Source organism: Enterococcus raffinosus, from assembly GCF_001886185.1.
Lineage (GTDB): Bacteria > Bacillota > Bacilli > Lactobacillales > Enterococcaceae > Enterococcus_A > Enterococcus_A raffinosus.
Genome location: NZ_JXLA01000017.1, coordinates 1 through 91770, shown reverse-complemented (window position 1 = coordinate 91770; position 91770 = coordinate 1). Strand labels below are relative to the sequence as shown.

Sequence of the window (91770 nt, the reverse complement as noted above, 5' to 3'; positions counted from 1 at the left end):
GAAAGTTTCTTCAAAATATATATTACGAGGAAGGTGTAAAAATGGGAAATACGTATGTCCTGATTGACGAACAGAATTGGAAGCGAGCCATGCATTGCAAGGTATTTAGAGATTGTGTTGAGCCGGCCTTTTGTGTCTCTTTTGAATTAGATATTACGAATTTTTTGCAGAAAATTCGTGAGAAACACTACTCTTTTACGTTTGCGATGATATACAGTGTGACGGTTTGCGCCAATCAAATCGAAGAGTTCCGTTATCATTTTTTAGACGGGAAGGTTGTCCTCTATGATCAGATCGATACGGCTTTTGCCTATCTTGATAAAGAAACAGAGCTGTTCAAGGTGGTAAATGTTCCGATGGAAGAGACACTGGAGAAGTATCTGGTTTCCGCGGCGAAAAAAGCGGAGGAGCAGGAGGAATATTTCACAGGACCTTTAGGAACCGATGTCTTTCAATTTTCACCGCTACCGTGGGTATCCTTTACCCATATTTCCCACACCAATGCTGGGAAAAAGGACAATGCCACACCATTGATTGATTGGGGAAAATATTTTCAGCGAGAGGGTCGAATCCTATTGCCTTTTTCAGTACAGGCGCACCATTCCTTTGTTGATGGGCTACACATTGGCAAGCTGGCGAATACTTTGCAAGCATATTTAGACGCTTTTTAATATAATGAATGAGAAAGAAAGGCGAATAAGCAGTGAGGGATAAAAAATGATCACGAACATTGAAGAATTGTATACAGCGTTTAGTCGGGTCATGTCGCATAAACGCTGGTGGGATACGGATGATAAATGGGAGATTCTGTTAGGGGCGGTACTCGTCCAAAATACGAATTGGCGCAATGTGGATTATGCGTTGGATAATCTGAAAAAGGAGACACGATTTTCACCGGCAAGCATTTTGGCTTTGGAAAAGGAACAGCTGCAGGAGCTGATCCGGCCAAGTGGTTTTTACAAAGGAAAATCGAATACGATCATGGCCTTGCTAACGTGGTTAAAACATTATCAATTCGACCTGCAAAAAGCAGCTACTAAAGATTTTTCGTCGCTACGGAAGGAGCTGCTGGCGATTAAAGGGATCGGTGAAGAGACCGCGGATGCACTGTTGGTCTATGTCTTTGACCAATCAACCTTTATTGCAGACAAATACGCGCAGCGGATGTTTGAAAAATTTGGCTTTGTATCTGCTGGCTATAAACAGCTAAAGGAAAAAATTATCTGGCCTGAGACGATGGACACTGTCAAAGCGCAAAATCTTCACGGCTGGATCATTGAGTACGGTCAAGTTTACTTGAAAAATGACGAGGTTTGGCAAAGTGGCCCTTTGAAGGATTTTAAGCTCGAATTAAGGGAATTGGACATTTAGCGATAAAAAGTGTCTGCTCTTTCCCTTTAAGGTATTTCGTGATATAACATTTCAGTATTCTGTCGTAAAAACAGAAGAGACATCATAAGGAGCGATCGCATGGTCACATTGAAATCGAGTAGAGAAATTGAACAAATGAAAGAATCTGGCGCTATCTTAGCGGGTATCCATAAGCAATTACGAGAGATTATCGTTCCTGGAATCACAACGAAGGAAATCAATCAGTTTGTCCAAGAAAGAGTCGAAGCCGCAGGTGCCACCGCAGCTCAAATTGGCTTTGAAGGCTATGAATTTGCGACTTGTACGAGTGTGAATGACGAGATTTGTCATGGATTTCCTTCGAATTATCGATTGAAATCCGGGGATGTCTTGAAGGTTGATTTTTGTGTTGATTATCACGGTGCGATTTCTGACAGTTGTTGGACGTATGCAGTCGGCGAGATCACACCAGAGCATCAAGCGTTGATGGATGTGACCAAGGAAGCCTTAAGACTTGGGATTGAACAAGCGCAGGTGGGAAATCGTGTGGGTGATATTGGTCATGCTATTCAAACCTATGCAGAAGGAAAAGGCTATGGTGTGGTACAGGACTTTTTAGCACACGGCATTGGCCCGACGATCCATGAAGAACCCTTTTTTCCACACTTCGGAACAGCTGGGAAAGGTCCACGCTTAAAAGAAGGTATGACGATCACGATTGAACCAATGATCACAACAGGGACATGGGAAGCAGGCATTGACGGCAATGGTTGGACGGCTCGAACGTTAGACGGCAGCTACTGTGCGCAATATGAGCATTCCATAGCAATTACTAAAGAAGGACCAGTCATTATGACGGAACAAGACGCATAAGATCGAATAAACAGGAAACCAAACAACGCTTTGGTTTCCTGTTATTTTTATATATTCAATTGCTTTCAAAAAAATTAAAAAAATGAGTATTATGGTTTGATTAAAAGGTTTGTTTTTCGGATAAGATAAATTATTTCCTTTACCCTATTTACAAAATTGTTATTTTAGTTATATCATATTGAAAAGAAAGTATGTTAAATGGAGGGGTAAACATAGAGGCAGTGAAATTAGGGCAGCGACAAATATTTCTAATGAAGAAGGAGAACTTAACCAAAAGAGTTCAGCTTTTTTATGCTAAGAATAAAAATATGGAACATTTCATTCAGTACATGGTCGCTATTCTCGTACGGGATTCTCTTAGCAAGGGGACCTTTACTGAGCCGTTAAAAAATCTGATTCGTGAAGTGTATCTGACATTGGAGCCCAATGACACCATGCGCCAGTATAGCCCTTTTTTCAAAGCCTTCTTTAACGGAAGCGAATGGAAGCAGCTGATTAAAAAGCTATTCAAAAATGAATCCGCTTATTTTGCCTATACGGAAGAGGCTCGTTTATATAGCAGCTATTTAGAAGAGTCGGGGACACTTAATAATCGCAGAGAGGGCTTGATTTATCACGTAGAAACGATCTTTGAAGACGCTGAAGGGAAAAAGCATAAGCTAACGATTCCGGATACGGATCCCACCAAAGATGAAGCGTTGACTGCAAACATTCTACGAACATTGTCCACTTTGACAGTTTTTGAAACTGGCGGTGTCCGAAAATTTGTTGAATTCATCAGCTACAAAACGCCAGGCATGACCATTGCTACAGCCTTCAATAGCCGAAAAGCAGAGAAAGCTGCTCAAGCTGCAAAAGAGGAGAAAGATGAGGCTGGACTGTTTCAAAAAGAACAAAACAAGACAGTACAGATAAGAAAGCTGTTCAAAAAGCAGCGGACAGAAACGCAAAAATTCCGTCATTAATAAACGACTATAAAACGAATAAGGCTGCGAAGATGGAACCCTCAGTAAAAGAAAGTTCTGATAAAAATGATACCGCTACCACTACAAGTGAGAAGAGCGCGCTTTCGTCTAATACGGATCAAGCAGCTGAAGAAACATCAAGGGAAAAGTCAAACAAACCAGATTTGTCATCGCCGACATCAGATAATGCTCCCAATCTCTTTGGCAAAGTACGATCACAAATAAAAAAGGGACGAGAAGACCGACGGCTGAAAAGAGAGATCGATAAACTGATGGGGAATAAGAAGAAAAAGAAAAAGCGGAAATAGTGACTGAGCGAATAGAGTTGATTTGATATTTAGGAAAGGGCTTCGTACCTTCAGCAGCGTCTTTCTACGCCTCATTTTTAGACAAATCGTCAAAATAGTCTAATTTTTCGAAGGGGCGAGTGCGTCTTGTTTTCAATAAATTTTTCCTGCTGGTATGCTGAAACTAGATTATCAGAGGAGGGAACATCATGAGATACACGAATGGAAATTATGAAGCTTTTGCTAGACCGAGAAAACCAGCAGGTGTTGACGAGAAGAGTGCATATATCGTTGGAGCCGGATTGGCTGGCTTAGCGGCGGCTGTTTTTCTGATCAGAGATGGCCAAATGAAAGGGGAGCGAATCCACATTTTTGAAGAGCTTTCCTTATCCGGCGGGTCGTTAGATGGAAAATTTATTCCCCATGACGGCTTTGTGACACGTGGTGGTCGCGAAATGGAGAATCATTTCGAATGTTTATGGGATCTTTTTCGCTCAGTGCCATCGCTGGAAGTAGAAGACGCTTCTGTTTTAGATGAATTTTATTGGTTGGATCATGATGATCCTAACTCATCCAATTGTCGCATCATCCATAATCGCGGTGAACGTGCGGAAGACGACGGCGACTTTACCTTGTCGAAGAAAGCGCAAAAAGAACTGGTCGATCTATTTATGACGTCAGAAGATCAATTGATTGGTAAGAAAATCGAAGATGTCTTTGGTGATGAATTCTTTGCGTCGAACTTTTGGTTGTATTGGTGTTCAATGTTTGCCTTTGAAAAATGGCATTCTGCAATCGAGATGCGCCGCTATGTGATGCGTTTTATCCATCATATCAAAGGGTTGCCAGATTTTACCGCCTTGAAATTCACTCGGTACAATCAATATGATTCTTTAGTCAAACCGCTATTGTCCTTTTTGAATGATCATGGGGTCGATTTCCAATATGAAACGAAGATCACGAACATTCAAGTTGATGCGACTCCTGACAAAAAAGTAGCGAAGAAGATTCAGTTAACCCGTGCAGGCAAAGCAGAAGAAATCGACTTAACTGAAAAGGATCTCGTTTTTGTGACAAACGGTTCGATCACAGAAAGCTCCACAGAAGGTGATCATCATACGCCGGCGCCAATTACTCACGAATTAGGCGGCAGCTGGAATTTGTGGAAGAATTTAGCGAAACAGTCTGATGAGTTTGGGCATCCAGAAGTTTTTTGTGACAATCTACCTGATGAAAGCTGGTTTGTTTCTGCAACAGTTACTTGGGAAAACTTTGATATCGAACCGTATATTTCACGATTGACGAAGCGTAAATTACGGACGGGAAGAATCGTGACTGGCGGAATCATTACGATCAAAGACTCGAATTGGTTGATGAGCTTTGCAACGCATCGTCAGCCTCATTTCAAAGAACAAAGTGACCAACAAACGGTTACTTGGGTCTATGGCTTATTGTCTAATACCCCGGGAAATTATATCAAGAAGCCGATTGAACAATGCAGCGGGCAGGAAATCGTACAAGAATTGATGTATCACTTAGGTGTACCGGAAGAAGATATCCAGAAATTCTCTGAAAAATCCTGTGTCGTAACACCGGTCTATATGCCGTTTATCACGTCTTATTTCATGCTGCGGGAACCTGGCGACCGTCCATTAGTCATTCCTAACGGGTCAGAAAATCTAGCCTTTATCGGAAACTTTGCTGAAACGGAACGGGATACGGTCTTTACTACAGAATATTCTGTTCGAACAGCAATGGAAGCTGTCTACTCCTTCTTAGATATTGAACGCGGCGTACCAGAAGTTTTCGCGTCAGCGTATGATATTCGTACACTGGCAAATTCCGTTTACTATTTGAGTGATCGGAAGAAGCTTTCCGAGATGGATCTGCCTTATGTAGAGAAAAAAGTGCTGGGTCACTTTGTTAAGAAGGTTGAACATACCTATATTGGCGATGTGTTGAAGGACAATCATTTATTATAAAAAGAAGGATCACTTTCTTTCTATAAGGTAGGGTTGTTCCCTCTGCCAAATACAATGTAAAAAATAATCACTATAATAATCTCATTCTCCTAAAGGAAGCTTCTTAGAGAATGAGATTTTTTTAATATGAAAGCCTCTTTTGTAGTATAATTTTAATCATAAAAACAAGGAGGGCAACGGATGATCAAGATAGCAATTGTTGGGTATGGAAACTTAGGGCGCGGGGTGGAGCGAGCATTAAAACAAAGCGCAGATATGGAATTAATAGGAGTTTTCTCAAGAAGAAATCCGGCAACCGTTCAAACAGATGGCGCACCTGCTTTCGCGATGGAGGAACTAATCGCGCAAAAGGGAAAGATTGATGTCTGCATTTTGTGTGGCGGTTCGGCGACTGATTTGCCGGTCCAAACACCAGAAATCACTAAAAATTTCAATACCATCGACAGCTTTGATACGCACGCGAAAATTCCTGAGCATTATGCAAATGTCGATCAGGCAGCGAAGGAAAATCAAACAGTCTCAATTATTTCGACAGGCTGGGATCCAGGGCTGTTTAGCTTGAATCGCTTATACGCGGAAAGTATTCTGCCGCAGGGAGACACGTATACTTTTTGGGGCAAGGGCGTTAGCCAAGGCCACTCAGATGCTTTACGCCGAATTGAAGGCGTCGCGGATGCGATCCAATATACGATTCCAAAAAGCGAAGTCATTGAGAAGTTAAAAGCTGGGGAAAAGCTGGAGCTGACGACACGCGATAAACATCTACGCGAATGCTTTGTCGTTCTTGAAGAAACGGCTGACGAAAAAGCGATTAAAGAAGAAATCGTGACGATGCCCAATTACTTTGATGAATATGATACGATCGTTCATTTTATTACCGCGGAGGAATTGAAACGAGACCACCATGCGATGCCTCACGGCGGAACCGTGTTGCGAACAGGAACGACTCATGAAGACACCAAACAGGTAATCGAGTACAACCTGCAGCTAGAAAGCAATCCAGAGTTCACAGCGAGTGTTTTGGTTGCCTATGCAAGAGCCTGTGCGCGATTGGCAGAGGAAAAACAATTCGGTGCTTTTACCGTATTAGATATCGCACCGAAATATTTATCCCCCGTTGATGACGCGACTTTAAGGAAAGAATTGTTGTAGACAAAAAGCGAAGGGACCTATGAAGTGTGTTCCCTAGGTTAGACCAAGTCTAGCAATTCTCTACCAAGTGACCGTTTATGGGGTATCTTACCGTAAGATAAAAGGACTATTAAAAATTTAAGTGTTTGAAAAACAGGGGCTTATCGCTTAGGATAAGCCTTTTTCTGTTCCAATCCAACCATTCGATTATTTAGCAAAAGTGTGGTAAATTTATGCCCCAAAATGATAGGAGGGGTGAAAGCCATGCAATTGACCCAAGAAGTAGTACTGCAAAAGCTTTATAATCTGATATTGAATCCGAATACGCGCGAATGGGAGCGTTACTTGCTGACAACGGCTAAAAATGGATTGGGTGAGCCTGCAAAGTTCAATGAACAATTGGCTAAACTGGAAGCGGAATTGCGGCCATTGGCGTTGCGTAATAATCTGACACCGGACGTGGCTGATTTTTATCAGGCGATTACAAAAAGGGAAGCAGGCATGGAACAGTCTGTAAAAGACCAGCATTTTATTTCAGAGCCAGCCAATCAGGAACGCGCGATTTTTGCTGGCGGCTGCTTTTGGTGTATGGTGGAGCCTTTTGAGACATGGCCGGGGATTGTCTCAGTTTTGTCTGGGTACACTGGCGGGAATGTCGATAACCCAAGCTATGATCAAGTCAGCAGCGGTGTGACCGGACATGTCGAAGCCGTGGAGATTATTTACGATAACCGGATTGTCAGCTATCAGGAGTTAATGGATCTCTATTGGCAGATCATCGATCCAACGGATGCCTTTGGACAATTTCAGGATCGCGGTGCTCAATACCGTCCGATAATTTTCACTACCAACGAAGAACAACGGAAAATTGCCGAGAATAAGAAGCAAGCAGTCATTGATTCTAATCGGTACAGTAAACCAATCGTGACAGAAATCAGATCCGCAGAAACCTTTTGGCCCGCGGAGAATTATCATCAAGAATTTTACAAGAAGCAACCGAAGCGCTATAAGGCCATTAAACGTGAACGCCAACAGTTTTTAACCTATCAACACTTAAAAGGGAAAATACGCGAAGGATGGAGTCGCAAGAAAAAGGGTTAGAGAAACTCAGTAATAATCTTTTTTTACGGTTGACATTGTTGCTAGAAGCGATTATAGTGAATACATACCAACTGAATGTATGGATAGGAGATAGAATGTATGGCTCGGAATAAATACCCAGAAGAAACAGTAAATAAGATTATAGAGGTATCTATGCAGCTGTTTTTAGAGAAAGGATATGAGCATACGTCGATTCAAGATATCGTCAATAATCTTGGCGGCTTATCAAAAGGCGCGATCTATCATCACTTCAAATCAAAGGAAGATATCTTAGATGGAGTAATGGATAAGCTGTATCAAAACAATGAGAATGAACTCGAGCATATCAAACAGCTTGAAAAAAATAAAAGTATGAACGGCTTAGAAAAGCTGCAGTCATTATTCACATCGGCTTTAGAGAATCCACGGCAGGATGATATGTTTCAAATGGCGCCAGACTTTTTGAAAAATCCTCAAATGCTGGCAATACAGCTAGAAGGTATTTTCAAAGAATCTGCTCCTCATTATGTACAGCCGATTATTGAAGAGGGGATCGCAGATGGATCGATTCAAACAGAGTATCCGAAAGAGCTAGCAGAAGTGATTCTACTATTGATAAATATTTGGTTGATTCCATTGATTCATGACGATGATCCAAGCAGTGTCGTTAATCGCTTCGCTCTATTCCAAGAAATGATGGCTAAACTGGGGATTGAGGTTTTCAACGAAGACGCAATTAAACGTTTGGAAAAATTTCGCAAATTGTACGAACAAAAAAAATAATCTCTGCCTGCAAAGGCAGTTTTATTTTAAAGTTATACATACCATCGTTCGGTATCAAATCATAGTATTCGTTTTATCAAACATGAAACGGCTAAAATAAAATCGAAAATAAGAAGGAGTGTTTAAAATGGAACAAAAAATGAGTAAAAGAAATGGGTATCGTACAACTGGTGAGGAGCAAAAGGAGAGAGGCGTAATGGAACGACTTGGCAGTGCCCTTGCAGTAATCTTTTCAGGGATCTTTATTGTACCGATCTTGACTGTATTGACAGGAGCTTTTGGAATGATCGGGATCGGATTGCCCGTGGTAGCAGTATTGAATCTGTTGGGAATTCTTCATATTCCTTTTAATGTCTTATTCATCACCTTGACGGGAATGCCGCAAGTGTTCACTGGAGTTATTGTAGGAATGATCTTCATTGCTTTATCTTTCTTATGTGGCGGCTTGTTGAAAAAATACATGGCTATTGCCAAACGAACGTTTTAATATAGGTATTAAAGTTGCTAATTTTATTCGTTTAGGATGAACACAAAAACAGAGGAGAAATTCTCTGTTTTTTTTCTTCTATGCCAAAAAACTATGATATCAAAAGGAAGTCGATATAAATTTTATTCAAATAGGAACGGTAGTTTTAAAAATTTCGCCTTAGAAAAATTCCAAAGAGTAGTTGCTATCAATCTGAACAGAATAGCTACTTCCCTTTCGTAACATGCAGAAGACAGTATTTTTATATATGAACAATGATAAAATAGCTTTAATAAGAACTAGCAAGTCTTTGAAAGGGGGATTCGATGTTTGTTCATGAATTAAAGCTATCGGAAATAGGCAACCACTTGGAGTATCCCTTCGGTGTTTTTGCTATTCAGGAGATCCTGCGCAGGGGTGGCCTGTCGTTTGAAAAACCAGTGACCTTTTTATCAGGGGATAACGGAACAGGGAAATCCACAATTTTGGAAGCGATCGCCGTTGCTTATGGGATTAATCCAGAAGGAGGCAGTCAGAATTTTAACTTTAACACGGTAGAAAGTCATTCGAATTTGCATGAATCAGTTTGTTTAATTAGAAAAGGAAAAATTCCAAAGACCAAGTTTTTCTTACGTTCCGAAACGTATTACAATGTGGCCTCGGAATTAGAGGAGCTATCAAGAGATCCGATCGAAGGAGGGTTAGCCTTTGCTTCCTATGGTGGAAAATCTTTGCATACCCGCTCTCACGGAGAAGGCTTGTTGTCCATCATAGAAAACCGTTTTGGCAAAGATGGCTTTTATCTTTTGGATGAGCCGGAAGCAGGGCTGGCGACAAGCAGACAATACACTCTATTGCAGGAAATTCATCGGTTGGTCAAGGCTGGCAGTCAATTAATTATAGCCACCCATTCGCCGATCTTATTGGGCTATCCAGAAGCGACGATCTATCAGTTTTCTGAAGCAGGTTTAGAGAGTTTGCCGCTAGAAGAAACGATTGCTTTTAAGGAAACGAAGCTCTTCTATGATGATCCCAATCGTATGCTGTATTACTTGCTAAACTAGTCAGAGGCTTTCTTTTCCCTGTTGAGCTGGTCAATGCTAGAATTATTCTTAGCAGGATTCAAGGAGATGGGAAAGTGAAGAATTTGAAAAAATATGGCTTCTATTTTTTACTAATAGGAGTGCTCAGTGATTTTTTAACTCCATATATTTTAGGATTTTTTTATCCAGAACTCGATCAGATGACGTCCGTGATGAGTTTGTTCGGTGATGTTGGAAGTCCAGTTCGTACGGCCTTTTTAGTTTGGTCAGTGGTTGCCGGGTGTTTTTATGTTCTCTCTTTACCGGCGATTTACGCAGCATTTCAGGCTATTTCTAAACCATTAGCTGGCTTAGCTGCTGCTGCGATTGGCTTCTATGGGATCGGAGATTGTATTTTTACGGGCCTATTTAGTGTAGATACCGCAGATGCCCAGTGGAACGTTTCAACTTGGGTACACAATGTCGGCTCGGGGATCGGCTATGCTGGCTTTTTACTTTTTCCGTTGATTTTGTATTTGATCTATAAAAAGAAAAAGGATCACCAAACGAGTCGCCGATACCTCTTTTTCTTTTTACTCAGTATTGCAGTAGCTGCAATTTATGGGTTGGCACGCTTGCCGCAATTGACTCCATTCACTATTTTCAAGCAATTAGGATTTTGGCAACGAGTGAGTTTTGTTTTTAATTATTTACCGATCATTTTCATGTGTTGGCACCAGATAAAAAAATAATTAAAAATATTTTTTTATCTGAAAAATAAAGTATTTATGACGAAATGATTTGTATTAGGAACTCAAGACCGATATGATAGAAGAAAGTCTTTTAATAGTTATTCTAAAGGAGAGAAAGATGAAAAAGTTGAAATTGGTTATGGTTGTTGCCTTTGCATTGGTTCTTTTTGCAGGATGTAAAAAGCAGGCACAGGATGAATTTTCTGAAGAACTAGTGAAGCAGGGGGAGATGAATGCAGGGGAATACTCTGCTGTGATTGATAAAGTATCAATAGAAACAAAGGATGCTGATGCACCGACGCGTACAATGATTGATATGGCAGCAAAAATGATTAGCGGAACAAAAATCACAGGTGATTACCAACAAGATAGTGAGAAGGAATTAGTGGCAACGACTATGTCCATTGATGGATTAGGTCAGAAGCTGCCTTTAACGCTATTTATGGATGTAAAGAAACAGTCCGTCTATATGAGTACAGATTTTATGACGGAATTAGTAGACATCGCAAAAGAGTTCAATCCAGATGTTCCATTTGACGCGAAAGACTTTGAACAGTTAAAGGGTAAATACATCTATGCGAATGAGGAAGATCTGGAAAAAAGCGGAGACAAGAAAGATACTGATTCCAAGAGTGAGGCTGTTAGTCCAACATTAGTTAGTGATTATGTAGCGACTTTAGATCCGGATTCTTTTGAGAAAGAGGGAGATACGCTGAAGCGTACCTTCACCAAAAAAGACATTCAGAACTTTATCAAGTATGCAAAAGAAAACGGAGATAAAGAGGCCAAGGAGCTTGTCAAAGAACTAGAAAAAAATATGGATGATTTAACTGAGTACAAACAAACGACAACCTTGAATACGAAAAAACATACACAAAAAACAACAATGAGTCTCACAATGAAGGACGAGGATACTACTGCTCAAATAGGCTTGACGCTAAATAATCAAGCGAAAAATTCAGATAAAAAGATCAAATTGCCTAAGAAAGCTGAAACGATCTCAATGGAAGAATTTCAGGAAATCGTTGAGACTGCGCAAGAAAATAATTCTCTGGTCTCAGAAGAAGACTTCAATGATTTGCTGGATGCGATCAGAAGTAATGGAAGCCAACTGTCTCAAGCAGAAATTGAGCAGATCAAGGAGACCTATGAACCTTATTTGACAGAAGAGCAGTACAAACAATTAGAAGAAGCTTTGGATCAGGCAAGTCAGATGGCAGCATAGCATAAAAGGATCAATCATTTTACATGATTGGTTCTTTTTTTACAGTCTGCGGCATGGTAACCTTATAGGGACGACAATCACATGAGAAAGAGAAGAGGCGGTTTTGGTCCGGCGCACTACTCATTACGCAACTGAAGTAATTTAGTGAAACGTGGAAAAGGATTCTGACATTGAATAAACTGAAAATTTTCGAAAGAAAAGACAGTTTATTTGGTGTGCAGAAATTTTCCACGTTTTTTTGGTGTCTGCTGGATTGTCGTCAGGTAGAAAGAGGAATAGAAAATGATCAATAAATTGAAACGAAATATCCCAATATTCAGTACTAGCAAGGATTCCATCTGGTTAGATGAGCACCTGGCACCGCAAATGCTGGCAGCTCATTTGGATACAGCGTCTGATGGGGCTACGAGAAGGGAAGAATATATCAACCAATCCATGTGCTGGCTGACCGAAAAATGTCCGGTGCAGGAATTTCCGAAGCTGTTGGATCTTGGCTGCGGTCCAGGAATTTATGGGGAAAGCTTTTATGAAGCAGGCTATCAGGTAAGCGGCATTGATTTTTCAGAATTGAGTATCGCCCATGCAAAGAAATCTGCGGAGGCAAAGAATTTCGCCATTAATTATCAATGCGGCGACTATCTAAAGGAAGACTTAGGACAGGATCGCTATGATCTGATCGTCTTGATTTATTGTGATCTGGGGGTGTTTTCGCCAAAAGACCGGAAGCGTGTCTTTCAAAAGGTTTATACGGCTTTGAAAAAAGGCGGACGATTTGTTTTTGATGTTTTTACGACAAGTAAGTATGAGACTTTTGAGGACAAGCATACGTGGCAGCTGGAAGAAGAGAATTTTTGGACAAGTGAGCCGTGCCTGCATTTATCTGCTCAAAAGAAGTATCCAGGGACAGCGACCTATTTAGATCAGCATTATTTGTTGTATTCGGATTCCTTCAAAGAATTTTTTATTTGGGAAACGGTCTTCACTGAAGCAGAGCTGTCAGGGGAATTGGAAACGGCTGGTTTTACCACGATGGAGGTCTATGGAGATATTCGCGGCTCACAGCCTTCCTCTGGTTCTGAAACCCTTTGTTTTGTAGTGGAAAAATAGGATTTCCACGTTGTTCCTTGCTATAATGGAGAAATAACGAAGCAAGAAGAGGTGGACGGATGAAAACAATCGGACTATTAGGCGGCATGAGCTGGGAAAGTACAGTGACCTACTATACGCGGATCAATGAATTGATGAATCAGACATTAGGCGGGCTGCATTCAGCCAAAATCAAGTTGGCAAGTGTAGACTTTGAAGAGATCGAGCAATGTCAGGTGAGAAATGAATGGGAAAAAAGCGGAGAGCTTCTTGGAAAAGAGGCGCAGCAGCTAGAGCAGGCGGGGGCTGATTTTCTATTGATTTGCACCAATACCATGCACAAAGTCGCACCACAGATCGCAGGTCATATAGCTATTCCGATTCTGCATATTGCTGATGCGACGATCGCGGAATTACAGGCCAATAGAATTAAAAAAGTCGCGCTTCTAGGGACCAAATATACGATGACACAAGAATTCTATAAGCAAAGGATCATTGATAGCGGGATCGATGTCTGGATTCCCAACGAGCAAGACATCGAGACAGTGAATCAGATTATTTTTGATGAATTGTGTCATGGTAAAATTTTAGAAGCGTCTAAAGAAAGATTCATCGCAGTCATTCAGGAGGCTATTGCCGCAGGTGTAGAGGGGGTCATTTTAGGCTGTACCGAAATTGGTCTGTTGATTCAGCAAAAAGATGTCACGATCCCTGTTTTTGATACGACGGAAATTCATTCGCAAAAGGCTGTTGAACAAGCCTTGGAAGAATAGCTGAGGCCCATGATGAAAACCATTCTTTTTGCGCCAGCAACATTCAACTTGGCAGAAACGACACGCATGATTGAGATTGCGAAGGTTTTACGCCAGGAGTACCACTGCGTTTTTTGCGGATTCTCTAAGACCTATTTAGAATTGATTAAAGAAGAGAACTTTGATGTTACGTTAATGCAGCCGACGCTGACAATTCAGCAGGAGAAGGCGATCTTACAATTTGATCAAGGAAAAAGTTTGAAAAATCCATTTACCAGCGAAATCGTTGCGGAACGAGTAGAAAACGAACTAGGGTTGTTGAAGCAGCTCGCTCCTCGTGTCATTGTGACTGGCAGTAATGTGACGATGTTCTTATCTGCACGTATCAGCAAGATTCCGTTGGTGTATGTCAAACCAATCGCGATGTCTCGCCCGCACTTTGATCATGAAAAGGAATGTATCATTCCAAGCCAACTAAATAAGGCGTATCTCCCAGCAACTGCATTGTGGCACGTCTTTCTCAAAGTGGCGAAACAGCTAACTTGGAAACCAAGAGCATTCAAAAAAGCAGCACGAAGCTACAATCTTCCGCTGCCTAAGTATACGTTGGATCTGCTGGATGGGGATTTGAACTTGATCACCACCCATCCAGCTTTTACGACAGAAGTAACGTTCCCCGATAATTACCAATCGGTGGGACCGATTTTTGCTCGATTACCCTATACGATGCCAACGGAGGTTCTTCAAGTAATAGAGCGGGCACGTGAAAGCAACCGATCAGTGGTGTATTTCGCCATGGGCAGTTCAGGCAATCAATCACTGGCTGAAAAGCTTTTAAGTTATTTCGAACAAACCGATTTTGAGGTGATCGCCCCCATTAAAAGCTATATACAGGAGCAGGCTGCGCCAAGTAATGTCCATGTATTTGACTGGCTGCCGGCGCTTGGTGTTTCTGAATTAGTTGATTTTTCAGTGATCCATGGTGGTGAAGGCACGGTCCAAACCGCTTGCTCTTCAGGCAAACCGTTTATAGGAATCGGGCTGCAATACGAACAGGAGGTCAATGTCGCTTATTGCGAAAGATTCGGCAATGCCGCAGCAGTCAGTCCAAATAACCTTTCAGCTCAAGCACTGGAGCAAGCGATTAGACACATTCGTACCCCTGAGACGCAGGCGAAAGCCCAAGAGATGAAACGATTAATGCAAGAAGTAAACGGGGCGGAGGCCGCAGCCGAAGCAATCAAGGAGCATTACCTTTAAAATAGACAAATAAAGACATCCAGCTTTCAACAAAAGCCGGATGTCTTTTTAACGAGTTCGTTTTCTCATGAAGAGCCCAGCGATCAATCCCAATGCGCCACAACCCAGAAGCGTGACGATCGTTACAAAGCTCATCTCAATAATAGAATATACATTGGTTTGGTTAGCAACCAAGTTGGTTACAACGACTGCTGGAATCGCTAATAAAGACGCAATTCCTAAGCAAGAGCCCATATTCCAATGCAACAGTTTTCGAATGCCAATGTTAATCCAGAAATATGCGATCCAAGTCAACGCGATAGGTAAGCCTATCGGCCGTAGCCAGTAAATCGGCGCATCCAAAAAATAAGTATTTACGGTTCGTTCCAGCACCATGAAATAAGGAACGACTAGCACAGTGAAGATTGAAACGGAATGAATCACCCGCGCATTCTTACTAAAAAACAAAGCATCCAATAGCATCCCCGCAAAAATCAAACTGCTCCCTACGATACGAAACCAGGTAAACTGATGATCAATCGCTAAGTTTGTAACCGCTGTTATCCCAAATACTAAAAAGAATAAAATCCAGAAAAGCTTCCTACCCCAACTTCCCTTTTTATTCGACTCTTTCATTTATTTTCCTCCTTCCTCCTGCTAAACAGAGTGAACGTTTTATGCCCTTTTCTTAAGTATAGCAGTCGAAGGATCGATTGCTATCAGACTTATGTCCTATTTTGGCTCAATCTTTTAAGTATATTGGGAAATTTAAAGAATGAAAGGAGGAGAACTTTTCGGACGAAGGAATTTATTATGAGGGAATTTCAGTTTTATCAAAATCATTGCTATTAAAGAACTTCTCAACTTAACGCTGTTTTATCCATAATACTTCTGTGGATCATTGATAAAAGAGGCAGCAAAAAAAGAGAGAAGAAGAACAAAAATTTGTCTCTCCACTCTTTATAGTTGCTTGATGTAGGTCAAAAAATGATGGTAATCGCTTTGCTGCAGAAGGGCTTGTTGAATATCCTCACGTTCCATCAATTCCAATAAAAGACTGTAGATTTCCTCTGTGTCTTCGTAATCTTCTTTGGTAATAGCAAATAGAAAGACAAACTTGACTAAATCACCGTTGCCCCAATCCACACCATTAGGAAGGATGGCTACGGATACGGCAGATTGATTTGCCAATAGCGACATAGGGTGAGGAATCGCCAACCACTCATTGATATTGGTTTGATTGATTGCTTCTCGTTTCATAATGCTGTCAAGAAAGTTTTCAGGGACAAAATCCTTTTGGAACAGTTGCAAGGTCATTCGTTCAAGCAACTGTTCTTTATTTTCCACGTCTTCATGAAGATAAAAATCCTCATGAAATAAGGAATAAATTTCGTCATTTGCTTCGGTGAAACGCGATAGGAAGTGCTCGATTTTTACAATTTCTTTGTCTAATTTTGCCATATTGATATAAACATGAGGGATACTCAATTGTTCTAACAGCACCGTTGTAATCACAAAATCAATAGTGGTGAGATCCTGCTGTTGCAGCTCTACATAAGAAAGCCGTTCAACCACTTCGATAGTTTCCTGATAGTATTTATTGATCTTCGCTTCGATGATACGACTCATGGCACGACCGGTTCCACAGACCAAGATCACGCGATATTTTCGATGATCACTGATAGAATTTCTTTCCATTGCCCCCGCGATATGCAAGGCGATGTATCCGACCTCATCTTGAGAGAAATACAATCCATGCTTTTTTCCAACTATTTCTAAATGTGTTAGACACAGATCATATGCCTGGGGAAAGGATTTTTTTATAGTCGTCAGCAATGGATTGCTGCGACGAGCGTTCATTAAGTTCATATTAATGAAGCCTTCGATATGCGAGGTCAGATCCTCAATCAATGTTTTATCTTCAATCCAGTCAAAATTTGAGGTTCGCTTAATCGCACGTAATAGTTCGTCAACGATCGATTGAGCCGTCTTGATAGAAGAGTTGTTCGTTGCTGCTGTCTCGACTAACCGTGGAGCATTTAAAGCCAAATAGTAAGTAAAATAATTTTTTTCACCATTGGTCAATTGTATATCAAATGCCTGATCGATCTCAGCTAAAAAATGCGTCAATACATTTTGAGCCTGTTGTTTTAAGATCGGCACTCGTAAAGGAAATTCACTCATTTCATGACCAGCTAGAAAGCGGCTGATTGCTAAAGCAAAATGGGAGAGAATATTCTTATGATAATAATCTGAATCGAGTAATTCCAAAGGTGCGAGATGTTTAAGCTCCAATTTTTGTAAAAGCCCTAGATCGATGTTATCAAAGAGGGACAATTCCATCTCAGTAAAGCCAACTAAATACTCCTGCAAATCTTTTTCGATTAATAGATCACTAATGGCCTGTCGTTTTGCGAACTCATTACCTAAAACTTCAAAGCCAATGTTTGGACGGTTGATGATTTTTAATTGATAAGACATTAAATGATCACGAGCTGTTTTTAGATAAGAATAAAACGTATTTTTACTAACAAATAGTTGATCCAAAAAATCATCTAACGATAAAGGGTTTTCATTCTTAAATAGAAGGAAAAGCAAGTAGGCTTGTCGTTCTTCGCTCGTTGTTAGGTGAGTAACTGAAGAAGACATGCTTTCCGACCACCATTCATCGAATTGCTCTTTAGAATGAATCGACAGCAAATACCCTTGTCCCCGAACCAAGGTAATTGAGGCTCCTACATTGCTTAATAAATCGTTTAGATTGGCAATGTCTGTCCGTATTGTCCGTTCGGAAATAGCAAAGCTATTGGCCAACTCCTTCATTGGTATTGGCGTCGTCTGTTTAGCTAATAGTTCTAATAGGTCATCTAATCGTTGATAAGCAAGCTTAGACACTTGGTTCACCTCCGGTACTTGTCCTCATCATACAATATTGAAGAAAAGAATGAAATCGTTCAGCAGTCCTGCTTTTTTCCAAAACCAATGGCAATCTATTTGGAAAACGCTTTACTAACGATTGCCAAATTAATTGGAAATTGGAAGTGTTTACACAAAAGGTTAAACCTCGTAAATTAAAGGTGTAAAGCGATACCAGTGTTGCTACTGCTTCAACAGTTTCGAAATGATAAGGGAAACGAAGATCGATTGGACTTTCCTATAAGTTTATTTCATTATGAATGAGCAAACCGTTTCTAGAAATGTGAGAAGCCGTTTTACGAATCAACATATAAAGGCAAAAAAACTATTAGAAAGGAGCTGCCGATATGAACTTTAAAGAAACAAATATCCTTTTAGATGTAACGGTTGCTTCGAAAGAGGAGCTATTTGAAGTCATTGCGAGCTATGCCTATGAATCAGGGTATGTGACAAATGTGGATGAAACGCGCAGAGCCTTCAATGAAAGGGAAGAAGAATATTCCACCGGACTGCAGGAGGGCTTTGCTATTCCTCATGCGAAAGCCGATACTGTTTTGACACCGACTGTCTTGTTCATTCGTTTAAAGCATGAGATTGAATGGGAAACCTTCGATGATTCTGCAGTAAAAAATGTTTTTGCTTTGATGGTTCCCAAAGAAGACGAAGGTACTGTTCATTTAGAAATGCTGAGTCGCTTAGCAACGGCTTTGTTAGAAGCAGAATTTATTCAACAAGTTCAACAATCAGAAGATAAAACACAATTAGTTGAATTGATAAAAAAAGAAATGATTGGAGAGAGAATCAGATGAAAATAGTAGGAATTTCCGCATGTCCAGCAGGGTTAGCGCATACGCCAATGGCGGCAAAAGCATTAGAAAAGGCTGGAGCTAAACTGGGCTATGATGTCAAAATCGAACAACAAGGATCATTAGGCCAAGTTAATGAAATAACTGCAGCAGAAGCCAAAGAAGCCGATTTTCTGCTGTTGGCAACGGATCAAAAAGTGGTTGGTTTGGAACGCTTTGAAGGAAAGCCACAGCTTCGAGTGAATATCAATACTTGTATCAAAGCACCAGAAGCTGTTTTGAAGAAGTGTATCGCTGCTGTTCAGCAAAGACAGGCAAATTAAATGAAAGAAAAGGAGCAGGAATGATGAAGAAAGTTCTAGCAGATTTAAAAGGCCACTTAATGAGTGGGATCAGTTTTGTACTGCCGTTGATTATTGGTGCCTCTCTTGTCGTCGCGATCCCGAAAATGATCGCGCTCGGTATGGGAATAACCAGTTTAGATCCCTATGCGGAAGCGGAGGGATTCAAACATGCACTTTATCTGATTGAGCAGGTCGGTTGGACCGGTATCGGCTTGATTAATACGGTACTTGCTGGATTTATTGCTTATTCAATTGGTGACAAGGCTGCTTTAGGAGCAGGGTTTATCGGTGGAGCCGTTGCTTCAAATACAAATGCCGGATTTTTGGGTGCCGTGATCGCCGGATTCTTGGCAGGGTATTTAGTGAAATGGTCGAAAGAAAAAATCAAATTGCCGGAGTCATTTTCTGGTGTTATGCCACTAGTTATTTTACCGTTAATCGCAACATTATCGGTGGCGATCGTAATGGGCGCCTTACTTTCCGAACCGTTAGCGTGGATCAATACGAGTCTTGTTGATTGGATCCGCAACATGATTGAAAATGATGTCAATAAGATTTTGCTTGCTATGATTATGGGAGCGATGATCGGCTCTGACTTAGGCGGACCAGTGAATAAAGCCGCTTGGATGGCAGGAAATGTCCTATTGGCTGAAGGAGTCTACCTACCTGCAATTATTGTGAATGTAGCAATCTGTGCGGTGCCATTTGGTTATGCATTGGCGACTGTGTTTCATAAGAAACGTTTCAACAAGGAGTTATTGGATGCTGGACGCAACAACTTTGTAATGGGCTTTATTGGAATCACAGAAGGGGCGATTCCCTTCACATTGGTAAACCCCTTAAAACTAGTCCCAATTAACATGTTGGGTGGTGCAATCGCATCAGGCCTAGGTATCGCTTTTGGAATGTACGCTAAAATGCCGCCTGTTGGAGGGATTTATGGCTTCTTCACTGTTGGGAATGGTTGGGCTTACTTACTAGGTTTATTTATCGGAGCTGCCTTTATCGGCTTTGTGGCTCCATTGTTTGTCAATTTCAACAAACAAGAAGACAAAACAGAAGAAATTGAATTGGATGACATTGATGTGAGCTTTGAGAATTAATAAGAGTGTAAAAATTAATAGGCACTGGCGATGAAAATCGTTGAGTGCCTGTTTTACTAAATGAGAGGAACGTTTGCATGAAAAAAACAGTACACGTGGTACCGCATAGTCACTGGGATCGGGAATGGTATTTTACTACTAGCCGATCGAAAATCTATTTAATGCATGATTTGAAGAAGGTCCTGGACCAGCTAGAAAAAGATAATCCATACGAGAGCTTCATTTTAGATGGGCAGGCTTCTTTGTTAGATGATTATTTGAAATGGCGTCCACAGGATCGGAAAAGGATCGAAGCGCTTGTCAAGCAAGGAAAGCTGATTATCGGTCCGTGGTATACTCAAACAGATCAGCTTGTGATTTCAGGAGAAAGTATTGTCCGAAATATGTTGTATGGGATGAAGATTTGTGAAGCATTTGGTGGTTACATGAATGTTGGCTACGTTCCTGATTCTTTTGGTCAAGCAGCTAGTATGCCTCAAATTTATCATGAATTTGGTATCAGTGATACGATGTTTTGGCGCGGAGTAAGCGATGATGAAGTGACTCATACAGAATATAAATGGCGTGGAGAGGATGGATCGGTAGTCAATGTTTATCAAATCCCTAGTGGTTATTATATTGGTGGCGCGATTCCTGAACGTGAAGCGGATTTAGCAGAATTTTTACATCAAGAACCCTTTAAGACGACTTGGGGTCGCAGTTCGACCGATCAAGTCTATTTTCCAAATGGATTTGATCAAGCACCTGTAAGAGAGAATTTGCCGAAATTGGTTGAGCAAATGAACGAATTGTATCAAGGTGAATATGAACTGCAATTTTCAACGATTGAAAACTATATCGCAGCGGTTAAAGAACGGCATCCAGAATTAGAAGAAATCGCAGGAGAATTGATTAATGGAAAACTGATGCGGATTCACAAGACGATCTTCTCCTCGCGCTCTGATTTGAAAGCGATGAACACGAAGATTCAACACTATTTGGTGAATGTAATGGAGCCTGTTCTAACGATGGCGATGCAATTGGGATTTGAGTATCCAGTTGAAACAGTCAAGGAAATCTGGAAATTAATGTTTGAAAATGCCGCACATGATTCGATTGGTTCCTGTGTTTCTGATACAACCAATGAGGATGTCTATATGCGTTACAAGCAGGCACGAGATATCTCTATGAATCTTGTAGAACTGACGTTGCGTCAAATTTCAACGGCGATCAATAATCCACAGGCGCAGGAAATTACCTTCACCCTGTTCAATACCTGCGACAAAGCACGTGATGGTGTGATCGAAGCGGAAGTTTACTTGCCGCAAAAAGATTTTGCTATTCTTGATCAAGCAGGCAATTCGTTGCCTTATACCATTTTAGAGTTGGTTGACCAAACGGAGTATGTCTTGAACCAAGGGAATGTTTTGAATACAACTAAGGAAATCTATTTACCTGAAAAAGTTTATAAAGCAAAAATCGTGATTGAAACAACAGACGTACCAAGCATGGGGTATACACAGTTAACGGTTGATCTCTCAGGAAATAGTCATGCACCACTACGAGAAAATACGAATCACACGATTGAAAATGATCATTATCAAATTACTGTGAATAAAAACGGTTCTTTAGATATTTTAGACAAAGCCAGCAATGTTTTATACAGAAATCAAGGGATAATCGAAGAGAATGGAGACGATGGCGATTCCTTCAACTACTCTCCGCCAGCGAAGGATTTTATTATCTCGTCAACAGATTTTGAACCTAAAGTCACGATTCAACAATCGGATATTTATCAGACGATCCGTTTAGAATACTTACTGAAGGTTCCGAAAGATTTAACTGAACGTGCTGAGCAGAAGGTCTCGGAAAAATTACCAATCACACTTGAGCTGTCAATGAAGAAACAATCACCATTGCTAGATTTCAAATTGACTGTAGAAAATCAAATGGTAGATAGTCATCGTGTTTGTGTCTTGTTTGATACCGGCATCGCGTCAAAATTCTCGATCGCTGATCAGCAATTTGGTACCTTGGAGCGTCCGGTCATTTTTGAAAAAGAAATGGCCTTATGGGAAGCTAACAAAGAACAATGGAATGAACAACCGATTGCTATTGAAACTTGTCAGTCCTTCGTGGGATTATTCGATGACAGTCGCGGCGTTGCTGTCATGCCAAAAGGCGTGCGGGAATATGAAATTATCGGCGAACAATTCGATACGATTCGTTTAACGATTTTCCGAACCTATGGTTTTATGGGGAAAGAAAATCTGATGTATCGTCCCGGTCGTGCTTCTGGCGAAACCGTGATCGCTACCCCCGATGCGCAACTTCATAAAACATTGAGCTTTGAATTTTCGGCTGCTTATTTTGCGGAAAGCTTTGACCAAGCAAATGTCGAGCAACTGGCAAAACAAGCCGTGACGCCGATTGAAGTCTATCAATATGCGGAGTTTTTAAATTCTCGTTTGATTTTCACTTTAGGCGATGTGGAGCAAACGCTGCCGGCAACCTTTAGTCTCTTAGAAATTGAGGGAAATTTGACTTTGAGCATCTTGAAAAAAGCTGAGAACCGTCCAGGTTATATCTTACGTCTTTATAATGGACTCTTGGAAAAAGACGGACACGCAACAATCAAATTCAATCAAACGATCAAAGTGGCTGAAAAAGTTGACTTGAAAGAAAAAACAAAGGAACCGCTGCCAATAAATAATGATACAATAGAGCTTGAAAGCATCGGGCACGCAAAATTCGTGACCTTGTATGTGGAATAAATCTAAAGGATTGTGAGTGAAGCTTAGTGGAAAAATTATTTGGCGGCATCGAAGCCGGCGGCACAAAATTTGTTTGCTCTGTAGGAAATAATGATCTGGAAATTATCGAACGTGCCAGCTACCCAACAACGACACCAGAAGAAACAATGGCGTTAGTCATCGGCTTCTTCAAAAAATATGCGGACCAGCTGATGAGTATTGGAGTCGGTTCATTCGGTCCCATTGATATTCATCGTGATTCGAAAACCTATGGCTATATTACCTCAACACCAAAATTGGCGTGGCAAAACTATAACTTTGTCGGCGCGTTGAAGAAGGAATTTGATCTGCCGATTGCTTGGACGACAGATGTGAATGCGGCTTGTTATGGCGAATACGTGAAGGGGCGCGGCGATGGCGTCAACAGTGTGGTTTATTATACGATCGGTACAGGTATTGGCGGCGGGGCGCTGCAAAAAGGCACCTTTATCGAAGGCTTCAGTCATCCCGAAATGGGGCATGTATTAGTAAGTAGAAACCCTAAAGATGACTTTGAAGGCAGCTGTCCTTTCCACGGGCATTGCCTAGAAGGTATGGCGGCAGGACCAGCGATCGAAAAACGTTTAGGCCGTAAAGGGCAAGACTTGAGTGAAGAGGATCCTTACTGGGAGATCGAAGCGGATTACATTGCCCAATGCGCCTATAACACCACCTTGATGTTTTCACCAGATGTGATCATCTTCGGTGGCGGAGTGATGCAGCAGGAGCATTTAGTCAAAAAGGTTCGCGCTCGCTTCAAAGAATTAATGAACGAATATGTAAAAACACCAGAATTAGAAGACTATATCGTGACACCAAAATTAGGCAACAACGCCGGAACGATCGGTTGTCTAGCCTTGGCACGAGAAGCAAAATTGCATTCTTAAGAAGAAAGTAAGAAAAAGCCGTCAATCTTAGTTGGCGGCTTTTTTTGGTGGAATGGACAACTTATAGCAAATGCTTCTCTCTCAACAAGTGCGTATCTTTTCTGAGTTAATCAAAAAATTGCTATAATTTAAATGAAATCAGAAAGGGGGACACGGGGTGAAGAACAATACCTTTGCAAAATTCGAACGAGCGATTAGTACGATCGTGGATATTTTATTAGCTATCTTGATTCTCGTTGTAGTAATTGTCATGGCAGAAGGGATCATCAATATTATTATGCATGTGATTCCGCTAAACAATGTGTCCGAACTAACACTTTTGATTGACGAGATCGCAACGCTCTTTATTTTACTAGAGGTTATTCTAATGCTTCTTCGCTATATCAAAGAAGGGCATCACATTCCTGTTCGTTACTTGATTCTGATCAGTATTACAGCGATTTTGCGGGAGCTATTGCTGGCACATGGAAATGGAATGAACTCATTGTTGCTATCTATCTCTATTTTGATTCTTGTCGGTGTTTTATTTATTTTAGAAAAGGTCAAGGCCTTTCATAAGGGTGAAAATAGATTAGAAAAATAAAACGGCTCTGTACCCATTAGGCACAGAACCGTTTTTTTAAGCTGTTGCAGTTTTGCGTGATTTTAAGATGTATTGAATTCCTGTATAGAAAATAATGACAATAACTAAATAGGTAACCATCGAAATGTCTAAGTTCATCAAGAATTGAGAAGCAATAATTACGCCGGGAATCCCGCCGATCGTGATCGCTAAGGCAATTTTTCTAGAGTAAGCTTTCTCACGAATGAAGTTGATACTAGCGACAGGTTGAAGTCCCGCACATGAGCACATCATGATAGGAAAAGCAGCTAAGGGTGTCATACCTAGCATGTAAACCATCGCCATACAAGGAGCGTATAGCCCGACACCGACCGTCATTAAGGCACCGAAGAAAAAGTTCCCAATAATTCCCACGATTAATTTGATGCCCGTTAATCCCATCGCAGTGTTTCCTTTACCCAATAAGGCAATGACTTCAGTTTGACGCAATAGCATTAAAATAGCAGTAATCAATAGTGCCCAGCCGATCCACTTCTGAACAGCCGTTTCTGATAGCTTAGTAACATACTTTGAGCCGAACCAAGAGCCGACAATAGCGGCTAGGATCAGTGAAACTAAGGTTAAGGAATCTACTTTTATAACTGTGACGAAAATCACAGCTTCAGTTAACACAGGAATCGCGTGTCCCACATTTAATATTCCCGGTAATTTTCGATCGTCATCATTTTGCTTTGTTACGTTCAGCATCATCGTTGTTAAGGCAAAACTACCAATTCCGATCGTATCCGCAAAATCTGCAATAAATCCAATAATCCCATTAATTAACCAATTCCCTGGTCCTAAATCCTCCCGATGCGTCACGACATCGCGTACAAGCATGATCGCTTGAAAGATCATCAAACCAATCAAAACATAAAAAATAATCTGTGCCATAAATCCTCCCGTAGGTCTTTTTCTTATAATTATAACAATAAACAAAAAAGAAAAACCATCAAAATTCGAATTTTTTGTGATTTAATGAACGATCAAGGTAAAATGATAAAACTGCCGAGTCTTATGACAAGGCGATAAGCTATTAATTGTTATGGATATTTTCCGTTGGGCACCATAAACGTATGGAATGGGTAAAATGATGGTATTCAATGAAGTGTCTAACTATTCTCATGTCTTACAGCAGTTTAAAGAAAAATCTATTTAAATTATAGAAAAATAACTTATCTAGTAAAAATCTTCGACGTTAAAATTAATCTAAAATAATTAGTTGGAGTATGATAAACTTTTAACTATGAGTTGATACGAGGAGGGAACATCATTAAGAAAACAATATTTTTATTTTCAGTGTTGCTTTTACTAACTTTACAATCTCCGGTTTTTGCTGCTGAGGATATTATGACGATAACGAAAGCAGCAGGCTATACAGAAGTTTTAGAAAAGAATAAGCCTAAAGCATCCATTGTGATTGATGGAGCAAACGGTCAGATATTGTGGGAAGAAAATGCTGAATTAGTGAGAGAACCTGCAAGTATTTCTAAGATGATGACAGTCTTTTTGGTCTTTGATGCGATAAAAGATGGAAAGCTAAGCTTGGATACTGAGATCGTAGCGACGGAAAAGGATCAGAAAATTAGTCAGTTGTATGCTATTAGCAACAACAAAATCGTGTCTGGAGTTGCCTACCCTGTAAGAGAATTATTAAAAATGGTGATTGTCCCTTCATCAAATGTGGCAACGGTGATGTTAGCCAATGCGGTCTCTGATAATGATGCCGGTCTATTTATCAATACTATGAATGAAAAAGCACAAAAAATCGGAATGAAGAATACAACTTTTTATAATTGCAGCGGCGCATCTGCCACCAGCTTTGAAGGACTTTATAAGCCAGAAGGATTTGACCCTAATGGAAGCAATACATCAACTGCCCGTGATCTAGCTACGATGGTTTTCTTTTTACTCAAGGAGCATCCCGAGGTACTAGATTTTACGAATCAAGTGGAGGTAACGGCAATGAAGGGAACCCCTTATGAGGAGACCTTTGAGACCTATAATTATTCATTGCCAGGTGCTAAATATGCATTTGAGGGAGTAGATGGCTTGAAGACAGGTTCAGGTCCTAGCAGTGCTTTTAATTACATCGCTACGGCAAAACGTGGAGATACTCGCTTGATAGAAGTCATCCTAGGGGTTGGCGACTGGTCAGATCAAGATGGGGAGTATTATCGGCACCCGTTTGGCAATGCGTTACTAAAAAAAGCCTTCGATGAGTATGAATATCGTTTGCTTCTGCCAAAGGGACAGCAAAAAATCGAAGGTAAAACCATTCAACTTGATCAGGATTTTTATGGCGTGATGAAAAAGAACGAGGAGCCGAAACTTGCGCTTCAAGACAAACAAGTAGTGTTAGCGAATAAAAAAGAGCAGTTAACAGAGAAAATGCCTAGACTATCCCTAAATTATCAAACAGTGAAAACGGATCAGGCAAAAAAAGAACAGCTGCCCTCAACAAGCAACTCGTTCACTTCTATTCAGAAAAAAAACTATCTGTTGCCAGGGATTTTTGCTGTTTTAGGTATAGTGCTGTTATTTTTCCCAACTAAAAAAAATGTATTCAGTCGTAGGAAGAGAAGCTCTAAAAAAAGAGGCCGAACGATGGTTAAAGTGGCAGGGACAGCTTGTCTTCTCGTTGCACTTCTTTTTTTTATTATGACTCTTTTATAATAAATAAGCGGATGTTTACGAAAAAATACCGCTCCCAAAAGACATTAACTTATCTTTTGGGGGCGGTTCAAATTTTTTCCTGTTCCTTTGTTCTTGATGGGTCGATCAACAGCAATCCAACGGACAGTCTAAGCGTTCAGCGATAGCTAGTCCAGAAGGGGTTTGTGCCAATCCGCCGTGACCGGTGCAACGCAATTCTGATGGAAGCATCCGACCGACTTTATTAAAGCTCTCGATTGTTTCGTCCAATGGCACAACGACATCATATCCGGCTAAGGACATATTCGCTGCACCAAGAGCATTCATTCCGCACATCATGTTTTTCCCAAGGCAAGGGACTTCCACCCGCACACCAATGGGATCACAGGTCATGCCGAATACATTTTGCAAGGCCATAGAAGCGGCATTTACTGCCTCTTCAATGGTACCGCCCATTAATTGAACCAGTGCGCCCGCTGTCATCCCTGATCCTGAGCCGCATTCTGCCTGACAGCCTGCGACTTCCGCGGCGAAAGTGGCATATTCTGCGATAAAGACACCGATCATTCCTGCCGCAAGCAACGCCCGAACCAAGTCATCGTGAGATTTTTTCTGATACTCGCTGACAGCGATCAATGTTCCCGGCAAGGCTCCACACGAACCAGCAGTAGGTGCCGCAACAAAGACATTCATTGAGCTTTTCACTTCCATCAACGCTGAAATATTTTCGATGATTTTTGCGGGCAGTGCATCGCCAATCAGCTTCTGCCGATTCGCCTGAATTTTCGGTGCCTGCGAACCTAACATCCGATCGTCATAGGAAGTACCAGCCAAGCCGACTTTGATTCCATTGATCATGATTTCAAGAATCTCCTCAGCTTTTCGGTAGACTTCTTCTTCGGAAATACTGCCCCGATGACTTTCATAGCGTAAGGCCATATCTGCTAAGTCCAGCTCGTCTTTTTTCGCCAACGCAATCATTTCTTCAGCCGTTGAAAAAAGCATCTTTGCTTCCTTTTGGGACATGATTGGCAGAACGGGATCGAAGGCAATGATTCGATTGACTGTCATTCGCTGCTTCAGCCAAGCCACTTCGTCATCAGGAAGGGCTTGCTGAGTTTTGATGTGCAGCAAGGTTTCACCAGCCTGCTCCTTGGTTTCCGCAAAACAGAATTTACTAATTTTTTTGGACAATTCGGCTTCTTCAAGTGTAAACTGGCTGCCAAAAAGTAGTGTTTCGTAGAAGCCGCCAGTCACCTCAACCGCAAAGTGATTGATCTCAGTGATTTCGATCATGCCACCGCCAACAGAAAGAGCAACAACATCCAATCTTTCATTAAGGTCTGTTTTGATCGTCATCTTATAGGTGTTCGGATGATTATTCTCGTAGGGAACAACACGAAAAAGAATTTCCATGCCGTCTTCTTTAGCAATTTCAATCGCACGTGTCAGTTGGCTATCTGTTGGGTCCATCCCCAACAGGCCGCCCACTAAGCCGATATCGGAACATTGGGTGATATAGCTTGCTGCCAGCGAACCTTCTGGATCAAAATCCGCTTGAAAATAAGTGATTTTTCCAGCGACCATTTGACGCAGCGCACGCCCAATTCTGACAGAAGCCGCCGTATGAGAACTGGAGGGCCCGATCATGACCGGTCCTAAAACATCATTAAAAATACTCGCATGTTCTTTCATTGGCGATCCCCCTTAGAAATCCGCTTCGATATAAACATCTTCGCCGGCGATTTCATCCTCGATCACATCGTTCCATTTGTCTTTTTCGATTTCTTTGAATGAGACAGATACAACGTTTGGCTCACAGCCCAATTCTTTTACGACTAAATCCTGTAACTTGTTAGCAAACTCTTGTTTTACCTCTTTTGAACGTCCAGGATACAATCTAACTGATAAATGTGGCATGATTTTTTTCCTCCTAGTCTTTTTTTATTTTAGCTGCTAGTTAATTCCATTCCGTACCAACGTTTGCTTTTAGAGCGCGTTCATAAATTTTTTGAGCAGTGACTAAATCCTGCGCGCCAATGCCTACGGTTTTAAAGACAATGATTTCTTCATCATTTTCACGCCCACCGACTGTTCCCATCAAGACTTCGCCGATATCGCCAGTAAAGTCGTCTTTAGTGATTGTTCCGTCCGCTAACGGGATCAGAATATCTCCAGCCTCAGAAAGGACGGCTTCTTCTGAATCAAAATAGATCTTGCTTGCCCGTTCTAAAATTACCGGATCCATTTCCTGCATATGGGGCTGATAAGAGCCAACGCAGCTAACTGTTGCGCCAGCTTTAACTTTGCTGCCGTCAAAAACAGGAGAGGAAGCAGGCGTCACTGTAATAATCAAATCAGCATCGCTGATGGCTTCATCAGAAGTTGCTGCTGGTAATATCTGTGTGCCGTAATCCTTCAGCTCTTCATTCATTTGTGCTGAGAACTCTTTTGTCCGCTCAGGATTCTGATCAAAAACATAGACCGTTTCTAAATTACGAGCGCAAATCATGGCTTCCAACTGAGTCGCCGCTTGTCCGCCCGTTCCGATCAATGCCCCTTTCTTCGCGTCCTTTCGACCCAAAATATCAAAGGCGACCCCAGAAGCGGCACCAGTCCGAAGTTGAGTAACAGTGACACCATCTAGTAAAGCATTCACATAGCCAGTCTTGCCATCTACTAATAGCACTTGCGCAGGGGCGGATGACAAGCCCTTATCGATATTGTCTGGGAAAATATTGATAATTTTCAGTGCCGCCGCAACCAAATCAGGTGCATAAGAAGGCATGAATAAAAACGTCCCATTCTGTTTTTCTGAAACGATCTGCGTACGCAAAGGTACATCTGTCTTACCTTCGCTGAATAATTGGAAGGCAATTTTGTCTGCTTCAATGGCGTCCTTCATGGTAAAAACTTGTTTGATATTTTCTCGAGATAAAAGTAACATAAAATCCCCCTTTAGAAATTTTCTTTCATACCTAGAAGTATAAGCGATTACATTAACGGTTTCAAAGCAATTCCAGAACTTTCTCTTTTGTTCTGACTAGAAATCTATTAAGCTGATTGATAGGAGAAAAAGAGAGGAACGCAAACATGAATGAAAAAATACTGCATTTGATGGGAACCGTGATCAAGCTTTGGGTCCAACATCCTGAAGCGGAAAGCTTGTTAGTAAATGCTGAGACTCGGCTGCGTGACTTTGAACAGCGCTTTAGCGCGAATGCAGAGGACTCTGAACTCATGAAAGTCAATCATCACGCAGGTCTTAAACCAGTCAAAGTAGATGATGAACTGTATGAATTGATCAAAATAGGAAAAGAACAAAGTTTGGTCAAAGACAGTGCACTGAATATCGCTATTGGCCCTTTGATTCAAGAGTGGCGAGTAGGCTTCAAAGATGCGAACTATCCCTCGGCGGAAAAAATTCAGGAGCTGCTTCCGTTGATTGATCCCTCTGCGATTGAATTAAATGATGTGAAACAGACCGTTTACTTGAAGCATCCAGGGATGGCGATAGACTTGGGAGCGTTAGCAAAAGGCTATTTTGCCGATAAAATCATTGCTGATTTTAAAGCCGCACAAGCAAAGGCCGGCTTCATTGATCTCGGCGGAAATGTGCTGACCTATGGTCCCGCGCCGCAACGAGAAGAAGGACGTTGGCGAATTGGGATTCAAAATCCCTTCCTGCCACGAGGAAATTATGTAGCGGTGGTCAAAGTGAAGGATGAGTCTGTCGTAACATCGGGTATATATGAACGAAAGTTTGTCTGGGAGGGGAAAACCTATCATCACATTTTTGACAGTCAAACAGGATATCCGATAGAAACGGATCTTGCCAGTTTAACGATCGTTTCAAAAAAATCCTTAGATGGTGAAATCTGGACAACGCGCTTATTTGGAAAAAAAGCATACGAAGTAATAGCGGAACTAAATAAGCTCGAAGCAATCGAGGGCATCGTCATTACCACAGATCAGCAAATGGCAATCAGTGATGGGTTAAAAGGAAGAATTGAGCTATGACAGCAAAGACACAGACAAACATTTCTGTGTCTTTTTTATTAGAGTGGAGTGTGATTTTATTCAAGTTTTTTAACGGATATAAAAGATTTTGCAACATTGCTCTTAATTGCGAATTGTTATTGAAAAAGCGTTTTCCTTTCTATATACTTTGATTGAGACAGCCCTTACATGAGGCACAGGAGGTGAAAGAAATGTCAAAACGACTATGACTATGAGGCCAAATTCAACTTAGAGTCTCTAAGCGAGTTTATTTAGCATTCTTTTCCTCAAAAAATATATGTGATTAACCACACAATTAGATACCTTCAAAATGCATACCAAAACAGTATGTTTATTTGCGTGGGAAATTTTTGGCGGATGGAAAGCAAGGACTCATGAAGCAAGTGATCCAAACAAAAATTAGAACGAAAGAAGGATTTTGAAAAATGAAAAAACGAGTAAGTGGATTATTGATCGCTTTGGCCATGGTTGCATTGGTAGTAGCAGGATGTTCAAATAACGACAAAAAGGAAGAAAAGAAAGATCGTGCGGAAGCAGACATCGAATGGCAAATGATTTCTCCTGAAGATATGAAAAAGGTACTTGAAACTGATGATTCAACCGATTATCAGATTATTGATATTCAACCAGAAGCCGACTATAAAAAAGGACACCTGCCGAACTCAATCAGTGTACGTGCGTATCCAGTAGATACGGAAGAGTTGGAAAAATTAGTCGTTGATAATGCTGATCAATTCAAAGATGGCGATAACCCGATTTATGTAGTCTGCCCTGGTGGTGGAGGCGGTGCAAAACGTACAATCTCACTATTGATCGATGAAGGAATTGATGAATCCCGTCTATTCATCGTTGAGAACGGTGCGAAGAAATGGCCGTATAAGGATGATAATAAGCTTTGGGTGACGGATTAATAATTGAAATTTTGGAACTCTCTTGATGACCGTTTTGTAGTGTGAAATTACATCGAACGTTACTGGCGGAAGAAATACTAGTCAGAATTGGCTAGATAGCGCATGGAAAAAAGTCTATCCAAATACTGGTGAAGGCGAACAACCAATTTTTGTTGTTTTAGGAATGGTTGCGCTAGCGGCTAGTGGATGGGTGTACTTCAAGAAACGATAATAAAAATTAGCCGAATCTAACAATGGATTCGGCTTTTTTAGCATTCTTTATTTTTTAAGAGTCATTGTGAAGTATTTCTCTTTCGGCTATACTCTTAATGATAACGCTTTTAATTTTTAGGAGGTGGAAGTTTTGTTTATGTATCAGCTGTGAGTTTGAGTGAACGGTGGACTTAGAGTTTCTAAGTCAATGAGTAAACAAAAAATCCCTCCTTTCTTTAGCGTGTGAGAAACATGTTTTTTTCTATGGATCGGGGGAGCATACAGAATTGTATGTTTCTTTTTTGTGCGCTCAAACACATGAATGGGGCTTTAACACAAAAAAACGATAAGGAGAATCATAATGAAAAAGGCAAAAGTAATTTTAGCTATGTTAGCAGCAATTTTTGTATTGGGTGCTTGCGGATCAAAAAAGGAAGCCGCGACGGAAAAAGAGGAGAAGAAGGATATTAAGATTGCCTGCAATCAAGTATCAGAGAATTCATTGAAAGCAGCGAAGGAATCTATGGAGGCAGAAGGTTATACACCGGAATTTGTTGTCTTTTCGAATAATATTGAGGCTTTACAAGCTGTTCAGGATGGCAATGTAGATGCATCATTCGCCCAGCATGAACCCTTTATGAAATCTTTCAATGAACAAAAAGGCGGCGAGTTAGCAATGATGACGCCTCACGTTTACTATACGGGCATTGGCTTGTACTCATCTAAATACGATAAAATCGATGAGTTGCCTGATGGGGCGCAGATCGCAATCATGAATGATGCTATGAATAGAGACAATTCTTTATTAATGATGCAAGATGCTGGTTTAATCAAATTAAGCGAAGAGAAGAAATCGGGGTATACAGCATTGGACATTGTTGATAATCCAAAAAACTTCAAGTTCGTGGAGATTGAACAGGCTCAGACGGTTCGTAGCTTAGAGGACTTAGACGCAGCGACTTGTTTCTTTACTTTCATGTTTAATTCAGGTGAAGATTATAAGGATTATCTGATCCGTGACCAACATGCGAAGGATTTTCCAATCAGCTTGATTGTAAAAGAGAAGAATAAGGATACGGATTGGGCGAAAGCAATCAATAACTCTTTCACGACAAAAGAAAGTAAAAAGGGGATTAATGATCATTTCAAGGGAGTGTTTACTTTCTATGAATAAATATCATGAACTCGACCGCCGATTAAATTATTTGTTGGAGCTGAAACGGAACGTTGTCGGGATCAGCTTTTTGCGAACAAAAGAAGCTTTCGAAGCCTATGACGCACCTGCAACAAAGAAATTGGTTCCCTATTGTCGAGCGGTTCAGCAGGCAACAGAAGGGATCAGTGTGAAACTGTCGATTGATAATTTCGGTTGTCCGGCCTCTGCAGTAGCTTTAGGATTGATTGAAAATGATGAATACAGTGCTAGTGGACGAAAGCATGCCAAGATGGGAGTCTATAAGGATATTGAGGTAAGCAAGGAAATTGCGGATGACATGGTTTATTGCAGCGAGCCTTCTTATGGAGTTGCGGTAGAGCCTATTGAGGTATGGAAAAGCGCTCCTGACGTTATTTTGGTTATTACAACACCGTTTAATGCGATGCGGATCTTGCAGGGGAATGCGTATTTTAATGGACAAGCGAAAAACATCAAGATGACCGGAATGCAGGGGATCTGTCAGGAAGGGACATCCTATCCTTACGAGACAGGTCTGATCAATCTTTCAATGATGTGCTCTGGAACGCGCTATGTCGCACGCTGGAAAGATGAAGAACTTTGTGTCGGTCTTCCTTATGAGGTGTTCGAAACGATGATCGAGGGTTTAGAGGAAACATTGAACCCCATGGAGTTATTGGAGAAAAAACGTAAAATCATCAAAAAAATCGCAGAGGATGAGGTCCCGGATTTTTACGATGTGCGAAAACGAGACAATTATTTTAGAGGCGCTTATCAAGGCGTGAAACGTTAGGTGTTGAGTAGATGGAGATAGTCATCGATCAGATAAATAAAAGGTACGGCGAGCAAACGATCTTAGAAGATATTTCATTGACGATACCGTCTGGGACTATTATGGGAATCTTAGGGATCAGCGGTGCGGGGAAATCAACCTTGCTGCGTTGTATCAACGGATTGGAGCAAAGTGAATCCGGCAGCATCAGGATTGGTACACAAGCGCTAGAGAAACTATCGGAAAAGCAATTACGTGAAATGAAGAAAAAAATCGGAATGATCTTTCAAGGAAATTCTTTAATCGAACAAAAAACGATCTATAAGAATGTTGCTTTGCCATTGGAATGCAGTGGGTACTCTAAAGAAACAATCAAAGCACGCGTGGAAGAGCTCCTGACAGAAGTGGGGATTGCTGATAAGGCGCATATGAAGCCTAGGCAATTGTCTGGTGGGCAAAAACAACGAGCAGCGATTGCTAGAGCTTTGACGATGAATCCTGAGATTCTCCTCTGTGATGAGGCGACCTCGGCGTTGGATCCCAACATTACAAATGGTATTTTGGATTTACTTTTAAAATTGAACCAAAAGATGGGGCTAACGATTGTCGTGGTAACCCATCAAATGGAAGTGGTAAAGAAGATTTGTGATCGTGTCGCCATTTTGCAAAAAGGAAAAATTGTGGAAGAAGATACTGTTCAGCAGGTTTTTCTTAATAATTCTAACGTTTTGCAAACAATCACAGGAGAGTCACCAATCAACTTTAGTGAGGGAAAAATCGGATATCGCATAGTAAAAATTGTGACAAAGTTAGAAAAGGATATTCTGGTTTTGTGGCGTCAAGCAGGGATAGAAGCACCCCATTTGTTAAAGGCAACAACAGAACAATTTAAGGAAGAGACTTTGACTACGTTATTCGTATCAGTACCAGATGCAGATAGTGAGAAGCTACTGAAACTTGCGGATCAAGATCACTTTCTTTATCAGGAGGTGAAGTTCAGTGAGTAATTCCGTGTTAATTACCCAAGTGCTGCTGCCTAATTTAGTCAGTACCTTAATTATGGTGATTGTCTCGTCGTTGATTGCGACAATCGTCGGCTTTGCCTTGGCAGTTGTTTTAGTGATCACGAATAAGAAAGGACTGTCTCCTAATTTAAAGATATATCGCTTGCTGGATTTTGTTGTGAATATCATTCGGTCCTTTCCATTTATTATTTTAATGGTTGCACTGATGCCGTTCACTCGTTCATTGGTGGGAACGACGATTGGAACATCAGCAGCAGTCGTCCCCTTAACCTTTGCGATGACGCCCTATGTCGCACGGCTGTTTGAAAATAATTTATTGGAAATCAATCCCTATACATTAGATGCGGCGAAGTCGATTGGCGCCACACACATGCAGATTATCTTCAAGGTCATGCTTGTTGAAGCTTTCCCCAGCATGATATCAAGCTTGACCCTGGCGATTATCTCGGTCTTGGGTTACACGGCAATGGCTGGAACAGTCGGTGCCGGCGGGTTAGGTGCGGTGGCCATTACCTATGGGTATCAAAACTTTGATAACACCATTATGTATAGCACGGTTGTTTTGCTGGTCATTTTTGTCCAACTTGTTCAATGGATCGGCAGTTTCTGCTATAAGAAAGCGAAAAATTGAGGTGAAGGAGGTGTGACAAAAGGGTTGTCACACCTCCTATTTCCGAATAAACGGTATCCCAAAAGCAATTTTCGGAAATTCCTTCTTATTTCTTGAAGCAATTTTCTAAAATTCGTCTGATTTCAACATTTATATCAGGTATAATGAGTGAACGATATTTTTTGAGGAGGTCGTATGGAAAAGACACATCAAGTCAAACTGAATCTGCAGTATATTAGCATGCAGGTTCCCTACTGGATGGGGTATTCAGTCCTCAGTACATTCACTTCTGTTTTTTTACTGTCCCGTGATTTTACTAATAGTCAGATTGGACTGGTCTTGTCACTAGCGAATCTATTCGCTGCGATCGTCCAACCGTTCTTGGCCTCTTTTGCTGATCGGATGATTCGGATTCGTTTATCGCAGTTGGCAGCGGGGATGGCACTAGTACTTGTACTGTTTTCCGGAATTTTGCTGGTAGTGCCGAAAATTTTTTTAATAGTAGCACTGATTTACATTTTACTGTATGCGTGTCTGGTACTGTTACAACCGCTGACGATTGCTATCGGAACTTTTTTTATTAGTCGCGGCTACAATCTTAATTTTGGTGTCGCACGGGGACTTGGATCGTTAGCGTTTGCGGCTGCATCTGCTGTGACAGGGGTCTTGATCGAACGATTTTCTTCAACAGTTATTTTGTATTTATTGATTGGCTTTTTTCTCTTTTTTGCACTGACGACTTTACTAATCGATACGCGCAGGCATGGTGGAACGTATTCGGAGTCATTGATCCCGGAGCATCATGAGGAGGATCATTTAGAAGAACCGATTGGCTTGCTGGAATTTATAAAAAAATACAAACGCTTTATCGTTCTATTGGCCGGTGTTTCGTTACTGTTTGTCTTTCATACTATTACCAACAGCTATATGTTTCAAATCTTGCATCCATTAGGTGGAACCGAAGCTAATGTTGGTTCTTCCTTATCGGTTGCGGCGCTAAGTGAGCTTCCGACAATGTTCTTCTTTTCTTGGTTGTTACGTCGGTTCAAGATTCATTCATTAATGCGCGTCGCGGCCTTCTTTTTCTCAGTCAAAGCGCTATTAATCTTATTTGCTGGCAGTATTTTTCTAATTAACGTGGCTCAGAGCCTGCAAATGGTCGGCTTTGCGATGCATACGATGGCATCGGTCTATTATACCAACCAAATTATTCCGCAAAAGGATTTGGTCAAAGGACAGACCTTGATGGCGACTGCAAATACGATGGGCGGCATTATCGGTGCGTTTGTCGGTGGTCAGATGCTCAGCTTTTTATCTGTTTCCACCATGCTTTTGATTGGAACGATGATTTCGATTGCCGGAACTTTGATTGTTTGGCTGGCGGTGGAAAAATAAATTTTAAAAAACGTCTATTTTCATTTTGAAAATAGGCGTTTTATTTCGTTTATTTTTTTAAATAGGATAGAGTAAAGTTTGTAATAATCGATAATTTCATTCGTTAGGCTGTTTGAACACGGAGCTATTCTTGAAGTCAAGCGAATGGATAGCGAACAAAAAAGTTCCTTTCTATGAACGAGGAGGTCGATTATGAAACGTTATCGCTACTATCTGATTATTTTTGTGATTGCAGGATTATTTGTGGTCCCACAACTTTGGACACACAAAATGATCTTAGGAGCAGATGCACTGTTCCATTACAATCGTTTTTATGAGACTGCGGAACAACTCAAAACGGAAAATTTCAGCTATTTTATTTCAATCTTCGGGTTTCAGCAATCTGGACGAATTGTTAATGCTGTATATGGACCATTATTTGCTTATTTCCAAGGAGGACTTGTTTTACTGGCAGGCAGCTGGTTTCGTTATCAGGTATTATCGAATTTCTTGGTATCTTTACTAGCAGGCTGCTCATTGTTTAAGCTGTTGACCTATGGAAAAATTAGAGAAAATACAGCATTGTTTTCCGCAATTATTTTTATGACAACGTATAGCATTAATTACTGGGTGCTCAATCAAGGATTCACCAGTTGGGGGACCAGTCTATTGCCGTTGTGTTTAATCCCATTAGTAGATTTAAAAAATCGTCATTTTCCTGTGGTTAAGATCGCTGTAAGTATGGCTTTAATGACCCAAATCCATATGCTGACAGCTGTAATGTTAGGATTAATCTATTTTCCATTTTTTATCTCCTATGCACGAAAACGCTGGGGAACGGCTATTATTCAATTAATGAAGGCTATGGTGCTATATGGCTGTTTGTCGATCAATGTTTGGATCAGCTTACTCTTGATTAATACTGGAGATCAATTAAAGATGCCCTTCACCAACTCGGAAATGAGTGAGAAGGCTATTGATTTAGGCGGTGCTTATTGGCTAGAGTATCCTAGAATTTTACGATTGATTTTGATTGTGGGCTTTCTTCTTTGTCTAATCTATTGGCACAGGGTATCGCGTTTTACCAAGCAGTTGTTGATTTTTAGTGGTCTCTTTTTACTGCTTTCAACAAGTTTGATTCCTTGGGACTGGCTCGTTGCGCATAATATCCCGTTTGTCTCGTTGATTCAGTTTCCATTTCGCTTTTTTGCGCCGTTCACGATCCTGTTTCTATTCTTTTTTGCTTCGCTGGTGAATGATTTGGCAGACAAGAAGTTTTTGCCGTTCCTATTGCTGGCATTTAGCGTAATTAGTATTGGACAAAATTTACAGGTCGTCACTCATGAACTTAATCAATGGGGGAAGCAATCTCTAACTAGCAAACATACTTTTGTCGCTGGTTCTGAAGAGGAAGCGAGACAAAGTTTTTACGATAAGGACATGCAAAAGGCCTTGAAGCTAGTCGAAAAATCTAGTCCCGATTATTTACCAATTTATCACGAGGATACAAAAAATAAATATGCTAGTTATGAGAAACAAATTCTAGCGAATCAAGCGAAATTTTCTAAGACAGCGGCCCATAATCAGTTAGAGATTTCTTGGGAGGCGGAGAAGGCAGGAGACGTCCAATTGCCCGTAATTCTTTATCAAAATTCAAAATTAGTTGAAGAGGGTCAAGAAATTACGCCTAGTGCACTTTCTAATATTGGCGTGCCAACGATCAAGCAAAAGGCTGGTAAAAATGTAGTCTATCTGCGTTATGATCCGCCAGAGTATGTAACGATCATACTTGCACTTTGCGGGCTCAGTTGGTTTGCGACAGCCGCCTGGTGTGGGTATCGCTTCTTCATGAAAACAGGATAACTTTGGTATTCTTATTGACAATCGGGTAAAATACAAAAAAGAACTGGCACTATTAGTTTTTCTTATAACATTTCAATTGAGTAAGGAGCAAATGATCATGACAAACTATAACAATGAAAAAGACCGTCGTTTACGCGGTTCTATGGCACCAAAAACGGAAGAGGATGTTGCGTTAGCTGGAACCAATTCTAGCGAAACAGAAGATAAGCAAGAAGCACTAGCTGGCAGTAATTCTGGCGAACCTAAAGAAATCGCCCGCTCTGGCTCTAATGCAGTAGAGGAGGAAGAACCTCATACTTCTTTAAAAGAAGAAGCAAAAAAAATCGTTAAAGAGATCGAAGAAAAATTTGATCCTAAGAAATAAGTGGTGAAAGAGTTCATTCCATGGATAAGTATTTAAAGATTTATGACCATTGGTATCCGCAAAATTACGGGTTGAGCGACTATCCCACAGAGTGTCACGTGACCTACTCAGGAGCCGAACGGAAAATATTATTTGAAAAGCTGACACCAGCGCAGCAAGCCTTAATTTATCAGCAAAGAAAATATGAGGTTCGTTCGTTGTTTTTACAAAAGCATTATTTGCAAACCTCGGATTGGGAATTTGTTGCCTTGAATATTGATGATGAATATGAACGAGGTGTTCACAGCCAGTTAAAATGTGCCTGTGGCCGCCCATTGAAATATCAATTTGTCATTGAATCAAAGAGCAAACAACAAGAGATTCGTTTGGGAATTCAGCATTTTAAGGATCACTTAGGCATTTCTCAGCAAGTAGCAGAGGAAATAAAAAAAGGCGTCGCCTATGTCGATTTAGCTTTGGATGAATTGCTTTGGCTGGTAGATCGGGAAATTACATTTCCAGAAGACCTATGGCAGCGATATGTTTTTGCTTACTATCGGAATGCCACGCTGCGTCATCCGTTATCTCTTAATCAGAAATTAGCTGAACGGGTCGTCCATTTTCGTGAAGCCCAAATGCCGTTGTTCATCGGAGATTATTTAAGTGTCGTGACAGAAATCAATCAAGTCGATCGAGAAGCCTTCGAGGGACAGCAGCAGAATTTTATCGCGGACAAAGCTATTTTTGAAGCGTATTTGGAAGATTTTCAGCAGGATATCCAAACACCGATATACCTTGAAAAAAAGTATTGGGGTAAGAAATTAACAGACTTCATTCATTTGGAGCGATATGGAACAGAGACCTATAAAGAAGCCAAAGCACGCTACTTTGATGATCTCTTGTCCTTTTTGTCGCGTTGAAAGAACCTAATAAAGCCTCACGAAAAATTCGCAGCTTTAAGCTTTTTCATCAAAAAAAATATGGAGAGGTGGAATTGATCGACTTTGTCATTGAGAAATATCAGCGGTATCAATTCACCCAGAATTTTTTCTTGGCAATCCCCAAAGTTTATCGAATAGGTATTCGAAAAGCGATTCAGCGAAAACAGAAGAGAGCATAAAACCTCAACCAAATACGGTTGAGGTTTTCACGTATTCATTCAAATGATCACATCTGCCGAATAAAAGCTATTTTTTCTTCTATAGAACCGATCTCTGATTCAATGGTGTTTAAAAAATCCATGATCTCTTTTCGTTCTTCTTCAGAGTGAATATCCCTAGAGTTAATTTTCTCAAAATTCTCCTGGATGGTTTTCAGATTGATCAGACTGCCAGTGACATGCATTTTTTTGTTGATATTTTCGATTGTGTTCAACATCCTACTCCCTTCCCATGAGCAGTTTCACCTTCTCAAAAACAGTTCCCTAATGAATACTTTTACGGCTTAATATAGGCGTAATCTTCTGACTGTAGTTCGATCAGATCCAAAACACCTGAAGGTACGACAACAACATTCTTTGGTAACTGTTCTTTTGTGATCTTGTAAGCTCTCATCGCATTATTGCAGGCATGAAAGGTTACCCCTTCTGTAGCGATGAACGATTGATTTTTAGGATCAAGGTACCCTTCAATCGCCTTTCCGTTAATTAAAACAATAATAGCTATTTTTTTAGGTTCTTTCAACAGGTTTTTAACATTATTAGCAGTTTCTGTCCATTTTTCTATTTCATCAATATGAAAAACAACGTTCATTATTACACCTTATTTCTTAATTATCATATTTATTGCTTGTTCTAATTTTTGCGCTTGTTCCTCTGGATTTTTATCAGGGTTTTCAAAGCAGTTCTTCAAATTTTCAGCGACGATCATTCCCATCACACGATCAATACTAGAGCGTACGGCACTTAATTGGGTAATGACGTCGATACATTCCTTTTTCTCCTCAATCATTTTTTGTACGCCGCGAATTTGTCCTTCCGTTCGTTTCAACCGATTAAGGATTTTTTTTTCTTCGATTTCCATCTATATGCACTTCCTTTAAGAATGATCTTACAAAGAATATACCTAGAGAGGGTATGTCTCGTCAAGTGGATAGCTTTTATCAAGAAAATGAATCAATCAAGATGATTGACAGGATTAGATTTTTTATGATAAAAATACCCTATGAGGTATTTATAAGTGATAGAAAAGGAGTGAAGAAGATGTTTAAACTATTTCAAAAGATACCAAGTATTTCAACAAATGAACTAGCAGATAAGCTTAAACAATCAATTATATTAATCGATGTTCGAACACCAGAAGAATACCGTAGAGGGCATATTGCTAAGGCGGTGAATTATCCATTAAATAAAATCGATCGATATAAAGGAAAAGAAAAAGAACTTTATGTCGTTTGTCAATCCGGAATGCGCAGCAAACAAGCGGCGAAGGTTTTGAAACAAAAAGGGTATACGGTCACAAATGTGCAGGGTGGTATGAATCGTTGGCAGGGACCGACCAGAGGAGGAAAGTAAAATGAAGATTGTTATTGTAGGCGGCGTTGCAGGCGGAATGTCAGCGGCTACGCGTTTGCGTCGGTTAATGGAAGAAGCAGAGATTGTTGTGTTAGAAAAGGGACCTTTTGTGTCATTTGCTAATTGCGGGTTGCCTTATTATGTTTCTGGAGAGATCGCGGATCGTGACGCTCTTTTGGTTCAAACACCGGAATCGTTAAAGGCGCGTTTTAATTTGGATGTTCGTCCTTTCCACGAAGTTACAGCTATTTCTCCAGAAAGAAAAACGGTGACCGTCGAAAATGATCAAGGAAGCTTTGAAGAAAGCTATGACAAATTGATTTTATCTCCTGGTGCAAAGCCATTGATTCCAGAAATGGCTGGATTGGCTGAGAGTGAGAATGTTTACAGCTTACGCAATGTACCAGATTTGGATCGAATCATGCAGGCTTTAGAAAAAGCCCCAACCAAGGCAACAGTGATCGGTGCAGGATTTATCGGACTAGAAATGGCAGAGAATTTAAAGTCACGGGGATTAGAAGTCACAGTTATTGAGAAGGCACCTCATGTTTTGCCACCGTTAGATGAAGAGATGGCCGCATATGTCAAAAATGAGTTGATGAATAAAGGGGTTCATGTCATTACTGGAGAATCTGCGCAAAGCTTCAGTGAAAAGGGACAGAAGATCCTGTTGAGCAATGGAGAAGAAGTATATTCAGATCTTACGATTCTATCAGTGGGTGTTCGACCAGAGAATACATTAGCGAAACAAGCGGGGATACAAACAGGTTTAGGCGGCGGTATCCTAGTGGATGAATCTTATCAAACTAGTCTACCAGACATTTTTGCGGTTGGCGATGCGATCGTGGTCAAACAACAAGTCAGCGGTGAAGATGCGTTGATTTCACTTGCTTCACCAGCAAATCGTCAAGGACGCCAAGTGGCTGATACTATTGCTGGTCTGCAACGAACAAATCGTGGAAGTATCGGGACTGCGATCGTCCGTGTGTTTGATCTAGCTGCCGCTGCGACAGGTCTAAGTGAACGCGCGGTGAAGCAATTAGGGTTGGATTATCAAGTGGTCCATGTTTCTGGGAAGGACCATGCAGGGTATTATCCGAATGCAAGTGATCTAGTATTGAAATTAGTGTTTGATCCGAAAACTGGAAAAATTTATGGGGCTCAAGGTGTGGGCGCCAAAGGGATAGATAAACGTATCGATATTCTGGCGACAGCTATCAAGGGCGGATTAACAATTTTTGATTTACCTGAATTAGAATTCACCTATGCACCACCTTTTGGTTCTGCAAAGGACCCCGTCAATATGTTGGGCTATGCAGCGATCAATCTCTCTGAAGGTATGAGCGACTCGATTCAATGGTATCAATTAAAGCAAGAGCAGCAAAATGGCAGTCAGTTACTGGATGTACGAAATCCTGAAGAATTAGCGAATGGTCGTTTTTCTAGCGCAATCAATATTCCTCTGAATCAATTGCGTGAAAGAATCAGCGAGCTGGATCCAGCAAAAGAATATATTGTTAGTTGCCATAGTGGTCTACGTAGCTATGTCGCTGAACGTATTCTAAAGCAAAGGGGCTTCAAAGTGAAAAATTTGGACGGCGCATTTGCTTTATATAAAACTGTGAGACCGGAGGAATTGATTTATGACTAGTTCAATTACTATGAGAGATTTTTACCAGTTAGCGAATCATAAGGAATTGGAGATCATTGATGTTCGAGAGAGTTATGAATATCAAATGGGGCATGTTCCTCATGCCAAGAATCTGCCATTGAGCAGTTTAAGCAGTAGTATGACAGAACTTGATGACAGTAAAGACTATTATTTAATTTGCCAATCCGGTGCTCGGTCTGAAAATGCTTGTGCTTTTTTGGCTGGACAAAGCTACAATGTAATCAATGTGTTAGGCGGCACCGCAGCTTGGCCAGGAGAATTAGTTAGATAACTTTCATTTGCTTTCAAATAGTAATACCGGAAACACTCCTTTAAGCATGTAAAGGCGTGTTTTTTTTGTTTTGTTTCTACTTTTTTATTTTTATATATTGACAAAATGAAAACAAATGATAATATAAAGATGTAAATAAAAATGAAAAGGAGCAAGTGGATGATTGAGTTGAAAAAATTAGCGAATATGGTGGATCACACATTGTTGAAGGCCGACGCAACCAAAGAAGGACTTGAACAGCTATGTAAGGAAGCGGATGAGTATGGCTTTAAAATGGTAGCGATTAATTCTTATCCTGTAGAGATGTGTCGAGAGTTTTTGAAAGACAGTAAGGTTCATGTAGGAGCGGCTATCGGATTTCCTTTGGGGCAGACAACAATTGAAACAAAAGTTTTTGAAGTAAAGGACGCCATTAAAAACGGTGCGGATGAAATTGATTATGTAATCAATATTGGCAAATTAAAAGAGGGGGATACGAAGTATATTCGAGAAGAAATGAAAGCAATTGTGAATGCTTCTCGTGAAGGCGGAATTATCAGTAAGGTTATTTTAGAGAATTGCTACTTAACCGATGAAGAAAAAATCGCGGTTTGTGAAATCGCCAAAGAGGTAAAACCTGATTTTGTCAAAACGTCAACAGGATTCGGTACAGGAGGAGCAACAGTAGAAGATGTTGCCTTAATGAAAAAAATCGTAGGGAATGAAGTGAAAGTAAAAGCAGCTGGCGGCATTCGTGATTTGGATACTGCTTTGAAGATGATTGAAGCAGGGGCGGAACGATTAGGAACAAGCTCAGGGATCAAAATCGTAGAAGAATATAAGAATTTAAAGGAGTAGAGAAATGACAGAAATTCGTGATGTATTGAAGCCAGCCTTTATCAATTTTGATCTAAAAACGACAGATAAGCAAGCAGCGATCAGTGAGCTTGCGAACACCTTTTTAACAAAGGGTGTTGTAACAAATGATAGCGTTTACTTAGAAGCTGTAATGAAGAGAGAAGAAGAAAGCACTACGGGGATTGGGTTTGGGGTAGCGATTCCTCATGGAAAAAGTGCGGCGGTTGCGGAACCTTCATTGGCATTTGGTCGTAGTCAAGCGGGAATTCAATACGATTCAATGGATGGTAAACCCGTTCACTTGATGTTTTTGATTGCTGTTCCAGAAACATCAAATGATGAACATTTGAGAATTCTTAGTAAGCTTTCTCGAAAGCTGATGCATGAGGATGTCCGTCAAAAACTGATGACTGTCACAGACGCTGAAGAAATCTATCAGATTTTTGAATAAGGAAAGGTGAAAAAAATGAAAATTGTGGGGATTACATCATGTTCGACTGGTATCGCACATACTTATATGGCAGCGGAAAATTTAGAAATAGCTGCTAAAAAGCGAAATATTGAAATCAAAGTAGAGACGCAAGGCTCTATTGGTGCTGAGAACGTTTTAACACCACAAGAGATAGCAGATGCCGATGCGGTTATTATTGCGGCGAGTACATCGGTGAATAAAGATCGATTCAATGGAAAACGCCTACTAGAAGTTGATGTTACTGAAGCGATTGATCATCCAGATGAGTTGTTTGACCGAGCACCGAATGCGGCTTTTTACTCGACTAACACGGAGGTTAAGTCGGAAGCAAAATCAGAAAAAAGCGGGATCTATAGTCATTTGATGACAGGTGTTTCTTATATGATTCCTTTTGTTGTGGCAGGGGGGATATGTATTGCGTTAGCCTTTGCATTCGGCGGGATTAACGCAGAAGGAGAACTTGCCTCAGCAATCAATGAACTAGGTGGGATTGCGATGGGCTTAATGTGGCCAATCTTAGGTGGCTATGTCGCCTTCTCGATCGCTGATCGTCCGGGACTTGTTCCAGGGATGGTCGCGGGAATGATCGCTTCATCAATGAATGCGGGATTCTTAGGGGCTTTGCTGGGCGGTTTCTTAGCAGGGTACACGGTTTATGGGTTGAAGAAAGTATTGAAATTGCCCCCTGCATTTTCAGGTTTATTGCCTGTTTTGATTCTTCCGGTCGTATCGGTATTGCTGGTGGGACTTGTCATGAAATTTATCGTGGGGATTCCGATTACAGCGTTAAATGAAGGAATTACCAATTGGTTGAACAGTTTGTCTGGAATGAATTCAGTGTTACTGGGACTGCTTTTAGGCGGGATGATGGCGATTGATTTGGCTGGTCCCATCGGAAAAGCGGCTTACTTTTTCGGTGTGGCGTCCTTAACAAACCTAGGTGCTGGGGAAACAAGTATGGTGATGGCGGCCGTAATGATTTCTGGGATGGTTCCCCCTTTAGCAATGGCCTTATCGTCAACAGTTTTAGGGAAAAACTTATACAGCAAAGAAGAACGAGAAGCAGGAAAATCAGCTTGGGTCTTAGGACTATCCTTCATCTCTGAAGGGGCGATTCCTTTTGCTGCGGCCGATCCGATTCGTGTGCTGGCGTCAGTAACAGTCGGTTCAGCGATTACCGGCGCCTTGTCGATGATCTTCAAGTGCGGAATCGCAGTTCCCCATGGTGGTTTCTTCGTCTTCCTGATTCCTGGAGCAGTCGAAAATGTCTTATTGTATGTTTTAGCATTAGCTATCGGAACAGCGGTTAGCGGATTTTTAGTAACAGCAGTAAAAGTATTCTCGCAAAAAAAGCAAACGGCTAAGGAGTAATGATTGGCATGTCAAAATTGGTTAACATTTGTTTGATAGGTACTGGCAGAGCAGGAATGATCCATGGAAAAAACTTCGCTCGCCGAATTGAAAATGCAAAATTGATCGCTTTGTGTGATCCTTCAAAAGAAAGCTTGGAGCTGGCTCAAAAAGAAGTAGATTGCCAATATCTTTACGAGGATTATCGGGAAGTGATGGAAACCCCAGAGATTGATGCTGTTGTGATTGTTACACCGACGGTCCACCATAAGGAGATCGCACTGGCAGCTGCTGCGGCGAAAAAGCACATTTTATGTGAGAAACCTTTAGCAATGGATGAAGCGGAATGTTTGGAAATGATCCAAGCGGCAGAGGAAAATCAAGTGAAGCTGCAGGTTGGATTTATGCGACGTTTCGATGCAAGTTTTCAGGAAGCAAAAAGAGTCGTGGATTCTGGTGCGATCGGTGAGGTTGTCTTGGTGAAATCCTTAACCCACGGACCGAGTGAACCAAAGCCTTGGATGTTCGATATCCATAAAAGCAATGGACCAATTGGCGAGGTGAACAGTCATGATTTAGATACCTTGCGCTGGTTGACTGGCAGTGAAGTGAAAAGTATTTATGCGAATGGCGGCAATTATCGTTCACCAGAGGTAAGCGATCAGTTTCCTGATTATTATGATACGGTAGCGATGAACCTGCGTTTTGAAGATGGCAAGCTGGGTCTGATTGATGGGGCACAGTATGTTCAATATGGATATGATGCGCGTACGGAGATTCTTGGGACTAAAGGAAGTATTTTGGTTGGTGATCAAGGGAAGCATAACATTGTAGTCGCGACAAGTGATCAGAAACTGACCCAACCAACAATGCACAGCTGGATGTACTTGTTTAGAGAAGCTTATGTAGCTGAAGATCAGGCCTTTATTGATTGCATTTTGAATGACACGACACCTAAGTGTACAGGTCACGATGGCTTAATGTCCGTTCGGTTGGTCAATGCCGGCTTAACTTCACTGCTGGAAAATAGAATTGTCGAGGTGGAAGGATAAATGAAAGCAATCCAATTATTAGGAAAAGAAAAGATTCAATTGAGCGAACTGGCTAAACCAGAGATAGCTGAAAAAGAAGTTCTGATAAAGGTGAGAGCAGCATCCATCTGCGGGACGGATGTTCGCATGTACAAGAATGGATATCCTACCGCAAGTGAAGAAACACCCTTAACTTTAGGTCATGAGATCTCAGGGGATATTGTTGAAGTTGGAGCTTCTGTTAATTTTTATAAAAAAGGGATGAGAGTTGCAATCGCTCCGAATATGGGCTGTGGGATATGTGATCAATGCGTCAGTGGAAATACACATTTATGTGACAGTTACGAAGCCTTCGGGATCAATTTGCCAGGAGGATTTGCTGAGTACTTAGTTATTCCTGAGAAAGCTGTACGCCAAGGCAATATCTCGTTGATACCAGACGCTTTGTCTTATGAAGAAGCGGCATTAATTGAACCTTTTAGTTGTGTATTTAATGGACAGGAGATTGCTGGAAACAAGCCTGGAGATCATGTGTTGATCATTGGGTCAGGACCAATCGGGATCATGCACGCGATGTTAGCGCGAGCTAGAGGTGCCGGAAAAGTGATGATGAATGACCTATCGGAAAGTCGGCTGGCGGATGCGAAAAAAATGATTCCCGATTTGATTCCACTGACTTCAGAGAATTTACAGGAGAAAATTTCTGCTGAAACTAATCATCAGGGCGTTGACCTCTGCATTATTGCGGCACCGGCACCACAGGCACAAGAAGCCAGCTTCAACTATATGGCAATGAATGGCCGCTGCCTATTCTTTGGCGGACTTCCTAAGGAAAAAGAAGAAGTTAAACTAAATACGAATATCCTGCATTATAAACAATTAAGAGTTTTTGGCTGTACTCGTGCAAGTTTGATGGGGTATCGAACCTCTGCTCAATTGGTTGCCAGTGGAAGAATTCCCCTGAAGGAACTGATCACAAAACGCTATTCAATCGATCAATTTGATGAAGCCTTAGACAATGCTAAAAAAGCAATTGGGTTAAAAAACGTGATTGTCTTCAAAGAATAATTTTAGTTTAATTGCTTACATTTTCAGTTTCTTTTATAATGAAACAAAACACAAAAAGGTGATTAAAAATGGATGATCAATTATACGCAGAGGAACGGAAGCAGTCCATCGTGAATCTAGTCAACGAAAAGAATCGCATGCAAGTTGCGGAGTTAGCCGATATTTTTAACGTCACAGGATCAACGATTCGAAATGACTTGCGTGAGCTTGAAAATGAGGGATTAGTGACTCGAACACACGGAGGTGTGATCAAGCGTGATTTTCAACGGAGTGTTGAAATTATTCCTAAGAGTCGTGAACTCACAAATGAAAAATATCGGATTGCTGAGCGAGCGGTCAAGTTGATTGAAGAAAATGATATTTTGGCGATTGATACAGGAACCTCTTGTAGAGCCTTTGCAGAGAAATTGATCAATAGTTCGTTAAAGCGTTTAACGATTTTGACATACGATTTGGAGATTGCCTTATTGTTAAGCGAAAAAACAAATTATCAGGTACAAGTTATTGGCGGAGCGATCCGCAATGGGTATCCATATGTTTCTGGAAGTTCTGTAGCTCTTGGTTTAGCAGGATTTTCTGTAGATAAAATTATTCTTGGAACCACTTCTTTTGATAAGAGTTATGGGTATTCGACGCCTAATTATGAAACAGCAGAAATGAAAAAAAGCCTACTAAACATTGGACGAATAAAAATCGTGTTGTGTGAGTCTAGCAAGATCAATCAGCGAAGTTTCAAACGGTTTGCCAAACCCGACGAATGTGATTATCTGATTACAGATTTTCATATTACAGGAGAGCAGCAGGCAGATATCGAAGCGTTAAAAATCAATTTATTAAGGGTATGAAAAAAAAGCCTGCCTAATTCTTTAAGGAATTGGCAGGTTTTTAACTATGCAAAAAAAGAACCGATAAAATAAAGTATTGGATAGAGTACCATGATTACAGACATGGCTTTCAAAACGATCGGAAACGTTGTTTTCTTATCCTGCAACACCCGATATTTTTTTAGGCTCTGCCAATTTTTTGGAAAAAGGAAAAGTAAAAATAGTACTGTCCAAGGCGCCAATCCCGCAATGACCAAAATAATTAACCAAATAAAGCTAAATACATAGACGCTAGACAATACTTTTACTGCTAACGGTTTGCCTAAATAATAGACCAGTGTTTTGCGATGGTTTTCAATATCCTCTTCTAAATCACAGGTATTATTGGCTAACAAATTATTGAACATCATCAATACTAAGGGCAGGCTAATCAGGAATACTTTGCCGATTATTGCCAAAGTGATTGCATGAGATTGGTATACTGCGAGATAATAGCTAATTACAGGAATAAAAAAACCGCTGGCGGTACCAGTCAAGGCTTCAGCGATGGGCAAGCTGTTTAACGGACGCCGACCATACGAATAGAATAAACCAATATAAAAACCAATTACTCCTAAAACCCCTATAACCCAATTCGTTCGCCAAACCAATAGTAATCCTAATAAAAAAGAAACCAATAGATTAAATAAATAAAAATTTCGTACAAAGCCTAGATCCAAGTGATCCCGTCCGATGATGTTGGTTTGTTGCTTATAGTTTTCATCAGAGGCATTTCGATAGTCCATATAATGGTTAAAGACGTTCACGGTAATATGAAACATCACGATAATCAAAACAAATAAAAAGAATTCGGGACTTGGCAGACTATCGAATTGATACTTGGCGATAGCATATCCTAGTAAAATAATAAATAGATTTAATGGCGCAGTGTAAATTTCGGATAATTCCCAAAATTGTTTAAAGGTAAGTTGTTTCAAAATAATTCTCCTTTTGCTGTACTTATGATGATGGTGTAAATGAACAGAGAAGCTTTTCGTTACTAGTAAGATGGCAAACATGTGACTTCCTATAACGAAGTTAAAAGACCATCATTATTAAAAGAATAGAGAAGTCCTTTTCAAAAATAGCGAGGTTTAGGAATTTTGTCCAATAGTTTGTTTAAAGAGACAGAATGGGTTTCGATGAAATCGGTTGTTTTCCTATCGAATGTTCGTGTTTAGGCTTATTTACAAATTATTGTTTACATATTATGGCGTTTATTATATGATTGACCTCGTTGTTTAAAAAAACAAGCAATTATTTCACGAACATTATTAGATTTTAGGGGGAGCATCATGAGAGGGAAAATAAGTTCCTATTTTGAACTTGAGAAATTGAATACAACAGTAAAAAGAGAGGTTTTAGCAGGGTTTACTACTTTTATTTCGATGGCCTATATTCTTTTTGTCAATCCCAGTGTGCTAGGTGCCTCTGGGATGGATGAAGGTGCAGTATTTACTGCAACTGCCTTAGCGAGTGCATTAGGGTGTATTTTGATGGGTGTACTTGCCCGTTATCCAATTGCTACGGCACCAGCACTAGGAATCAATGCTTTTTTTGCGTATTCCGTTTGTATTGGTATGGGCATTCGTTGGGAAACAGCATTGGCAGGGGTTTTTGTCGCATCGCTGATTTTTATTTTAATTACGATCTTCAAATTGCGGGAAATGATTATTGATGCTATTCCAGCAGATTTAAAGTTTGCCATTTCTGGAGGAATTGGTTTGTTCATTGCTTTTTTAGGATTGAGCGAAGGTGGTATTATCGTTGCAAACAAATCGACATTGGTTGGGTTGGGTTCAATGAGTGTGGGCACAACATGGCTAACAATCTTCGGTTTGATTGTAACAGCTATTTTAATGGTGCGACGGGCTCCTGGCGGGATTTTTATAGGAATGGTCGCAACAACTTTATTAGGATTAATTACAGGTTTGATCCAGGCACCGACTCAAATTATTTCAGCTGCCCCTAGTCTGAAGCCAACCTTTTTAGTGGCTTTGAAACACGTGAAAGATATCAATACGCTTCAGCTATGGGTCGTTGTACTCACCTTTTTATTAGTGACATTCTTTGATACAGCTGGGACACTAGTCGGCTTAGCGAATCAAGCGGGCTTTATGAAAGACAATAAAATGCCGAGGGTTGGAAAAGCTTTAGCTTCTGACTCAACAGCCATGTTAGCTGGATCATTATTAGGAACGTCGCCAGTTGGTGCCTATGTTGAATCATCTGCAGGTATCGCTGTTGGTGGCCGTTCAGGACTCACAGCTATTACGACAGGAATTTTCTTTATCTTTGGATTGTTTTTCTCACCATTATTATCGGTAGTTACATCACAGGTTACAGCACCAGCTTTGATTATTGTCGGTGTATTGATGGCACAATCGTTGCGACAAATCAAATGGGATCAGTTAGAAATCGCCATCCCTTCATTTTTGATTTTGATTGGCATGCCGTTAACCTACAGTATTTCTGATGGAATTGCACTAGGCTTCATTTTCTATCCTATCACGATGATCGCTGCTAAGCGTGGGAAGGAAGTCTCTCCAATCATGTACGGGCTTTTCTTCGTCTTTATTGGATTTATGTGGATACTAAACGTGAAATAATGGAAGTTGGAGGAACCGCTCATTTTTTGCTTGTCGAAGAATGAGCGGTTTTATTGTGTTATAAATTCATTTAATGACCATTTTTTTATTTTTAGCTTTAAATGTTGTGTTTTAAATACCGTTAATACCTCTTTTTGAATCTTGTTTTGTTTAAAACATTATTTAATTGAAGGGATCAGATGTATTTTATGCTTACTAATTTCATCACTTATGTTTTTGTTATATGAAATTAAAAATTGACCTAAAATTAACAGTATAATATAATTGAATCGTGTGATTATTTTTCTTTTATGCGACAATTAATGAAAATTCAGATTAATTTTCGAAATTTATTAATGAGTGATTCCATTATTGGTATTCGCAAGACTGGAAGGGTATTTTTAAGGAGGAAACAAACTATGCAATTATTGCTTTTAACGAAGGTTCCATTGTATGAAGAAAATTTTGAAAAACAATTGAAACAGTTAGGAAATGAGGTTTATTGTTCTGCTAATTTGATGACAAAACTAAAGAGAAATTCTTTTGATAAAAGTTTCTTCAATCAGTTTGAAGGCATTATTTTTAGTGAAACACTTTATGATGTAGAGGCATACGAAGTGATCAAGTATTTACCTCAAGAAGAGGGGATAAAACTATTTCGTCGAGCAATAAACGGGAATCATGATGAGAAAGATCCTGCACCATTTGATGCGTGGCTTCCAGTGAACTCTGATTTAGAACGATTACGTGAAAACTTGTTAATTGCAGAACTATCAAGTTTGGCCTCCAAAGATGCTGCTCATGTTCAGCAGGTGAGTGTTAAACAAAGGTTATCAGAATTGAATTTGAAGCTGAAGCAAAAAGAAATTGTTTATTACTTGATTCAATCGGGTGACCGAACAGTACCTAGGGAAGAAATAAGTCGTGAGATATGGGAAAAAGAACCAACGAAATCAGTTTTAGCAAGTCTTTCAAAGGTTGTATCAAAAGTGAATGAAAAGCTAGAAAACCGCTTTGGCGATGAAGCGATTCAGACCGTTTGGGGACAGGGCTACCGTTTAAATAAAAAGTTTTTTGAATACTTAGAGAATGACTATGTTGTCTTACAAGAAACTTCAGTGCACTAACACATGGAAAAACTGCAAATAGACAATTTGCTATGAATCATTTGATAAAGCTCAATAAGCGATTTTTGTTTCGAAACAACGAGACAAAGATCGTTTTTTTTGTCGTTTATCCAGTCGTATATCTCTCAGAATATTGAAAAGAGAAAAGTTTATATTAATGCACTGATAATTGTCAAAATAATATAATTAATCTGACAGAAATGATATATAGTGATGCTTCTATTAATGATACAGGGCTAAAATATTGTAATAAACTCTTTATTAAGTAATAAAAGAGTCAATGCTAGCAAGAAATCTACAATTTTTACTTTCAGTGAATACGATGATAAAGCGGTTTATTTGACTAAAAAATGTTGATTATAATTTTATTATATTAGAACCGTTCGCGAAGATTAGAATGACTATAAAAAGAAGGTGAATTATATTTGTGTGAAGATAAGTGATGGTTTAAAAAGCTAAATTAATAAATATTGAATATAAGTGTATAAAAAACCAATCGATACATCTTGAATAATGTCTCAAAAAATTATTTTTAAAATAATTATATTAAAATTTATTGAGTGGTTTGCGATTGTAAAAAAGTACGTTTTTACCTATTTTTTCTTCAGGAGTAGATTTAGATACTAAATATTTTTCTTGTTACAGAGGGATTATTTACAGATAATTATTATTATATAGCTATTTATGTTAAGTTCCGAATAGATTTTAGTAAACAAATTTAAAATGTGTAAACGATTAAAAATTTCGCTAAGCAAAATTCATTTTAAAAAAAAGGTTTCTCTAAAAGTTAATATGCTGTTGATTTATTATAAAAAATATTTTATAATTTTTTAAAAATAGATGTATAATAAAACATAAAAATTATTTATTTAAAATAAAAATAATTTTTATTCGATTTGAATCGGAGTAGAGAAGACAGTTTTGTTGTCTAAGCGTTTGATAGTTATTACGCTCGAGATTCTGCTTCTTTACTTAGCTTCCATAGTCATCAATCAATTCAAATAGAAAATGAATATTTTATTGATTGAAAAAAGGACAAAAAATGGAGCTGCATCTTTTTTTCTAAAGGTACCAGATTGAGAGGGAGGAGAAGAAAAAATAGTTCAAAAATCAAAGGTTAGTAAATAGAAGATAAGCTTCAAATGATTTCATTAATGAATGTTGCTTATTCGGAAGAGAGACGAAGTTTTTACATAATAAGTCAAAATTCATACATAAAGAAGAAAATTTTTTAATCTTAATCACAAAGAAGAGAGATGAGGCTAGGTTGGAAATTTTGGATGATTCTAAATTAAAAGAGAGCATTAATGGAAAAGTTTTAAGTAAAGTTCAATTGTTAGAAGATAGAAATGAAGAATTGTTGAATCAAGTGAAAAAGCTGGAGGGAATCCGGGGAGCTTTAGAAGAGAAGGTTTCGGCATATCGTTATCGCTTGAAGGAAATAACAAAACAGTTAGAGGAAACGCAATTGCCTCCAACTCAAGATGAAGTGGTCTACCATAACAAGGACAATTTAGATAGGCGTCGCTTTATTTTACGAGGAAGGCTTTTCCAAAAGGAAATGGAGAAACGTTCTAAAGGGAACAAAGGCGATCAGAATGTAAAGGAATTACAAGAAAAATACGATCGGTTGTTAGAACAATATATGTATGAACATGATAAAAGTGAAGCGTTGTTTGATTATCTATTTCAAAAAGAAGGAAATCCTGACTTAGAATTATTTACAAGAGCGGACGCTGCAGATACGTTGTTAGAGGCAACGAGATTAAGTCGCACGATTATTCAACAAGCTGAAAACCGTGTGCAATCTATTAAATCAGTAAATAGTAGCAATTGAAGAAACGTTGGTAGGAGTTAAAGGGTGCAAAAGTAGAAGTCAGTAAAGACTGGAGTGAAGTGAAATGAAAAAAGTAATCATTTTAACTAGAAATATTATCATTGAACAGGAATTTCAAAACGAGTTGCAGCGTTTGGATTATGAAGTTTTTGTCTTGAAAGAATTTTTTGATGTGAACAAGCCTAATTATTTTGAGGATATTTTGTCTCTTTTTGATATTGTCATTTTTAGTGAAACCTTGACAAATCAAGAATTTAATGAGATTTTGCCGATTGTTGTAGAAAAAGATATGCATTATTTACGAAGAACGGATGAACCAGTACCTAATATAGATGAAAATCATTGCTTATCTATTGATTGTACACTGACAGAGTTAAGAGAGTTCTTATTGTTGAGCGATAAACGTGAGGGTCAGAAGGAATCCATTTCAAAAGGTCTAGTAAGACAATCAGAAATGAAGAAACAGGATCTAGTCCTTTTCTACAGTTCGCTTAATAATATTGAAAAGAAAATTATCGGTGCATTAGCTGAAGGCAGCGGCAAGATTATTTCTAGAGACGAGTTATGTAATAAGGTTTGGAATAATGAAGTTAGCAAGTCGCGTTTGGTTCAGATGTCGACGGCGGTAGGGAATATCCGTAAGAAAATTGCCCATGCTCATATCGACAATGTTCGAATTATTACTTATTGGGGCAATGGGTACCGTCTTCATGATGTGCCAAACGGATTAATGAATGAGCATATTAAGGAATACAGTATGTAATTGTAAAAAATAGAAAAGCGCTAGAGTTCTCCTAAAGTGAGGAGAGCTCTAGCGCTTTTTTACGATAAAATTTTCTATATTTTTTTAAGTTTGTCTTATTCGAAAGAAAAAAATTAAGAAAAAAGCTCCCCCCACACTGATTATACTTCTCCTTGTAAGGAAAGAGGTGCTGGAAAATGTTTTATCCATATTCTACGTCGTTTGTTCCCTGAAGCATTATTATGCTAACGAATTTAAGAAAAGGGAAAGAAGCGTTTATATGAATCAGAAAAAATTATCTTTATTCGGCTTTTTTGCTTTAACGGCTTCAATGGTTTTGACCGTTTACGAGTATCCGACATTTGCGACTTCGAAGTTACACTTAGTGTTCTTTTTATTGTTAGGTGGAATTTTATGGTTTTTACCAGTTGCTTTATGCGCCGCCGAAATGTCTACAGTAGAGGGATGGCAAAATGGCGGGATATTTAGTTGGGTCAGTCAAACGTTAGGTGAGCGATTTGGTTTTGCGGCTATCTTCTTTCAATGGTTCCAAATTACGGTGGGATTCGTAACAATGATTTATTTCATTCTGGGTGCATTATCCTACGTGTTGAATTTTCAAGCATTGAACACTGATCCGTTAATGAAGTATATAGGATTGCTTGTCATATTCTGGGGATTAACCTTCTCGCAATTAGGCGGAACACAACGCACCGCAAAAATAGCGAAAGCAGGATTTGTGATCGGGATTCTTATCCCATCTGTGCTTTTATTTGGCCTAGCAGCAGCATACTTTATTGGTGGAAACCCCATAGAAATTGCTATTAGCAGAAAAGCGTTTATTCCAGATTTTTCACAGCTATCAACATTGGTCGTATTTGTCTCCTTTATTTTGGCTTATATGGGCGTTGAAGCATCCGCTTCACATATCAATGAATTGGAAAATCCAAGCAAAAATTATCCATTAGCAATGATTCTATTGGTGATTTTAGCGATTGCGCTAGATGCGATCGGCGGCTTTTCAGTAGCTGCTGTGATTCCCCAAAAAGAACTATCTTTAAGCGCTGGAGTGATCCAAACATTCCAATCATTGATTTTACATTTTAATAGTCATTTAGGTTGGCTGGTTAAAGTCGTTGCCTTAATGATCGCTTTTGGTGTGATGGGAGAAGTAAGCTCATGGGTAGTTGGTCCTTCTCGCGGAATGTTTGCTGCAGCTCAACGAGGATTATTGCCTAATTTTTTAAGAAAGACGAATACTCATGGCGTTCCTGTTCCATTAATTATGATCCAAGGTGTGATTGTTACTATTTGGGGCGCAGTACTGACTTTTGGCGGTGGTGGAAACAACTTATCTTTCTTAGTGGCTATTTCACTAACGGTCGTTATCTATTTAGTGGGATATCTTTTATTCTTTATCGGTTATTTCGTTTTAGTGTACAAAAAGAAAGGCTTGAAACGAACGTATAATGTTCCTGGGAAAACGATTGGGAAAACAGTCATTGCTGGAATCGGATTTTTATTATCCATTTTTGCATTGCTAATTTCTTTTGTTCCCCCTGCATCAATAGCGAAGAATGAAGATCGAACGTATCAGGTGATTTTGTTAATCAGCTTTGTAGTTACTGTGATTCTGCCATTTGTAATTTATGAACTGCATGATAAGCAAGGACATAAGAAAATAGAAGAACCGATTCATATGGAAGCAGGAGATGTGAATACGGCCGTCTATCCGGCAGCTCGTGGTGAACACCAGATTGTTCAAAAAGAAGAACATACATTAAAGCATTAGAAAACGAACTTATTGGAGGAATTGCATATGTTATACGGAAAAGAAAATCGTGACGAAGCAGAATATTTAGAACCAATCTTTGGTTCAGAAAGTGAACAAGTAGATTTACCCAAATATAAGTTAAATCAAGAATCGATTGAACCGCGTGTTGCCTATCAATTGGTTCAAGATGAGATGTTAGATGAAGGAAATGCTCGGTTGAATTTAGCTACTTTTTGTCAAACGTATATGGAACCAGAAGCAGTGAAACTCATGAGCCAAACTTTAGAAAAAAATGCGATTGATAAATCTGAATATCCTCGTACGACTGAAATCGAAAATCGTTGTGTGAATATGATCGCCGATCTTTGGCATGCTAGTGAAAACGAAAAATTTATGGGGACTTCAACAATTGGTTCTTCAGAGGCATGTATGCTGGGCGGTATGGCAATGAAATTTGCATGGCGAAAACGTGCTGAAAAATTGGGCCTCGATCTCAATGCTAAAAAACCTAATTTAGTCATTTCATCTGGTTATCAAGTATGTTGGGAAAAATTCTGTGTTTATTGGGATATTGAAATGCGTGAAGTACCTCTAGACCAAGACCATATGTCAATAAACTTAGATAAAGTCATGGATTATGTCGATGAATATACCATCGGTATTGTTGGGATTATGGGGATTACCTATACCGGCCGTTACGATGACATCAAGGATTTAAATGATCTAGTTGAGGAATACAATAAACATACGGATTACAAAGTCTATATTCATGTTGATGCTGCCTCTGGAGGTTTTTATGCACCGTTTACTGAACCAGATTTAGTCTGGGATTTCCGTTTGAAGAATGTCATCTCAATTAATTCTTCAGGTCATAAATACGGACTAGTTTATCCTGGTGTTGGTTGGGTTTTATGGCGGGATCAACACTATTTACCAAAAGAATTAATCTTTAAGGTCAGCTATTTAGGAGGCGAGTTGCCAACAATGGCGATTAACTTTTCTCATAGCGCAGCACAATTGATTGGACAATATTACAATTTTGTACGTTATGGCTTTGATGGTTATAAGGCCATTCATGAACGTACACATAAGGTAGCGTTGTATCTGGCAAATGCTATAGAAGAAACAGGCTTATTTGACATCGTCAACGATGGTTCACAATTACCGATTGTTTGTTACAAATTAAAAGAAGATAGTACTCGTGAATGGACTCTTTATGACTTAGCCGATCGCCTTTTAATGAAGGGATGGCAAGTGCCAGCCTATCCACTTCCTAAAAATTTAGATCAAGAAATTATTCAACGTTTAGTTATTCGAGCTGATTTTGGTATGAATATGGCTTGTGATTACGTGCAAGATATGCAAGAAGCCATTGAAGCGTTGGATAAAGCGCATTTGGTCTATCATGAAAAACCAGAAATTAAGACTTACGGATTTACTCATTAAAAACAGAAGCCTGGAAGGAAATGTTCCTTTCAGGCTTTTTCAATTGGTCGCACAAGTTGGTTAATCTCATAGCAAGTATTGTTGATCGTTTGCAAGGATACAGGATAGATCAATGTATTTTCGCTGCCCAGATCCGCTTGATAAAGCGCCGTATCACAAACAATGATCCTTTTTGAACAGAAAAAGACATCGTCTACAACTTCGTTTAGAGTGTTGTAAATCATATTGCTAATAGTAAAATGATCATCAAGTAAATTTTCTAGCTGCTTTCGATAATACAAAAAGTTGAAATCAGTGGGAGCTACAATGTATAGCTCAATTTTTTCATCAAAAGTATTTTTTCGTAACAGATCGAGCGTAAGAGTCATTTTCCGGATAAAATTGTCATTCCAATGAATGTTTGGTCGATAACGTGTTGACCAATCAATTAAAATAGTTTGCACGGTTTGATAAAGTTCTTTTTGTTCTACGTCTAATAAATAAATTAGATCAGGTTGAAAAAGCTGCATGTTGGCCCAAGCAGATCGAATAAAAGGTAAAAAGGCTTTTTTCAAAAGCAGTTCATTTTCGAGGGGAATATTTAAAGAGAAATGAAATTGCTGAAGCAACTCCTCTATTTCCGGATACCGTTGAATATGATTTTGATAGACGACTTCAAAATCTTTTTGTAGTAGTTCCAAGTTGTTGCAAAGATAATTTCTAGCATTGAAAAGAGAATAAATAAAAAACAACTCGTCTTCATTTACACAAATTGATGACTGTAAATTTTTTATACCTGCTTGAATCAATCCGAATAAAGGTGTTTGTCGAGCCGTTTTCTTCTCATCCTCCGAAAAAATGATAGGAAATTGTCGTGCCCTTTGACTACTTAATTGGGTGCCTAAAACAATGATTTCTCGTTCACTTTTAGGATAATCACGCGCAAAAAAATGCGATTCAACATAGTCAATCAGTTCCTCTGCTCCAGCAGCAATCATTTTGTTGAATGGAATAGCAGAGCGGTCGCCAGTGGCTCTGGAGATAGCCAGAAGTAGGTAGCGAAGATCTTTTTCAGGTACTTGAATCGCATTATTTGAATCTAAATAGCCTAATTCTTTAGCAAAAGAAAAAATATTCGTACGAATTTGATAGATCTTACTAGTAGAGAGAAATTCTTTTTCTGCGATTTCTGTCCAATGAGTATTTCCTACTAAGAAATCATTGAGTACACGCAGAAAATCTGATCGACGGTAAATTCGTTGCGATAATTCTAATAATGAAAACGCAGGATCAAAGGATACCTTACAAGAGTTCCTTGTTCGTTCGAATATAAGGATCTCCTGTTCAAAAGATTCCTTTAGTGCATCTAAATCATTATTGATTGTAATAGAACATACATCCAAACGTTCTGCCATGCTTTTTAAAAAGACTTCCTTCTTTTGATACAATTGTTGGCAAAGATAAACTTGACGAAAAATATTTTTTTCAATGTACCTTTCTAACATAAAGTACCTCCCTTTTTTGAAAAACACATACGTTTGGTATTGTATACCAATTTAATTTATTTGGATATTTCTAGTTGAAATAATTTGCTGTTTTTTTAGATATACTATCAAAATGAGCTATGATAACATCTAGCGATTATCTTATGAGTATTTTTAAATAAGAGTTAGTTATTTTCAATTGATAATTATTCTAGGCGATGAATAACTTTCAATTAGGATTTCGAGTGGCTAAAAAAAACTTTTCTCTATATAGAATAACAGCAGAAGAGCTTTTCGGTAAGATGAGAAAATTATGCCATAATAATGAGATAAATTTTATTTTCGGAAAAATTTTTCCTTTTATGAGAGTTTAGAAATGAAAAAAATTCACAAAAGGTCCTGTATCAGTCCTCTGTTTTTCAATTTCATAAATGGATAGTATTGTGGAATGGTGAGCAAAATTCACTATCAAGTAGAAACTGTCATTATCAATTATCATTTCTGTTATAGTGAAAATTGTAACAGATAGTAAATAGAGATAAGATAATTATCATTATTTTAAAAGGATTTTCGAATAAGAGAGTGTAAAAAAGCCCTTTCTTAAAACAGATTCCTTTGTTATAATCATTTTAAATTATTTTGAAACTATTTAACAAAGGAGTGCGCTTATGGAAACTACAACAATCAAAAAAACTGTTAAACAAACTGAAAATCCTTGGGAAGGTTTTAACGAAGGACGCTGGCAGCATGAGGTTAACACGTTAGACTTTATCAAACGTAATTATAAAGAGTACAAAGGTGATGACAGCTTTTTAGAAGGTGCCGCACCAAGTACTGAAAAATTATGGGAAAAATTACAGGAGCTTTTTGAAGTACAGCACAAGCAAAATGGTGTTTACGACATGGACAATAATGTTCCTGCAACGATTACTTCTCACGAACCTGGCTACTTGATTAAAGAAGAGGAAAAAATTGTTGGTTTACAGACAGATGTCCCTCTAAAACAAGCATTCATGCCTTTTGGCGGAATCAATATGGCTAATAAAGCCTTAGAATCAAATGGCTATGAGGTGGATGATGAAATGTCATTCATCTTTAACAAATGGCGTAAAACACATAACCAAGGTGTTTTTGATGCATACACAGACGAAATGCGTTTAGCGCGTAAAAATAAAATTATTACAGGTTTGCCAGATGCATATGGTCGTGGACGTATCATCGGCGACTATCGTCGTGTTGCTTTATACGGAATTGATTTCTTAATGAAAGAAAAGAAAAAAGACTGGAAAAACGTTGGTAGCAAAGTGATGACTAACGATGTCATCCAATTACGTGAAGAAGTTTCTGAACAATTCCGTGCATTAGCAGATATGAAGGAAATGGCAGCAAGCTATGGTTATGACATTTCAAAACCAGCGAGCAATGCACAAGAAGCGATCCAATGGTTATACTTTGGTTATCTTGCGGCAATCAAATCACAGAATGGTGCGGCAATGTCAATTGGACGTATTTCTGCATTCTTGGATATTTATATTCAACGCGATTTAGATCGTGGTGTAATCACTGAGTTCGAAGCACAAGAAATGATCGATCATTTGATTATGAAATTACGCATGGTAAAATTTGCTCGGACACCAGAATACAATCAATTATTCTCTGGTTATCCAATTTGGGCAACCTTATCATTAGCAGGAATGAATATGGATGGGACTTCATTAGTAACGAAAAATGATTTCCGTATCCTACACACATTAACGAATATGGGACCTTCACCAGAACCAAACTTGACAGTACTATACTCTTCTCATTTACCAGAAGGATTCCGTACCTATGCAGCAAAAGTTGCGAAGCAAAGTTCTTCTATTCAATTAGAAAATGATGACTTATTACGTCAATACTGGGGTTCAGACGATGCGGCAATTGCCTGCTGTGTGTCCGCTACTGTAATCGGTAAAGATATGCAATTCTTTGGTGCTCGTGCGAACTTGGCGAAGGCAGTCCTTTATGCAATCAATGGCGGTGTTGATGAAATGACCAAGATGCAAGTTGGTCCACGTTTCCGTCCATTAGAAGGTGATAGCATTGACTTTGATCAATTTATGGAAAGCTATAAAGACGTCTTAGATTGGTTAGCTGAATTGTATGTAAATACCTTAAATGTTATTCACTACATGCATGACAAATATGCCTATGAAGCACCACAATTAGCATTAATGGATACTGATTTGAAACGTACTTTTGCGACAGGAATCGCGGGTATTTCTCATGCGACAGATTCATTGATGGCAATCAAACACGGAAATGTAAAAGTAATTCGTGATGAAGATGGCCTAGCGATTGACTATATCCCGCAAAATGAATTTCCAACTTACGGAAATGATAATGACGAAGCAGACGAAATGGCAAACTGGATTCTTGAATATTTCATGACGCAAATCAAACGCCAACACACTTACCGTGATTCAACGCCAACATTGTCATTACTAACGATTACTTCAAATGTTGTTTACGGAAAAAATACTGGGAATACACCGGATGGCCGTCGTGCAGGTAAACCTTTAGCGCCAGGTGCTAACCCAAGCTATCAAGATGGTAAATTCTTAGGTGAGAAAAATGGCTTATTGGCTTCATTAAACTCAACGGCTAAATTGAATTACTCTTGTGCGCAAGATGGAATTTCTGATACTCAAACAATCAACCCAGGTGCTTTAGGTCGGACAGATGACGAGTCAATGCAAGTAGATAATTTACGCCAAGTATTAGATGGCTACTTTGATAAAGGAGGCTATCACTTGAATGTCAACGTCTTTGGCCGTGAGTTACTAGAAGAAATGGATAAAGATATCGACAATCCGAAATATGCAAACTTTACCATTCGTGTATCCGGATATGCTGTGAAGTTCCGTGACTTGACACCAGAACAACGTCGAGATGTTATTTCACGTACGGATCATACAAAAATGTAAAAATAATTATATTTTTAGTAAAAAAGATTTTTTAAAAGATTCTGAAGCTCATTATTGCGCTTCAGAATCTTTTTTTACCAAAAATGTTAAAAAATATTAATAATTATGATTTAAGAGTAAAAAAATGGTTATTTGATTTATAATGTGAGTAATTATTGGCATGATAAGAAGGTGATAAGGGTTGGGAGAGCATGAAAATCGAGTAGTGCTGCGTATTGTTGGTGTTGTTGCGGGGGCAATGACGGTTTTAATGCTAATTTTTGTTTATTTTGGTTCGCATTTTTATTTTGGTTCGACAGTTGCGAATGTCGCTGTTGGTGGTTTGTCAATCAATAAAGCTGAAAAAAAAATCAGACAAGAAACGAAACAGGTCGAGATTAGATTGACTGGTGAAAACCAAACAGTGAAACTTCAAATCACTTCTCCTTACAGGATTCAAAAGGAATATTTGAAAAAGAATATTCGCAAAGGAGAATTTAGTCTACCTTATAAAAAAGAAGCGAAGGAAGAGTTAATTCAAGCTGTTAACGCTGCTTCTTTTCTTGGCGGGAAGGAAGCAAAAGATGCAAAAATTATCTATAAAGATAAAAAATTTCAAATTATTCCAGAAAAAAGTGGAACAGTGGTTGATTCTGTTCGTATCCGTAAAGAGCTCTCTAAAGCATTCGATGAGGGGAATTTGCAAGCAGCGTATGATTTAGCTGATTTTTATCGTGAGCCAGAGCTCACCGCAAAAGATTTAAAACGAAAAAAAATCCCGCAAAAGTTGGAAACAGTGAAAGATCGGGGGATCATGCTAAAGCTCAATAAAAAAAAGATTCCATTAACAGAGCAAATGTTAGCAAATTCAATTGATGACCAAGGGAATTTTGATCAAGCTTTGATTACAGAATGGGTAGCGGATTTAGAACGAGAATATTCCACGATATACAAATCAGTTGATTTCACCAATATTCATGGACAACATCTACAATACAAAAATGTAGGAAATTATGGCTGGTTTATTGACATCAAAGAATCTACAAAAAAAATAACCAAAGCACTAAAGAAGTCTGATACAAAAACGATTCCACTCGTTTTAAAGGGAGATACAAAAAAACAACCGCTTCACATAACTAAAAATTACATAGAAGTTGATTTAGACAATCAAAAAATGTACTGTTTCAATAAGGGAAAGCTGGTTGTTGAAACAGACGTGATTACTGGACGATACAATAAAGGCACAGCGACTGTCCCTGGGTTTCATACCATTATGGATAAACGACGTAATGTCGATTTAAGTGGTGTTTTGACAACAGGAGATGGGACTTACAATGTGCCAGTAGATTACTGGATGCCGTTGTTAAGTTATGGACAAACGATTACTGAAATCGGCCTTCATGACACAGACCATAAATTACAATATTTTGGTCAGCCAGGTGCCTATCAGACGGACCTAGGCAGTTACGGCTGTGTAAATACACCAAAAGCCAAGGTAGCGGAAATTTATGAATATAGCTATATTGGCATGCCAGTATTCATATATGGTCATATCTATGATGATGCTCCAGGTGAATTTGATAAGCCAGTAGAATATGGAACAGAAATTTAAGTGGTTCAGCCGTTTTTAGGCTGAACCTTTTAAATTAGAAAATGATATTGTCTTTAATTAATTCAATATTTTTAATAAAAATCTTTCGATTAACCATTTTGATTGCTCCACAGCTTTTTAAGTCATGCATGATACGACTAACACTGCTGGCAGCGTTAATTCCACAGAAGTGGGCAATTTCCTCATTTGTCACGACAAAGTCAATCAAGATACCGTCGTCAAATTCGACACCAAATTTATCATACAAATCATAAATCTGTGTGCAAACAGCTCCGAATTTACCGTTCATCAGCATCTGTTGTGTTCGCTTCATTGATTTTAGCAATCGTTCTCGATAATAGTTTTTAACATAGATCTGCAAGTCAAAGTTCTGATTAATATCCTTCCAAAATTCGACACGATCGATTTGATAAAGTTCGGCCTTTTCAGATTCGACACGAATATTAAAAGGAGCATCAATAAATTGTGAGTACTCATCCTTCAACAAGGATACTACTTCGAGATCATTGATGTATTCTAGGTTAAATTCACGGCCGTCTCTGGAGATAACGCTCGTCTTGATAACGCCGCTTTTTAAAATGTATACATGATGATCTTGAATCCCTTCGTAAAGCAAGTATTTTTTATACTCTTTGGTTACGATAGGGAATTTATTTTTTTTTAAGTAGTCTGTTAAGGCTGTATTATCCAATTTTACTTTATTCCTTCCATGCTTTGCTGAAATTTTCATTGCTATTTTATCATAAGTGATCTTCTAATTTGATTAAAAGTATGTTCAAAAAAGATACTAACAAATGTTAATGAAATTTATTGCCATTAAAGTTTGAAGTCATTTTTTATTAAAAAAACTGATTTCGCTCTTTTTTTATATCCGTATAATCGATCAGGTAAGTCACACAAGCCAAATGCTCTATTGATTAGAAAATTTGGAAGCAAGATAATCTCATCTCAACATTTCACAACAAATAGGAAAAGAGGGGGAAGTCAGATGTGTTATCTAGGAGAAATTTAGTTGGCTGATATATATCTTGCAAATAGAATTTATTTTTTCTAATTTGAAAAAATAAGTTCTTTAATAAAAAAAGGAGTGATTAGGTATGAAAGAATGGACATGTGCAATGATCGAACGTTTGGAATCAGCTTACAAGGTACGGTTTGAAAAGGAAGCGGTATTGGTTTTTCTTAACGATGCGTATCAAAATGCCTTAATGTTAAGGAAAGACTACACGCAGGAAAATGATAAAGCGCTAGCAGACTTTTTGGCAGCATTTGATCGTACGCGAGATCTATTTATTAGTCAAGCTGTAGATCGTTATCCGTCTAACTACAATAAGGTTGCGGAAAAAATTTCTGATTTAAAGAAACTAAATGAGAGTATCGCATAATAATGAGAGTAGGTAATGAAAATTAAGGAAGAGGAAAAGTTATTCAATAAAGGTTTTGTCACAATAACGATTATCAATTTTGTTGTATTTTTAGTATATTATTGTTTTGTCGTAATCACGGCGAAATACGCTACACAAAGTCTAGGTGCGTCAACTGCACAGGCGGGGTTTGCTGTTGGGATTTATATTATCGGCACCTTGCTTGCCCGTTTATATATTGGTAAAAAATTGGAATTATTCGGTCGACGAGCGGTGTTGCGTTATGGCGCACTATTTTATTTAATTACAACAGCTGCTTATCTGATTAGCAGCAACATCCTAATTTTGGATGGCGTTCGTTTTTTAAATGGTTTTGGCTATGGGGCGGTTTCCACAGCGGCAAATGCGATTGTTACAGCTTATATTCCAGAGTCAAAGTATGGAGAGGGAATCAATTATTACGGATTAAGTACCAGTTTAGCTGCTGCGATCGGTCCGTTTATCGGCTTGCTTCTATTACCCTTGGTTGGGTTTAAAGCAATTATTATTCTAGCGGTTGTGTTGGCATTTATCACATCAGTCGCCTGCTTCAAATTTAAGGTCAATAACATTGTCTTAACAGAGGAGCATCGAGCTAAAATCAATACCTTTAGTCTAGAAAGTTTTATTGAGTTTAAAGTTCTGTTTATTGCAGGAATTGCTTTTCTAATTGGAATTGCCTACTCAAGTGTGTTAGGGTTTCTTTCGATTTATGCTGATCAGTTACATTTAGTGACTGCAGGAGCTTTTTTCTTTGTTGTTTATGCATTAGTTGTTACGATTACCCGGCCGATGTCAGGAAAAATTTTTGATAAACATGGTGAAAATTCTGTCATGTATCCAAGCTTTATTTGCTTAACTATCGGGTTAATTTTGTTAGCTTTTACAGAGAATGCCGTTGTATTATTGGTTGCAGGAGCTTTTGTGGGCCTTGGTTATGGAACCTTTATGGCGAATGGTCAGGCAGTGACACTCAAACTAGTTGAAACAGCTCGCATCGGCGTTGCCTTATCAACATATTTCATTGGTCTAGATTTAGGACTAGGCGTTGGCCCTTATTTGTTAGGGGCAATCAAAGGAATTTTGGGAACTTATCAACATATCTATATCTTTTGTGCGGTGATTCCAATAGTGGTTGCTATTTTGTATATGATTTTCTATCGACCAAATAAATCGATTAATTCTAACATCTAGAAGCAATTAAAAAGCATAAGCGAGGCTAACTTTTCTTAGCAACGCTTATGCTTTTCATTTAGATACTTGTTAGTTTTTGGTTTATTAGCTCTTTTAAATTAAAGTTTTCATTGATTTTCGCATAATAATCAGCCTGCTTCAGAAGCTCAATCTGATCTTCAATATTTTCTTGGATCGTAGCTTTTTCAAAAAATAATTCTTCAAGACCAGTAGTCATATTTACTTCTAATAATGTCTGTATCCCTTCATCGCAAAGAGCATTAGCTTTTTCTTGATTTCCACGTTTCGCATAGAAACAAGCAGCTTGATAATAAGATGGACCTAATTGTAGTTGAGTATTCATTTTTTCCTCCAATTGTTCAGCACGATCAAAAAAGATTTGTGCGCGCTTTTTTTCTTCATTAACTTGATAGCATGTGGCTAATCCTTTAAGTACTAAAAGCTCGTAGCGTTTTTCATCGTGTAAAAAAGTATAGGCTCGTTGAAAATAATGTACGGCTTTTCGAGTATCATGATTGCCAAATAAGTTTGCGTATGCTCGGAAATACATCAGGTGACCGACGATTCTCGCATTAACATAAGTAATTTTTTTCACATAATTATCTAACAAAAATAAAACACTAGAAAACTCTTGACGTAAATGTAAGCAGCGAACGATGTTTAACAAAGAGACTTCATTTAAAAGCGTTGATTCTGGAAAAGCCTTTTGATAAGGAATTTCCAATGTCTTGCAAAGATCCAAAACAACTTCCAATATGCCCCAGTTTTTCTCTTCAATCAGTTCCAAGTCAGCTGTTGAACAAATAGCGGTAAAGTTGTCACGAGCCAAGCTCGCATGTTCACGCATTTGCTTAATGATAAACCCGTTAACTTTCATGAATGCCCTCCTGTGAATAACACTTACATATTAATTCTAAAGCTTTTATTAGAGAATCACAATAAAAATATTCAATAATCTTCGTTTTTTTAAATTATTTTACAACAATTTGATTAGAAAATTTATTTTATCTTTGTTATATCAGTTATTTAGGCAAAAATAGAACGTTGAAATATAAATAGAGTCTTGTATTGGAAATTCTAATAATTTGAATAGAGAAGAACAAGAATGACGCGCTTGCGTTTCAAGATAAATATGATAAACTATTAAAATACTATGATACGAAAGAGTGATTATGATGAGGGAAATGAATGTTGCAATAGTTGGTGCTACTGGCGCAGTAGGAACACAAATGATCAAATTATTAGAAAATAGTTCTTTACCCCTTGGTACAATAAAGTTTTTAGCTTCAAAGCGTTCTGCTGGAAAGCAACTTTCATTTAAAGGCGAAACTCAAACTATCGAAGAATTGGTACCAGATTCATTCGAAAATATAGATCTTGCTCTATTTTCAGCTGGAGGCAGTATATCTGCAAAATTTGCACCAGAAGCGGTTAAGCGCGGGGCGGTTGTAGTAGACAACACAAGTCATTATAGAATGGATCCAGAGGTTCCCTTAGTTGTTCCAGAAGTGAATCCTTCTGCGTTGCGTGATCATAAGGGGATTATTGCCAATCCTAATTGTTCAACCATCCAAATGATGGTGGCTTTAGAGCCCATCCGCCAGGCTTATGGATTAAAACGTATCATCGTTTCAACTTATCAAGCGGTATCTGGTGCTGGAAATCAAGCAATGGAAGAATTAAAGCAGCAAACACAGGACTTCTTAGACGAGAAACCCGTCGAAGAATGGAAAGCAGACATCTTACCCTGCGGGGGGGATAAAAAGCATTATCCGCTAGCATTTAACGCACTGCCTCAGATTGATGTATTTACCGATGCCGGCTATACAAATGAAGAGTGGAAAATGATTAACGAAACAAAAAAAATTATGGAAGATGACTCGATTAAAGTATCTGCAACTTGTGTTCGTATTCCAGTTATGAGTGGACATTCTGAGTCTGTTTATATCGAAACGGAAAAAACGGCGACAGTAGCAGAAATTCAAGAGTTGATTGCTAAAGCACCTGGTGCAGTATTGGAGGATGATCCGAGTCAGCAAATTTATCCACAAGCATTAAACAGTGTGGGCAAAAAAGAAACTTTTGTGGGTCGAATTCGTAAAGATCCAGACGAGGAAAAAGGAATCCACCTTTGGGTTGTTTCAGATAACTTATTAAAGGGTGCGGCATGGAACTCCCTTCAAATTGCTGAAACAATGTATGAAATGAACCTATTCGAATAGAATCAAAGAAGTGTGAATCTTTCACGCTTCTTTTTTTCTGATGAATTGTAATATATTTTGAGAAAAAGAAATGCAAAAAATAAGTCAGATAGTGAGAGGAGTCTCTGGACGTTAAGTAAGTTTCTATTAAAGGAAGGGACGATTCATTTTCCATCAATGGTTTTTCAGAAAAAATCATGTATAATAGCTATTGAGTATAGGCACAGACCGTACTGATTACGGGGTCTGAGTAAGCTGAAACGATAGATAAATAAACTAGAGAGGTGGATTTTTTGAGTACAGTCAAAATAATTCCCTTCAGTGGAGTACGTGAAAATGGTAAAAACATGTACGCAGTTGAAGTGGATAATGATATTTTTGTCCTAGATTGTGGACTAAAATATCCAGAAAATGAGTTATTAGGAATTGATGTTGTGATTCCTGATTTTACCTATTTAATTGAAAATGCAGATCGTGTAGCGGGGGTCTTTTTGACACATGGTCACGCGGATGCCATCGGTGCGTTGCCTTATTTAGTTTCTGAAGTGGCAGTGCCTGTCTTTGGAACAGAATTAACGATTGAACTGGCAAAATTGAATGTGAGTCAAAATGAAGAGAGTAAAGGTTTTAAAGACTTTCATGTAATTGATGAACACACAGAGATTGATTTTGGTACGGCAGTTATTAGTTTCTTCCGGACGACACATACAATTCCAGATTCTGTGGGGATTAGTTTAAAAACCGATGAAGGCAATGTTGTTTATACAGGTGATTTTAAATTTGATCCTACTGCGATTCCAATGTATGCGACGAATTATCGTCGTTTGGCTGAAATTGGTTCAGAGGGTGTACTAGCATTATTAAGTTCTTCTTCAAATGCAGAAAATGCGATTCAAGTAGCTTCTGAACGCGAGATCGCCAGTGAAGTCTATGATGTGATTAATGAATGGAATGGTCGAATCATTGTGGCTTGTGTAGCCAGCAATTTACAGCGTGTTCAGCAAATCCTGAATGCGGCAGAAAAAGCCGGACGAAAAGTGGTGCTAACTGGACAAGACCTAGATCGTATCATTAAAACGGCGATGCGCTTGAAAAAGTTGGAAGTGCCTGAAGACATTCTAGTAACGATTAAGGAAATGAAAAAATATCCAGCTGAAGAATTAATTATTCTAGAAACAGGTCGTATGGGCGAACCGATTAAGTCATTACAAAAGATGGCCAATCGTTCTCATCGAAATCTGAAAATTGAAGATGGGGATTTAGTCTATATTACTACTACACCAACCATCGCGATGGAAACAACGGTTGCGAAAACTGAAGACATGATTTATCGTGCTGGCGGGATCGTAAAGAGTATTTCTGAGAATTTACGTGTTTCAGGACATGCTAATCCTCGTGACTTGCAGATGATGATGAATTTCATGTCTCCAAAATATTTTATCCCAGTACAAGGGGAATATCGTCAATTGGCGGCACATGCCAGCTTAGCCAATGAGTTAGGCATGCCATTCAAAGATATTTTTATAACTGGACGCGGAGATGTGTTGGAATATAAAAATAAACATATGAGTGCAGCCGGCAGTGTACCTGCGGACAATATCATGATCGATGGTATTGGTGTTGGCGATATCGGCAATATTGTTTTACGAGACCGCAAAGTTTTGTCGGATGATGGTATTTTTGTGGTTGTTGTAACGATTGATCGTAAGCAGAAAAAAATTGTTTCTGCTCCACAGATTACTTCTCGCGGATTTGTTTATATTAAAGCGAGTCGTGATTTGATCAAAGAGAGTGCTGATACAACGAGTGAGATCGTAGAGAAGCATTTGCATTCTGATGATTTCGAATGGAGCAAATTAAAGCAAGACATTCGTGATCAGCTAAGCCGCTATTTATTCGAGCAAACAAAACGCCGTCCTGTTATTTTGCCAGTTATTATGGAAGCAAATCAACGACGTGGACGTCGTAATAAGTAAAAAAGAAACTTCTCCTGTAGTCATTTTCTATCGGAGAAGTTTTTTTGACCTTTCTGCTCTGTTTTTTTTGAAAAAAGGAGTATCATTATAAAAGAAGTAAATGTAGAGAGGGCTGGTCATATGTTGGAAAAACCATTAAAGTGTCCAAATTGCGGCACACATTTTTTTGTTGATGAGGTACTAAATGTTCAGCAACATCCAAAAGAAGCAATGCCGGTTGAATGTCCGAATTGTCATCATGTATATGAAACAAGGATTACAAATGGATATTTCATGACCTTTGAAGATCGTGAAGACGGAAAATACGATAAAAAGACGGGAGAGTAATCTCTCGTTTTTTGTTTTGGTTTGCTTTTTTTGAGGAGTATCCTTTAGAATAGCTATGGTTCATTTTTGTAGCGAAAGGAAGTTTATGAATGAAAACGTATCAAGATGATCCTGTGGTTCAAAAGAATCGGTGGTGGATTTTAGTTTCTGTTGCGATGTTTACCTTTATGTCTACTTTAGATTCAAGTATTGTAAATATTGCATTACCCACTATTTCAAAAGACTTAGTAGTTCCTATGAATAAGGCTGAGTGGGTCGTATCAATTTATTTAATGATCGTTTGTGCATGCTTGCTGCTTTTTGGAAAAGTAGGAGATAGCTTCGGTAAGATTAAAGTGTATCGAATCGGTACGATCGTATTTACTTTAGGTTCCCTTTTGTGTGGGTTTAATCATTCGTTAACAATGCTTCTTTTTGGGCGAGTCATTCAAGGTATTGGTGCTAGTATGACAATGGCTACTAATACAGGGATTACAACAGAAGTTTTTCCGATGGAGGAACGAGGACGAGCGCTTGGGGCAATTGGTGCTTTTGTGTCCTTAGGGTCAATCGCAGGTCCTGGCATTGGCGGTTTGATTCTTGCGCATTTTTCTTGGTCATACATTTTTTGGATCAATGTGCCAGTAGGGATTTTGACAATTTTGATTGGAGAGAAATTTTTACCTAAGGATCTCACGATGTCTAAAAAGAAAATTGATTGGCTTGGTTTTGCAACCTTTGCACTCACTATTATGAGCTTTTTTGGTGCTGTTTTTATTGGGCAAGAAGTTGGTTATATTCATACGTTGCCAGTTCTTTTACTTGTTGCTGCAATCATCTTTTTCATCCTGTTTATCCAAGTAGAAAAACGCAAAGAAAATCCACTGTTGGTTTTTAGCATTCTAAAAAATAAAATGTTTACGATGAGTTTGATTACAGCTCTTTTGATTTTTTCAGCGAACTTTTTTGTCAATGTAGTCATGCCATTCTATTTACAGAATGCTAGAGGATTAACAGCCAGCTATGCTGGATTGTTGATGATGGTGTTTCCTTTTTTGATGGTCATCGGATCGCCTTTAAGCGGCTATTTGACTGATAAAATTGGTCCGCAAAAATTAGTATTGATCGGCTTGACGCTATTATCAATCACTCAGCTACTTTATGTCTTTATGAGTCAGTCGAGTCCTATTTGGTATTACGTATTAGCGACAGCCATTATGGGAATGGGAAATGCTCTATTTCAGTCGCCCAATAACACGATTGTCATGAGTAGTGTAGAAAAAGAAAATTTAGGTGTGGCCGGAAGTATGAACTCCTTTGCGCGAAATCTAGGAATGGTTATTGGGATCGCTTTATCAACGACGATTCTATATGGTGGGATGAGTACAGCCTATGGCCAACGGGTAACGACATATGTCAATGACCGCCCGGATATTTTTATCTATGGGATGAGAGTGACTTTTATAGCCTCGTTAGTAATTTGTGCTTTCGCCTTGATGATATCTCTTGTACGTTTTAGGAAAAAACCGTTAACTTAATTTATCTATTAACACAAAAGAAGTTGATTGTTACTTGAATGGTAACGGTTGACTTCTTTTTTTATAAGTACTCTGTTATACTAGTTTTGCTAAGCTGTACTAATATGATGGATAAATGCTATAACGGGAGGAAATTATGGCGACAAAACATGATTTGATTTTAGAACACATCGAAAACTTGCCCGTGGGTGAGCGTATCTCTGTTCGCAGTATTGCAAAAAATCTGCGTGTCAGTGAAGGGACTGCCTACCGTGCGATTAAGGATGCAGAAAATATTGGTTTAGTTTCAACGATTCAACGTGTAGGAACGATTAGAATTGAACGCAAATTAAAGAAAAATATTGAACGACTAACCTTCGGTGAAGTTGTTCGTATTATCGAGGGTGATGTTCTAGGCGGTTCGAATGGATTGGATAAAGACTTAAATAAATTTGTTATTGGTGCTATGACTGAAGAAGCTATGCGCCGATATATCACACCGGGATCGTTATTAATCATTGGAAACCGCGAAGGCGCACAGAAACTTGCTTTGCAAGATGGGGCAGCTGTCTTGATTACTGGTGGATTTGACACCACCCCTGAAATCGCAAGATTAGCAGATGATCTAGCGCTACCCGTTTTAAGTACAACGTATGATTCGTTTACAGTAGCAACTATGATAAATCGCGCATTGAGCGATCAATTGATTAAAAAAGATATCATGCAGGTCAGTGATATTTACATGCCTCTGGAAAAAACAGTGTATTTACAAGCTGGCGATACCATCCTAACGTATCACCGTCTGTCTGAAAAAACTGGGCATTCCCGTTTTCCTGTTGTAAATAAAAGCATGCGTGTATTGGGAGTTGTAACTGCGAAGGACGTTTTAGGGAAGGCTGAAAATCAAGTGATTGATCGTGTAATGACACGCGATCCTAATGTTGTAAAGCAAAGTATGAGTGTGGCTTCAGTAAGTCATCAGATGATTTGGGATGGACTTGAGATGATGCCTGTGGTGAAGGATGATCTTTCACTTGTAGGAATGGTTAGTCGCCAAGATGTTATGAAAGCAATGCAGCTTGTTCAACGCCAACCCCAAATGTCTAACACAATTTCCGATCAAATTGTAGGAGATATCATAACTGTTGATACAGATCGTGATGATAATTTGTTAGAAAATCCATATTTTAAATTTGAAGTTACCCCACAGATGGTTAATAGTGTTGGAACAATCTCATTTGGCGTACTAAGCGAGATTGTAGCGAATGTAGCGCAGCGGAGCATTTTAATGGATCAACGTCGGAATACACTAATTGAACAAATGAATTTACATTATTTACGTTTGATTCAATTAGAAAGTGAAATTGAGATCCATTCAAAAACATTAGAATTGGGACGTCGATCTGCGAAAGTGGATTTAGAAGTATATATTGATAATGTGATCGTTGCTAAAGCGATCGTGGTTTGCCAAGTGATGGAGCGTTCTTAGAAAGAGGAAGTAGCATGACAATTACAAAAAAAATTTTACAGATGATTAAGCAGTACGATCGGATCATTGTCCATCGTCATATGCGCCCTGATCCGGATGCTTTGGGCTCACAATGCGGGCTTGCTGAAATCCTGAGGACAAACTTTCCAGATAAGGAAGTTTATCAAGTTGGCGGGCCTGTAGAAGGTTTAGCGTTCTTAGCAGAAATGGACGAGATTACTGACCAACTATATGAAGGTTCGTTGGTAATTGTGACGGATACAGCGAATGCACCTCGAATCAGTGATGAACGTTATGCATTAGGAGATAAATTAATAAAAATCGATCACCATCCCAATGACGATCCTTATGGTGATTTGCTTTGGGTTAATACACAGGCAAGTAGCTGCAGTGAGATTATTGCTGATTTTGCATTTGCTGAAAAATTAGCAATAACAGAAAATGCCGCCCGTTTATTATATGCAGGAATTGTTGGAGATACGGGACGTTTCTTATATCCCGCAACTACTTCACATACGTTACTGGTAGCAGCTAAACTATTGGATTATGGTTTTGATGCGACCAAATTAAATCGAGAGATTGATCAAATTTCGTTGGATGTTGCGAAGCTCTCAGGGTACCTGTACCAGAACTTACAGATTGATAACAATGGTGCTGGATATGTATTTTTGGATCAAGGAATCTTAAAAAAATATGGGATCAAGGACTCTGACACTGCATCTCTGGTTCCATTGCCAGGAACAATAGACGTTGTATTGGCTTGGGCAGTTTTTGTAGAGCAGCCGGAAGGATATTATCGCGTTCGATTGCGCTCCAAGGGACCGGTCATCAATAATTTGGCCAAAAGATATCATGGTGGCGGTCACCCATTAGCTAGTGGAGCAAATGCTAAAGACCAAGCAATGTGTCAAGAAATATACCATGAAATCCAAATTTTGTGCGAAAATTATCGAAAAAAATAAATAATTCGAAAAAAATTCGAAAAAAAGTATTGACAAAACCTTCATTGGTCTATACTATTTAAATTGTTAACAAATACTGTTTCATGTGACTAGATCATACTAGGCATGGAAAGAATCGCAAGGAGACTCCTTGTGTTTCTTTCCATGCCTTTTTATTTGGCCAATGTCTAGTCAAAACAGTGAATTTATTCTGCAGAATGAGGAAAACAAATGAAAATCAAAAAAATATTGAATCAAAATGCAGTATTGGTAGATGATCAAGGAGAAGAGAAGATTGCTATCGGCAAGGGTGTCGGGTTCAATAAGCAAAGAAATGATTTGCTTTTTTCTCGTGATATTGAGCGTTTATTTGTGATGGAACCAGAAGGACAGCAAAAGCTACAGACCTTATTAAATCAAATAAACGAATCTTATTTTTTTGCTGCTGAAGCAATCATTGATCATGCTGAAACGGTTCTTATGGAGAAACTGAATGAACATATTTTTATTTCATTGACAGATCACATTGCCTTTGCGGCTCAAAATATTGAAAACGGAATCGTTATTCGAAACAAGCTTTTAAGTGAGATCGAGATTCTGTATGGTGAAGAATTTGGAATTGCACAATGGGCAGTGGACTATTTGAATCGAACATTAGAAATACCTTATGGGTATGACGAAGCTGGTTATATCGCAATCCATATTCACAGCGCTCGAACGGGAAAAAATAATAATCATGACAGCATAAGAGAAGTAACGATTATTTCGGATGTGATTCATTTAATTGAACAAGAATTAGAGATAAATATCCGTTCCCAAGAAATGGCATTGGATTACTCGCGTTTGGCGAATCATCTACGTTTATTATTGCAGCGGTATCAGAACCAGCGTTATGCCGTTTTAGATCAGGACATTATCGAAATGGTAAGAAACAAGTATCCTGATAGCTATCAAATTGCTAAAAAGATTCGAGTCTTTTTGATGAAGCATTACCAATTAGCAATCACCACAGAAGAATTAGGTTATGTAGCCATTCATGTTGAACGATTGCGGAAAATAAAAGAATACAAAGGAGAAGAGTAAAAATATGAAAGCATATATGCAACGCATGGGTCGTTCGTTGATGTTGCCAGTAGCAACATTGCCGGTGGCAGCTCTATTTATGGGAATCGGTTATTGGATTGATCCTAGCGGCTGGGGTGGCAACAACTTGTTAGCAGCCTTCTTGATTAAGGCTGGAGGAACGATATTAGACAATTTAGGCGTACTTTTTGCTGTTGGGTTGGCATTAGGAATGTCGAAGGATAAGGATGGAGCAGCAGCTTTGTCTGGTTTGGTTGCATTTTTGACCCCTATGACCTTAGTTAATAGTGATGCAGTAGCTATGTTCACTAAAGTTGCTGTAGAAGATGTGAACATTGCCTTTGCAGCAATCAATTTCAAAAATGTTTTCGTTGGGATTTTAGCTGGATTAGTTGCAGCTGCTATGTACAACCGCTTTAGTGGTGTCAAACTTCCTATGGCGCTTTCTTTTTTCAGTGGGAAACGTTTAGTACCTATTGTTACAGCTGGATTAATGGCAGCAATTTCGGCCGCTTTAATTTTTGTTTGGCCGCCAGTTTATAACGGATTAGTAAGCTTTGGAGAACTGATTTCAGGAATGGGACCTATAGGGGCTGGTTTGTATGGTTTATTCAACCGCTTGCTTATTCCAACAGGATTACATCACGCGTTAAATAATGTATTCTGGTTCAACTTAGCAGGAATTGATGATATTGGAAAGTTCTGGGCGAGCGAAGGCGTTCGAGGGATAACAGGACGTTATCAAGCTGGATTCTTCCCAGTAATGATGTTTGGTTTGCCGGCAGGAGCCTTGGCAATTTATCAATGTGCAAAACCTGAAAAGAAAAAAGTCACTGCTTCATTAATGGTTGCAGCAGCATTTGCTTCATTTTTCACAGGGGTAACTGAACCACTTGAATTCTCCTTTATGTTTGTGGCGTGGCCGCTTTATGTTGTTCATGCTTGCTTAACAGGGATTTCTATGTTTATAGCAGCAACGTTCAAATGGACAGCTGGGTTTAACTTTAGTGCTGGTTTTATTGATTTCTTCTTAAGTTTGCGTGTCCCCATCGCAAATCAACCATTCATGTTGATTCTGTTGGGATTAGTGATGGCGGTTGTCTATTATGTGACATTCCGGTTTGTCATTGTTAAATTCAATCTAATGACGCCTGGACGAGAAGAAGATGATGGCGAAGAAATGCCTGATATTGACATGATTGGTGATAACAAACATGTGGTTATGGCTCAGAAAATTTATGAAGGGCTAGGAGGAGCAGCTAATGTTTTATCAATCGACAATTGTACGACTAGATTGCGCCTTCAGCTTAAAGATACTGGCGTAGTAAATCAAAGCCAAATCAAAGCTACTGGTGTCCCAGGCTTGAAAGTGATTGATGATAAAAACATTCAAGTGATTGTTGGTACTGAAGTACAGTTCGTAGCTGACGAAATGAATCGACTTCACAGCGGTGGGGGAACAGCTCATGCGGCCACTGAACAAGCCATTGTTAAAGAAGAAGCGCCAAAAACTCAAGAAATGTTTGCAGTAGCGAATGGTCGATTGGTTCCAATTACTGAAGTTTCAGATGATGTTTTTTCAGAAAAAATGATGGGTGATGGTTATGCAGTATTACCTACCTCTGGTGAGATTTTCTCTCCAGTAGCTGGGACTATCTCGAATGTTTTTCCTACAAAACATGCGGTTGGAATTACAACGGCTTCAGGTGTGGAAGTTCTTTTACACATGGGATTAGATACTGTTGATCTTGGTGGAAAACCTTTCGAACTTTATGTTCAAGCTGGTCAGCATGTCGGACGAGGACAGATGATTGCGAAAGTTGATTTGGAAGCAGTAAAAAAAGCAGGCAAGAAAACAGATATCATCGTTGCTCTGACTAATATGGATAAAGTGAAGAGCTCTGACCTAACAGGTACAAAAGAGGTTCAGGTCAACGAAGTGATTGGTGAATTGACAAGTTTATAAAAAAAGAAAAATTCGCACTTATTGTATAAGTGTGAATTTTTTTGTATAGAAAGGCTTTTCAAGTCATTCCGTTTCGGCTAAACTAAGTGTTTAGAAAACTATTATTATTGGAGGAAAATTATGCCAAATTGTCCAATGTGTCAATCAGAATATACTTATGAGGATCGTGGCTTATTTGTTTGTCCTGAATGTGGTCACGAGTGGTCCGGTAACGAAGAAGTTGAAGAGGGATTGGTCGTCAAAGATAGCAATGGCAACCAGCTTCAAGAGGGTGACAGTGTTACAGTAATTAAAGATTTAAAAGTTAAGGGTGCTTCTGGTGCCATCAAACAAGGAACAAAAGTAAAAAACATTCGCCTAGTTGAAGGAGATCACAACATTGATTGCAAGGTTGATGGTTTCGGACCGATGAAATTAAAATCAGAATTTGTTAAGAAGTTATAAGCTAGAGAGATTCTTAGAGTTGTTTTCATAAAAAATTCACGCTTTTCATGCTAAACTATGAGTAGGAAACTGCTTTTTTGCAGTAAAATTATCTTTGATTAGAGGAGAATGTATATGTATGGGTATGGAACATTTTATAATTTTCTAGATCCCACGTTTTTATTAGTGATTGCTGGACTGGTCATCTCGGGACTTGCTTCTGCTTATGTTAATTCGACCTTTCGAAAATATGATGAATTCCGCAGCAGCAAAGGTGTTACTGGGACTCAAGCGGCTGAATATATTTTGCGTAGTCAAGGGATCAATGATGTAGGTGTTCAACAAATTGCTGGAGATTTAACAGATAACTACAATAGCGGGAATAAAATGCTGAGCTTATCGGAGTCAACCGCACAATCAACCTCAGTGGCAGCTATTGGTGTAGCAGCTCATGAATGTGGACATGCGGTACAAGATGCTAAAAATTATATTCCATTAAAAATGCGAGCAGCGATCGTACCAATAGCGAATATTGGATCGACACTTTCATTTCCATTGATTATGCTAGGGGTCTTCATGAGTTGGAACCAAACACTGATCAATATTGGTATTTTGGCCTTTTCATTGGCCTTGATTTTTCAACTAGTTACTTTACCGGTAGAGTTTGATGCTTCGAGACGTGCATTGAACATCTTGCGTGATGGAAACATGTTAGCTGAAGATGAATTAGCAGCAGCTCGAAAAGTTCTGTTTGCCGCAGCGTTGACTTATGTAGCTGCAGCGTTAGCGACATTTTTGCAATTGCTACGATTGATTTTATTATTCGGTAATCGAAGTCGTGATTAAGAACTGACGTAATGTCGGTTCTTTTTTTGTACAAAATTTGGATACGGCATTGAACTCTTTTTTAAGTTAATTTCCCCATTATAAGATTGCGCTTTCATTTGTTTGAGTTTCTTATTATTGATAATTTTAAGTGTGTGGTATGATGGAATAAAGGATGACTAATGTGCTTTGTCGTAGTGATAAATAAACTAAATGCATTTAGTAATCTTGAGAGTGACAGACATAGCGTATTCACTTTTTCTATGGGAAAGAATAACGACATTAATAAGAATAGGAGCTGATACCATGAAAAAATCAACTAAGATCAAAATCGGAGTAGGTGTTATTGTTGCGGCTAGTACTGCGACAGCTGTTATTGCTTCTGGAAAACTAATTGAAAAAGCTCGTCACATGTCAAATCGATGCAAAGTAAAACGTTTTGTTAGTGATAAGTTTGACGGTAGTGAAACATTATTGGCAATCGTTGACAAACTATCGGATGAAGATTTAGATAACATCATGAGTATTTTAGACAAGATCAAAAGCGGAAAAAAGCGAGTATCGGTCTATGGTGATTCCATCAAAGATACGACCGAGGATTTAAAAGACCGATTGATGGATTTTGTGGACAAAGTAATGTAATGGATGTGCCAGTAATGGCGCATCTTTTTTTGTTTAAGGAGTTGTGCTAAAGTAAATTGATTAATTGATAGAGGTAAAAGAGTGAGGGATGAAATGGAAAGACAGAGCCAGTTGACAGAAGAAGAAAAAGTTTTTTTTATGCAGGAAGCAATTGCTGAAGCGAAAAAGGCAGAAGCGATCGCAGAGGTTCCTATTGGTGCCGTTGTAGTTTACCATGGTGAAATTATTGGACGGGGACATAATCTACGAGAACATAGTCAAGATGCCACAAGTCATGCAGAAATGTTTGCTATTCGTGAGGCGTGTAGTCATTTAGACAGTTGGCGATTGGAGGAATGTCAATTATTTGTTACATTAGAACCTTGTCCAATGTGTAGTGGAGGCATGATTTTGTCTCGAGTAGAGGAAGTTTATTTTGGTGCTTATGATCCTAAAGGTGGAACGGCAGGAACGTTGATGAATTTATTAACGGATGAGCGCTTTAATCATCGAGCGTATGTTGAAGGTGGTATCTTGAAAGAAGAATGCGGGATGTTATTAACGAAATTTTTTCGAGAGATTCGGGAGAAGAAAAAAAAGACTAGCCAAAATGACTAGAGTTTGTTATACTATTTTTTGCCGAAAGGCAGGACAATGCCGGGCCTGTGAATTGTGTCAGGTCTGGAAGGAAGCAGCACTAAGTAGGATCCGGCATGTGTCTGATAATATGATTTTTTACAGCAAGCGATGAGCTTGCTTTTTTTTGTGTAATTTTAGAGTTGAATAAGACTTTTGTTATTGGTTTCTATTGATGATCGAATCGTCTGAAATAATTGAAGCTCTTTCAAAAGAAGCGTACACTGAGGTTATGAATTTTGGAGGTGCAAGGATGAAAGAGAAACAAGCGTTTCACATTAATGGATATTTAGGTTTAGTTGGTTTAGTTATAATTTTAGGAATAGGTTTTTGGGCAATTCTTGCCGGCAATGATTCGAATAGTTTAGGATTCATTTTTCTAGGAATTATTTTATGGATTATCGCTGCTCTATTTTTAAGTTCTTTAACTATTGTGGGGCCAAATAAAGCAAAAGCTGTTTTGTTTTTTGGAAAATATCTTGGAACGATCAAAGAAAACGGCTTATTTATTACGACGCCGTTGACAAGAAAAATCCCTGTTTCACTGAAGGTTAGGAATTTCAATAGTTCGCTTTTGAAAGTGAATGATTCAGATGGAAATCCTGTAGAAATTTCAGCAGTCGTCGTGTTTCGAGTAGTAGATACCGCTAAGGCATTATTTGATGTTGATTATTATTTGGATTTTGTAGAGATTCAAAGTGAGACCGCGATCCGACACATTGCTACTCAATATCCTTATGATACCTTTAATGAAGACGATTTAACTTTACGAGGAAATACAACTGAAGTTTCTGAAGAACTGGCTAAAGAATTACAGGAGCGTTTAGCGATGGCTGGAGTCGAGGTAATCGAAACGCGGTTGAATCACTTAGCATATGCGACAGAAATAGCTAATGCGATGCTGCAGCGTCAACAAGCAAAAGCCATATTGTCTGCACGTCAAACGATTGTAGAAGGCGCAGTGACAATGACACAAATGGCTCTTGAACAGATTGAGAATGGTCAAGAAATTCATTTTACTGATGATCGAAAGGTTCAACTTATTAACAACTTGCTTGTTTCAATCATCACTGACAAAGGAACACAACCGGTTATAAATACAGGAGATTTGTCTGAAAAATAGGAGGCTCGGCGATGAAGAAACTTTATATTAAACAAAAGGTTTTTAGTATTGGTGAAAAATTTACAGTGATGGATGAAGATCAACAACCACGTTATTTTGTTAAAGGTAGTTTTATGAAAATCCCAAAAACATTTCATATTGAAGATGAACACGGGAATGAAGTTAGCCGAATCACGAAAAAAGTCATTAGTTTGTTACCTAAGTTCTATGTTGAGATGAATGGGAAAGAGGCTATTGAAATTTCAAAACACTTGAGTTTTTTGAAGGCGAAATATTCGATTTCTGCTGAAGATTTAAGTGTCGAAGGAAACTGGTGGGACATGGATTTTGAGGTCTCGCAAAAAGGGAAAAAAGTGGCTGAAATCAATAAGCGTTGGATTTCTTGGGGAGATACGTATGAGATTACGATTTTTAATGAAGACTTTGAAGAGTTGGTTATCTCACTTGTGATCGCGATTGATTGTGTGAAGGAAGATGAAGCATCAGCGTCCTCGTCAACAAACTAAAAAACACCGTTATCGAAAAAACGCGATAACGGTGTTTTTGCAATTAGAACAGTGTAATTTCTTGTAAAACTGGATTTTCTATTGCGAGTAATTGTTCTTTAATTGTCAATCCCTTTTCAGTGGATCCAGAGTAACCTACGAGTTTTCCATTTTTTCCAATCACTCGATGACAAGGGATGATAATGGGTAAGGGATTATTTCGATTCGCTTGGCCGATAGCACGTACAGCTTTTGGTCGTCGGATTGATTCAGCGATGTCCAGATAACTACAAGTCTCGCCGTAAGGGATAGTCATTAAAGTAGACCAAACTTCCTTTTGAAAGTCGGTTCCTAATTCAAAAGTATAGGGAACATCAAATGATTTTCGTTTTCCAGATAGAAATTCCAAGAGTTGTTTTTTTGTAGATTGTAAAATTTCTTGATTAGCCAAGGGGGTTTCATCAATTGCTGTATAGGAAACGTGAGTTAAAGCAGTTTGATTCGCGTTTAGCCACAACGTACCAAGGCTTGATTCAAATTTCATATTTTCACCTGCTTTTTAGCGAACGAGTTCGTTCGACCTTAATAAGCTATATGTTACTATAGATGGAACAAGAAGAGTTGAAAAGAGGTAGAATAATGGAAAAAATTATTCTTTTGCATACGAATGATCTTCATTCCCATTTGGAAAATTGGCCAAAGGTTCGCCGTTTTTTGTTGAACCGAAAGCAAGAAGAAAGTCCTGAGAAAAAGGTTATTACGATTGATCTTGGTGATTTCGTTGATCGCTGGCATCCACTGACAGAGGCAACTAATGGGCAGGCGAATGTTCAGTTGATGAATCAAATTCATTACGATGCAGCCACGATTGGAAACAATGAAGGAGTCGGGAATTCTAAGGACGAGCTGAATCATTTATATGATCGAGCAAATTTTGACATTGTATTAGACAATCTTTTTGATAAGCAAACATTGCAACCTCCAGAATGGTCGCAACAATCGAAAATAATCACAACAGATCAAGGAACTAAAGTAGGATTGCTCGCGTTTACAGCGCCTTTTCCATTAACCTATAGCCCAAACGGGTGGGATATTCGTCAAGTGATGGATATTCTACCAGATCTTGTGGAAGAACTACGCCCAAAAGTTGATGTCTTAGTACTAATGAGTCATCTTGGAATTAGTGTTGATCGTCAAATCGCACGAGAGTTGCCAATGATTGATGTGATTTTAGGTTCTCACACGCACCATTTATTTGAAACCGGCGAAAAAATAGGCAAAGTACAGTTAGCGGCTGCAGGAAAATACGGCTATTATGTTGGTGAGGTTCAAGTGTTTGTGAATAGGAACCATCGTATTTCAGATACAACAGCACACACTTTTCCAACTGAAAAAATGCTGGAGTTACCAGAAGATCAAAAGGAAATAAGGGACTATCTACAAACAGGGCATCGACTGCTGGCGGATAAAAAAGTAGCGAATCTGCCTTTTACGCTGAGTGTTGATCTTCAGGCTGAAAATCCTATGATTAACTACACACTTAAAGCGGTTAAGGAAGCAGCTAACACTGAAGCAGCTGTTTTAAACTCTGGACTGTTTTTAACCGATATACCAGCAGGAATTATTAATCAAGATCAGCTTCATACCGCGTTGCCGCATCCCATGCATTTGATAAAAGTAACATTAGATGGTGCCAATCTGATTCGTTTGATTTTGGAAATGGAAAAGAATCGACATTTTTTAATCAATTTTCCTGTGATGGGGATGGGGTTTCGTGGCAAAATTTTCGGGCACTTAGTTTATGATGGGATTGAGTACGACCGAGTCAATCATCAAGTTCGATGGCTTGGTGAACCAGTCGATCCAGAAACAGAATACACAATTGCTACGGTGGATCATTTTATGTTTGTACCATTCTTTCCTACGATTGAGATTGCTGGACGGTATGAGTTTTTATTCCCTAAGTTTATCCGAAGTGTTTTAGGTGACTATCTGCACACTCACTATCCAATCAATTAAAAACAAGGTATAATAACAATCAGGTGGTGAAACGATGGCAAAAGAAAAAAGAGACAAACAAAAAAAGGGAACTACACCAGAAAAAACTGTTACTGAAGAATTGACTGAGGTATTAGATGAAATCGTTGAGACCCCCGCTGAAGAAAAGAAAAAAGGTGAAACCGTCGTCTTTGTCGATGAGAGTAATCTTTTGATTGGTGAACGCCAATACCGCTTAGTTAGAAATTATCGTGAGGGTTTTGATGCCGAACGTTTAGGTGAACGCTTTAGTGAGGTCTTGACACGTTATGATTATATCGTTGGTGATTGGGGGTATGATCAATTGCGGCTGAAAGGTTTTTTCCGCGAAGATGATCGAAAGAGTTTACCCGAACAGCGAATAGATACATTAGAAGATTATTTATATGAGTACTGTAACTTTGGCTGTGCTTATTTTGTGTTGGAACGAACAGGTGGGAAACGTCAACAAAATCGTAAAAAACGCAAACGTAAACGTAAGGACAAGTCACAGGCATTTATTGAGGAAAAAAAAGTTCCTTTGACGGATAAATCTAAGAAAAAACCAATTATCAAAAACCGTCAGCCTAAAAAGGAAACACCTACAAAAACAAAAGAAAAGGACGAACGCTTTGTGATTCGTCAAAGAGAAGAGTAATAAGATGTACAAAGGATACTTAATTGATTTAGATGGAACGATTTATCGTGGAAGCGAACCAATTCCAGCAGGGCGCCGTTTTGTTGAGCAATTGCAGAAGCGCCAGGTTCCGTTTTTATTTTTGACTAACAATACTACAAAAACTCCAGAAACAGTAGCGAACCGTTTAGCAAAGGAGTTTTCAATTCATGTCGCACCAGAGACTGTTTATACCGCAACTTTGGCTACAATTGATTACATGAATGATGCGGCCAAAGGCAAAAAAGTCTATGTTATTGGTGAGCCAGGACTAATTGATCCAATTTTGTCTGCTGGTTATATTTGGGATGAAGAAACACCAGATTATGTAGTTGTCGGCTTGGATACAGAGGTTACTTATGAGAAATTTGTTACAGCTACGCTGGCAATTCAAAACGGAGCAACCTTTATTGGAACGAATCCAGATAAAAATATCCCTACTGAGCGGGGGTTGTTACCTGGTGCGGGATCAGTGATTGCAATGATAGAGGCTTCAACGCAACAGAAAGCAATTTATATTGGGAAACCTGAGTCAATAATTATGGATAAAGCGGTAGAAATTTTAGCTATGGACAAAAAAGAAGTCCTAATGGTTGGGGACAATTATACAACAGATATATTGGCGGGGATTAATAACAACATTGACACGCTTTTAGTATTATCGGGATTTACTCAAAAGGCAGATGTATCGTCGCTTCCTGTACCGCCTACTTATCTTGTAGACTCATTAGATGAATGGAATTTCGATGAAAAGTAAATGGTTAGAACGTGGAGGTTTTATCTGTTTCGTTGTCGCCCTACTTACACTAGCAATTACATTGACCATCAATGCGCGTTGGCTCTATCGATTTGATGTAGCCTACTTAAATCTACTGGATTACACAAGTCTTTCAAATAAAGAATTAATGCATAATTTTGATCAGTTAATGGGATATTTGAATTTTCCTTGGATAGAAACGCTGGAAATGACAAATTTTCCAGTTTCAGCGAGTGGAGCATTCCATTTTTATGAAGTGAAAAAATTATTTCTTTTGAACTATGTCTTGCTAGTAATAACGATTGTACCAAGCATTTTTTATTTACGTCATTTAGTTAAGCAACGTCGATTGTGGACGATGATTCAACCTTTTCGTATAGCTGTAGCTGTTCCAATCGTTCTCGTATTTTTAATGGCAGTAAATTTTGATCGTTTTTTTGTGCTGTTTCACGGTATTTTTTTCAATAATGACGCATGGATATTTAATCCAGCGACTGATCCAATCATCAATGTTTTACCGGAAACATTTTTTTTACATTGTTTTATTTTATTCTTTGTTTTACTAGAAATTTTTTATTTCTTACCAATCTATTTTGGAAAAAGAGCATTAAAAAAAGAGCGTTAAGCTCTTTTTTTAATGCTCTTATTTGACGATAGAATCAAGTTTACGAGGATGCTCGTGAGCCAAACGACTGGCAGCAGATGCTGCGATCGCTCCTACCAAATCGTCTAGAAATGTGTGGACATGAACACCATCATGTTCGTTCAGTTTTTTTAATATTCCAGGTTTTACTTTGTCGATATAGCCATAATTTGTGAAGCCGATTGAACCATAAACATTCACGATAGAAAGTGCCATAATTTCATCGATTCCATAGAGCCCTTCGTCTTCCTCCAAAATATTTTGCAATGGATAGTCTAATTTTTTCTGTTCAGCCAATTTATCTAGCTCAATCCCAGTGATAATTGCATTATGAACTTCACGTTTAGTCAACACACGGTTTACACTGTGGATACATAATTCGATATCCAGCTTGTCAATATAATCTTTTTGTAAAAAGAAAACTAATTCGGCAATATCTTTGATGGTAACACCGCGTTCTTCTAAAAGTTCACGGGCCTTTTGTTCAAGAGCCGTTGTTTCAAATACCATATCTTACCTCCGTTAATATTAAATTTGTGGAAATAGGCTAGTGCTGTGTCCTGGTTGAGTACGATTTTTAGGATTTATATAATGTAGAGCATTATTGACTGCTGTGGGTGCTTCCCCCATACCAGTGGCAATCAATTTTACCTTGCCATCGTATGTTGCGATGTCTCCGCAAGCATAAATTCCGGGAATTGAAGTACGCATATCTGATTCAACGAGGATAGCCTGTCGTGTACTCTCTAATCCCCAAGAGCGCAAGTGATCTAATGAAGAAGAAAAACCGTAATTGACAATTAAATAGTCCACATTTAATGTAATTGTCTCATCACTTTTTGTCTTTTGTAAAGTCAGATCTTCTAAATTTTGTTCCCCATGCAGCTCTTTTAATATATAAGGAGTATAAATGTTTACTGATGAATCTTTTAATTTTTGCACGCTGTGTTCATGCCCACGAAAATTATCACGTCGATGAATAATGGATACTTCAGAGGCAATTGGTTCCAACATCAATGCCCAATCAATTGCAGAGTCTCCACCACCAGCAATAGCGACTTTTTTACCTGCGTATTTCATCAGATCATTTATGTAATAGTCTATTCCGTGATTTTCCAACGAGTCAGCATTGTCAATCATTAATCGCCTAGGTTGGAATGAGCCATTTCCGATAGCAAGTACAACCGCTTTTGTGTAGTGACTATCCTTAGTTGTTACAAGTTCAAGGAAATCTTCGTGTTGTTTTACTTCTAAAACTTCTTCATCTAAGCAATAGGTGTGTGAAAAAGTCCGTAATTGCTTTTCCAAGTTGCCAATCAGATCTGCGGCTTTTACAATTGGAAATCCAGGAATGTCATAAATATTTTTCTCAGGATAAAGAGTCGTCAATTGTCCACCTAGTTGTGGTAAACTATCAATCAACTTTGTCTTCGCTTGACGAATGCCTGCGTAAAATGCCGCGAACATGCCTACAGGCCCCGCTCCAACGATAGTTATATCAAAAATTTCCATAAGAACACCCTTTCTTCTCATCGATTGTATCAAATAAATGAGAGAGAAAGAAATCCTTAGTTTGAAGAGGTGGCAAAATAAGAAAAGTTTGTTATGATGGACTCAGAAAAATAAAGGAGGATTTTGAAGTGACTCAATTTCCACAGTTAAATTTAACCGAAGAAAAAGGACCTAAAGCAACAATCAAAACAAATATGGGAGATATTAAAGTACAATTATTTCCTGAAGAAGCGCCCAAAACAGTTAAAAATTTTGTTGAATTAGCAAAGAAGGGCTATTACAATGGTGTAATTTTTCACCGTGTTATTCCTGATTTTATGATTCAAGGAGGAGATCCCACCGGTACTGGTATGGGTGGTGAGAGTATCTACGGTGAAAAATTTGAAGATGAATTTTCGCGTAATCTCTTTAATCTTCGTGGAGCATTATCAATGGCGAATGCTGGCCCAAATTCTAACGGAAGTCAATTCTTTATCGTAAATAATCAGAATGTTCCTGCGAACATGATGGCACAATTGGAAGAAGCAGGTTTCCCTGGCGAAATTATCGAAACTTACAAACAGGGTGGAACTCCTTGGTTAGACTTCCGTCATACTGTTTTTGGACATGTAACGGAAGGAATGGATGTTGTGGACAACATCGCATCAGCTAAACGTGGCGCTCAAGACAAACCTGTCCATGATATTGTCATTGAAACAATTGAAATTTCAGAATAAAAAAACGGCCATCGGCCGTTTTTTCTATTTAAGAGCAGAAGCAATTCTTTTCAAGCCCTCTTCAAGTATAACTTTTGGACAAGCAACATTTAAACGCATATGTTGTTTACCCTGAGGGCCATAACTAACCCCCGTATTTAGGACAACCTTTCCTTTATGAACCAATCGTTCCTCAAGTATTTCATCAGAAAATCCATATGCTGAAAAGTCTAGCCATAATAAATAAGTTCCCTCAGGTTTCATAATTCTAGTTTTGGGTAAATGGTTTTGAAAAAAAGTCATTGTGAAGTCTATGTTTGATTGAATATAAGATAGTAACTCAGTTAACCATTCTTCTCCAGTTTGATAGGCTGCCTGCATTCCAACGAGTCCGAATGTGTTAATTTCTTGTTGAAAGTTTTGCTCCTGCTTGCGAATTAATTGTGCCCGTAATTGCTCGTTTTTTACAAAGGCCAGCGAGTTTTTAATTCCTGCTAGATTAAATGTTTTAGTCATAGAGGTAAATTGTATACTAAAATCACTAAAGGAATCATCAGCGTTAAAAAAGGAGATCATTTCATTTGGAGAAAAAACCAAATCTTGATGAATCTCATCGCTAAACACTAGGACACCATATTTCCTACAAAGATCTCCAAGCTGTTTCAATTCTTCTTTTCGCCAAACACGACCGCCAGGATTATGTGGGTTACATAAGACCATGGCTTTTACTTTATAATGTTTGAATTTTTCTTCAATATCTCTAAAATCCATAATAAAATGTCCGTCTTTTTCAATTAATTGACTGCGGACTAATTTTCGTTGATTGGTTTTGATGATATTTGCGAAAGGAGGGTAAACGGGATCATGAATCAAGACCGCATCATTTGGTTTAGTAAAAGCTTGGACCGCTGTCGCTATCCCGGCTAATACCCCTGGAAAGAAAAGAATATCTTTCTTGTTTAAAATGAGATGATGGTGTTTGGCTTCCCAATCAATAATAGCTGTGTAAAGATTCTCTGGAATATCTGCATAACCCAGTATTCCATGTTTAAGTAAATTTTGATAAGCGCGTAATACTCCAGCGGGCGCTTTGAAATCCATATCTGCGATCCACAATGGCAACAGCTCTTTTTCTTCATACATGTTAAGAATAGTGTCCCATTTCACGCTGTCGGAACCAAGACGGTCAATTGGTTGATCGAAATTTGTCATACTTCTTCCTCCTACATCCTAACTTCAATTTTATTTATAAATACAGTATAATGAAACATGCGAAAAGAGGGAAATGAATGGAATATAAAATTGGGGACATTATTGAAGGTCAAGTAACTGGAATTCAACCTTACGGGGCATTTATTTCATTAGATGATCATACACAAGGATTAGTCCATATATCAGAGGTGCAGGCTGGATATACTAAAAATATCCATAACTTTTTAGAAATTGGTCAAGTAGTAAAAGTTCAAATTATTGATATAGATGAATATACCAAAAAAATTAGTTTATCTTTGAGGACATTGACAGAACATCCTGCAGAATCACCCTATCATCGGAAACGTTACTTTACGAATCGAAATAAAAACATCGGCTTTCGTTCATTAGAAAAGAGTATGCCAAAATGGACTAATGAAGCAATAGATTTTCTTTTGAAAGAACACGCTGAAAATTAGCCGTAGTTTTACGCAAAAAATATCTTTTTTTCAGAAAACGTGATACAATAAGAACGATTTACGATTAGCTTTTGCAGAGGTGAAAATTGTGACAAAACAAGTATCTGGAACAATCATGTTGCACTTAGAAGATGGATCGAAACGTTTTTTAGTTCACGAAATAGGAAAAGATAAAGAATTTGCCCGCACTGATACTAAAGCCGAAAATACCGTTTTAGCTAGTTTTTTGAATTTTTTAAAAGCAACATTACATATCAATGTTAACGATATTCGTTTGGTAGAGTTAACAAATACACAATCACATGGAGACAATTTACCACTGTATGTCTTTGAAATGGCTAGTGAAGTGGCTACAGAGTTGCCTGATGGATTTGCTTGGGAAAGCCCAGAAAGCGTAAGGAAAATCCTTGGAACGATTGAAATAGAAGGTGTACCATTATTTGAATAGTTATAAAAAAAGAGCTTATGAAAATAAGTTTCTTTTTTTTTGAAAAAATAGTTGACCGATGGTTGATTAAGTGGTAAATTAATAAACGTTGCTGATACAGTGAAAGACGAACGATGACTCATTGAAATAAAAAAACTTCAAAAAAGTTATTGACATCCACTTAGCAACCTGTTAAGATATAAAAGTTGCTGAAA

Annotated in this window: 91 protein-coding genes and 1 other RNA gene; 75 read left to right on the top strand and 17 right to left on the bottom strand. The window is 38.8% G+C overall.

Annotated features, from left to right (window positions below; translation table 11 throughout):
* The 16 genes from RV13_RS11000 to RV13_RS10925 form a co-directional block, all read left to right on the top strand.
* The coding region (locus RV13_RS11000; protein WP_346218130.1) for a CatA-like O-acetyltransferase at nt 1-671 on the top strand (671 nt) is incomplete at its 5' end.
* A 46-nt stretch (nt 672-717) separates the two neighbouring features.
* Nucleotides 718-1371 carry an endonuclease III domain-containing protein gene (locus RV13_RS10995; protein ID WP_010746894.1) on the top strand — a complete coding sequence of 218 codons (654 nt, stop codon included), beginning with the start codon at nt 718-720 and terminating at the stop codon, nt 1369-1371.
* Between the two features lie 99 nt (nt 1372-1470).
* Nucleotides 1471-2223, top strand: coding sequence for a type I methionyl aminopeptidase (gene map / locus RV13_RS10990; protein WP_010746893.1), 753 nt, complete (start codon nt 1471-1473; stop codon nt 2221-2223).
* A 308-nt stretch (nt 2224-2531) separates the two neighbouring features.
* On the top strand, nt 2532-3188 hold the full coding sequence (locus RV13_RS10985) for a hypothetical protein (RefSeq protein WP_141743118.1): 657 nt from the start codon (nt 2532-2534) through the stop codon (nt 3186-3188).
* 32 nt (nt 3189-3220) lie between these two features.
* Nucleotides 3221-3496, top strand: a complete 276-nt coding sequence (locus RV13_RS10980) for a hypothetical protein (RefSeq protein ID WP_010746891.1) — start codon at nt 3221-3223, stop codon at nt 3494-3496.
* Nucleotides 3497-3684: 188 nt separating this feature from the next.
* Nucleotides 3685-5457 (top strand): oleate hydratase, encoded by a 1773-nt coding sequence (locus RV13_RS10975; protein ID WP_010746890.1) that lies wholly within the window; start codon nt 3685-3687, stop codon nt 5455-5457.
* A gap of 180 nt (nt 5458-5637) precedes the next feature.
* A complete protein-coding gene (locus RV13_RS10970; RefSeq protein ID WP_010746889.1) occupies nt 5638-6609 on the top strand; it encodes a diaminopimelate dehydrogenase in 972 nt (323 codons plus the stop codon).
* A 243-nt stretch (nt 6610-6852) separates the two neighbouring features.
* Nucleotides 6853-7689, top strand: a complete 837-nt coding sequence (gene msrA, locus RV13_RS10965) for a peptide-methionine (S)-S-oxide reductase MsrA (protein ID WP_010746888.1) — start codon at nt 6853-6855, stop codon at nt 7687-7689.
* A 99-nt stretch (nt 7690-7788) separates the two neighbouring features.
* Nucleotides 7789-8451: a TetR/AcrR family transcriptional regulator gene (locus tag RV13_RS10960; RefSeq protein ID WP_010746887.1), complete on the top strand. Its 663-nt coding sequence runs from the start codon at nt 7789-7791 to the stop codon at nt 8449-8451.
* Between the two features lie 127 nt (nt 8452-8578).
* A complete protein-coding gene (locus tag RV13_RS10955; protein ID WP_010746886.1) occupies nt 8579-8938 on the top strand; it encodes a hypothetical protein in 360 nt (119 codons plus the stop codon).
* Nucleotides 8939-9243: 305 nt separating this feature from the next.
* Entirely contained in the window at nt 9244-9981 is a 738-nt protein-coding gene (locus RV13_RS10950; RefSeq protein WP_028020473.1) for an AAA family ATPase, read from the top strand.
* A 74-nt stretch (nt 9982-10055) separates the two neighbouring features.
* Nucleotides 10056-10691, top strand: coding sequence for a DUF998 domain-containing protein (locus RV13_RS10945; protein WP_010746884.1), 636 nt, complete (start codon nt 10056-10058; stop codon nt 10689-10691).
* A 118-nt stretch (nt 10692-10809) separates the two neighbouring features.
* Entirely contained in the window at nt 10810-11916 is a 1107-nt protein-coding gene (locus RV13_RS10940; RefSeq protein WP_010746883.1) for a hypothetical protein, read from the top strand.
* A gap of 282 nt (nt 11917-12198) precedes the next feature.
* Nucleotides 12199-13023 carry a class I SAM-dependent methyltransferase gene (locus RV13_RS10935; RefSeq protein ID WP_010746882.1) on the top strand — a complete coding sequence of 275 codons (825 nt, stop codon included), beginning with the start codon at nt 12199-12201 and terminating at the stop codon, nt 13021-13023.
* Between the two features lie 59 nt (nt 13024-13082).
* Complete coding sequence (locus RV13_RS10930) at nt 13083-13775, top strand: aspartate/glutamate racemase family protein (protein ID WP_010746881.1); 693 nt, start codon at nt 13083-13085, stop codon at nt 13773-13775.
* A gap of 9 nt (nt 13776-13784) precedes the next feature.
* Complete coding sequence (locus tag RV13_RS10925) at nt 13785-15014, top strand: glycosyltransferase (protein ID WP_231371724.1); 1230 nt, start codon at nt 13785-13787, stop codon at nt 15012-15014.
* Between the two features lie 48 nt (nt 15015-15062).
* On the opposite strand, the gene RV13_RS10920 is transcribed toward RV13_RS10925, so the two are convergent.
* Nucleotides 15063-15629 (bottom strand): hypothetical protein, encoded by a 567-nt coding sequence (locus RV13_RS10920; protein WP_010746879.1) that lies wholly within the window; start codon nt 15627-15629, stop codon nt 15063-15065.
* A gap of 324 nt (nt 15630-15953) precedes the next feature.
* A complete protein-coding gene (locus RV13_RS10915; protein WP_010746878.1) occupies nt 15954-17888 on the bottom strand; it encodes a BglG family transcription antiterminator in 1935 nt (644 codons plus the stop codon).
* A gap of 368 nt (nt 17889-18256) precedes the next feature.
* Between RV13_RS10915 and RV13_RS10910 the strand changes: the two genes are divergently transcribed.
* The 6 genes from RV13_RS10910 to RV13_RS10885 all read left to right on the top strand — a co-directional run bounded on the left by RV13_RS10910 (nt 18257) and on the right by RV13_RS10885 (nt 24403).
* Nucleotides 18257-18718, top strand: a complete 462-nt coding sequence (locus tag RV13_RS10910; RefSeq protein ID WP_010746877.1) for a PTS sugar transporter subunit IIA — start codon at nt 18257-18259, stop codon at nt 18716-18718.
* Nucleotides 18715-19038, top strand: coding sequence for a PTS fructose transporter subunit IIB (locus RV13_RS10905; RefSeq protein ID WP_010746876.1), 324 nt, complete (start codon nt 18715-18717; stop codon nt 19036-19038). Before RV13_RS10910 ends, RV13_RS10905 begins: the two co-directional genes overlap by 4 nt.
* A 23-nt stretch (nt 19039-19061) precedes the next feature.
* A complete protein-coding gene (locus RV13_RS10900; protein ID WP_028020474.1) occupies nt 19062-20162 on the top strand; it encodes a PTS fructose transporter subunit IIC in 1101 nt (366 codons plus the stop codon).
* Nucleotides 20163-20239: 77 nt separating this feature from the next.
* The gene (gene mngB / locus RV13_RS10895; protein WP_010746874.1) at nt 20240-22915 is read left to right on the top strand and encodes a mannosylglycerate hydrolase; all 2676 of its coding nucleotides are present in this window, start codon (nt 20240-20242) and stop codon (nt 22913-22915) included.
* Nucleotides 22916-22941: 26 nt separating this feature from the next.
* Entirely contained in the window at nt 22942-23820 is an 879-nt protein-coding gene (gene scrK, locus RV13_RS10890; RefSeq protein ID WP_010746873.1) for a fructokinase ScrK, read from the top strand.
* A 157-nt stretch (nt 23821-23977) separates the two neighbouring features.
* The gene (locus tag RV13_RS10885) at nt 23978-24403 is read left to right on the top strand and encodes a phosphate-starvation-inducible PsiE family protein (protein ID WP_010746872.1); all 426 of its coding nucleotides are present in this window, start codon (nt 23978-23980) and stop codon (nt 24401-24403) included.
* A 36-nt stretch (nt 24404-24439) separates the two neighbouring features.
* Here RV13_RS10885 and RV13_RS10880 read toward each other — a convergent pair whose 3' ends face one another.
* Nucleotides 24440-25315 (bottom strand): sulfite exporter TauE/SafE family protein, encoded by an 876-nt coding sequence (locus RV13_RS10880; RefSeq protein WP_010746871.1) that lies wholly within the window; start codon nt 25313-25315, stop codon nt 24440-24442.
* A gap of 456 nt (nt 25316-25771) precedes the next feature.
* On the opposite strand from RV13_RS10880, the gene RV13_RS10875 reads away from it, so the two are divergent.
* Complete coding sequence (locus RV13_RS10875; RefSeq protein WP_010746870.1) at nt 25772-27097, top strand: DUF1958 domain-containing protein; 1326 nt, start codon at nt 25772-25774, stop codon at nt 27095-27097.
* A 105-nt stretch (nt 27098-27202) separates the two neighbouring features.
* Here the strand turns inward: RV13_RS10875 and RV13_RS10870 are convergent, their stop codons facing one another.
* From RV13_RS10870 to RV13_RS10860, 3 genes are read right to left on the bottom strand one after another with little or no spacing between them, the layout of a single operon-like run.
* Nucleotides 27203-28771, bottom strand: a complete 1569-nt coding sequence (locus RV13_RS10870) for an L-serine ammonia-lyase, iron-sulfur-dependent, subunit alpha (RefSeq protein WP_010746869.1) — start codon at nt 28769-28771, stop codon at nt 27203-27205.
* A 12-nt stretch (nt 28772-28783) separates the two neighbouring features.
* On the bottom strand, nt 28784-28996 hold the full coding sequence (locus RV13_RS10865; protein WP_010746868.1) for a tautomerase family protein: 213 nt from the start codon (nt 28994-28996) through the stop codon (nt 28784-28786).
* A gap of 40 nt (nt 28997-29036) precedes the next feature.
* The gene (locus RV13_RS10860) at nt 29037-30023 is read right to left on the bottom strand and encodes an ornithine cyclodeaminase family protein (RefSeq protein WP_010746867.1); all 987 of its coding nucleotides are present in this window, start codon (nt 30021-30023) and stop codon (nt 29037-29039) included.
* A gap of 146 nt (nt 30024-30169) precedes the next feature.
* Here RV13_RS10860 and RV13_RS10855 point away from each other — a divergent pair, with 146 nt between their 5' ends.
* The 11 genes from RV13_RS10855 to RV13_RS10805 all read left to right on the top strand — a co-directional run bounded on the left by RV13_RS10855 (nt 30170) and on the right by RV13_RS10805 (nt 40280).
* Nucleotides 30170-31096 (top strand): FAD:protein FMN transferase, encoded by a 927-nt coding sequence (locus RV13_RS10855; RefSeq protein ID WP_010746866.1) that lies wholly within the window; start codon nt 30170-30172, stop codon nt 31094-31096.
* 425 nt (nt 31097-31521) lie between these two features.
* Entirely contained in the window at nt 31522-32007 is a 486-nt protein-coding gene (locus RV13_RS10850; RefSeq protein WP_010746865.1) for a rhodanese-like domain-containing protein, read from the top strand.
* Nucleotides 32008-32053: 46 nt separating this feature from the next.
* Nucleotides 32054-32218, top strand: coding sequence for an LPXTG cell wall anchor domain-containing protein (locus tag RV13_RS21660; RefSeq protein ID WP_081630604.1), 165 nt, complete (start codon nt 32054-32056; stop codon nt 32216-32218).
* 342 nt (nt 32219-32560) lie between these two features.
* Nucleotides 32561-33373 (top strand): MetQ/NlpA family ABC transporter substrate-binding protein, encoded by an 813-nt coding sequence (locus RV13_RS10840; RefSeq protein ID WP_010746864.1) that lies wholly within the window; start codon nt 32561-32563, stop codon nt 33371-33373.
* On the top strand, nt 33366-34166 hold the full coding sequence (locus RV13_RS10835) for a DUF169 domain-containing protein (RefSeq protein ID WP_010746863.1): 801 nt from the start codon (nt 33366-33368) through the stop codon (nt 34164-34166). The genes RV13_RS10840 and RV13_RS10835 overlap by 8 nt, the downstream gene beginning before the upstream one ends.
* An 11-nt stretch (nt 34167-34177) precedes the next feature.
* Complete coding sequence (locus RV13_RS10830; protein WP_010746862.1) at nt 34178-35152, top strand: methionine ABC transporter ATP-binding protein; 975 nt, start codon at nt 34178-34180, stop codon at nt 35150-35152.
* The gene (locus RV13_RS10825; protein ID WP_010746861.1) at nt 35145-35801 is read left to right on the top strand and encodes a methionine ABC transporter permease; all 657 of its coding nucleotides are present in this window, start codon (nt 35145-35147) and stop codon (nt 35799-35801) included. Before RV13_RS10830 ends, RV13_RS10825 begins: the two co-directional genes overlap by 8 nt.
* Before the next feature lie 174 nt (nt 35802-35975).
* Complete coding sequence (locus tag RV13_RS10820; RefSeq protein ID WP_010746860.1) at nt 35976-37175, top strand: MFS transporter; 1200 nt, start codon at nt 35976-35978, stop codon at nt 37173-37175.
* 192 nt (nt 37176-37367) lie between these two features.
* Entirely contained in the window at nt 37368-39017 is a 1650-nt protein-coding gene (locus RV13_RS10815; protein WP_010746859.1) for a hypothetical protein, read from the top strand.
* A 97-nt stretch (nt 39018-39114) separates the two neighbouring features.
* Nucleotides 39115-39381: a hypothetical protein gene (locus RV13_RS10810; protein WP_010746858.1), complete on the top strand. Its 267-nt coding sequence runs from the start codon at nt 39115-39117 to the stop codon at nt 39379-39381.
* 20 nt (nt 39382-39401) lie between these two features.
* On the top strand, nt 39402-40280 hold the full coding sequence (locus RV13_RS10805; protein WP_010746857.1) for a hypothetical protein: 879 nt from the start codon (nt 39402-39404) through the stop codon (nt 40278-40280).
* A gap of 247 nt (nt 40281-40527) precedes the next feature.
* Here RV13_RS10805 and RV13_RS10800 read toward each other — a convergent pair whose 3' ends face one another.
* The 3 genes from RV13_RS10800 to RV13_RS10790 are packed head-to-tail and all read right to left on the bottom strand — an operon-like array spanning nt 40528 to nt 41381.
* Entirely contained in the window at nt 40528-40737 is a 210-nt protein-coding gene (locus tag RV13_RS10800; RefSeq protein ID WP_010746856.1) for a restriction endonuclease subunit S domain-containing protein, read from the bottom strand.
* A gap of 59 nt (nt 40738-40796) precedes the next feature.
* Complete coding sequence (locus tag RV13_RS10795; RefSeq protein WP_010746855.1) at nt 40797-41111, bottom strand: DsrE family protein; 315 nt, start codon at nt 41109-41111, stop codon at nt 40797-40799.
* A 9-nt stretch (nt 41112-41120) separates the two neighbouring features.
* Entirely contained in the window at nt 41121-41381 is a 261-nt protein-coding gene (locus RV13_RS10790; protein WP_010746854.1) for a metal-sensitive transcriptional regulator, read from the bottom strand.
* Nucleotides 41382-41560: 179 nt separating this feature from the next.
* Between RV13_RS10790 and RV13_RS10785 the strand changes: the two genes are divergently transcribed.
* The 9 genes from RV13_RS10785 (at nt 41561) to RV13_RS10745 (ending at nt 49418) form a co-directional block, all read left to right on the top strand.
* Entirely contained in the window at nt 41561-41872 is a 312-nt protein-coding gene (locus tag RV13_RS10785) for a rhodanese-like domain-containing protein (RefSeq protein ID WP_010746853.1), read from the top strand.
* Nucleotide 41873: 1 nt separating this feature from the next.
* Nucleotides 41874-43523, top strand: coding sequence for an FAD-dependent oxidoreductase (locus RV13_RS10780; protein WP_010746852.1), 1650 nt, complete (start codon nt 41874-41876; stop codon nt 43521-43523).
* A complete protein-coding gene (locus RV13_RS10775; RefSeq protein WP_010746851.1) occupies nt 43516-43815 on the top strand; it encodes a rhodanese-like domain-containing protein in 300 nt (99 codons plus the stop codon). The genes RV13_RS10780 and RV13_RS10775 overlap by 8 nt, the downstream gene beginning before the upstream one ends.
* Before the next feature lie 159 nt (nt 43816-43974).
* Nucleotides 43975-44652 (top strand): deoxyribose-phosphate aldolase, encoded by a 678-nt coding sequence (gene deoC / locus RV13_RS10770; protein ID WP_010746850.1) that lies wholly within the window; start codon nt 43975-43977, stop codon nt 44650-44652.
* Nucleotides 44653-44656: 4 nt separating this feature from the next.
* Nucleotides 44657-45103, top strand: coding sequence for a PTS sugar transporter subunit IIA (locus tag RV13_RS10765; RefSeq protein WP_010746849.1), 447 nt, complete (start codon nt 44657-44659; stop codon nt 45101-45103).
* 15 nt (nt 45104-45118) lie between these two features.
* Complete coding sequence (locus tag RV13_RS10760) at nt 45119-46495, top strand: PTS fructose transporter subunit IIC (protein WP_010746848.1); 1377 nt, start codon at nt 45119-45121, stop codon at nt 46493-46495.
* Nucleotides 46496-46503: 8 nt separating this feature from the next.
* The gene (locus tag RV13_RS10755) at nt 46504-47526 is read left to right on the top strand and encodes a Gfo/Idh/MocA family oxidoreductase (protein ID WP_010746847.1); all 1023 of its coding nucleotides are present in this window, start codon (nt 46504-46506) and stop codon (nt 47524-47526) included.
* Nucleotides 47527-48573: an alcohol dehydrogenase catalytic domain-containing protein gene (locus RV13_RS10750; RefSeq protein WP_010746846.1), complete on the top strand. Its 1047-nt coding sequence runs from the start codon at nt 47527-47529 to the stop codon at nt 48571-48573.
* Nucleotides 48574-48641: 68 nt separating this feature from the next.
* On the top strand, nt 48642-49418 hold the full coding sequence (locus RV13_RS10745; RefSeq protein WP_010746845.1) for a DeoR/GlpR family DNA-binding transcription regulator: 777 nt from the start codon (nt 48642-48644) through the stop codon (nt 49416-49418).
* Between the two features lie 44 nt (nt 49419-49462).
* On the opposite strand, the gene RV13_RS10740 is transcribed toward RV13_RS10745, so the two are convergent.
* A complete protein-coding gene (locus RV13_RS10740) occupies nt 49463-50374 on the bottom strand; it encodes a prenyltransferase (RefSeq protein WP_028020479.1) in 912 nt (303 codons plus the stop codon).
* A gap of 357 nt (nt 50375-50731) precedes the next feature.
* Between RV13_RS10740 and RV13_RS10735 the strand changes: the two genes are divergently transcribed.
* The 6 genes from RV13_RS10735 (at nt 50732) to gad (ending at nt 58950) form a co-directional block, all read left to right on the top strand.
* A complete protein-coding gene (locus tag RV13_RS10735; protein ID WP_010746843.1) occupies nt 50732-52045 on the top strand; it encodes an NCS2 family permease in 1314 nt (437 codons plus the stop codon).
* A 398-nt stretch (nt 52046-52443) separates the two neighbouring features.
* Nucleotides 52444-53151: a helix-turn-helix domain-containing protein gene (locus tag RV13_RS10730; protein WP_010746842.1), complete on the top strand. Its 708-nt coding sequence runs from the start codon at nt 52444-52446 to the stop codon at nt 53149-53151.
* A gap of 1267 nt (nt 53152-54418) precedes the next feature.
* Entirely contained in the window at nt 54419-54988 is a 570-nt protein-coding gene (locus RV13_RS10725) for a hypothetical protein (protein ID WP_010746841.1), read from the top strand.
* A gap of 64 nt (nt 54989-55052) precedes the next feature.
* Complete coding sequence (locus tag RV13_RS10720) at nt 55053-55751, top strand: helix-turn-helix domain-containing protein (RefSeq protein WP_010746840.1); 699 nt, start codon at nt 55053-55055, stop codon at nt 55749-55751.
* A 259-nt stretch (nt 55752-56010) separates the two neighbouring features.
* The gene (gene gadC / locus RV13_RS10715) at nt 56011-57522 is read left to right on the top strand and encodes a glutamate/gamma-aminobutyrate antiporter (protein ID WP_010746839.1); all 1512 of its coding nucleotides are present in this window, start codon (nt 56011-56013) and stop codon (nt 57520-57522) included.
* Nucleotides 57523-57549: 27 nt separating this feature from the next.
* Nucleotides 57550-58950, top strand: coding sequence for a glutamate decarboxylase (gene gad, locus RV13_RS10710; protein WP_010746838.1), 1401 nt, complete (start codon nt 57550-57552; stop codon nt 58948-58950).
* 29 nt (nt 58951-58979) lie between these two features.
* On the opposite strand, the gene RV13_RS10705 is transcribed toward gad, so the two are convergent.
* The gene (locus RV13_RS10705) at nt 58980-60434 is read right to left on the bottom strand and encodes a helix-turn-helix domain-containing protein (RefSeq protein ID WP_010746837.1); all 1455 of its coding nucleotides are present in this window, start codon (nt 60432-60434) and stop codon (nt 58980-58982) included.
* 647 nt (nt 60435-61081) lie between these two features.
* On the opposite strand from RV13_RS10705, the gene pflB reads away from it, so the two are divergent.
* Nucleotides 61082-63379, top strand: coding sequence for a formate C-acetyltransferase (pflB, locus tag RV13_RS10700; protein ID WP_010746836.1), 2298 nt, complete (start codon nt 61082-61084; stop codon nt 63377-63379).
* 181 nt (nt 63380-63560) lie between these two features.
* On the top strand, nt 63561-64970 hold the full coding sequence (locus RV13_RS10695; RefSeq protein WP_010746835.1) for a L,D-transpeptidase: 1410 nt from the start codon (nt 63561-63563) through the stop codon (nt 64968-64970).
* 34 nt (nt 64971-65004) lie between these two features.
* Here RV13_RS10695 and RV13_RS10690 read toward each other — a convergent pair whose 3' ends face one another.
* The gene (locus RV13_RS10690; protein WP_010746834.1) at nt 65005-65661 is read right to left on the bottom strand and encodes a Crp/Fnr family transcriptional regulator; all 657 of its coding nucleotides are present in this window, start codon (nt 65659-65661) and stop codon (nt 65005-65007) included.
* A 406-nt stretch (nt 65662-66067) separates the two neighbouring features.
* Between RV13_RS10690 and RV13_RS10685 the strand changes: the two genes are divergently transcribed.
* Both RV13_RS10685 and RV13_RS10680 read left to right on the top strand, forming a co-directional pair.
* Entirely contained in the window at nt 66068-66355 is a 288-nt protein-coding gene (locus RV13_RS10685; protein WP_010746833.1) for a hypothetical protein, read from the top strand.
* A gap of 15 nt (nt 66356-66370) precedes the next feature.
* The gene (locus tag RV13_RS10680; protein WP_010746832.1) at nt 66371-67567 is read left to right on the top strand and encodes an MFS transporter; all 1197 of its coding nucleotides are present in this window, start codon (nt 66371-66373) and stop codon (nt 67565-67567) included.
* A gap of 58 nt (nt 67568-67625) precedes the next feature.
* On the opposite strand, the gene RV13_RS10675 is transcribed toward RV13_RS10680, so the two are convergent.
* Nucleotides 67626-68444 carry a hypothetical protein gene (locus RV13_RS10675; RefSeq protein WP_010746831.1) on the bottom strand — a complete coding sequence of 273 codons (819 nt, stop codon included), beginning with the start codon at nt 68442-68444 and terminating at the stop codon, nt 67626-67628.
* A 295-nt stretch (nt 68445-68739) separates the two neighbouring features.
* Between RV13_RS10675 and RV13_RS10670 the strand changes: the two genes are divergently transcribed.
* From RV13_RS10670 to RV13_RS10600, 15 genes are all read left to right on the top strand, one after another.
* Nucleotides 68740-69789 (top strand): aspartate-semialdehyde dehydrogenase, encoded by a 1050-nt coding sequence (locus RV13_RS10670; protein WP_010746830.1) that lies wholly within the window; start codon nt 68740-68742, stop codon nt 69787-69789.
* Nucleotides 69790-70061: 272 nt separating this feature from the next.
* On the top strand, nt 70062-71744 hold the full coding sequence (locus RV13_RS10665; RefSeq protein WP_010746829.1) for a ribonuclease J: 1683 nt from the start codon (nt 70062-70064) through the stop codon (nt 71742-71744).
* Nucleotides 71745-71864: 120 nt separating this feature from the next.
* Nucleotides 71865-72071, top strand: coding sequence for an MJ0042-type zinc finger domain-containing protein (locus RV13_RS10660; protein ID WP_010746828.1), 207 nt, complete (start codon nt 71865-71867; stop codon nt 72069-72071).
* A gap of 89 nt (nt 72072-72160) precedes the next feature.
* Nucleotides 72161-73588, top strand: a complete 1428-nt coding sequence (locus RV13_RS10655; protein ID WP_010746827.1) for an MFS transporter — start codon at nt 72161-72163, stop codon at nt 73586-73588.
* Between the two features lie 136 nt (nt 73589-73724).
* Nucleotides 73725-75056, top strand: a complete 1332-nt coding sequence (locus RV13_RS10650) for a DRTGG domain-containing protein (RefSeq protein WP_010746826.1) — start codon at nt 73725-73727, stop codon at nt 75054-75056.
* Nucleotides 75057-75070: 14 nt separating this feature from the next.
* The gene (locus RV13_RS10645; RefSeq protein ID WP_010746825.1) at nt 75071-76018 is read left to right on the top strand and encodes a DHH family phosphoesterase; all 948 of its coding nucleotides are present in this window, start codon (nt 75071-75073) and stop codon (nt 76016-76018) included.
* Between the two features lie 210 nt (nt 76019-76228).
* A complete protein-coding gene (locus RV13_RS10640; RefSeq protein WP_010746824.1) occupies nt 76229-77080 on the top strand; it encodes a PRD domain-containing protein in 852 nt (283 codons plus the stop codon).
* Nucleotides 77081-77084: 4 nt separating this feature from the next.
* Nucleotides 77085-79046, top strand: a complete 1962-nt coding sequence (gene nagE, locus RV13_RS10635) for an N-acetylglucosamine-specific PTS transporter subunit IIBC (RefSeq protein WP_010746823.1) — start codon at nt 77085-77087, stop codon at nt 79044-79046.
* A 120-nt stretch (nt 79047-79166) separates the two neighbouring features.
* Nucleotides 79167-79490 (top strand): zinc ribbon domain-containing protein YjdM, encoded by a 324-nt coding sequence (locus tag RV13_RS10630; RefSeq protein WP_010746822.1) that lies wholly within the window; start codon nt 79167-79169, stop codon nt 79488-79490.
* 114 nt (nt 79491-79604) lie between these two features.
* On the top strand, nt 79605-80315 hold the full coding sequence (locus RV13_RS10625; RefSeq protein ID WP_010746821.1) for a zinc metallopeptidase: 711 nt from the start codon (nt 79605-79607) through the stop codon (nt 80313-80315).
* A 285-nt stretch (nt 80316-80600) separates the two neighbouring features.
* On the top strand, nt 80601-80936 hold the full coding sequence (locus RV13_RS10620) for a hypothetical protein (protein ID WP_010746820.1): 336 nt from the start codon (nt 80601-80603) through the stop codon (nt 80934-80936).
* Between the two features lie 93 nt (nt 80937-81029).
* Nucleotides 81030-81533, top strand: a complete 504-nt coding sequence (gene tadA / locus RV13_RS10615) for a tRNA adenosine(34) deaminase TadA (RefSeq protein WP_010746819.1) — start codon at nt 81030-81032, stop codon at nt 81531-81533.
* A 26-nt stretch (nt 81534-81559) separates the two neighbouring features.
* Nucleotides 81560-81643: signal recognition particle sRNA small type (gene ffs / locus RV13_RS10610), an RNA gene on the top strand.
* A 161-nt stretch (nt 81644-81804) separates the two neighbouring features.
* Nucleotides 81805-82674 carry an SPFH domain-containing protein gene (locus tag RV13_RS10605; RefSeq protein WP_010746818.1) on the top strand — a complete coding sequence of 290 codons (870 nt, stop codon included), beginning with the start codon at nt 81805-81807 and terminating at the stop codon, nt 82672-82674.
* 11 nt (nt 82675-82685) lie between these two features.
* On the top strand, nt 82686-83180 hold the full coding sequence (locus RV13_RS10600; RefSeq protein WP_010746817.1) for an LURP-one-related/scramblase family protein: 495 nt from the start codon (nt 82686-82688) through the stop codon (nt 83178-83180).
* A 43-nt stretch (nt 83181-83223) separates the two neighbouring features.
* On the opposite strand, the gene RV13_RS10595 is transcribed toward RV13_RS10600, so the two are convergent.
* Entirely contained in the window at nt 83224-83703 is a 480-nt protein-coding gene (locus RV13_RS10595; RefSeq protein WP_010746816.1) for a methylated-DNA--[protein]-cysteine S-methyltransferase, read from the bottom strand.
* Nucleotides 83704-83798: 95 nt separating this feature from the next.
* Here RV13_RS10595 and RV13_RS10590 point away from each other — a divergent pair, with 95 nt between their 5' ends.
* The 4 genes from RV13_RS10590 to RV13_RS10575 are packed head-to-tail and all read left to right on the top strand — an operon-like array spanning nt 83799 to nt 87233.
* Nucleotides 83799-85178, top strand: a complete 1380-nt coding sequence (locus RV13_RS10590; RefSeq protein WP_010746815.1) for a bifunctional metallophosphatase/5'-nucleotidase — start codon at nt 83799-83801, stop codon at nt 85176-85178.
* Nucleotides 85179-85212: 34 nt separating this feature from the next.
* On the top strand, nt 85213-85833 hold the full coding sequence (locus RV13_RS10585; protein WP_010746814.1) for a YutD family protein: 621 nt from the start codon (nt 85213-85215) through the stop codon (nt 85831-85833).
* Between the two features lie 4 nt (nt 85834-85837).
* Nucleotides 85838-86608 (top strand): TIGR01457 family HAD-type hydrolase, encoded by a 771-nt coding sequence (locus tag RV13_RS10580; protein ID WP_010746813.1) that lies wholly within the window; start codon nt 85838-85840, stop codon nt 86606-86608.
* Nucleotides 86598-87233: a TIGR01906 family membrane protein gene (locus RV13_RS10575; protein ID WP_010746812.1), complete on the top strand. Its 636-nt coding sequence runs from the start codon at nt 86598-86600 to the stop codon at nt 87231-87233. The genes RV13_RS10580 and RV13_RS10575 overlap by 11 nt, the downstream gene beginning before the upstream one ends.
* An 18-nt stretch (nt 87234-87251) precedes the next feature.
* Here RV13_RS10575 and RV13_RS10570 read toward each other — a convergent pair whose 3' ends face one another.
* Nucleotides 87252-87761 (bottom strand): phosphatidylglycerophosphatase A family protein, encoded by a 510-nt coding sequence (locus RV13_RS10570; RefSeq protein ID WP_010746811.1) that lies wholly within the window; start codon nt 87759-87761, stop codon nt 87252-87254.
* Nucleotides 87762-87779: 18 nt separating this feature from the next.
* Nucleotides 87780-88763: an NAD(P)/FAD-dependent oxidoreductase gene (locus RV13_RS10565; protein ID WP_010746810.1), complete on the bottom strand. Its 984-nt coding sequence runs from the start codon at nt 88761-88763 to the stop codon at nt 87780-87782.
* 128 nt (nt 88764-88891) lie between these two features.
* Here RV13_RS10565 and RV13_RS10560 point away from each other — a divergent pair, with 128 nt between their 5' ends.
* Nucleotides 88892-89479, top strand: a complete 588-nt coding sequence (locus RV13_RS10560; RefSeq protein ID WP_010746809.1) for a peptidylprolyl isomerase — start codon at nt 88892-88894, stop codon at nt 89477-89479.
* 24 nt (nt 89480-89503) lie between these two features.
* On the opposite strand, the gene RV13_RS10555 is transcribed toward RV13_RS10560, so the two are convergent.
* Nucleotides 89504-90670, bottom strand: coding sequence for a MalY/PatB family protein (locus RV13_RS10555; protein WP_010746808.1), 1167 nt, complete (start codon nt 90668-90670; stop codon nt 89504-89506).
* Between the two features lie 77 nt (nt 90671-90747).
* On the opposite strand from RV13_RS10555, the gene RV13_RS10550 reads away from it, so the two are divergent.
* Nucleotides 90748-91128, top strand: coding sequence for a CvfD/Ygs/GSP13 family RNA-binding post-transcriptional regulator (locus tag RV13_RS10550; RefSeq protein ID WP_010746807.1), 381 nt, complete (start codon nt 90748-90750; stop codon nt 91126-91128).
* Nucleotides 91129-91213: 85 nt separating this feature from the next.
* A complete protein-coding gene (locus tag RV13_RS10545) occupies nt 91214-91576 on the top strand; it encodes a hypothetical protein (protein ID WP_028020625.1) in 363 nt (120 codons plus the stop codon).
* Nucleotides 91577-91770 lie beyond the last annotated feature (194 nt).

Bases quoted from the DNA above. Each gene is read 5' to 3' on its own strand.
- RV13_RS10995 (WP_010746894.1), top strand. From the start codon at position 718: ATGATCACGAACATTGAAGAATTGTATACAGCGTTTAGTCGGGTCATG.
- map (WP_010746893.1), top strand. From the start codon at position 1,471: ATGGTCACATTGAAATCGAGTAGAGAAATTGAACAAATGAAAGAATCT.
- RV13_RS10985 (WP_141743118.1), top strand. From the start codon at position 2,532: ATGGAACATTTCATTCAGTACATGGTCGCTATTCTCGTACGGGATTCT.
- RV13_RS10980 (WP_010746891.1), top strand. From the start codon at position 3,221: ATGGAACCCTCAGTAAAAGAAAGTTCTGATAAAAATGATACCGCTACC.
- RV13_RS10975 (WP_010746890.1), top strand. From the start codon at position 3,685: ATGAGATACACGAATGGAAATTATGAAGCTTTTGCTAGACCGAGAAAA.
- RV13_RS10970 (WP_010746889.1), top strand. From the start codon at position 5,638: ATGATCAAGATAGCAATTGTTGGGTATGGAAACTTAGGGCGCGGGGTG.
- msrA (WP_010746888.1), top strand. From the start codon at position 6,853: ATGCAATTGACCCAAGAAGTAGTACTGCAAAAGCTTTATAATCTGATA.
- RV13_RS10960 (WP_010746887.1), top strand. From the start codon at position 7,789: ATGGCTCGGAATAAATACCCAGAAGAAACAGTAAATAAGATTATAGAG.
- RV13_RS10955 (WP_010746886.1), top strand. From the start codon at position 8,579: ATGGAACAAAAAATGAGTAAAAGAAATGGGTATCGTACAACTGGTGAG.
- RV13_RS10950 (WP_028020473.1), top strand. From the start codon at position 9,244: ATGTTTGTTCATGAATTAAAGCTATCGGAAATAGGCAACCACTTGGAG.
- RV13_RS10940 (WP_010746883.1), top strand. From the start codon at position 10,810: ATGAAAAAGTTGAAATTGGTTATGGTTGTTGCCTTTGCATTGGTTCTT.
- RV13_RS10935 (WP_010746882.1), top strand. From the start codon at position 12,199: ATGATCAATAAATTGAAACGAAATATCCCAATATTCAGTACTAGCAAG.
- RV13_RS10930 (WP_010746881.1), top strand. From the start codon at position 13,083: ATGAAAACAATCGGACTATTAGGCGGCATGAGCTGGGAAAGTACAGTG.
- RV13_RS10925 (WP_231371724.1), top strand. From the start codon at position 13,785: ATGATGAAAACCATTCTTTTTGCGCCAGCAACATTCAACTTGGCAGAA.
- RV13_RS10920 (WP_010746879.1), bottom strand. From the start codon at position 15,629: ATGAAAGAGTCGAATAAAAAGGGAAGTTGGGGTAGGAAGCTTTTCTGG.
- RV13_RS10910 (WP_010746877.1), top strand. From the start codon at position 18,257: ATGAACTTTAAAGAAACAAATATCCTTTTAGATGTAACGGTTGCTTCG.
- RV13_RS10905 (WP_010746876.1), top strand. From the start codon at position 18,715: ATGAAAATAGTAGGAATTTCCGCATGTCCAGCAGGGTTAGCGCATACG.
- RV13_RS10900 (WP_028020474.1), top strand. From the start codon at position 19,062: ATGAAGAAAGTTCTAGCAGATTTAAAAGGCCACTTAATGAGTGGGATC.
- mngB (WP_010746874.1), top strand. From the start codon at position 20,240: ATGAAAAAAACAGTACACGTGGTACCGCATAGTCACTGGGATCGGGAA.
- RV13_RS10880 (WP_010746871.1), bottom strand. From the start codon at position 25,315: ATGGCACAGATTATTTTTTATGTTTTGATTGGTTTGATGATCTTTCAA.
- RV13_RS10875 (WP_010746870.1), top strand. From the start codon at position 25,772: ATGACGATAACGAAAGCAGCAGGCTATACAGAAGTTTTAGAAAAGAAT.
- RV13_RS10870 (WP_010746869.1), bottom strand. From the start codon at position 28,771: ATGAAAGAACATGCGAGTATTTTTAATGATGTTTTAGGACCGGTCATG.
- RV13_RS10865 (WP_010746868.1), bottom strand. From the start codon at position 28,996: ATGCCACATTTATCAGTTAGATTGTATCCTGGACGTTCAAAAGAGGTA.
- RV13_RS10860 (WP_010746867.1), bottom strand. From the start codon at position 30,023: ATGTTACTTTTATCTCGAGAAAATATCAAACAAGTTTTTACCATGAAG.
- RV13_RS10855 (WP_010746866.1), top strand. From the start codon at position 30,170: ATGAATGAAAAAATACTGCATTTGATGGGAACCGTGATCAAGCTTTGG.
- RV13_RS10850 (WP_010746865.1), top strand. From the start codon at position 31,522: ATGAAAAAACGAGTAAGTGGATTATTGATCGCTTTGGCCATGGTTGCA.
- RV13_RS10840 (WP_010746864.1), top strand. From the start codon at position 32,561: ATGAAAAAGGCAAAAGTAATTTTAGCTATGTTAGCAGCAATTTTTGTA.
- RV13_RS10835 (WP_010746863.1), top strand. From the start codon at position 33,366: ATGAATAAATATCATGAACTCGACCGCCGATTAAATTATTTGTTGGAG.
- RV13_RS10830 (WP_010746862.1), top strand. From the start codon at position 34,178: ATGGAGATAGTCATCGATCAGATAAATAAAAGGTACGGCGAGCAAACG.
- RV13_RS10820 (WP_010746860.1), top strand. From the start codon at position 35,976: ATGGAAAAGACACATCAAGTCAAACTGAATCTGCAGTATATTAGCATG.
- RV13_RS10815 (WP_010746859.1), top strand. From the start codon at position 37,368: ATGAAACGTTATCGCTACTATCTGATTATTTTTGTGATTGCAGGATTA.
- RV13_RS10810 (WP_010746858.1), top strand. From the start codon at position 39,115: ATGACAAACTATAACAATGAAAAAGACCGTCGTTTACGCGGTTCTATG.
- RV13_RS10805 (WP_010746857.1), top strand. From the start codon at position 39,402: ATGGATAAGTATTTAAAGATTTATGACCATTGGTATCCGCAAAATTAC.
- RV13_RS10800 (WP_010746856.1), bottom strand. From the start codon at position 40,737: ATGTTGAACACAATCGAAAATATCAACAAAAAAATGCATGTCACTGGC.
- RV13_RS10795 (WP_010746855.1), bottom strand. From the start codon at position 41,111: ATGAACGTTGTTTTTCATATTGATGAAATAGAAAAATGGACAGAAACT.
- RV13_RS10790 (WP_010746854.1), bottom strand. From the start codon at position 41,381: ATGGAAATCGAAGAAAAAAAAATCCTTAATCGGTTGAAACGAACGGAA.
- RV13_RS10785 (WP_010746853.1), top strand. From the start codon at position 41,561: ATGTTTAAACTATTTCAAAAGATACCAAGTATTTCAACAAATGAACTA.
- RV13_RS10780 (WP_010746852.1), top strand. From the start codon at position 41,874: ATGAAGATTGTTATTGTAGGCGGCGTTGCAGGCGGAATGTCAGCGGCT.
- RV13_RS10775 (WP_010746851.1), top strand. From the start codon at position 43,516: ATGACTAGTTCAATTACTATGAGAGATTTTTACCAGTTAGCGAATCAT.
- deoC (WP_010746850.1), top strand. From the start codon at position 43,975: ATGATTGAGTTGAAAAAATTAGCGAATATGGTGGATCACACATTGTTG.
- RV13_RS10765 (WP_010746849.1), top strand. From the start codon at position 44,657: ATGACAGAAATTCGTGATGTATTGAAGCCAGCCTTTATCAATTTTGAT.
- RV13_RS10760 (WP_010746848.1), top strand. From the start codon at position 45,119: ATGAAAATTGTGGGGATTACATCATGTTCGACTGGTATCGCACATACT.
- RV13_RS10755 (WP_010746847.1), top strand. From the start codon at position 46,504: ATGTCAAAATTGGTTAACATTTGTTTGATAGGTACTGGCAGAGCAGGA.
- RV13_RS10750 (WP_010746846.1), top strand. From the start codon at position 47,527: ATGAAAGCAATCCAATTATTAGGAAAAGAAAAGATTCAATTGAGCGAA.
- RV13_RS10745 (WP_010746845.1), top strand. From the start codon at position 48,642: ATGGATGATCAATTATACGCAGAGGAACGGAAGCAGTCCATCGTGAAT.
- RV13_RS10735 (WP_010746843.1), top strand. From the start codon at position 50,732: ATGAGAGGGAAAATAAGTTCCTATTTTGAACTTGAGAAATTGAATACA.
- RV13_RS10730 (WP_010746842.1), top strand. From the start codon at position 52,444: ATGCAATTATTGCTTTTAACGAAGGTTCCATTGTATGAAGAAAATTTT.
- RV13_RS10720 (WP_010746840.1), top strand. From the start codon at position 55,053: ATGAAAAAAGTAATCATTTTAACTAGAAATATTATCATTGAACAGGAA.
- gadC (WP_010746839.1), top strand. From the start codon at position 56,011: ATGAATCAGAAAAAATTATCTTTATTCGGCTTTTTTGCTTTAACGGCT.
- gad (WP_010746838.1), top strand. From the start codon at position 57,550: ATGTTATACGGAAAAGAAAATCGTGACGAAGCAGAATATTTAGAACCA.
- RV13_RS10705 (WP_010746837.1), bottom strand. From the start codon at position 60,434: ATGTTAGAAAGGTACATTGAAAAAAATATTTTTCGTCAAGTTTATCTT.
- pflB (WP_010746836.1), top strand. From the start codon at position 61,082: ATGGAAACTACAACAATCAAAAAAACTGTTAAACAAACTGAAAATCCT.
- RV13_RS10685 (WP_010746833.1), top strand. From the start codon at position 66,068: ATGAAAGAATGGACATGTGCAATGATCGAACGTTTGGAATCAGCTTAC.
- RV13_RS10680 (WP_010746832.1), top strand. From the start codon at position 66,371: ATGAAAATTAAGGAAGAGGAAAAGTTATTCAATAAAGGTTTTGTCACA.
- RV13_RS10675 (WP_010746831.1), bottom strand. From the start codon at position 68,444: ATGAAAGTTAACGGGTTTATCATTAAGCAAATGCGTGAACATGCGAGC.
- RV13_RS10670 (WP_010746830.1), top strand. From the start codon at position 68,740: ATGATGAGGGAAATGAATGTTGCAATAGTTGGTGCTACTGGCGCAGTA.
- RV13_RS10660 (WP_010746828.1), top strand. From the start codon at position 71,865: ATGTTGGAAAAACCATTAAAGTGTCCAAATTGCGGCACACATTTTTTT.
- RV13_RS10655 (WP_010746827.1), top strand. From the start codon at position 72,161: ATGAAAACGTATCAAGATGATCCTGTGGTTCAAAAGAATCGGTGGTGG.
- RV13_RS10650 (WP_010746826.1), top strand. From the start codon at position 73,725: ATGGCGACAAAACATGATTTGATTTTAGAACACATCGAAAACTTGCCC.
- RV13_RS10645 (WP_010746825.1), top strand. From the start codon at position 75,071: ATGACAATTACAAAAAAAATTTTACAGATGATTAAGCAGTACGATCGG.
- RV13_RS10640 (WP_010746824.1), top strand. From the start codon at position 76,229: ATGAAAATCAAAAAAATATTGAATCAAAATGCAGTATTGGTAGATGAT.
- nagE (WP_010746823.1), top strand. From the start codon at position 77,085: ATGAAAGCATATATGCAACGCATGGGTCGTTCGTTGATGTTGCCAGTA.
- RV13_RS10630 (WP_010746822.1), top strand. From the start codon at position 79,167: ATGCCAAATTGTCCAATGTGTCAATCAGAATATACTTATGAGGATCGT.
- RV13_RS10625 (WP_010746821.1), top strand. From the start codon at position 79,605: ATGTATGGGTATGGAACATTTTATAATTTTCTAGATCCCACGTTTTTA.
- RV13_RS10620 (WP_010746820.1), top strand. From the start codon at position 80,601: ATGAAAAAATCAACTAAGATCAAAATCGGAGTAGGTGTTATTGTTGCG.
- tadA (WP_010746819.1), top strand. From the start codon at position 81,030: ATGGAAAGACAGAGCCAGTTGACAGAAGAAGAAAAAGTTTTTTTTATG.
- RV13_RS10605 (WP_010746818.1), top strand. From the start codon at position 81,805: ATGAAAGAGAAACAAGCGTTTCACATTAATGGATATTTAGGTTTAGTT.
- RV13_RS10600 (WP_010746817.1), top strand. From the start codon at position 82,686: ATGAAGAAACTTTATATTAAACAAAAGGTTTTTAGTATTGGTGAAAAA.
- RV13_RS10595 (WP_010746816.1), bottom strand. From the start codon at position 83,703: ATGAAATTTGAATCAAGCCTTGGTACGTTGTGGCTAAACGCGAATCAA.
- RV13_RS10590 (WP_010746815.1), top strand. From the start codon at position 83,799: ATGGAAAAAATTATTCTTTTGCATACGAATGATCTTCATTCCCATTTG.
- RV13_RS10585 (WP_010746814.1), top strand. From the start codon at position 85,213: ATGGCAAAAGAAAAAAGAGACAAACAAAAAAAGGGAACTACACCAGAA.
- RV13_RS10580 (WP_010746813.1), top strand. From the start codon at position 85,838: ATGTACAAAGGATACTTAATTGATTTAGATGGAACGATTTATCGTGGA.
- RV13_RS10575 (WP_010746812.1), top strand. From the start codon at position 86,598: ATGAAAAGTAAATGGTTAGAACGTGGAGGTTTTATCTGTTTCGTTGTC.
- RV13_RS10570 (WP_010746811.1), bottom strand. From the start codon at position 87,761: ATGGTATTTGAAACAACGGCTCTTGAACAAAAGGCCCGTGAACTTTTA.
- RV13_RS10565 (WP_010746810.1), bottom strand. From the start codon at position 88,763: ATGGAAATTTTTGATATAACTATCGTTGGAGCGGGGCCTGTAGGCATG.
- RV13_RS10555 (WP_010746808.1), bottom strand. From the start codon at position 90,670: ATGACAAATTTCGATCAACCAATTGACCGTCTTGGTTCCGACAGCGTG.
- RV13_RS10550 (WP_010746807.1), top strand. From the start codon at position 90,748: ATGGAATATAAAATTGGGGACATTATTGAAGGTCAAGTAACTGGAATT.